102 protein-coding genes, 3 tRNA genes and 2 riboswitches (1 of these 107 running past the window's edge) are annotated in these 112193 nt (G+C 62.5%); of the genes, 26 read left to right on the top strand and 79 right to left on the bottom strand.

What is annotated here, in order from left to right; translation table 11 throughout:
- Positions 1 to 89: 89 nt before the first annotated feature.
- The 6 genes from ACMI1Q_RS09945 to ACMI1Q_RS09970 form a co-directional block, all read right to left on the bottom strand.
- Positions 90 to 302 carry an esterase/lipase family protein gene (locus ACMI1Q_RS09945; protein WP_419503659.1) on the bottom strand — a complete coding sequence of 71 codons (213 nt, stop codon included), beginning with the start codon at positions 300 to 302 and terminating at the stop codon, positions 90 to 92.
- Positions 303 to 360: 58 nt separating this feature from the next.
- The gene (locus ACMI1Q_RS09950) at positions 361 to 1089 is read right to left on the bottom strand and encodes an NAD-dependent protein deacylase (protein WP_419503660.1); all 729 of its coding nucleotides are present in this window, start codon (positions 1087 to 1089) and stop codon (positions 361 to 363) included.
- A 288-nt stretch (positions 1090 to 1377) separates the two neighbouring features.
- Positions 1378 to 3165 carry a GmrSD restriction endonuclease domain-containing protein gene (locus ACMI1Q_RS09955; RefSeq protein WP_419067515.1) on the bottom strand — a complete coding sequence of 596 codons (1788 nt, stop codon included), beginning with the start codon at positions 3163 to 3165 and terminating at the stop codon, positions 1378 to 1380.
- 382 nt (positions 3166 to 3547) lie between these two features.
- Positions 3548 to 3623: transfer RNA gene (locus ACMI1Q_RS09960), tRNA-Ala, on the bottom strand.
- A gap of 152 nt (positions 3624 to 3775) precedes the next feature.
- A complete protein-coding gene (gene adhE / locus ACMI1Q_RS09965; RefSeq protein ID WP_419503661.1) occupies positions 3776 to 6385 on the bottom strand; it encodes a bifunctional acetaldehyde-CoA/alcohol dehydrogenase in 2610 nt (869 codons plus the stop codon).
- Between the two features lie 220 nt (positions 6386 to 6605).
- The gene (locus tag ACMI1Q_RS09970) at positions 6606 to 8372 is read right to left on the bottom strand and encodes a Na+/H+ antiporter NhaC family protein (protein ID WP_419503662.1); all 1767 of its coding nucleotides are present in this window, start codon (positions 8370 to 8372) and stop codon (positions 6606 to 6608) included.
- A 97-nt stretch (positions 8373 to 8469) separates the two neighbouring features.
- Positions 8470 to 8655: riboswitch (Lysine riboswitch) on the bottom strand.
- A gap of 161 nt (positions 8656 to 8816) precedes the next feature.
- Here ACMI1Q_RS09970 and ACMI1Q_RS09975 point away from each other — a divergent pair.
- A complete protein-coding gene (locus tag ACMI1Q_RS09975; protein ID WP_419503663.1) occupies positions 8817 to 9569 on the top strand; it encodes a DUF975 family protein in 753 nt (250 codons plus the stop codon).
- 60 nt (positions 9570 to 9629) lie between these two features.
- Here ACMI1Q_RS09975 and ACMI1Q_RS09980 read toward each other — a convergent pair whose 3' ends face one another.
- The 7 genes from ACMI1Q_RS09980 to ACMI1Q_RS10010 all read right to left on the bottom strand — a co-directional run bounded on the left by ACMI1Q_RS09980 (position 9630) and on the right by ACMI1Q_RS10010 (position 17239).
- The gene (locus tag ACMI1Q_RS09980) at positions 9630 to 9908 is read right to left on the bottom strand and encodes a DUF1294 domain-containing protein (RefSeq protein ID WP_419503664.1); all 279 of its coding nucleotides are present in this window, start codon (positions 9906 to 9908) and stop codon (positions 9630 to 9632) included.
- Between the two features lie 11 nt (positions 9909 to 9919).
- The gene (locus tag ACMI1Q_RS09985) at positions 9920 to 10141 is read right to left on the bottom strand and encodes a DUF3006 domain-containing protein (protein WP_394978989.1); all 222 of its coding nucleotides are present in this window, start codon (positions 10139 to 10141) and stop codon (positions 9920 to 9922) included.
- The gene (locus ACMI1Q_RS09990; RefSeq protein ID WP_419503665.1) at positions 10141 to 11136 is read right to left on the bottom strand and encodes a ComEC/Rec2 family competence protein; all 996 of its coding nucleotides are present in this window, start codon (positions 11134 to 11136) and stop codon (positions 10141 to 10143) included. Before ACMI1Q_RS09990 ends, ACMI1Q_RS09985 begins: the two co-directional genes overlap by 1 nt.
- A gap of 9 nt (positions 11137 to 11145) precedes the next feature.
- Complete coding sequence (locus ACMI1Q_RS09995) at positions 11146 to 13059, bottom strand: YgiQ family radical SAM protein (protein ID WP_419503666.1); 1914 nt, start codon at positions 13057 to 13059, stop codon at positions 11146 to 11148.
- A gap of 21 nt (positions 13060 to 13080) precedes the next feature.
- Positions 13081 to 15627: a DNA translocase FtsK gene (locus ACMI1Q_RS10000; RefSeq protein WP_419503667.1), complete on the bottom strand. Its 2547-nt coding sequence runs from the start codon at positions 15625 to 15627 to the stop codon at positions 13081 to 13083.
- A 185-nt stretch (positions 15628 to 15812) separates the two neighbouring features.
- Positions 15813 to 16262 (bottom strand): GNAT family N-acetyltransferase, encoded by a 450-nt coding sequence (locus ACMI1Q_RS10005; protein ID WP_419503668.1) that lies wholly within the window; start codon positions 16260 to 16262, stop codon positions 15813 to 15815.
- 272 nt (positions 16263 to 16534) lie between these two features.
- Positions 16535 to 17239: a ClpP family protease gene (locus tag ACMI1Q_RS10010; protein WP_177521799.1), complete on the bottom strand. Its 705-nt coding sequence runs from the start codon at positions 17237 to 17239 to the stop codon at positions 16535 to 16537.
- Positions 17240 to 17499: 260 nt separating this feature from the next.
- On the opposite strand from ACMI1Q_RS10010, the gene ACMI1Q_RS10015 reads away from it, so the two are divergent.
- The 6 genes from ACMI1Q_RS10015 (at position 17500) to ACMI1Q_RS10040 (ending at position 21548) form a co-directional block, all read left to right on the top strand.
- Entirely contained in the window at positions 17500 to 18150 is a 651-nt protein-coding gene (locus ACMI1Q_RS10015; RefSeq protein WP_419503669.1) for a redox-sensing transcriptional repressor Rex, read from the top strand.
- Positions 18151 to 18181: 31 nt separating this feature from the next.
- On the top strand, positions 18182 to 18799 hold the full coding sequence (locus ACMI1Q_RS10020; protein WP_330058952.1) for a thymidine kinase: 618 nt from the start codon (positions 18182 to 18184) through the stop codon (positions 18797 to 18799).
- Between the two features lie 135 nt (positions 18800 to 18934).
- Positions 18935 to 19561, top strand: a complete 627-nt coding sequence (locus ACMI1Q_RS10025) for a TetR/AcrR family transcriptional regulator (RefSeq protein ID WP_330058951.1) — start codon at positions 18935 to 18937, stop codon at positions 19559 to 19561.
- A 149-nt stretch (positions 19562 to 19710) separates the two neighbouring features.
- Entirely contained in the window at positions 19711 to 20196 is a 486-nt protein-coding gene (locus ACMI1Q_RS10030) for a hypothetical protein (RefSeq protein WP_394979001.1), read from the top strand.
- 7 nt (positions 20197 to 20203) lie between these two features.
- The gene (locus tag ACMI1Q_RS10035) at positions 20204 to 20389 is read left to right on the top strand and encodes a hypothetical protein (RefSeq protein WP_419503670.1); all 186 of its coding nucleotides are present in this window, start codon (positions 20204 to 20206) and stop codon (positions 20387 to 20389) included.
- Complete coding sequence (locus ACMI1Q_RS10040; protein WP_419503671.1) at positions 20376 to 21548, top strand: DUF1266 domain-containing protein; 1173 nt, start codon at positions 20376 to 20378, stop codon at positions 21546 to 21548. The genes ACMI1Q_RS10035 and ACMI1Q_RS10040 overlap by 14 nt, the downstream gene beginning before the upstream one ends.
- Before the next feature lie 74 nt (positions 21549 to 21622).
- Here ACMI1Q_RS10040 and ACMI1Q_RS10045 read toward each other — a convergent pair whose 3' ends face one another.
- From ACMI1Q_RS10045 to ACMI1Q_RS10090, 10 genes are all read right to left on the bottom strand, one after another.
- A complete protein-coding gene (locus ACMI1Q_RS10045) occupies positions 21623 to 22231 on the bottom strand; it encodes a V-type ATP synthase subunit D (protein WP_177521807.1) in 609 nt (202 codons plus the stop codon).
- Positions 22232 to 22256: 25 nt separating this feature from the next.
- On the bottom strand, positions 22257 to 23672 hold the full coding sequence (locus ACMI1Q_RS10050; protein WP_177521808.1) for a V-type ATP synthase subunit B: 1416 nt from the start codon (positions 23670 to 23672) through the stop codon (positions 22257 to 22259).
- A 27-nt stretch (positions 23673 to 23699) separates the two neighbouring features.
- Complete coding sequence (locus ACMI1Q_RS10055) at positions 23700 to 25457, bottom strand: V-type ATP synthase subunit A (RefSeq protein WP_419503672.1); 1758 nt, start codon at positions 25455 to 25457, stop codon at positions 23700 to 23702.
- 24 nt (positions 25458 to 25481) lie between these two features.
- Positions 25482 to 26066 carry a V-type ATP synthase subunit E gene (locus tag ACMI1Q_RS10060; protein ID WP_417025850.1) on the bottom strand — a complete coding sequence of 195 codons (585 nt, stop codon included), beginning with the start codon at positions 26064 to 26066 and terminating at the stop codon, positions 25482 to 25484.
- 12 nt (positions 26067 to 26078) lie between these two features.
- Positions 26079 to 26387, bottom strand: a complete 309-nt coding sequence (locus tag ACMI1Q_RS10065; RefSeq protein ID WP_419503673.1) for a V-type ATP synthase subunit F — start codon at positions 26385 to 26387, stop codon at positions 26079 to 26081.
- A gap of 13 nt (positions 26388 to 26400) precedes the next feature.
- Positions 26401 to 26856, bottom strand: coding sequence for an ATP synthase subunit C (locus tag ACMI1Q_RS10070; protein WP_417025851.1), 456 nt, complete (start codon positions 26854 to 26856; stop codon positions 26401 to 26403).
- A gap of 95 nt (positions 26857 to 26951) precedes the next feature.
- Complete coding sequence (locus tag ACMI1Q_RS10075) at positions 26952 to 28931, bottom strand: V-type ATP synthase subunit I (RefSeq protein ID WP_419503674.1); 1980 nt, start codon at positions 28929 to 28931, stop codon at positions 26952 to 26954.
- A 55-nt stretch (positions 28932 to 28986) separates the two neighbouring features.
- Positions 28987 to 29952 (bottom strand): hypothetical protein, encoded by a 966-nt coding sequence (locus tag ACMI1Q_RS10080; protein WP_177521813.1) that lies wholly within the window; start codon positions 29950 to 29952, stop codon positions 28987 to 28989.
- 12 nt (positions 29953 to 29964) lie between these two features.
- Positions 29965 to 31023, bottom strand: coding sequence for a V0D/AC39 family V-type ATPase subunit (locus tag ACMI1Q_RS10085; RefSeq protein ID WP_419503675.1), 1059 nt, complete (start codon positions 31021 to 31023; stop codon positions 29965 to 29967).
- A 1-nt stretch (position 31024) separates the two neighbouring features.
- Positions 31025 to 31351, bottom strand: coding sequence for a hypothetical protein (locus tag ACMI1Q_RS10090; RefSeq protein ID WP_177521815.1), 327 nt, complete (start codon positions 31349 to 31351; stop codon positions 31025 to 31027).
- Between the two features lie 261 nt (positions 31352 to 31612).
- On the opposite strand from ACMI1Q_RS10090, the gene ACMI1Q_RS10095 reads away from it, so the two are divergent.
- Positions 31613 to 31688, top strand: a tRNA-Ala gene (locus ACMI1Q_RS10095).
- Between the two features lie 145 nt (positions 31689 to 31833).
- Here ACMI1Q_RS10095 and ACMI1Q_RS10100 read toward each other — a convergent pair.
- The 8 genes from ACMI1Q_RS10100 to ACMI1Q_RS10135 all read right to left on the bottom strand — a co-directional run bounded on the left by ACMI1Q_RS10100 (position 31834) and on the right by ACMI1Q_RS10135 (position 38171).
- Positions 31834 to 32229 (bottom strand): type II toxin-antitoxin system death-on-curing family toxin, encoded by a 396-nt coding sequence (locus ACMI1Q_RS10100; protein WP_417025464.1) that lies wholly within the window; start codon positions 32227 to 32229, stop codon positions 31834 to 31836.
- Positions 32226 to 32468, bottom strand: a complete 243-nt coding sequence (locus tag ACMI1Q_RS10105) for a type II toxin-antitoxin system Phd/YefM family antitoxin (protein ID WP_330057609.1) — start codon at positions 32466 to 32468, stop codon at positions 32226 to 32228. Before ACMI1Q_RS10105 ends, ACMI1Q_RS10100 begins: the two co-directional genes overlap by 4 nt.
- Positions 32469 to 32589: 121 nt before the next feature.
- Positions 32590 to 33897 (bottom strand): alpha-amylase family glycosyl hydrolase, encoded by a 1308-nt coding sequence (locus ACMI1Q_RS10110; protein WP_419503676.1) that lies wholly within the window; start codon positions 33895 to 33897, stop codon positions 32590 to 32592.
- 12 nt (positions 33898 to 33909) lie between these two features.
- Complete coding sequence (locus ACMI1Q_RS10115; protein WP_330057613.1) at positions 33910 to 35103, bottom strand: AI-2E family transporter; 1194 nt, start codon at positions 35101 to 35103, stop codon at positions 33910 to 33912.
- 45 nt (positions 35104 to 35148) lie between these two features.
- Positions 35149 to 35691, bottom strand: coding sequence for a hypothetical protein (locus ACMI1Q_RS10120; protein ID WP_330057615.1), 543 nt, complete (start codon positions 35689 to 35691; stop codon positions 35149 to 35151).
- A 2-nt stretch (positions 35692 to 35693) separates the two neighbouring features.
- The gene (locus ACMI1Q_RS10125; RefSeq protein WP_330057617.1) at positions 35694 to 36311 is read right to left on the bottom strand and encodes a J domain-containing protein; all 618 of its coding nucleotides are present in this window, start codon (positions 36309 to 36311) and stop codon (positions 35694 to 35696) included.
- A 24-nt stretch (positions 36312 to 36335) separates the two neighbouring features.
- Entirely contained in the window at positions 36336 to 37202 is an 867-nt protein-coding gene (locus tag ACMI1Q_RS10130) for a DUF5685 family protein (protein ID WP_419503677.1), read from the bottom strand.
- A 162-nt stretch (positions 37203 to 37364) separates the two neighbouring features.
- Complete coding sequence (locus tag ACMI1Q_RS10135; protein ID WP_419503678.1) at positions 37365 to 38171, bottom strand: polysaccharide deacetylase family protein; 807 nt, start codon at positions 38169 to 38171, stop codon at positions 37365 to 37367.
- A gap of 104 nt (positions 38172 to 38275) precedes the next feature.
- Between ACMI1Q_RS10135 and ACMI1Q_RS10140 the strand changes: the two genes are divergently transcribed.
- The 3 genes from ACMI1Q_RS10140 to ACMI1Q_RS10150 all read left to right on the top strand — a co-directional run bounded on the left by ACMI1Q_RS10140 (position 38276) and on the right by ACMI1Q_RS10150 (position 40036).
- On the top strand, positions 38276 to 39436 hold the full coding sequence (locus tag ACMI1Q_RS10140; protein WP_419503679.1) for a DNA recombination protein RmuC: 1161 nt from the start codon (positions 38276 to 38278) through the stop codon (positions 39434 to 39436).
- 53 nt (positions 39437 to 39489) lie between these two features.
- Positions 39490 to 39574 (top strand) — tRNA-Leu (locus ACMI1Q_RS10145).
- Between the two features lie 156 nt (positions 39575 to 39730).
- Positions 39731 to 40036, top strand: coding sequence for a DUF898 family protein (locus tag ACMI1Q_RS10150; protein ID WP_330057625.1), 306 nt, complete (start codon positions 39731 to 39733; stop codon positions 40034 to 40036).
- 88 nt (positions 40037 to 40124) lie between these two features.
- Here the strand turns inward: ACMI1Q_RS10150 and ACMI1Q_RS10155 are convergent, their stop codons facing one another.
- From ACMI1Q_RS10155 to ACMI1Q_RS10175, 5 genes are all read right to left on the bottom strand, one after another.
- On the bottom strand, positions 40125 to 41162 hold the full coding sequence (locus ACMI1Q_RS10155) for a sugar ABC transporter substrate-binding protein (RefSeq protein ID WP_330057627.1): 1038 nt from the start codon (positions 41160 to 41162) through the stop codon (positions 40125 to 40127).
- Positions 41163 to 41226: 64 nt separating this feature from the next.
- Positions 41227 to 42234, bottom strand: a complete 1008-nt coding sequence (locus tag ACMI1Q_RS10160; protein WP_330057630.1) for an ABC transporter permease — start codon at positions 42232 to 42234, stop codon at positions 41227 to 41229.
- A 12-nt stretch (positions 42235 to 42246) separates the two neighbouring features.
- The gene (locus tag ACMI1Q_RS10165) at positions 42247 to 43746 is read right to left on the bottom strand and encodes a sugar ABC transporter ATP-binding protein (protein ID WP_419503680.1); all 1500 of its coding nucleotides are present in this window, start codon (positions 43744 to 43746) and stop codon (positions 42247 to 42249) included.
- 24 nt (positions 43747 to 43770) lie between these two features.
- The gene (locus ACMI1Q_RS10170) at positions 43771 to 44691 is read right to left on the bottom strand and encodes a pseudouridine-5'-phosphate glycosidase (protein WP_330057634.1); all 921 of its coding nucleotides are present in this window, start codon (positions 44689 to 44691) and stop codon (positions 43771 to 43773) included.
- A gap of 62 nt (positions 44692 to 44753) precedes the next feature.
- Complete coding sequence (locus ACMI1Q_RS10175) at positions 44754 to 45830, bottom strand: PfkB family carbohydrate kinase (RefSeq protein WP_419503681.1); 1077 nt, start codon at positions 45828 to 45830, stop codon at positions 44754 to 44756.
- A gap of 255 nt (positions 45831 to 46085) precedes the next feature.
- Between ACMI1Q_RS10175 and ACMI1Q_RS10180 the strand changes: the two genes are divergently transcribed.
- Positions 46086 to 46955: an alpha/beta hydrolase gene (locus ACMI1Q_RS10180; RefSeq protein WP_419503682.1), complete on the top strand. Its 870-nt coding sequence runs from the start codon at positions 46086 to 46088 to the stop codon at positions 46953 to 46955.
- A 91-nt stretch (positions 46956 to 47046) separates the two neighbouring features.
- Here ACMI1Q_RS10180 and ACMI1Q_RS10185 read toward each other — a convergent pair whose 3' ends face one another.
- Positions 47047 to 48591 carry an MFS transporter gene (locus tag ACMI1Q_RS10185; RefSeq protein WP_419503683.1) on the bottom strand — a complete coding sequence of 515 codons (1545 nt, stop codon included), beginning with the start codon at positions 48589 to 48591 and terminating at the stop codon, positions 47047 to 47049.
- A gap of 16 nt (positions 48592 to 48607) precedes the next feature.
- Positions 48608 to 49384 carry an SDR family NAD(P)-dependent oxidoreductase gene (locus tag ACMI1Q_RS10190; RefSeq protein WP_394979025.1) on the bottom strand — a complete coding sequence of 259 codons (777 nt, stop codon included), beginning with the start codon at positions 49382 to 49384 and terminating at the stop codon, positions 48608 to 48610.
- Positions 49385 to 49584: 200 nt separating this feature from the next.
- Between ACMI1Q_RS10190 and ACMI1Q_RS10195 the strand changes: the two genes are divergently transcribed.
- Positions 49585 to 50472, top strand: coding sequence for a LysR family transcriptional regulator (locus ACMI1Q_RS10195; RefSeq protein WP_419503684.1), 888 nt, complete (start codon positions 49585 to 49587; stop codon positions 50470 to 50472).
- Positions 50473 to 50536: 64 nt separating this feature from the next.
- Here the strand turns inward: ACMI1Q_RS10195 and ACMI1Q_RS10200 are convergent, their stop codons facing one another.
- Both ACMI1Q_RS10200 and ACMI1Q_RS10205 read right to left on the bottom strand, forming a co-directional pair.
- The gene (locus ACMI1Q_RS10200; RefSeq protein WP_419503685.1) at positions 50537 to 51874 is read right to left on the bottom strand and encodes an MATE family efflux transporter; all 1338 of its coding nucleotides are present in this window, start codon (positions 51872 to 51874) and stop codon (positions 50537 to 50539) included.
- 1 nt (position 51875) lies between these two features.
- Positions 51876 to 52325 carry a MarR family winged helix-turn-helix transcriptional regulator gene (locus tag ACMI1Q_RS10205; RefSeq protein ID WP_419503686.1) on the bottom strand — a complete coding sequence of 150 codons (450 nt, stop codon included), beginning with the start codon at positions 52323 to 52325 and terminating at the stop codon, positions 51876 to 51878.
- Positions 52326 to 52480: 155 nt separating this feature from the next.
- Here ACMI1Q_RS10205 and ACMI1Q_RS10210 point away from each other — a divergent pair, with 155 nt between their 5' ends.
- A complete protein-coding gene (locus ACMI1Q_RS10210) occupies positions 52481 to 52750 on the top strand; it encodes a hypothetical protein (RefSeq protein WP_419503687.1) in 270 nt (89 codons plus the stop codon).
- Between the two features lie 170 nt (positions 52751 to 52920).
- Positions 52921 to 53289 carry a RidA family protein gene (locus ACMI1Q_RS10215; RefSeq protein WP_177521153.1) on the top strand — a complete coding sequence of 123 codons (369 nt, stop codon included), beginning with the start codon at positions 52921 to 52923 and terminating at the stop codon, positions 53287 to 53289.
- 71 nt (positions 53290 to 53360) lie between these two features.
- On the opposite strand, the gene ACMI1Q_RS10220 is transcribed toward ACMI1Q_RS10215, so the two are convergent.
- From ACMI1Q_RS10220 to glyA, 4 genes are all read right to left on the bottom strand, one after another.
- A complete protein-coding gene (locus ACMI1Q_RS10220) occupies positions 53361 to 53744 on the bottom strand; it encodes a Fur family transcriptional regulator (protein WP_419503688.1) in 384 nt (127 codons plus the stop codon).
- A gap of 110 nt (positions 53745 to 53854) precedes the next feature.
- On the bottom strand, positions 53855 to 55144 hold the full coding sequence (locus ACMI1Q_RS10225; RefSeq protein WP_417025484.1) for a replication-associated recombination protein A: 1290 nt from the start codon (positions 55142 to 55144) through the stop codon (positions 53855 to 53857).
- On the bottom strand, positions 55137 to 55985 hold the full coding sequence (locus tag ACMI1Q_RS10230; protein ID WP_419503689.1) for an alpha/beta hydrolase: 849 nt from the start codon (positions 55983 to 55985) through the stop codon (positions 55137 to 55139). The genes ACMI1Q_RS10225 and ACMI1Q_RS10230 overlap by 8 nt, the downstream gene beginning before the upstream one ends.
- A 66-nt stretch (positions 55986 to 56051) precedes the next feature.
- The gene (gene glyA / locus ACMI1Q_RS10235) at positions 56052 to 57305 is read right to left on the bottom strand and encodes a serine hydroxymethyltransferase (protein WP_419503690.1); all 1254 of its coding nucleotides are present in this window, start codon (positions 57303 to 57305) and stop codon (positions 56052 to 56054) included.
- Between the two features lie 151 nt (positions 57306 to 57456).
- Here glyA and ACMI1Q_RS10240 point away from each other — a divergent pair, with 151 nt between their 5' ends.
- The 5 genes from ACMI1Q_RS10240 (at position 57457) to gltA (ending at position 62708) form a co-directional block, all read left to right on the top strand.
- Positions 57457 to 58101, top strand: a complete 645-nt coding sequence (locus ACMI1Q_RS10240; protein WP_330057661.1) for an endonuclease III domain-containing protein — start codon at positions 57457 to 57459, stop codon at positions 58099 to 58101.
- Positions 58102 to 58135: 34 nt separating this feature from the next.
- A riboswitch (TPP riboswitch) is annotated at positions 58136 to 58253 on the top strand.
- A gap of 80 nt (positions 58254 to 58333) precedes the next feature.
- On the top strand, positions 58334 to 58957 hold the full coding sequence (locus ACMI1Q_RS10245; RefSeq protein WP_177521147.1) for an energy-coupled thiamine transporter ThiT: 624 nt from the start codon (positions 58334 to 58336) through the stop codon (positions 58955 to 58957).
- A gap of 152 nt (positions 58958 to 59109) precedes the next feature.
- On the top strand, positions 59110 to 60345 hold the full coding sequence (locus ACMI1Q_RS10250; RefSeq protein ID WP_419503691.1) for a helix-turn-helix domain-containing protein: 1236 nt from the start codon (positions 59110 to 59112) through the stop codon (positions 60343 to 60345).
- Positions 60346 to 60474: 129 nt separating this feature from the next.
- Positions 60475 to 61317, top strand: coding sequence for a sulfide/dihydroorotate dehydrogenase-like FAD/NAD-binding protein (locus ACMI1Q_RS10255; protein ID WP_177521146.1), 843 nt, complete (start codon positions 60475 to 60477; stop codon positions 61315 to 61317).
- On the top strand, positions 61317 to 62708 hold the full coding sequence (gltA, locus tag ACMI1Q_RS10260; protein ID WP_419503692.1) for an NADPH-dependent glutamate synthase: 1392 nt from the start codon (positions 61317 to 61319) through the stop codon (positions 62706 to 62708). The genes ACMI1Q_RS10255 and gltA overlap by 1 nt, the downstream gene beginning before the upstream one ends.
- Before the next feature lie 56 nt (positions 62709 to 62764).
- Here gltA and ACMI1Q_RS10265 read toward each other — a convergent pair whose 3' ends face one another.
- Entirely contained in the window at positions 62765 to 63214 is a 450-nt protein-coding gene (locus tag ACMI1Q_RS10265; protein ID WP_419503693.1) for a GNAT family N-acetyltransferase, read from the bottom strand.
- A 169-nt stretch (positions 63215 to 63383) separates the two neighbouring features.
- On the opposite strand from ACMI1Q_RS10265, the gene ACMI1Q_RS10270 reads away from it, so the two are divergent.
- Positions 63384 to 64139 (top strand): GntR family transcriptional regulator, encoded by a 756-nt coding sequence (locus ACMI1Q_RS10270; RefSeq protein ID WP_419503694.1) that lies wholly within the window; start codon positions 63384 to 63386, stop codon positions 64137 to 64139.
- Between the two features lie 82 nt (positions 64140 to 64221).
- On the opposite strand, the gene ACMI1Q_RS10275 is transcribed toward ACMI1Q_RS10270, so the two are convergent.
- The 21 genes from ACMI1Q_RS10275 to ACMI1Q_RS10375 all read right to left on the bottom strand — a co-directional run bounded on the left by ACMI1Q_RS10275 (position 64222) and on the right by ACMI1Q_RS10375 (position 96434).
- On the bottom strand, positions 64222 to 66477 hold the full coding sequence (locus ACMI1Q_RS10275; RefSeq protein WP_419503695.1) for an ATP-dependent Clp protease ATP-binding subunit: 2256 nt from the start codon (positions 66475 to 66477) through the stop codon (positions 64222 to 64224).
- A gap of 200 nt (positions 66478 to 66677) precedes the next feature.
- Entirely contained in the window at positions 66678 to 67880 is a 1203-nt protein-coding gene (tuf, locus tag ACMI1Q_RS10280; RefSeq protein ID WP_177522821.1) for an elongation factor Tu, read from the bottom strand.
- A gap of 90 nt (positions 67881 to 67970) precedes the next feature.
- Entirely contained in the window at positions 67971 to 70091 is a 2121-nt protein-coding gene (gene fusA / locus ACMI1Q_RS10285) for an elongation factor G (protein ID WP_419503696.1), read from the bottom strand.
- A 27-nt stretch (positions 70092 to 70118) separates the two neighbouring features.
- Complete coding sequence (gene rpsG / locus ACMI1Q_RS10290) at positions 70119 to 70589, bottom strand: 30S ribosomal protein S7 (protein WP_177522823.1); 471 nt, start codon at positions 70587 to 70589, stop codon at positions 70119 to 70121.
- A 120-nt stretch (positions 70590 to 70709) separates the two neighbouring features.
- A complete protein-coding gene (gene rpsL / locus ACMI1Q_RS10295; RefSeq protein WP_177522824.1) occupies positions 70710 to 71138 on the bottom strand; it encodes a 30S ribosomal protein S12 in 429 nt (142 codons plus the stop codon).
- Positions 71139 to 71325: 187 nt separating this feature from the next.
- Positions 71326 to 73011: a DUF6311 domain-containing protein gene (locus tag ACMI1Q_RS10300; RefSeq protein WP_419503697.1), complete on the bottom strand. Its 1686-nt coding sequence runs from the start codon at positions 73009 to 73011 to the stop codon at positions 71326 to 71328.
- Positions 73008 to 75044 carry a hypothetical protein gene (locus ACMI1Q_RS10305; protein WP_419503698.1) on the bottom strand — a complete coding sequence of 679 codons (2037 nt, stop codon included), beginning with the start codon at positions 75042 to 75044 and terminating at the stop codon, positions 73008 to 73010. Before ACMI1Q_RS10305 ends, ACMI1Q_RS10300 begins: the two co-directional genes overlap by 4 nt.
- 499 nt (positions 75045 to 75543) lie before the next feature.
- Positions 75544 to 76596: a hypothetical protein gene (locus tag ACMI1Q_RS10310; RefSeq protein WP_177522029.1), complete on the bottom strand. Its 1053-nt coding sequence runs from the start codon at positions 76594 to 76596 to the stop codon at positions 75544 to 75546.
- Entirely contained in the window at positions 76593 to 77645 is a 1053-nt protein-coding gene (locus tag ACMI1Q_RS10315; protein WP_394979061.1) for a phosphodiester glycosidase family protein, read from the bottom strand. Before ACMI1Q_RS10315 ends, ACMI1Q_RS10310 begins: the two co-directional genes overlap by 4 nt.
- Before the next feature lie 21 nt (positions 77646 to 77666).
- Positions 77667 to 78911 carry a PIG-L deacetylase family protein gene (locus ACMI1Q_RS10320; protein ID WP_419503699.1) on the bottom strand — a complete coding sequence of 415 codons (1245 nt, stop codon included), beginning with the start codon at positions 78909 to 78911 and terminating at the stop codon, positions 77667 to 77669.
- Positions 78912 to 79060: 149 nt separating this feature from the next.
- Entirely contained in the window at positions 79061 to 82657 is a 3597-nt protein-coding gene (gene rpoC / locus ACMI1Q_RS10325) for a DNA-directed RNA polymerase subunit beta' (protein ID WP_394979065.1), read from the bottom strand.
- Positions 82658 to 82719: 62 nt separating this feature from the next.
- Positions 82720 to 86535: a DNA-directed RNA polymerase subunit beta gene (locus ACMI1Q_RS10330; protein WP_419503700.1), complete on the bottom strand. Its 3816-nt coding sequence runs from the start codon at positions 86533 to 86535 to the stop codon at positions 82720 to 82722.
- Between the two features lie 293 nt (positions 86536 to 86828).
- Entirely contained in the window at positions 86829 to 87860 is a 1032-nt protein-coding gene (locus tag ACMI1Q_RS10335; protein WP_419503701.1) for a hypothetical protein, read from the bottom strand.
- 116 nt (positions 87861 to 87976) lie between these two features.
- A complete protein-coding gene (locus ACMI1Q_RS10340; protein ID WP_419503702.1) occupies positions 87977 to 88381 on the bottom strand; it encodes a sigma-70 family RNA polymerase sigma factor in 405 nt (134 codons plus the stop codon).
- Between the two features lie 132 nt (positions 88382 to 88513).
- Positions 88514 to 89755, bottom strand: a complete 1242-nt coding sequence (gene rpoD, locus ACMI1Q_RS10345; RefSeq protein WP_177521460.1) for an RNA polymerase sigma factor RpoD — start codon at positions 89753 to 89755, stop codon at positions 88514 to 88516.
- 84 nt (positions 89756 to 89839) lie between these two features.
- Complete coding sequence (gene dnaG, locus ACMI1Q_RS10350) at positions 89840 to 91597, bottom strand: DNA primase (RefSeq protein ID WP_177521459.1); 1758 nt, start codon at positions 91595 to 91597, stop codon at positions 89840 to 89842.
- Between the two features lie 32 nt (positions 91598 to 91629).
- Complete coding sequence (locus ACMI1Q_RS10355; RefSeq protein WP_419503703.1) at positions 91630 to 92637, bottom strand: deoxyguanosinetriphosphate triphosphohydrolase; 1008 nt, start codon at positions 92635 to 92637, stop codon at positions 91630 to 91632.
- Positions 92638 to 92751: 114 nt separating this feature from the next.
- Complete coding sequence (locus ACMI1Q_RS10360) at positions 92752 to 93372, bottom strand: IMPACT family protein (RefSeq protein WP_419503704.1); 621 nt, start codon at positions 93370 to 93372, stop codon at positions 92752 to 92754.
- Positions 93373 to 93443: 71 nt separating this feature from the next.
- The gene (gene rpmE, locus ACMI1Q_RS10365) at positions 93444 to 93647 is read right to left on the bottom strand and encodes a 50S ribosomal protein L31 (RefSeq protein WP_177521456.1); all 204 of its coding nucleotides are present in this window, start codon (positions 93645 to 93647) and stop codon (positions 93444 to 93446) included.
- Positions 93648 to 93828: 181 nt separating this feature from the next.
- The gene (locus ACMI1Q_RS10370; protein WP_419503705.1) at positions 93829 to 94602 is read right to left on the bottom strand and encodes a hypothetical protein; all 774 of its coding nucleotides are present in this window, start codon (positions 94600 to 94602) and stop codon (positions 93829 to 93831) included.
- A gap of 119 nt (positions 94603 to 94721) precedes the next feature.
- A complete protein-coding gene (locus ACMI1Q_RS10375; RefSeq protein ID WP_419503720.1) occupies positions 94722 to 96434 on the bottom strand; it encodes a phospho-sugar mutase in 1713 nt (570 codons plus the stop codon).
- A 190-nt stretch (positions 96435 to 96624) separates the two neighbouring features.
- Here ACMI1Q_RS10375 and ACMI1Q_RS10380 point away from each other — a divergent pair, with 190 nt between their 5' ends.
- Genes ACMI1Q_RS10380 through ACMI1Q_RS10390 form a run of 3 tightly spaced genes read left to right on the top strand, consistent with a single transcriptional unit; the run spans position 96625 to position 99330 of the window.
- A complete protein-coding gene (locus ACMI1Q_RS10380; RefSeq protein ID WP_419503706.1) occupies positions 96625 to 97188 on the top strand; it encodes a chromate transporter in 564 nt (187 codons plus the stop codon).
- Positions 97185 to 97769 carry a chromate transporter gene (locus tag ACMI1Q_RS10385; protein ID WP_419503707.1) on the top strand — a complete coding sequence of 195 codons (585 nt, stop codon included), beginning with the start codon at positions 97185 to 97187 and terminating at the stop codon, positions 97767 to 97769. Before ACMI1Q_RS10380 ends, ACMI1Q_RS10385 begins: the two co-directional genes overlap by 4 nt.
- Positions 97770 to 97800: 31 nt before the next feature.
- Positions 97801 to 99330, top strand: coding sequence for a YifB family Mg chelatase-like AAA ATPase (locus tag ACMI1Q_RS10390; protein ID WP_419503708.1), 1530 nt, complete (start codon positions 97801 to 97803; stop codon positions 99328 to 99330).
- Between the two features lie 46 nt (positions 99331 to 99376).
- Here ACMI1Q_RS10390 and ACMI1Q_RS10395 read toward each other — a convergent pair whose 3' ends face one another.
- The 4 genes from ACMI1Q_RS10395 to ACMI1Q_RS10410 are packed head-to-tail and all read right to left on the bottom strand — an operon-like array spanning position 99377 to position 103438.
- Positions 99377 to 100120 carry a DUF4340 domain-containing protein gene (locus ACMI1Q_RS10395; RefSeq protein ID WP_419503709.1) on the bottom strand — a complete coding sequence of 248 codons (744 nt, stop codon included), beginning with the start codon at positions 100118 to 100120 and terminating at the stop codon, positions 99377 to 99379.
- Positions 100120 to 101556, bottom strand: coding sequence for a GldG family protein (locus ACMI1Q_RS10400; RefSeq protein WP_419503710.1), 1437 nt, complete (start codon positions 101554 to 101556; stop codon positions 100120 to 100122). The genes ACMI1Q_RS10395 and ACMI1Q_RS10400 overlap by 1 nt, the downstream gene beginning before the upstream one ends.
- An 18-nt stretch (positions 101557 to 101574) precedes the next feature.
- Positions 101575 to 102438 (bottom strand): ABC transporter permease, encoded by an 864-nt coding sequence (locus ACMI1Q_RS10405; protein ID WP_394979090.1) that lies wholly within the window; start codon positions 102436 to 102438, stop codon positions 101575 to 101577.
- Positions 102439 to 102442: 4 nt separating this feature from the next.
- Positions 102443 to 103438: an ABC transporter ATP-binding protein gene (locus ACMI1Q_RS10410; protein WP_419503721.1), complete on the bottom strand. Its 996-nt coding sequence runs from the start codon at positions 103436 to 103438 to the stop codon at positions 102443 to 102445.
- Between the two features lie 59 nt (positions 103439 to 103497).
- On the opposite strand from ACMI1Q_RS10410, the gene ACMI1Q_RS10415 reads away from it, so the two are divergent.
- Together ACMI1Q_RS10415 and pnuC are read left to right on the top strand one after the other, a co-directional pair.
- Positions 103498 to 103767: a hypothetical protein gene (locus ACMI1Q_RS10415; RefSeq protein WP_419503711.1), complete on the top strand. Its 270-nt coding sequence runs from the start codon at positions 103498 to 103500 to the stop codon at positions 103765 to 103767.
- Positions 103715 to 104362, top strand: coding sequence for a nicotinamide riboside transporter PnuC (pnuC, locus tag ACMI1Q_RS10420; RefSeq protein WP_394979094.1), 648 nt, complete (start codon positions 103715 to 103717; stop codon positions 104360 to 104362). Before ACMI1Q_RS10415 ends, pnuC begins: the two co-directional genes overlap by 53 nt.
- A 59-nt stretch (positions 104363 to 104421) precedes the next feature.
- On the opposite strand, the gene ACMI1Q_RS10425 is transcribed toward pnuC, so the two are convergent.
- The 9 genes from ACMI1Q_RS10425 to ACMI1Q_RS10465 all read right to left on the bottom strand — a co-directional run.
- Entirely contained in the window at positions 104422 to 105378 is a 957-nt protein-coding gene (locus ACMI1Q_RS10425) for a D-2-hydroxyacid dehydrogenase (protein ID WP_419503712.1), read from the bottom strand.
- 46 nt (positions 105379 to 105424) lie between these two features.
- Positions 105425 to 106084 carry a glycerol-3-phosphate 1-O-acyltransferase PlsY gene (gene plsY, locus ACMI1Q_RS10430; protein WP_419503713.1) on the bottom strand — a complete coding sequence of 220 codons (660 nt, stop codon included), beginning with the start codon at positions 106082 to 106084 and terminating at the stop codon, positions 105425 to 105427.
- Positions 106085 to 106118: 34 nt separating this feature from the next.
- A complete protein-coding gene (der, locus tag ACMI1Q_RS10435) occupies positions 106119 to 107450 on the bottom strand; it encodes a ribosome biogenesis GTPase Der (protein WP_419503714.1) in 1332 nt (443 codons plus the stop codon).
- Positions 107451 to 107489: 39 nt separating this feature from the next.
- The gene (locus ACMI1Q_RS10440; protein ID WP_419503715.1) at positions 107490 to 108806 is read right to left on the bottom strand and encodes a DUF512 domain-containing protein; all 1317 of its coding nucleotides are present in this window, start codon (positions 108804 to 108806) and stop codon (positions 107490 to 107492) included.
- A gap of 81 nt (positions 108807 to 108887) precedes the next feature.
- Positions 108888 to 109070 (bottom strand): 50S ribosomal protein L32, encoded by a 183-nt coding sequence (rpmF, locus tag ACMI1Q_RS10445; RefSeq protein WP_177521942.1) that lies wholly within the window; start codon positions 109068 to 109070, stop codon positions 108888 to 108890.
- Between the two features lie 14 nt (positions 109071 to 109084).
- The gene (locus tag ACMI1Q_RS10450) at positions 109085 to 109603 is read right to left on the bottom strand and encodes a YceD family protein (protein ID WP_177521943.1); all 519 of its coding nucleotides are present in this window, start codon (positions 109601 to 109603) and stop codon (positions 109085 to 109087) included.
- A gap of 120 nt (positions 109604 to 109723) precedes the next feature.
- Positions 109724 to 110131, bottom strand: a complete 408-nt coding sequence (locus tag ACMI1Q_RS10455; RefSeq protein WP_177521944.1) for a hypothetical protein — start codon at positions 110129 to 110131, stop codon at positions 109724 to 109726.
- A 68-nt stretch (positions 110132 to 110199) separates the two neighbouring features.
- Positions 110200 to 111534, bottom strand: a complete 1335-nt coding sequence (locus ACMI1Q_RS10460; protein ID WP_330058681.1) for a glucose-6-phosphate isomerase — start codon at positions 111532 to 111534, stop codon at positions 110200 to 110202.
- Between the two features lie 138 nt (positions 111535 to 111672).
- Positions 111673 to 112193: the 3' end of a D-alanyl-D-alanine carboxypeptidase family protein gene (locus ACMI1Q_RS10465; protein WP_419503716.1), read on the bottom strand. 652 nt of this gene lie beyond the right edge of the window; 521 of the gene's 1173 nt are visible here — the last part of the coding sequence; its start codon lies off the right edge, out of view; it ends in the stop codon at positions 111673 to 111675.

A 112193-nucleotide genomic window follows, 5' to 3' on the forward strand; every position in this document is an offset into this window, starting at 1 on the left:
CCATCTGGCTGGCCGCCGTTTTAATTTTGAGATGCTCAGCGGCTTGATTTTGTATTGCATTTTTTCGCCTCCCTAAAAATCTGAAATTTCTACTTGACTTTTATTAGCAGGTCTTTCACCCGCGCTTTGAGCAGTTCCGCGTTGTGCTCCACGGTGGCCCAGCCGTCCTGCCCGCCGAAGAACACCTTTGCGCCCCGCTGCTCCAGCGCCGGGGGGATGCGGCCCCAATAGCCCCAGTCCCGAAAGCCGGTGCCGTGCACAAGGATGAACGGATAGCGGGTACTGCATTCAAGTGTGTCCATACTTCTCCCCTCCTCACGGTGCATGCCTGCCAAAAGCGCGCAGCCCCTGCCGCGGCGCTCAGGGCACCACCTCGGCGAGCACTTCCCCGATGGGGCGGCGGATGGTCAGTGCCGCCTGGGCGTCGCGGGGGGTGGCGCTGAGATTGATGACTGCCAGGTCTTTGCCGTGAAAATAATCCACCAGCCCCGCCGCGGGATAGACCGAAAGCTGGGTGCCGCCGATGAGCAGCATATCCGCGACGGCGATGGCCTCCACCGCCGCCGTGAGGGTGGCAGGGTCCAGGCCCTCACCGTAAAGGACCACATCCGGTTTGATGATGCCGCCGCAGGTGCAGCGGGGCACGCCGTCCGCCTCCAGCACCGCCTCCACCGGCCAGCTTTTGCCGCACTCCATGCAGTGATTGCGGTACACGCTGCCGTGCAGTTCCAGCACGTTGCGGCTGCCCGCCCGCTGATGGAGTTCATCAATGTTCTGGGTGATGACCGCCGTCAGCTTGCCCTGCTGTTCCAGGCGCGCCAGCGCATAGTGCGCCGGATTGGGCTTTGCCTCCGGGCGGATGAGATATTTGCGGTAGTAATCGAAAAACACGTCCGGGTGACGCACAAAAAAGCCGTGGCTGAGCAGTTCCTCCGGCGGCCTTCCGTACGCCTTCAATGCCGCATAAACGCCGTTGCTGCTGCGGAAGTCGGGAATGCCGCTTTCGGTGGAAAGCCCCGCCCCGCCCAGGAACGCCATGCGCCGGGCTCGTCCAATCATCTGCGAAAGCTGCTGCAGTTGTTCGTCCATCTTCTTCGCCTCCCGGCCTTATCATACCACATCCGCCGCTTTGCCGCCACCGGGAATACCGTGTTGGGGCCATGGCCGCCTCCTGAACGGCAACAAAAAACCGCAAGCATTTTCTGCTTGCGGCGATGATGTGTCAAGACGTCAGCGATGATAAAAAATCACCGTGGTGCATTGCTCTCCACACTATATACACGATTATACGGAGAAATCTGTGGGCTTTGTCTAGTGTGCTCGCCGCGCACACTAGACAAGGAGGAACTCCCTGTAAACAGGGACCATCCCCGCATTTCAACCTGCATTGTTCTTCAAAACCTCAAAGGCCTGCTTGATCTTGGCCGCCATCAGTTTTCTACGCTCAACCAAGAAATCCTCATAGGGCATGTTTTCCCAACCATGTGGAAGAGCATTTTCTTCTTCCATTCTTTGAGTTTCCTCTTGGCCGCGGCCTTCACAAACGACGGGATAATAAACCGACGGAGCCTCGTCGAGTATCTCCATATTATCTTTCCAATCGATAAAGGCGTAATTTGCCATCTGGTTTATCTTGGAATCATTGTACCCCAACGTCTTTAGATAAGCCTTCGGGAACAAGTGGTGCTTCTCCAACGACTTTCTCTTTCCGTCGGAACCGGGATCGAACAACTTGCTGACGAGCAGATTGCTCTTTGAAAACAGGATCCGTGCATTCAGAATGTTAAGGGCAGCTACATAAGCATTCCACGCATTGTTGCCTCGACCAGAAACAGCGAGGCCCTCCGAACCAACGAGGGTGATGTCGAAGTAGTCATTTGTGAGACGTTCCTCAACCCTATACAGAATAAACCGTTTGTACTCGTCAAGAGTGTCCAACTCCTTTATGGAGTTCAAGTGGTTTTCAACCATGGATTCAAACGATCCAGTATATAGCGACACCAAAGACGCGTAGAAGAACCACAGCGAAGTCAGATGCATGTTTTCATTGTATGACGCATTGAACCGGTACTTCGCAATCAGGTAGAAGGCATAGGTGTAGTAAATTGCATTTCCAGAAAGAATCAGGTCTCCAGACAAGTAACCGGCATTCATAATAGATTTTAAGAATTCATGCCAATTATGAACGTCAAGCACGTCCGGAAGTTTTGCCTTAAGCAGCTCAAAACGCTGATTTCGCAGATCCTCGTCGACAGCGCCTTTTTTATCAAAGTCAGCTCCACGAAGCAGCTTGTAGCCATATTTCAAACGAGCTCTGTCAAACGCATATGCCATGACGACTCGGATGACATCTTGCGCTGTTACCTCGGTCAGCTGATTATACGATGTGATCTCATTCTTTGGCGGGTATGTAGACTCCTTACTGAAGCGCTCGATTTCCTTGCGACCCTCGTCCCAATACAGAGAGAGCAGCGTAAGGATAAAATCGTTTTGCTTCAGAGCTACGCCACCGGAATTAACACGGACGAAGATTTCTGAGACGTCCTCTTCTTCGGCATTAGCTTTAATGTCAAATACCGGAAGTGTATGCTGCCTCAAGTTAGAAAGTGCAGTGATGTTTTCGGAGATCATATCTTGTTCCTCGTCATTAAGCGTTGCGCCTTTGAAGGTTCGATACTCAGCCAGCCTCTTTGTAAAGTTGATGATTAGTTTCGTAATGTTCGACGTGATAAAAACCTCGCTAATGTTGTAAATCCACTCCGGATCCTTTTTTGTAGCCTGATAACCAACCTCGAACTTGTTCCTCAACGGGCAATAGGAAATAATAATGGCCTTTTCATCATATTTAGAATTGATGACCTTTTTCCCCTTCATTACGGCATAGAGTGAGGTTAGCCTCTGCTGGCCGTCAATAATAACCTGCTTCGGAGATTCATAATTGTGAGTGCCTGTTCCGATGGTTTTCTTTTTCTCCAGCGAAGGGCATTCCCACAACATCAAATAGCCAATAGGGTACCCGCGCATCATTGAATCAAACAGATCACGAACCTTGGAGTCTTTCCAAATAAATGGTCTCTGGAGTTCCGGAAGGCCGAGTTCTCCGGTGTCGATCTTTTCGATCAACTGATTAACTGTTAATGTTGTGTTACTAAAAATCTGTTGCATCTTCCGGTCCTCCTGCTTAATCCATGAACAAGTCCGGGATATTGTCTTATATATATGATATCACTTATAACAGCTAAATCCAATAGTGTTTCCATCCCTAAGAAGCGAGCATTGCCTGACTTTGGCTTCGTTTTTTGGCAGGGGCAAATCGAGGAAAAATTGTAAGGCATAAACGGGACGGGTGCAAATCGCAAACTTTCACCGGCGCGGGTGCACCGGGTGCAAATCCAGGTATTCCGTGTAGAGACAAGGAGTAAAGCTATATACGGGAAGCGTATCAAATGCGCTTCCGGAGCCGGAAAATGGGCATAAAAAAGGAGAAAACCCCTGTAAACAGGGATTTTCTCCTCGCCACTTTTTTATCAAAAGTGACGTCTTAACATGGTGGACCTGGAGGGATTCGAACCCTTGACCTCTGCGATGCGAACGCAGCGCTCTCCCAACTGAGCTACAGGCCCATGTGTGACTGCTCTATCTAATTTAAAGCATTTCGGCCAAAAAGTCAAGGTTTTTTTCGTCATTGCCGAGGATTTTTTTGTGCGCGCAAAAAAGGCAGGCGGCCGCCTCAAAAGAGACAGCCGTCTGCCCTCAACAGAAAGGAGTGGATCGCTTATTTGCCGTAGTAAGCCTGGAGGTAGATCTCCTTGATCTCGCTCACCAGAGGATACACGGGGTTGGCGGTGGTGCACTGGTCCTCGAACGCCTTGTAGGACAGTTCGTCCACCTTGGCCAGGAATTCTTCTTCGCTCACACCGCAGGCCTTGATGGTCAGGGGGCGCTCGGTATCCATCATCAGCTTCTGGATGGCCGCGATGAGGCAGTCCACCGCTTCGTAGGTGTCGGTGCCCACGTTGCACAGCCCGCAGCGCTGAGCCAGCTTGGCATAGCGCTTGTCGGCCACATACTCCTTGTATTTGGGGAAGGCCGCAAACTTGGTGGGCTTCTTCGCGTTGTAGGCGATGACGTAGGGCAGCAGGATGGCGTTGGCGCGGCCGTGGGGGATGTGGAACTCGCCGCCCAGCTTGTGGGCCATGGAGTGGTTGAGACCCAGGAAGGCGTTGGTGAAGGCCATGCCCGCGATGCAGCTGGCGTTGTGCATCTTCTCGCGGGCCAGCTGGTCGCCGTTGTAGGAAGCTTTCAGATAGGTGAACACCATCTCGGTGGCGTGCAGGGCCAGACCGTCGGTGTAGTCGCTGGCCATCACAGACACATAGGCCTCAATGGCATGGGTCAGCACGTCCAGACCGGTGTCGGCCACGATGCTGCGGGGCATGGTGCGGGTGAACTGGGGGTCGATGATGGCCACGTCCGGGGTCAGGCTGTAATCCGCCAGGGGGTACTTGATGTTGCCGTTGGATTTGTCGGTGATGACCGAGAAGCTGGTCACCTCGCTGCCGGTGCCGGAAGTGGTGGGGATGGCCACCAGCTTGGTCTTGGTGCCAAGCTTCGGGAATTTGAAGGCGCGCTTGCGGATGTCCATGAAGCGCTGGCGCAGGCCGTCAAAGCTGGTCTCGGGATGCTCGTAGAACAGCCACATGCCCTTGGCCGCGTCGATGGCGCTGCCGCCGCCGATGGCGATGATCACGTCCGGCTGGAAGGCGCGCATGGCCTCCACGCCGCGCATGATGCACTCCACGCTGGGATCGCTCTCCACGTCGGAGTAGATCTCGCTGTGGCAGTACTGCTCCCGCTTGCGCAGGTAGTACAGCACCTTGTCCACGTTGCCCAGCTGCACCATCACCGGGTCGGTGACGATGAAGGCGCGGCTGATGCCCTCCATCTTCTCCAGGTACTGGATGGAGTCCTCCTCAAAGTAGATCTTGGGCGGGACCTTGAACCACTGCATGTTCACCCTCCGTTTGGCGATGCGCTTTTTGTTGATGAGGTTGACGGTGGTCACGTTCTGGCTCACCGAGTTCTTGCCGTAGCTGCCGCAGCCAAGGGTCAGGGACGGGGTGTTGGTGTTGTAGATGTCACCGATGGCGCCCTGGGAAGAGGGGCTGTTCACGATGATGCGGCCCACCTTCATGGCCACGCCGTACTCATCGGCAATTTTCTTGTCGCCGGTGTGGATGACGGCGGAGTGGCCAAGGCCGCCCAGCTCCAGCATCTTGTTGGCGTAGGCAAAGCCCTGCTCCTTGTCCTTGCAGACAAAGCAGGCCAGCACCGGGCTGAGCTTCTCCTTGCTCAGAGGGAACTCCTCGCCGGGATGGGGCAGCGGCGCGATGAGGATCTTGGTCTTTTCCGGCACGCTGATGCCCGCCTGCTCGGCGATCCAGTTGGCGCTCTTGCCCACCACGGGGGCGAACACGCCCTTGGCGGGGTCCGGGAACATATACTTGGTCAGGGTCTCGGTCTCCTCCGGGGTGAGGAAGTAGCAGTTGTTGGCCTTCATGTAAGCCTCAAAATCCTTGGCGATGGGCTTTTCCACGATGACCGCCTGCTCGGAGGCGCAGATCATGCCGTTGTCGAAGGTCTTGGACATCATCAGGTCGGTGCAGGCCTGGTGCAGGTCGGCGCTCTTCTCGATAAAGCAGGGCACATTGCCCGCGCCTACGCCCAGCGCCGGCTTGCCGCAGGAGTAAGCCGCCTTGACCATGCCGGGGCCGCCGGTGGCCAGGATGGTGGCAACACCCGGATGGTTCATCAGGGCGCCGGTGGCCTCGATGCTGGGTTTGTCGATCCACTGGATGCAGTTTTTGGGCGCGCCGGCATTCACCGCCGCCTCATAGACGATGCGGGCCGCCTCGGCGCTGCACTTCTGGGCCGAAGGGTGGAACCCGAAAATGATGGGGTTGCGGGTCTTTACCGCGATGAGGCACTTGAACAGCGTGGTGGAGGTGGGGTTGGTGGTGGGGGTCACGCCGCAGATCACGCCCACGGGCTCGGCCACTTCCACATAGCCCTCCATATCGTTCTCTTCCAGAACGCCCACCGTGCGCTCCTTTTTGATATCGTGCCAGATATATTCGGTGGCGAACATATTCTTGATGACCTTGTCTTCATACACGCCGCGGCCGGTCTCCTCCACCGCCATGCGGGCCAGTTCCTGGTGTTTGTCCAGGCCGGCCAGCGCCATCGAGTGCACGATGTTGTCCACAGCTTCCTGATCCAGCGCCATGAACTCCTTCAGCGCCACTTGGGCCTTTTCCACCAGAGCGTCGATCATGGTCTGCACATCGGTCTTCACCGTTTCAACCACAGGTTTCTTTTCTGCCATTGCGATCTTCCGTCCTTTCAGGCGTGTTGCGCATGGTACGAAAGCCCTTTGCTTTCGCCTGCAGCTTGTTGCCTTGGCATTATGATACCACATCGTTAATCAAATAACAATGTCCTGTGTGGCCAAAGATTGTTAATAAAATAACACGCTTTTGTGCAGGATGTACAGCGCAAAAAAAGAGCGCGGAACGAGGTGCGTTCCGCGCTCTTTTCTTCAATTGTCAGGCTTTGGTCATGTTGCGGCGCTTGATGAACAGCAGCGTGCCCAGCATCATCACGATGCCGACCGGCAGCGCCAGGACGCCCGGCGCGCCGAAGTGCACCAGCAGGCCCGCCACAAGGTAGGTGATGCCGGAGATCACCGCGCAGGTGATGGCATAGGGCAGCTGGGTGGACACATGGTTCACATGGTCGCACTGAGCGCCCGCGGAGGCCATGATGGTGGTGTCGGAAATGGGCGAGCAATGGTCGCCGCAGACAGCGCCGGCCATGCAGGCGGAGATGCAGATGATGGCCATGGGGTCGTCCATGGAGAACACGCCCTGCACGATGGGGATGAGGATGCCGAAGGTGCCCCAGCTGGTGCCGGTGGAGAAGGCCAGCAGGCAGCCCACCACGAACACGATCACGGGCAGCACCATCTGCATGCCGGTAGCGCTCTGCTGCACGAGGTCACGCACAAAGTACTTGGCGCCCAGGGAGTCGGTCATGGCCTTCAGGCTCCAGGCGAAGGTGAGGATCATGATGGCGGGCACCATGGCCTTGAAGCCTTCAGGCACGCAGCTCATCATTTCCTTGAAGGACATGGCGCGGCGCACCTGATAGTAAATGAACGCGACGATCAGCGCAAAGGCGGAGCCGAGCATCAGGCCCACCGAAGCGTCGGAAGCGGAAAAAGCCTCCACGAAGCCCACGCCGGAGAAGAAGCCGCCGGAATAGAGCATGCCGATAACGCAGAACACCACCAGCACCAGCACCGGCAGCACCAGGTCCAGAACGGAGCCCTTGCTGTCGTCCACTCTGTCGTCAGCGTCGGCGTAGGGGTTGGAACCGCTGAACAAGTCGCCCTTTTCGATGGCGTTTTTCTCGAACCTGGCCATGGGGCCAAATTCCACCCGCAGCAGCACCATGCTCACCATCATCACGATCGTGAGCAGCGCATAGTAGTTGTAAGGAATGGCGCGCAGGAACAGGCTGAAGCCCTGGCCGTCCTCCGCGAAGGCGGACACCGCCGCCGCCCAGGAGGACACCGGCGCGATGATGCACACGGGCGCGGCGGTGGCGTCGATGATGTAGGCCAGCTTTGCCCGGGAAATGTTCTGCTTGTCGGTGATGGGGCGCATCACGCTGCCCACCGTCAGGCAGTTGAAGTAGTCGTCGATGAAGATGAGCACGCCCAGAAGGATGGAGACAAGCTGCACGCCCGCCCGGGATTTGATATGGGCCTTGGCCCAGCGGCCGAAGGCGGCGGAACCGCCCGCCTTGTTCATCAGGCAGACCATGGCGCCCAGAATGATGAGGAAGATCAGGATGCCCATGTTGTAGCTGTCGGTCACCGAAGCTACGATGCCGCCGTCGAACACGTGGCGCACGGTGGCCTCGAACTGGAAGTTGGAGTAGAGCAGGCCGCCCGCCACGATGCCGATGAACAGGGAGCTGTAGACTTCCTTTGTGATGAGGGCCAGCGCGATGGCGATGACCGGAGGCAGCAGGGACCAGGCGGTGTTGAAGAAGCGGCTGGGAGAGGTCACATATCCCGTGCCGCCGCAGGTGGCGCAAACATTGGTGCCGCCGCACGCCTCACAGGCGGGGTCCAGCCCGTAGCATTCCATACAGGCACCCACAGTGCCGCAGTCAGGGCATTCGATCATCTTGGTGCCGGGTTCTTCGGTAGGGTCGCCGGCAGCAAAGGCTGTGGCGCTGAGCATTACCAGCAGCACCAGCATCATTGCCAGAAGCGGCAGGATGCGGGTCAACGTCTTTCTCATGTCAGTTCCTCCTGCATAAATAAAAAATGAAGCCATGACAGTGTCATGACTTCATACCGATGCACAAGTGCCATAGTGCCCGCAGTGCGGCGGTCGAACTCACGACAGCGCTCCGCCCGGCATCTCTGCACGGGCGACAGTCCGGGGGATGTTCTCCCACGGCCCGGCGCGGCGGCCCCCTCAGGCGGGGCAGACCGAACCTCGGCAAACGCCCCTTCCCCGCCCCGCGTGCCTGTGTTTGAATGGGGGCCGTACTCTTGACGTTCGCACCTCTATCATGCTAAGTACGTCTTAATGATAAGTCCTTTTTCACAAAAGTCAACCGCTAAAGCGAAAGAATTTGCAATTTTTTGTAAATCTATTCCGTTCTATGCTATACTGGAGTTGATCAACACACGAGGGAACGCACGCCGAATGTGCTGTTCCCACAGGAGGGAAAGTTTTATGTATTGGTCGCGTGGTTTACTCAAGCAGAATGCGAAGCAGGTTTTGAGAGAAAGTTACTGGCGGGTGTTTCTGGCGTGGCTGCTGATCACGCTGGGCGTGGGCGCTGCTTCCAGCGTTCTGAGCTATATCATCGTCTTTGTGCCCACCATCATTTTGTCCTTTGTGGCCGCCACATCGCCGGAAGCCTACATCGCCGGTGTGATCATCCTCTATATCCTGATGCTGGTGTTCATCCTGGTGTTCAACGCCCTGGTCACTCAGCCCGTGAACATCGGCGGCATTCGGTACACCATGGAGAACCGGGCCGGCTATCCGCCGCTGGACACGGTGCTCTCCCCGTTCCGGGACAAGGTGCAGTATCTCAACGTGGTAAAAGTAATGTTCTTTTACACGCTGGAGATCATGGCCTTCTCTTTTCTGTTCATCATTCCCGGCGTCGTGCGCGGCTACCAGCTGCGGTATGTCCCCTATCTGATGGCGGAAAACCCCTACATGAGCTATAAACGCGCCAAGGAACTGAGCAAGGCTCTGACCGACGGCGAAAAGATGGAGATCTTCGTTCTGGACCTCTCCTTCATCGGATGGTATCTGCTGGGCTATCTCACCTGCAGCCTGGGCATTTACTTCCTGATCCCTTATCTTCAGGCCACCATGGCGGAGCTCTACTCTGCCGCCCGAGCCAAGGCCTTTGCCATGGGGATCACTGGCGAAGAGGAGCTTTCCGGCTTCACCGTGTATCCCCGGCGCTGAACCGCGTTTCAAAACCTGACAAAAAACTCCCGGCTGCCAAAACAGGCGCCGGGAGTTTTTTTACAGGAATCGAACGGCCAGCACAAGCAGGGCCAGCTGCACAGCCAAAATGAGGGGCACGCCCACATAAAATTTCGGTTTGCGGGTCTTGTGGTGGAACAAGGCCATGCCCAGCAGAAAAGCCGGGCTGCCGCCCAGCGCGCAAAAAAGCAAAAGCCTGCGCTCCGGCACGCGGCGCGCGCCGCGCTTCGCGGCCCATTTGTCCCACCCGCAAACGGCGAAAGCCAGCAGGTTCACCGCCGCAAAATAAATGAGGAGAAATTCCCGAAGCAAGTCCATTCCGCCTTTCGTCAGCCGGGCCGCCCGGCGGAAAAGCGCCGGCGCAGCCGCTCTCTGCGGGCGGCAGTTGCGGCGGCGTCCACCCGCCAGTGCCCGTCCTCACAGAGAAGGATGTCCCCTTCCCGGGTCTCGGGCGGGAGGAGGGCGCGGTCGATTTTTTCGGTGCGGATCGGCCCCTGGGCCGGTTCCAGCACCGCCGTGTCCCCTTCAAAGCGGTCCACAGTGTATTCCATCAGGCGGCCTCCTTTTCCCCGGCGGCGCTGGACGTGTAGCTTTGCAGGCCGTTTTCGGTCGCCGCAATGACCACGCTGCCGTCCTGGTCGGTGCGCAGCACCTGCGCGCCCACCTGTTCAAACCGCTCCAGCGGCTCGGCGTGAGGATGCCCGTAGCTGTTGCCCAACCCGCAGCTGATGGCCACATATCGGGGCCGGATGGCCTGCAGGAATTCCATCGTGTTGGAGGTGTCGGACCCGTGGTGGGCCGCCTTGAACACGTCCGCCTGCGGTACGACCCCCGCCTCCAGCGCCGCCTGCTCCACCGGCTTTTCGCCGTCGCCGCTGAGCAGCACCGAGAGCTCGCCGCTCTCAAACAAAAGCACCTGGGAAAGGTCGTTGTAATTGTCGGTCTCCACGCCCGCGGCCAGCACCTGCAGGCTGCCGCTTCCCACAGAAAAGCTCTGCCCCGGTGCGGCGGTGGTCACCACCGCGCCGCTGGCCTCGATGGCATCCATCACCTTTTCAAACAGACGGGTGGTGGGATAGGGCGCTTTGTCGAAGTCCGGCAGGAGCACCTGCTCCACCTCTATCTTTTCCAGCACGGCGGCCATGCTGCCGATGTGGTCCGCGTGGGGATGGCTCATCACCAACAGCTTGAGGTGGGTGACGCCCCGCTCCTCCAGATACGCCATCAGCTTCTGCTCGCTGTCGGTGTCGCCCGCATCCACAAGGCAGTACTCGCCCCCGCTCTGCAGCAGGGTGGCGTCCGCCTGGCCCACGTCGATGAAGTGCACGGCGTCGGTGTTTTCCGGCAGATCGTCCGCGGGCAGCGGCTCGGCAAGGCCCACGGCGGCGTATATCTCGTCCCATGTGGGCGCGGTGCCCACCCCGCTGCCCACACTGACATACAGCCCCAGCGCAAGGCAGAGGCCCACCAGCGTGAACACGACGGTCTGAAAGGGCGTGAGTTGTATTTTCCGCCTGCGGCGGCGAGATGTTTTTCGCTTTTCCATGAAACAGTTTTACTTTCTGCCCTTGCGGGGCGGCTTGGAGTTGGGTGTAAAGCGTCCCTGCTGTATACTTCTCCCCTGCCGGTCGTTCCGGCCGCGGGGCGCGGGCGCAGAGGTGCTTTTCTCGCGCCGGGGCTTCCAGGTGGGGGCCAGCAGCGGGATAAGGTCCTCCCGCCCGGTCTTGCGCAGGGCTTTGACCACCTTTTCGGCGTTGCGGGGTTCGTAATACTGCAGCAGCGCCCGCTGGAGCGCCTTGCCTTCCGGCGTTTTTTCCACGAACACCGGCTTCATGGTGTAGGGGTCAAGGCCGGTGTAGAACATGCAGGTGGACACGGTGCCCGGTGTGGGATAAAAGTCCTGCACCTGCTCCGGGCGGATTTTGTGCTTGTAGAGATACTCCGCCAGGATCACCGCGTCGTTCAGGGTGCTGCCGGGGTGGCTGCTCATCAGGTAGGGCACCAGATACTGCTTTTTGCCCGCCTTTTTGGTGAGCTCATAGAACTTGGCGGAGAATTTGTTGAACACCTCCACCGGGGGCTTACCCATATACTTCAGGGTGTTGGGGGCGCAGTGCTCGGGAGCCACCTTCAGCTGGCCGGAGACATGGTGCTCCACCAGCTCCTTGAAGAACTCGTCGTTTTTGTCCCAGATGAGATAGTCGTAGCGGATGCCGCTGCGGATGAACACCTTTTTCACTCCGGGCAGGGCACGCAGCTTGCGCAGCATGGAGAGATACTCGGTGTGGTCCACCAGCAGATGGGGGCAGGGGCTGGGGGCAAGGCACTTTTTGCCGCCCTGGCACATGCCTTTGGTCATCTGCTCCTTGCAGCTGGGCAGGCGGAAGTTGGCGGTGGGGCCGCCCACGTCGTGGATGTAGCCCTTGAAACCGGGCTGACGGGTGAGCAGTTCTCCCTCTTCCACCACGCTTTCCACGCTTCGGCTGGTGACCCGCCGCCCCTGGTGCAGGGTGATGGCGCAGAAATTGCAGCCGCCATAGCAGCCCCGGTTGTGAATGATGGAGAACTCCACCTCTTCAATGGCGGGCACGCCGCCCACCGCGTCGTAGCTGGGGTGCCAGCGGCGGGTGAAGGGCAGCGCCGCCACCTTGTCCAGCTCCTTGCGGTTGAGGGGCTTTGCGGGCGGGTTCTGCACCAGATATTTTTCGCTCTGTTTCTGCACGATGATCTGGCCGGTCACCGAGTCCTGGTTGTCCATCTGGATGCGGCAGGCGCGGGCATAGGCGGCCTTGTCGGTGCTCACCTTGGCAAAGCCCGCACATTCCACATAGCGGTCCGGCAGGCCGGCAAAATCGGTCATATAGCAGGTGCCGGGCACATCCCGGATGGTCTGGGCCTTCTCCCCCGCCGCCAGACGCCGGGCGATGGCCACCGTCTGCCGCTCGCCCATGCCGAAACTGATGATGTCCGCCCCGGAGGTCTCGGCGATGCTGGGCAGCACAGTGTCCATCCAGTAATCGTAATGGGCAAAGCGGCGCAGGCTGGCCTCCAGGCCGCCCAGAATCACCGGCAGGTCGGGATAGGCCTGCTTTGCCAGCTGAGTGTATACGGTGGCGCTGCGGTCCGGGCGCTTGCCCGCCACGCCGCCGGGGGTGTATTCGTCCACGTTTCGGCGGATCTTCGCCACGGAATAGTGGGCCACCATGCTGTCCACATTGCCGCCACCGATGAAAAAGCCATAGCGGGGCTTGCCCAGAGCCTTGAAGCTCTCGGGCGTGGTGTAGTCCGGCTGGCTGAGCACGCCCACGCGGTAGCCCTCCGCCTCCAGCACCCGGCCGATGATGGCCGAGCCGAAGCTGGGATGGTCCACATAGGCGTCGCCGGTGACCAGAACGAAGTCCAGTTCGTCCCAGCCACGCGCCGCCATCTCCTGGCGGCTGACCGGCAGAAATTCCGTGCCCTGCTGCATGGGGCAGCCTCCTCTCGCTGCTTAAATCTCGTCGGGCACCGGGCCGGCCTCGGCCCGCATGCTCTTTTCGATCCACTGCTGGCGGGTGATGAGCACCTCCCGGGGCTTTGCGCCCTGGTACGGCCCAATGACCCCCAGCTGCTCCATCTCGTCCATGATGCGGGCGGCCCGGGCATAGCCCAGCTTGCACCGGCGCTGCAAAAGGCTGGTGCTGGCCTGCCCCGCGTCGATGACCACTTCCACCGCCTGATCCAGCATGGGGTCGTGGCCGCCATCGCCCTCTTCGCCGCCGCTGCCGGAGCCTTTCTCCGCCGCGGCCAGCTTGTCCATCTGGGCGATCATCTCTTCGTCGTACTGGCTGGTGTTGTCCTGCTTGATGAAGTCCAGCACCGCGCTGATCTCTTCGTCCTTCACATAGGTGCCCTGGATGCGCACGGGCTTGGCCGCGCCCACCGGCATGAACAGCATATCGCCCATGCCCAGCAGCTTTTCGGCGCCGCCGGCATCCAGAATGGTGCGGCTGTCCACCTGGCTGGACACGGCGAAGGCGATGCGGCTGGGGATGTTGGCCTTGATGAGGCCGGTGATGACGTCCACGCTGGGGCGCTGGGTGGCCACGATCAGGTGCATGCCCGCCGCGCGGGCCTTCTGGGCGATGCGGCAGATGTAGTCCTCCACCTCTTTGCCCGCGACCATCATCAGATCGGCCAGCTCGTCGATGATGATGGCGATGTAGGGCAGCTTTTCCAGGCCGTCGGTCTCGGCGGCAAGACGGTTGAAGCTCTTGATGTCACGCACGTTGTTCTCCGCGAACAGATGGTAGCGGCGCTCCATCTCCGCCACAGCGCTGCCCAGCGCGCCCGCCGCCTTGCGGGGCTCGGTGACCACCGGCATGAGCAGATGGGGGATGCCGTTGTACTCCGCCAGTTCCACCACCTTGGGGTCGATGAGGATGAGGCGCACGTCCTCGGGGCTGGCCTTGTACAAAAAGCTGATGATGATGCTGTTGACGCACACCGACTTACCGCTGCCGGTGGAGCCGGCGATAAGCAGGTGGGGCATCTTGCACAGGTCCGCGATCTGGGCGTTGCCCGCGATGTCCTTGCCGAGGGCCAGGGTCAGGGGCGAGGCGCTCTTGGAATAGACCGGGGACTCAAAGATGCTGCGGATGCCCACCGGGCTCTTTTTGCGGTTGGGCACCTCCACGCCCACGGCGGGCTTGCCGGGGATGGGTGCCTCGATGCGCACGCCGCCGGCGGCCAGATTCAGGGCGATGTCGTCCGCAAGGCCGGTGATGCGGCTGATCTTCACGCCCGCCAGAGGCTGCAGCTCGTAGCGGGTGACCGACGGGCCGCGGCAGATGTCCAGCACGCGGGTGCGCACGCCGAAGCTCTCCAGCGTGCTCACCAGCAGCTCGGCGTTCTTTTTCAGTTCTTCCTCCATGCCCGGGTCCTCTGCGGTGCCGGTGCGCTCGAAGAGGCTCAGGGGCGGATAGTGATAGACCTGCTGTTCCGCGGCGGCGGGCGCGATCATCATCTGGTCGTTTTTGCCCGGCACCACGGCGGCGGGGGTCATCTGAGCGGCGGAGGCCGCCCCCATGGCCCGCTGGACCAGATCGTCCAGGTCGCTGCCGCCCACCGTTTCGGGCAGGGGCTCTTCCCCGCCGGTCACTTCAGGGGCCGGTTCCTCATCGCCTTCCAGCAGGATGGGGGTCTCGAACTCGGACTCCTCCTGCGCCAGGGCGTTCACCGTTTTCGGGGCGTCCTGCGGCGGGTACATGCCAAAGGTGCCGCCCGGCCCCACCAGGGGCTCTTCCGGCTCGGGAGCAAGGTCGGTCTCCTGCACCGGGTCGGGCCCGAGGTCGATGTCCACCTGCGCCGCGCGGCGGCGCACCTTGGGCGCGGGCGCAGGCGCGGGGCGCTCTCTGCGCCGGGGCTGAGGCGGAGCCGGTTCTTCTTCCCGCTCTTCCTCCCGGCGGGCGGCACGCTCGGCGCGGTCCTCCTGCCACAGAGCAAAACGCCCGGCCACGAGGTTCCACAGATCGCCCGGAGTGACGCCGGCGAACCACATGATACCCGCCGCCAGCAGCACCAGCAGCAGGATGTTGGCCGCCGGCCGGCCGCACAGCACCAGCAGGGTGCCGCCGACCACACCGCCCAGCACACCGCCGCCCAGCGCGCCCTGGCCCTGCTCATACAGGGCCTTGACGACCTGGACGAAATCCATGCCGGAGAGATTGACCCGGGAGAACACCACAGCGGTGCCGCACAGGAACATCATCAGGCACAGGGCCTTGGCGCACTTGGACCAGATGGGCAGGCCCAACGCCACCAGCACCGCCACATACAGCACCAGAAGCCCCAGCACATACATGCCCAGGCCGAACACGCCGAACAGCGCGGCGCGCATCCAGGCCCAGGCGGATTCGCCTTCCACGAAGATCATGGCCACCAGAACGGCGCCCAAGCCAAAAAGCAGGATGCTCCAGCTTTGGGCAATGTCCGGCTGGGGCCTGCGCCGCCGGCTGCCGGAGCCGTTTTTTCGGGTCGAAGTTTTCTTTGTCGCCATAGTGTTTTTGTATCCTCTTTCGCCTTGCGTTGGTATCGTTCGCCGCGGGGCGTCTGCCCACGCGGCGCGGAATGCTTAACTTAATTATTTTACCATCAACCGGGCGAATTGTAAAACCCAAATTTGGCGAACGGGGGCCCCCGAAAATGGAAGCGCCGGGGCGTTTTGCCACGGGCAAAGCTCGTTTATCGCCGCAGGTTCAGCACAAGTTCCACTTCATCTTCAAACACCGCCCCGGTCGGCACAAAGCCTTTGTTTCTGTAAAGGCCCAGCGCCCGGGCATTGTCTTTGCTGCAGGTCAAAACCACCCGGTCCGAAGCTCCGAAAGGCTTTGTTTTGATGTATGCAAGCACCTGGTCCAGGGCGGCGCTTCCATACCCCAGCCCTTGGTGCGACGCATCGATCATCATGTGCCATATATCGTATTCCGGGACATCATAGTCGTAGATCACCATCACATAGCCGACCATCGTATCATTTTCATAGATGCCGAAGGGCTGGCATTGCTGCCTGTAAACATACGCCTGGGCAAGGCTGCGGATGGGGTGTGAAACGAAGCGCTCCTGTTCGGGCGCAAGTTTCAAATTGAACGCTTCCACAAAATTTTCTTCGGTGATTTTTTCAAGATGGGTCATAAATACCTCCACAAATCATTCCTGGTTCATCTGCAAACTGATTTTGCGCGAACATCTTGTGAAGGGCAGCAGACCGCATAAAAAAAGCCGCGGCAAACAAGCCGCGGCAAAGCCTATGAAGCACTCACAATGCGACCGGGGCCCTCAAAAGATATTCAGCTCGTGCATTCGTTCCGCTGTTTTTCATAGTTGAGCACCCCGCTTTCTATCTGGATTTATTTCATCATAAACCCCGTCCTCAAAAATGTCAACAATGGAAAGCGCCGGGGCCTTCAGCCCCGGCGTTCGATCTCGCCATACAGGTAATCCAGCGCGTCGTTCAAACTGCCCAGCTGGTCGATCAGGCCCTCGTGCACCGCCTGCTGGCCGGTGAGCACCGTGCCCACATCCATCACCAGCTCGCCGGTGTGCATCATCAGTTCCACAAAGCGTTCCTTGCTGATCTTCGAGTGGCTCTCCACAAAACCGGCGATGCGCTCCTGCATCTGCTCGAAATAGCGCATGGTCTGGGGCACGCCCAGCACCAGCCCGGAATGGCGCACCGGGTGGATGGTCATGGTGGCGGTGGGCACGATGAAACTGCGCCGACCGCTGACCGCCAGCGGGATGCCGATGGAGTGGCCGCCGCCCAGCACCAGCGTGGCGCTGGGCTTGCTGACCCCGCTGATGAGTTCTGAGAGGGCCAGGCCCGCCTCCACGTCGCCGCCCACCGTATTCAGGATGACCAGCAGCGCCTCGATGTCCGGGTCCTCCTCGATGGCCACCAGCTGGGGGATCACGTGCTCGTATTTGGTCACCTTCTGGCTCTGGTCCGCGCTGACGTGGCCCTCGATCAGCCCCACCACCGTCAGGCAGTGGATGGCGTGGCGGCCCTTGGTGCGGATCACCGAGCCGGTGTCCATCATATATTCCTGTTCCAGTTTTTCCTGCTCCACCTGCGCATCGGTGGGCGGCTGCTTGTTCTCGTTCGGTTCCATGGCTTTGTGCGCCTCCTTTTCGGTCTTCCCTGACAGTGTTCCCCCCTTCGGGCCTCAGTTATACAAAAAGACGCAGTGTGTTCAAAAACTTTGTATTCTGTTTGACAAAGCCGCTTCAAAGATTATACTATATAAAAAGGGCGTCTGTTTTCGGCGCTTTGCCCCGGTCTGTGGTCCGCAGCACAGCCGGGCCGGGGAATAAAAAGCGGCCTGCTGCTGCTTTGCCTTTTGCAAGCCACGCTTGAAGAATCTGATAAAAGATGGTGAAACGAATGAACAACTCTCAGGGCAAGGTATCACTGCCGGTCATCAAACGGCTGCCGAAGTACTACCGCTACATCGCGCAGCTGCACAAATCCGGCGTGGCGACAATTTCTTCCAGCGAACTGGCCCGCATGATGGGCACCACCGCCAGCCAGGTCCGGCAGGACTTCAACTGCTTCGGCGGCTTCGGGCAGCAGGGCATCGGCTACAATGTGGAAGTGCTGGAAAAAGAGATCGGCCATCTTCTGTTCGGCCACGGCGAAAAGCTGCCCACCATCCTGCTGGGCGCCGGCCGCCTGGGCACCGCCGTGTCCCGCTTTCTGACCACCGACACCAACGGCTACAACCTGCTGGCGGTGTTCGACATCCGTCAGGAACTGGTGGGGCACGATTTGGACGGTGTGCCCATTCATCACATCGACGAACTGGACGAGTTCTGCAAGGCCAACCACCCCACCGTTGCGGTGCTGTGCCTGCCCCGGGAGAGCGCGAAGGAAGTTTCCGGCCAGCTGGTAGAGCTGGGCATCAAGGGCTTCTGGAATTTCAGCCACTATGACCTCTCCGTCGCCTACCCCAACGTCACTGTGGAGAACGCCCACCTGGGCGACAGCCTGATGAGCCTGGGGTACCGGCTGCGCAACAAATAAACACCACAACGAAAGTGAGCGTCCCTCGTTTATGGCTAAACTTTATTACCGCTACGGCGCGATGAACAGCGGCAAAAGCACCGCTCTGATGCAGGTGGCATTCAACTACGAAGAGCGGGGCATGCGGGTGTTCATCCTCAAGCCCAGCATCGACACAAAGGGCGGAGAATGCCTGCTCAGCCGCCTGGGCGTGAGCCGCCCGGTGGACAAGGCCGTCACCCCCGACATGGACGTGTTCGAGCTGGTAAAACAGGAGGCGGCCCGCGGCGACAAGCCCCTGGCCTGCGTGCTCACCGACGAGAGCCAGTTTTTCACCCCCCAGCAGGCGGAACAGCTGTTCATGGTGACCGTGAAGCTGAACATCCCCGTCATCGCCTACGGTCTGCGCACCGACTTCTCCATGCAGGGGTTCCCCGGCTCCACCCGCCTTCTGGAACTGGCCCACGCCATTGAGGAGATGAAGACCATCTGCACCTGCGGGCGCAAAGCCACCTGCAACGGGCGCAAGGTGAACGGCGAATTCGTGTTCGAGGGCGACCAGGTGGCCATCGACCAGGAGAACAACGTGGAATACCAGAGCCTTTGCGCGCAATGCTATTTTGCCGAGCGGGAAAAGTTCTATCAGCGGCATCCCAAAGTCCGCGTTTGACCTGCCTCCAGTTTTGTTGCAGACACCAGCCGGGAACCGAAGTTCCCGGCTGGTTTTTCTTGTGTTTTTTCCGTCCTCATGCTACAATAAAAACAAATCCGCAATTTGTGTTTTTATCATAAGGGAGGTGCCGGCATGCCGAAGGTGGCCTATTCCGAGGCGCAGCGGGAACAGATCCGCAGGGATCTTGTGGCCGTGGGCCTGGAACTGATGACAAAGCAGGGCATCCAGCACACCACGGTGGAGCAGATCTATCAGAAGGTGGGCATCTCCCGTTCCTTTTTCTACACCTTCTTCCCCACCAAGGAGGACCTGGTGGTGGAGATGCTCTATCTCCAGCAGCCCAGGGTGGTGGCGTATGCCCGGCAGCTGCTGGCCGACCCCAAGCTGGACTGGCGGCAGGCCGTCACCAGATTTCTTCGCATCTGCTGCTACGGTGAGCGCAACGGCATCGCGGTGCTCACGGTGGAAGAGCAGCAGAAGATTTTCCACCGCCTGTCTCCCGAGAGCTATCAGTCTTTCCGGGAAAAACAGCAGCGGCTGTTCGGACAGCTGATGGAAATTTTCGGTGTGCGCCCCACTCCCGAGCGCATCAGCCTGTTCACCAATCTCTGTCTTGCGGTGATGGTCATCCAGCGGGCCATCCCCGGCAGCCTTCCCCTGCTTGTCCCCGAGGCGGCGGAGGCCACCATCGATGTGCAGATAAACTCGATCGTGGACTGGCTGGCTTCCCTGCGCGCCCAGGACGCCCAAAACCAATAACTTTGCGGCCCGTTTGGCCCCTTTTGGCGGTGTTTTTCAAACGGGCCATTCTTCAGCTCGCAATAAAGACAAATTCAAGATTTTATCTTTATACAGAATTTTCTCCGTCTTGCGGCGGAGAGATAATAAACACTCAGGAGGATTTTGAAATGGGAATTTTCAGCAAGCTGTTCAAGGGCCCGGAGATCGACATGGAAAAGAGCGCCGCCAACGCCAAAAAGATGCGGGCGCTGTTTGACCATGTGGTGGAGGGCGGCAGTGAATACCGGCTCATTTTCGGCTACACCGAGGATGTGAGCCGCTTCAACTACGGCTTTGTCCACGGCAGCAAGACCAAGATCGGCAATCTCATCGTTGGCTGGAACGAGGCACAGGAAACCATCGTGGTGGTGCCCACCGTGCCTGACCTTTCCGGCTGCGGCGACCCCACTTTCTACCGCCGCGCCGACATTTTGAAGGCCTATCGGAACAAATATCCCACCGACGCTTTTGTCATTTACCCGGACAAGCGGGGCTACATCGCCATCAACGCCTACGACTGGCTGGAGGACGAGAGCCTGTACGTCTATGTGTCCCAGGACGAGGAACTGGCCGCCTTCACCGAGTTCTTTATGAACCGCTTTGCGAAGAAGTGAGGCTGTGATGCCCTGGGACGAGCTTTTCTGGATGTTTGTCCTGCTCACGGTGCTGGCAATTTTCGGGCAGCTGTGGTTCCATTTTGTGGATTCACTGCTGGAGCGGGCAAAGCGCCTGCTGTTCCGCCGCGGGCAGCCGCCGGTCTGGCACACGCTGCCCGGCGAAAAGGAGGATGACGATGGACATCAATGAAATCATGAACCGCGCGAAGGCCGCGCAGGCGCAGGCTCTGGCAAGTCTGCACGAAACGGAGGAAAAAGCCGATGCTCTGGCCAGCTCTTCTTCCCCTGAACCGGCCGCCCCGCCGGAGGAAGCCGCCGCCCGGGAGGCAGAACAGATGGCCGCGAACGCCCGGCGGCAGGTGGAGATCCTCGGGCAGGTGTTCGACGGCCAGACGATGGCACAGATGGCGGCGAATGAGGAACAGCTGCAACAGATGATGGAGCAGCGGGTGGCCGAAGCCGCTTCTGCCAGCACCGAAGCCGTAATGAACCAGCTGTTCGGCGAGGACATGGGCGTGCTGGCCGCCGCACTGGAGACCCTTGCCATGGACAACAACTGTGAAGGAGAAGGCCTTGACGAAGAAGAAGAGACCGATGACGCTCTCTACGCTCTGCTGGACGAGACCATGGCGCGGCTGGAGGCTCTGCCCGAGCCCGCTCCCGTGGAATACGGCAGAGACCCGGCACTTTGGGGCCGGTTCGGCATCCTGCTCTCGGGCATCGTGTCCACCCTCAACGACCACAGCCTGGACGGGCTGGACGTGGAGGAACACATCCCCGTGCTGGAACAGCAGGTCCTGTCGGTGGTGCGCCGCTCCTGGGGCATCGATGGGCGGGGCGGCCTTTTGGAAACTCTCCGCTACCTGAGCCAGGGCGGATACACCGAGCGCTACCGCTTTTACTGTGAGGCGGAAACGCCGGAGGAGCTGATGACCGGCGACGAGGACGAGGACGACCGGGAGGGCGTTGTCCGCGCCTGGGCCTTTGCCCAACACTACAAGGGACGGTACTCCCCTGCCTTCATGGCCGGCTGGGACGTGGGCCGTGCCGCCATGCTGGCCCGCTGGGGCAGCTACCTGGGCTGGATCACCCCGGAAGAGGCCCAGGGCATCCTGTGGGACCTGGCACAGCGGGCCGCCCAGGACCTGGGCGACTGGCGAGAATTCGCCCAGTCCTATCTCTTCGGCGGCCTGATGTGGAAGCTGCTCTGCAACAGTCCCGCGGCAGGATACCTGGGCTATCTGGCCGACGCGGCCACCACCCTTCTGGTGGGCAAGGCCGACGGTTCCGGCGGCCAGTGGCGCGACTTTGCCTGGCCCGCCCGGCGCAGGCTGGGATTCACCCTGTAACATAAAAGCAAACAAAAAGCCCCTTTGCGAAAGTTCCGCAAAGGGGCTTTGCTTTACAGCTTTGCAGCGGCGGCTCAGCCGTCCCGCTGCTTTTTGATGACCTTCAGGCGGGAGAAATCCTCCCGTTCCTTTTCCTCCAGCACCTCGGTGATGTACTTGATGGTGGCGGTAAACTGGGGGATCATGATGTTGTTCAGGGCGTTAGCCCGCTTCTGGGTCTTCTGGATGGCCACAGCCAGGCGGTAGACACTGCTCTCCACCTCGGCCAGCTCCACGGTGAGGCGCTTGACCTCGCAGAATTTCAGATACACATCATCCAACTGGCTGTTGGTGGAATCCAGCCCGTAATAAAGGCCGGGGGCACTCTCCTCCATTTTGACGATGGGCAGCTCCACGCCCATGACGCTGCGATAGTCCAGCTTGAGGCCGGTCTCCACGGGCACCGTCTTGGCGAACTCGCCCACCACGCCAAGGGTGATGTTGGCGCGCTGCAGGGCCTTGTAGGCCGAGGAGTAGGCGGTGGCGATCTCGTCCTGGATGACCGCCGCCCGGTCGATTAGCTGCATCATTTCCCGCACGAGGATGTTCCGCTTGCGGTCCATCAGGTCATAGCCCTGGCTGGCGAGCGCAAGGCTGCGCTTTTGCGCCATCAGGTTCGATTTTGTGGGGAAAACCTGTGCCATACGGCAGCCTCCTCTCTGTTAGAAATCACTTGCTGCCTTTCAGCACCGCAGAGAGGTCCCGATGGGCGGCGTTCACCTGCGGCTTGTAGTAGTGGTCCAGCATGACCTGGTCCACACGGTCCAGCTCCTCGCGGGGCAGCATGGACAGCAGCTCCCAGCCCAGGTCCAGCGTCTCCTCGATGGTGCGGTTGGTGTTGCCCTGGCCCACGAACTTCTGCTCGAAGGCACGGCCGAACTCCATGACCCGCTTGTCGCTGGCGGACAGCTCTTCCTCGCCGATAACGCTGGCCAGAGCCTTGGCATCCTGCACGCGGGCGTAGGTGGCGAAGAGCTGGTTGGCCAGGGGGTTGTGGTCCTCACGGGTATAGCCCGCGCCGATGCCGTCCTTCATCAGACGGGACAGGCTGGGCAGCACGCTCACCGGCGGATAGACGCCGGTGGCGTCCATGCCGCGGTCCAGCACGATCTGGCCCTCGGTGATGTAACCGGTCAGGTCGGGGATGGGGTGAGTGATGTCGTCGCCGGGCATGGTGAGGATGGGGATCTGGGTCACGGAACCCTTGCGGCCCTCGATGATGCCGGCGCGCTCGTACAGAGACGCCAGATCGGAGTAGAGGTAGCCGGGGTAGCCCTTACGGCCGGGGATCTCGCCCTTGGAGGAGGAGAACTCACGCAGAGCCTCGCAGTAGCTGGTCATATCGGTGAGGATGACCAGGATGTTCTTGCCCAGGTCAAAGGCCAGATACTCGGCGATGGTCAGCGCCGCACGGGGGGTGATGATACGCTCGACGATGGGGTCGTTGGCCAGGTTCAGCAGCATGACCACGCGGTCCATGACGTTGGCGGCCTCAAAGCTCTTTTTGAAGTAGTCGGCAACGTCGTTCTTCACGCCCATGGCGGCGAACACGATGGCGAAGTCCTCGCCGTCGGAAACGTCCGCCTGCTTGACGATCTGCACCGCCAGCTCGTTGTGCTTCATACCGGAGCCGGAGAAGATGGGCAGCTTCTGGCCACGGATAAGGGTGGCCAGCGCGTCGATGGAAGAAATGCCGGTGCGGATGTAGTTACGGGGATAGACGCGGCTCACCGGGTTGATGGGAGAGCCGTTCACGTCACGCCGGAACTCGGGATAAATCTCGCCCAGGCCGTCGATGGGGCGGCCCAGGCCGTCCAGGGTGCGGCCCAGGATCTCGGGGCTCAGATCCACCATCATGGGGTGGCCGGACAGGGTGGTGCGGGTGTTGTCCAGCGAGAAGCCGGTGGTGCCTTCAAACACCTGAATGACGCACTTCTCACCCTCGATCATAACGATACGGCCCACGCGCTGGGTGCCGTCGGTGAGCTTCATCACCACCATCTCGTCGTAGGAAGCGTTCTGCACGCCGTCCAGGACCACCAGCGAGCCGTTGATCTGGCTTAAGCCAACATGTTCAAGGATCATATGTCTCTCTTTCGCTCCTTTCCCTTGTTAAGCGCGCAGCAGCTCGCCGATCTTCTGGTCGATCTCGGCGGTGTACTCGTCGAACATTTCCAGCTTGTCGTTGGGGATGTCATACTTCATCTTGACCAGCTTGTCGAACAGGCCCAGACGCAGCAGCTTGCTGATGGGGATCTGACGGGCCACCAGCGCCTGGCTCTTCTCGTAGAGATGCAGGATGACCTTCATCATCTTCAACTGCTTCTCCAGGCTCACATACGTATCCTGGTCATGGAAGAAGTTCTGCTGCAAAAAGCCCACGCGGATGACACGGGCGATCTCGATGACCAGCTTCTGGTCGTCGGGCAGCACGTCAGAACCGATCAGCTTGACGATCTCCATCAGGCTGGTCTCCTGCAGCAGCAGGCTTGCGATCTGCTCGCGGCAGGACAGGAAATCCGGGCCCACATTGTCGTAGTACCAGGGGGCCAGGTCGGTGAGATACTCGGTGTAGCTGGTGTTCCAGTTGATGGCCGGGTAGTGGCGGGCATAGGCCAGGGCCTTGTCCAGCGCCCAGAAGCAGCGGGTGAAACGCTTGGTGTTCTGGGTGACGGGCTCGGAGAAGTCAGCGCCCGGAGGGCTGACAGCGCCGATAACAGTAACGGAGCCCTCTTCCCCGTTCAGGGCGCGCACGTAGCCGGCGCGCTCGTAGAACTCAGCCAGACGGCTGGGCAGGTAGGCGGGATAGCCTTCGTCGGCGGGCATCTCTTCCAGACGGCCGCTGATCTCGCGCAGGGCCTCGGCCCAGCGGCTGGTGGAGTCAGCCATCATGGCGGTGTGATAGCCCATGTCGCGGTAGTACTCCGCCAGGGTGATGCCGGTGTAGATGGACGCCTCACGGGCGGCCACAGGCATGTTGGAAGTGTTGGCGATGAGCACCGTGCGGTCGGTCAGGGGCCGGCCGGTCTTGGGGTCGATCAGTTCGCCGAACTCGGTCAGCGCCTGGGTCATCTCGTTGCCGCGTTCGCCGCAACCGACGTAGATGATGATGTCGGCGTCGCACCATTTGGCCAGCTGATGCTGGGTCATGGTCTTGCCGGTGCCGAAACCGCCGGGGATGGCGGCGGCGCCGCCCTTTGCGATGGGGAACATGGTGTCCACCACGCGCATGCCGGTGATCAGCGGGCGCTGGGCGGGCATGCGGGCCTGCACGGGACGGGGACGGCGGATGGGCCACTTCTGGCACAGGGTCAGCTCCCGCTCGTTGCCGTTTTTATCGGTGATGCGCACAACGGTGTCGTTCACGGTGTAGCTGCCGTTCTCCGCCACCCAGGTCACGGTGCCCTCCACGCCGGGGGCAGCCATGCACTTGTGCAGGATGACCGGGGTCTCGGGGCAGGTGGCGTACACCTGGCCGGGAACGATCTTGTCCCCCACCTTCACGGCCACGGTCACGTCCCACTTGGCGTCGGGGTCAAGGCTGGGAATGTTGCAGCCGCGGGCGATGAAGGGGCCGCTCTCCTTTTCGAGGGCGGGCAGCGGCCGCTGGATGCCGTCGTAGATGTTGCGCAGGATGCCGGGGCCCAGGGTAACGCACAGGGGGCCGCCGGTGGTGGTCACAGGCTCGCCGGGCGCAAGGCCGCTGGTCTCCTCGTAGACCTGAATGGTGGTGAGCTCCTCATCCATACGGATGACTTCGCCCACCAGATGGTCGTTGCCGACATGGACCATTTCCATCATGGAAAGGCCAGTCTTGCCTTTGATGGTGACCACCGGGCCGTTGATGCTGTAAATGAGATTTTGAGCCAATTCGGTTCACCTCGGTTTTAGAAATTAAAGGGCGATGGACATGCCGGAGTTCTGCAGGAACCAGTCTTTCTGGGCTTCCAGCTTCATGTCCAGCGTGTCGTCCGCCTCCACCGCGCCGCTCTTGGCGCGCAGGCCGCCCAGGCGGATGGTGGCGTCGGCGGTCACCTCGCAGCCGGCGGGAACAGCCGACTTGGCAGCCTCCACATCCTGCGGGCGGGCGTAGAACACGGCCTTGTCCGCGTGGAGCAGCGTCAGAAGCGCCTCGGCGCTCTTTTTCAGATAATCGGCATAGTCCGCCTTGGCGGTGAAGGCGGCAAGCTTCTCTTCGCAGGCGTCGAACACCTGCTGGGCGATCTCGCTGCGGCGGGCGGCCAGCTCGGCGCCGGTCTCCACCACGCTGTGAGACAGCTTGCGGTTGGTCTCTTCCTGCAGGCGGACCTTCTCATAATCGCCCATCTGCCGCGCTTTGGCTTCGGCGGCAGTCTTCACTTTTTCCAGCTCGGCGGCGATCTCCTCGTCGATGGACTGGATGATGGCGGTGCGGCGCTTTTCGCCGTCCCGCTGGATGGCTTGCATGAATTTTGCCGCGCGCTCGTTTTCTTCAATCATTTATGCTGCACCTCAAATCTTAACGCCGATGGCTTCGCGCACATAGCGGGTGATGCGGTCACGGCCAAGGGCCGAACCGTGCCGGTCCGGGATGGCCAGCACCAGCAGGCCCTCCTGGTCCTTCTTCGCGTCGTTGACGATCTCGGTGAAATCGTCGGCGATCTTTTCCGTCACCAGGATCATGCCGATGTCCGGCTGAGAGAGGGCCAGTTCAAAGGCGTTGGTCACTTCCTCGGCGGTGTGGGCCACCACGCCTTCGATGCCCGCCAGCCGCATGCCGGTCTGGGTGTCGGTGTTGTCGCTGATCAGAAAGAAACGCATTGCTGCGCCTCCTTTATACCAGTTTGTTCAGGATCAGGATGGAGATAACGACGCCGTACAGAGCGATGGACTCGCCCAGAGCCACGAAGATCAGGCTCTTACCGAAGCTCTTGGGGTCCTCGGAAGCGGCGGCGATAGCGGCAGGAGCGCCGGCGGCAACAGCCATGCCGCCGCCGATGCCGGCAAGACCGGTGACCAGAGCGGCAGCGATCAGGCCCAGGCCCATGCTCTCGTTGCTGGCAGCGCGCTCGGCAGCGGTCATGACAGCGGTGGTGGTCTCGCCCTCAGCGCTTACGGCGAAGGCAAAGCAGGCGGCCAGCAGCAGAACGACCACGAAGGCGGTGATGTTCAGGCTCAGGGTGCGCTTGACGGGCATGCCCTTGGCAGACTGACGAGCCAGATAGGCGGCGAAGCCCATGAGCAGGCTCAGGGGCAGAACGATCAGGCAGATGGTCAGAAAAGTATTCATGGTTAGGTCCTCCAAATCAATTTAATGTCTTGTTGTATTGAAAACAGGCAGTCACGGCGCAAATCTCCGGCGGCCTGTTCTGGCAAAAGGAAGGCTTACTCGGCCTTGTCGGTGATGCTCACGCCCTTGAAGGGGTGGCCGCCGCCCTCATAGCAGCGGCTGAACATCTCGTAGAACTCAAGACGCAGGCCCTGGATGCCGGAGAGCAGGCCCTCCAGCGCGATGATGAGGGCGTTGCCCAGGATCACGACGACGGGGTTCACCGGGTCGCCAGCCAGGCTGAAGATGGCCATCATCATGGCCGCGTGGACGAACACGAAGGCGCCCACACGCAGGAAAGAGACGGTGTTGCTGAAGTAGCTCAGCACGTACTCCAGCAGCTCGAAGATGTTCTGCATGCAGTAGTCCGCCCAGCTTTCGGGCTTCCAGTTGGGGTGATGGTCCACCAGGCCGATCAGGATCTCCTTGAAGAACAGCAGCACCAGGCCGCTGCCGATCAGGGCAAAGGCGACGCTTGAAGGCAGGAAGTGGGGGCCGCTCATGAAATCGCTGACGAAGGAAACGCCGCCGCAGTAGACCAGGATGCCCACCAGGCCGTTGTTGGAGAAGATCGCTTCGCCCCACTGGCCCTTGCGCAGCGCGGCGATGATGTGCAGCGCCATGGCGGCCAGCACCAGCGCCACGCCGATGAAGATGGCGCAGACCAGGATGGGATTGATGGCGGCGGTGTCCAGCACCGAGTGAGGAGTGCCGGGCCAGCTGCTGATGGGCTTGCCGGACATGCCCAGCATCTCATACACCGGGTCCAGCGCTTCCTCAAAGCCGAACACCGAGCCGAACATGAAGCCGAACACCATGCTGGAGATGCCGCAGGGCACGATGAGCCGGGCAAGGGCCATCTTCTTCCACTTCCACAGGATGAAGCCGCCCACGGCCAGCACCGCGCCCTGGCCCAGGTCGCCGAACATGATGCCGAACAGCACCGTGAAGGTGATGGCCACAAAGGCGGTGATGTCCATCTCGCCGTAGCTGGGCAGGCCGTACATGTCCACAAAGAACTCGAAGGGCTTGACAAACCAGGGGTTCTTCAGCTTGGTGGGCGGGGTTGCGTTCTCCACTTCTTCCGGGTCGGAAATGGTCACCCGCATGTGGCGGACCTGCTTGACCTTTTCGGCAAAGGCGTCTGCCTGGGCGGCGGGCACCCAGCCCACCAGGAAGAAATAGTTGTCGCGGTAGGCGGCGTAATGGCGCAGGTCAAAGGCCTGCTCGTGCCATTTCAGCTGCTGGTAGATCTCGCCGCAGGCCTCTTTCTGCTCGGCCCAGCAGCGTGCGATCTCCGCGTCTTTGTCCTCGATCTTCTTCTGGCACTCGCCGATCTCCCCGCCCAGCTGCTTCACGATGGATTCCGGCGTTCCGGAAGCCTCGGGCAGGTGCAGGCGCTCAAAGAACAGGGTGGCAAAGATGCCGTCGATCTCGTCGGCGTTCTGCCGCGGGGTGAAGTAGATGCCCCAGTAGCCGCCCTTGTCCTCGCTGCAGGTGACAAACAGCACGTGGGGGTTTTCGGCGTAAGCCACCATCATGCGGGCGTAGCTGGCTTTGGGCAGAAAGCCGAAGCGCACCTTGATGTATTCGCCCTTGATGATCTCGTCAAAGGGCATGTCCAGACCGGTGAAGTGGCTGAACTGGGTCTTTTTTTCTTCCAGTTCGCTCTTCTGCTTTTCCAGCTCCGCCTTTTCGTTCTGCATCTGAGCCAGCCGCTCGGCCAGGTCCTGGATCTTTTCCTTGTCCTCCGGCTGGATGTCCCGGGCGGTCTGGGCGCTCAGCGCCGGCGCGCTCTCCCCCACCAGCTGGAACAGCTCCTCCATCTTCTGCACATGGGCGGTGTAGGGGTTGTCCTCGCTGAGGGTGATATAGCCCAGGGAGCCGGACATGTGCTGGATCGCCGGTTCGGGGTGGAAGTTGCCATCCAGGCAGCAGTTGTAGATCACGCTGTCCAGATTTTTGAGCAGGCCGTCCACCCGCACCAGTTTCATTTTTTCAATGGCCAATGTATCCTCATCTTCCTTTCGGGTCATACCGACCTTCGATCACGTTGACCGCCGCCGCGCTGGCGGCTTTGGGCGGTCCTCATCACTGCTCGGGGTTCTCCTGCTTCCAGCGGCGCATTGGCAGCACCATGTCCTGGGCGGTGTTCAGCCCGCCCACGCCGGTGCAGCTTTCGGTGAATGCCGGAATGTCCGGCTGCGCCACCCACACGCAGTAGAAGAAGTGCGCGCCACGCACCGCCGCACAGCGGCGGAGCTCAAACAGCCGGGCGAGGCTGCACACCGAGGCATAGATGCCGGCGACCTTCCATTTTTCCTCGTTCCAAAGCCGGGCCATCTGCCCGTTGACCTCGGCGATCTCGCTGTTCAGAAGCTCGATGTTCTTCTGCAGGTTCGCCACGATCTGCTCGGGAGTGCCCGCCGCGCCCGGCAGGCGGATGCGCTCGAAGAACGCCTCGGAGAAGATGCCGTCCACCCGGGCGGCGTCCTTCTGCGGTGCGAAGTAGACGCCCCAGAGGGCCTTGTCATCCTCGCTGCAGGGCACGAACAGGATGTAGGGGTCGGAGGTGAAATCCTTCTGGAGCATCGCATACCCGCGCTTGGGCAGGCGGCCGAAACGGATCTTCACATACTCGCACTGCTGGGTAAGTTCCACCGGAACGTCCAGTGAGGAGAAATGTGCGAAGGACTCGGCGCCCTTCGTGCAGATCTCCAGCTGCTTTTCCAGCAGCTCCCGGTCCTTGCGGTGGGCTTCCAGCCGCTCCTGCAGGCCGGCCAGGTAGTCCTTTGTGCCCTGGGCACGTCCGTCGGCAAGGGTGGGTTCCACTACCGGGATCTCAAAGCCCTTGGCCAGAGCCTCGATCTGCTCCACCATCGGGCCCCAGGGGTTGTCCTCGTTCAGCGCGGCATAGCCCGCGGATGCGCTCATGTGGTCCAGCGCCCGGGCGGGATGCACCCGCTTGCCGTCCACACAGCAGTTTTCGATGAATGCGTCCAGCTTTTCCAGGGGGCCGTCCACCCAGACAAGCTGCATCTTGGGGTCAAAAAACATTGCAGCACCCCCTTAATCGCCCACGCCTACCAGCAGCGTGGCAATATCGTCCGGGGCAAGGCCGTAGCGCACGCCCTCGATGATATGTACGATGTTGGTAAGCTCGTTTTCGGCCAAAAAGATGTAGCAGAACAGCACCACGCTGGGGTTGGTGGAAAAGCGCAGCTTTTTCAGATGCCAGCGGTAGTCGATCTTGCGCACGCCCTCTTCGATGTAATCGAAGCTCGCGCCGTAGAATTCGGAGGCGTAGGGCGTGTTCACCAGCCGGTGGATCACATCCTGGGCATCCTGCGCGTCCATGAGGCTGTCCAGCTGACGCGGGGTCATGTTGGAAACGCTCAGGCTGACCCGCTTCTTGATGAAGGCCCGGTCGGCGTGAAGCACGCTCTTGAGACGGTAGATGTCTGCGATGGCCCGCAGATCGCTCTGCCGGCGCAGCAGATACAGCATCTCGTCTTTGCTCTTGCCCGAAAGTTTGGTGGAAGCGATCTGCTCCACCTGGCTGTTCACGAAGCTGTCCAGCGCCGCTTCCAGTTCCAGCAGGCCGCTGTTCTCCAGCGCGAAGTCCGGGTCGTCGGCAAAGGGCTGCAGCACCTTGGCGTAGGGCGTGCCCTCCAGCGCCAGCACCAGCATCTTGAAGCTGGTGGCCATGGACATGGCATTCAGATTCAGACAGGAATGCTTTTTGATGAAGTCCGGCATGGTGTAGATGGACACATCCCCATCCGGCGCATGGAGCTCCTGAAGGCGGGTGGTGATGGCCTGCACCTCGCTGCGGATGATGAAGTAACGGTAAAAGTCGTGGCCGATGTTCATTTCGTACCTGCACAGAGAAGCATACTGCTCAAACAGATTGAGCCGCAAAAGCGTCTCCAGCTGGGCACGGTGGGTGGTGGCCGGGTTCGCCGCCTGCAGAGCCTCGGAGTAAGAGGTCCGGGTCTTGAGGTAGCTGATCAGGTCCGGCAGATCGCGGCAGTTCAGCAGCTCCTGATAGTTGCGTGCCGTGAGCCGGCGGCCGTACATCGCCCGCGCCTTTGCCAGAATGGCGTTGGACGCCTGGGTGTTGCCCATGTTACTGCCCCCCGCCCAACACCCGGGTCAGGATGGTGTCGACCCAGGCGTCTTTGTTTTTCTGCAGCTGCTGGTCCAGCTGGTCCAGGATCTGCTGTTTGCGCTTTGCCTGGGCGGCCAGCTCGCCTTCGGCGCGGGTCTTCTCGGCCTGGGCGAACTCGTCCACATCACGGCGCATGTCTTCCATGGCCTGCTCTTCCATCTGCTTTGCCTTAGCGGCCTTATCGGCCTGCGCTTTTTGGCGATACTCCTCGGTGGCCTGGGTGCGTGCCCGCTCCTCCTCGTCGATCTTTAAAATGGCGCGCAGCAGTTCATTGGTGCCATTCATAGTTAAACATCTCCTTCCAAAAAACACAGGAACAACGCCTGCCATTGCGGATTGCTGTTTGGCGCTTCTTATACTTATGTATAATACATAAGTGACCGAAGGCCAAATCAGCTTCATTATAAACCTAATTGAAAGGCGAAACAAGTGCTTTGTATTTTTTCGTCAACTTATACATTTCCATTTTCTTTTCAACAACACTTGACAAGAAAATTGTTGTTTGCTATAATAGCGGAGCGGCCTTGAGACGGCGGCACAAAATCTGGGGGTATAGCTCAGCTGGGAGAGCGCTTGAATGGCATTCAAGAGGTCAGCGGTTCGATCCCGCTTATCTCCACCAGAAAGCATCCATCGATAGATGGATGCTTTTTTCTTGTGTTTATGCGGGTTTGCGGGCGGTTCCTGGATTCGGAGCCGCCCCTTTTGCAACGTTAAAACAAAAAATTTCAGGCCTCAGCTTTTTCACAATGCTGAGGCCTGTTTGGTCAGAGCGGGGAGCCCTCCCCTGCCTTATGTTTTATGATCCAGCCCAGAACCTCTTCGTAATCCAGCGTGCCGTCGGCCATGCCGAGGCCCAGAGCGATCAGGTCATCGTCGGAGTATTCCATCGCCACTCCGTTTACGTCCAGGAAAATAAGCAGCGCAAAGGCGCCGATACGCTTGTTTCCGTCCAGGAAGGCATGGTTCTTGGTGAGGGTGACTCCCAGCTTTGCCGCTTTCTCTTCGATGCCGGGATAAAGCTCCTGGCCTCCAAACGTGGCGAAGGGGCCTTGCACAGCGGAATCAAACAGACCTTCATCCCGAAGACCGTCCAGCCCGCCGGTCTCCTGCATCAGGAACCGGTGAAGCTGAAGCACTTTTTGCGCAGATAGCACGATCATTTTGCAAGCTCCTCAAACGCTGCCCGATGATTTTTGAAAATACGGGTGGCGGAGATCCCGATCAGTTCATCGTCTGACAAAAGCAGTCGGGGGTCTGCTTCGATGTCCAGCAAAACATACTTGGGGCGGTTGCCCTTCAAAATCACCGCCTTGCCGCGCTGGTCGGCAATTCGCGTTGCCCGTGAGAAATTTTGGTTGGCCTCGGTCACGGAAATCATTTCGCGGGTGTCAAGCATCATAGAAACATCACCTCCCCTGTATTATACCATCAAATAGGTGGAATTCAACCTATTCACACTGCATATATAAAAGCCGGGCCCGATGTCAGGCCCGGCTTTTTATGTGTAAAGTTATTCTTCTTTACTCAGTCCGCCAGAAGTAAACGCTGTATGGCGCAAGGCGGCTGCCCCCGCCGAAGTCGTGGGGCTCGCCGGTGATGAGGTCGGTGGCACGACCCGCACCGGCGTCAAAATGGGCGGTGTACTCCTCGCCGTCGGCGTTCACCGCAACGATGATCCGCTCGCCCTCCACCGCGCGCTGGAACACGAACTGGCGGTTGGTCAGCGCCAAAGTGCGGTAGTCCCCTTCGCACAGGGCCCGGCTGGAAGCGCGGGCAGCTGCCAGCGCCGCCACCCATTCGGTCAGCTCGTTTTTCTGCGGTCCGTCCAGCGCGGGGCGCAGGGCGGCGTCGCCGTCCCTTTTTCTGCCCGTCTGACCCCACTCGCTGCTGTAATACACCGCAGGCGTGCCGGGCATGCCGAACAGAAGGCCATAGGCCGGGCGGATGTGGGCGGGGTTGGTCAGGATGCTGGCGATGCGTTCCACATCGTGGTTATCCAGAAAGGCCAGCAGATGCTTTCCTTTGTAGAGCGTCCACTGTTCGGGGCCGAACTGCCGGTTCAGGCTGTGGCCGATCTCGAACATGTTCATGCTGTTGAAGCTGGAATAAAGGCCCTTGTAGCATTCGTAGTTGGTCACCGAATGGCAGGCATGATCGTTCATCCAGCGGTTGTAGTCGCCGTGGAGCGTCTCCCCCATCAGCACAAATTCCGGCTTGAGAGAGTCTGTAAAGCCGCGCAGCTTTGCAAGGAAGTCCGGCGACAGACAGTAAGCCACGTCCAGCCGCAGGCCGTCGATGCCATACTCCTCCACCCAGCTTTTCACCGCCGCGAAGAGATGGTCCACCACCGCCGGATTGTTCAGGTTCAGCTTCACCAGCTCGTTGTGGCCTTCCCAGCCTTCGTACCAGAAGCCGTCGTTGTATTCGGTGTTGCCGTCGAAGCTCAGATGGAACCAGTCCTTATAAGGGCTGTCCCATTTCTTTTGCCGCACGTCCTCAAAGGCCCAGAAGCCCCGGCCCACATGGTTGAACACGCCGTCCAGCATCACGCGGATGCCCGCGGCGTGAAAGACGTCGCACACCTTCTTCAAATCCTCATTGGTGCCAAGACGGCAGTCCACCCGGAAGTAATCGCGGGTGTCATAGCCATGCTTGTCGCTTTCGAACACAGGGTTCAGCAGCACACAGGTCATGTTCAATGCCTTGATGTGCTCCACCCAGTCCAGCAATTTCAGAATGCGGTGCTCGCACACGCCGTCGTTATACTCCGGCGCGCCGCACAAACCCAGAGGATAGATCTGATAAACACTTGCCCGGTCAAACCACATAGTCGGTTCCTTTCAGGGGCGCACAGGCCCGGCGTTATTCTCTGCGGCCGCTTGCTCTTCGGCAGGCACAGGAGCCTGCGGCAGCGGGTCGCCGTTTTTGTCGATGCCTTTTGCCTTGAGGCGGCGGGCCAGCAGGTCACTGGTGAGCGAGTAGAGCACGGCGAAGGTGGGCACGCCGATGACCATGCCCACAAAGCCGAACAGGCCGCCGCCCACGATGATGGCCACCAGCACCCAGATGGCCGACAGGCCGGTGGAGTCGCCCAGGATCTTGGGGCCCAGGATGTTGCCGTCGAACTGCTGCAAGACCAGAATGAGCACGCCGAACTCGATGGCCACGATGGGGTCCACCATCAGCAGGATCATCACGCTGGGGATGGCGCCGATGAAGGGGCCGAAGAAGGGAATGACATTGGTGACGCCCACCACCACGCTGATGAGCAGCGCGAAGGGCATCTTGAACAGGCTCATCAGGATGAAACAGAGCACGCCGATAATGGCGCTGTCGATCAGCTTGCCGTAGATGAAGCCGTTGAACACCCGGTTGGCATTGCTGCACACAGCCAGCATCCGCCGGGCTTTCTGCAGGGGCAGGAAGGCATAAATGACCTTGCGCATCTGGCCCAGCAGCCGCTGCTTGCCCATGAGCATATACACCGAGGCGATGAAGGCCGTGAGCGCGGACACAAGGCCGCTGCCCACCGCCATGCTGTAATCCAGCAGCTGGGGCATGAAGTCACGCAGAAGGGCGGTTGCCTGCTGCATCAGGTCGGTGTAGGAGAGCATCATGCCCTCGATCAGTTCCTCATCCAGGTCGAAGCGGGTGGATATATCCGCCACAAAGGTGTTGAGGCTGCTCAGATAGGAGTTCAGGTTGTTGCCCAGCACCATCACGCTCTGCACCACCTGGGGCAGAACAAAGCTCAGAAGAACGCCGAACAGGGCGATGGCCAGCAGGTAGCTCACCGCGATGCTCAAGCCGCGCTTCATGGAGAACTTCTCTTCAAAAAAGCGCACGGGGCCGTCCAGCAGATAGGCGACCACGAAACCGCCCACGAAAGGCGAGAGCACCCCCAGCACCCCGCTGATGGCCTGGTGCACCAGGTCCAGATTGGACATGGCCAGATAAAAGGAGATGCCGATGATGACCACCGCGAGGTTGGAAAAGAAGTTCGGGTTGGGTCTCCATCTGTTGTTCTGATTCATTCACACCGATCCTTTTCGTTGGAATTTCCGCAAATATGCCGCAATTCACAAAAAGCGCCGCAGCAGCGGGCGCATGCGCAGGGCATAGGCCCGTATCAGATTGTTCAGCGCCGCGTCGTAGACCCAGAAGCAAACGTTGGCCAGCGCCAGCAGCCCTGCCAGCGCCAGGGGCGCGGTGTGGGCAAATTCCTGCACGATGGCCTGGATGGGCAGGATGTACAGCACCACGCCATAGCAGGCGAACACCAGACCGTTGAACACCACCGTTTTCACCACCGCCCGCAGCCAGCGCCAGGGGATGCGCTGCAGGTAGGCTTTCAAAAGCGGATAGTGCCCCAGCAGGAACACAAAGATGAAGGCGCTCTCCTTGTCGGGCACGAAGAGAACGCTCAAAATCGAAAGGGCGGCGTAGCTCACCCATGCAAGGCGCATGCCGCACTCCATGGCAATGGGCACCAGCAGGATGCCGCCCATGGCAGGGGCGCAGAATGTGGCAAAGGGCAGCACGCTGCCGCCCAGCATCAGTGTCATTGCCAGCGCGCACAGCACGCCGCACAGGGCGATCCGCCCGCTTTTTCTCCGGCGCATGATCAGCACTGGCCGCAGTTGCAGCACATATCCATGCACATCATGGCCGTGCAGATGTCACAACAGCTGCATCCGACCGCGTTTGCCTGGGGACCCGTTCCGTAAGCGCCGTAGGGGTTGCCGGGCATCTGGCCGTTCGCCGTGCTCTGCAGGTTGTGCAGCGCCGCCGCATACTCCCGGTTGGTGGGCGCCAGACGGCAGGCTTCCTGGAAGAAGCGCAGCGCCTCGTTCAGCCAGCCCTTGTAATAATAGGCGCTGCCCATCAAAAAGTTCCACTCGGCGTTGGCGGGGCCGTCGGGCATCGCCTGCAGGCGGGCCAGAGCCTCGTCCACCCTGCCCTGCTGGATCAGTGCCCGTATCTCCGGCAGGCTACCGGGATCGGTCTGCTGCCCATCCTGCCGGGGACCGGTCTCGCCGGTGTGGGCCGGGGCGCCCCGCAGTTCGGCCATGACCTGGTCGAAGGCGGCGTTGATCTCTTCCATCTTTTTCAGCGCGTCCTCTTTCAGAGGGCCGGCCTCGTAATTATCGGGGTTATACTTCTGCGCCAGCGCGCGATAGGCGGCTTTCACTTCGTCCTCGCTCGCGCCGCGCCGCAGGCCCAGCACCTGATATGCGTCCATGTTCGTTTCCTTTCCGCGCCGGCATCACACCAGCGCTGCGTGTTTTTCATGTTTTTGCGGCTGCCCGGCGCGGCGGATGCCGGCAGGCAGGCCCAGGAAGATGATGTTGTCCAGAATGGGGCGGTTGAGCTCCAGCCGCAGCAGATTGTAGCAGCGGGCCACTTCCCCTGCCGCCAGCCGGCACTGAAGAGCGGCCTGCTCGATGGCGGCGGCCCGGTCCAGCCCCATGCGCAGGAACACGTTGTAGCGGCCTTTTTCCTTGTCTTTGTCGTAGTCCTCGGCGGCGTCAAGCCAGTAGAGTATCTTGCCCAGGAACAGGCCCATGCGACTCAGGATATGCGCGTCTTCGGGCCGCACCGCGCATTTTTCCAGAATGGCCGCGGTCATGCGTCCCGTCGGCTCCGCTGCCTCGTCGGGGTTAGCACAGCCCGCCTGCTCCAGCGTTTGCTGGCAGACTGTCTGTTCCGCCAGCAATCTGTCCAGTTCCGGCTGGGCGACGGCGGCCTTTTTGTGGGCCCGGCACAACAGGAATCGAAGCGCGCCCGAGGCAAATCTCCGGGCGAAAGGTTCGTCCTCCAAATCGTCCGCCAGCTTGTACCAGCTCAGCAGCACCAGCGACGCGGCCGCGAGCCGCAGCCCTTGGGTGCCCGCGTGCATGCAGCGACGGCGCAAGGGGTTGGCCATGCAGCGTTTCATGCAGGGGCTGCCCTTTTCGCCGCTGATGCCGTCGGCCAGCAGGGCCACGGTGACCAGGTCATAGTTGAGGAGCATCCGGCTCACGAAGCCGTAGTCCGCTTTCAGCTGCATGCACAGCCCGCAGTAAACGGCACGGTAGCACTCGTACTCCCGCACCTTCATTTCACCTTTGTCGGGGGTGACATAGCCGAACACGCCGCGCGCCCCTTTCCACAAGAAAATGGGCTGACAGCAGCCTGCCTCACCATCCGGCGGGCGGCGCTGTCAACCCTATTATCATACACTATTTTGCCCCTGTTTACAATTCGCCAGCCCTGGCGGGGCCGATAATTCCCAAAAAATTTACAATCGCGGCGCTTATATCTGCCGGTCCAGCTCGTCGATGCGGCAGAAGCGGTAGCCCTGCTCCTTGAACCAGTCGATAATGTCCGGCAGAGCCTCGGCGGTGGTCTTGCGGGTGGCTTTTGTGTCGTGCATCAGCACCACACAGACATTTTTGCCCTCGGCTCCCTTGACCACATTGCGGTAGACGTCGTCGGCGCTGGGGTGACCGCCCGCCGCGTCTTCGGCGCAGACGTTCCAGTCAACATAGCGGTAGCCCTTCTCCCCCGCCTGCTCCACCAGATTCTTCATGATGGAACTGCCGCCGTATTTGTGGCTGACAGTATTGGTGCTGCCGCCGGGGAAACGGATCCAATGCACCGTCTCCAGGTCCACATAGGTTCCTATCTGCTGGCGCAGCTCCTTGATGTCCGCCCAGAAGGCGGTGGTGCTGGCATAGATGGTCTTATAGGAATGGGTACAACTGTGGAGCGCAATCTGGTGGCCCTCCTCCACCGCCCGCTTGATGAGAGGCAGGTGGTCCTTGTTGTTATCTGCCGACACCACAAAAAAGGTGGCGGGCACCCCCTTTTCTTTCAATATATCCAGCACCGTCTCGGTGGTGGAGCTGGGGCCGTCGTCGAAGGTGAGGAACACCCGCTTTTCCCCGTCTTCCTCTGCCAGAGCCTGGGCAGACACGAAGGTGGTCGCCTCCAGGTCCGACTGACGGCACACCGGCTGAGCGCGCTGCACCGCCCACAGCATGGCGCTGACCGCCCCCGCGCAGCAGGCGCACCAGACCAGCACCCAGAGCCTGCGTTTTCGTTTCAGAGAGTTTCCCATATCATCTCGCCGCCTTCTGTAATGTTGATTTGCCCCGGCAAACCACGTATACTTATAGCTATGAAGTCAGGGGTCAGGTTATCCCCCTTTGCAAGGAGAAAATGATGGAAATTGTGACTTTGGTTCTGGCGGGGCTGGCCTGCGTGCTGAGCCTCGCCAATCTGCTTCGCCGCCCGCGGGGGCTGTCCGGCGAGGACCTGGAAAAGGTGCGGCAGGACCTGCTGGCCGAGATACGCCAGACGCGGCAGGAACTTTCCGGCAGCGTGGCCTCCGGGCTGCAGGCCAGCAACGTGCAGACCGAGCAGAAGCTGGAGAGTATCCGCACCACCATGGAGGTGCGCCTGAACGCCATGCAGGCAGTGACCGACCGGCGGCTGGGCGAGATGCGCCAGACGGTGGACGAGAAGCTGCAAAAGACGCTGGAGGACCGGCTGCAGAAGAGTTTCGGCCTTGTGAGCCAGCAGCTGGAGCTGGTGTATAAAGGGCTGGGCGAGATGCGCACACTGGCCGCGGGCGTGGGCGATCTGAAAAAGGTGCTGAGCAACGTCAAGACCCGGGGCATTCTGGGCGAGGTGCAGCTGGGGGCCATTCTGGAGCAGCTGCTGGCCCCCGGGCAGTACGCCGAGAACGTGGCCACCGTGCCGGGCAGCGCCGAGCGGGTGGAGTTCGCGGTCAAGCTGCCGGGCGACGGCGACGGCCCGGTGTGGCTGCCCATTGACGCGAAGTTCCCCCAGGATGCCTACGCCGCACTGCTGGCGGCCTACGACACGGCGGACAAGGCCGCGGTGGAATTGGCGGCCAAGGAACTGGACAAGCGGGTGCGCGGCTTCGGCAAGGACATCCACGACAAATACCTCGCCCCCGGCCACACCACCGATTTCGGGGTGATGTTCCTGCCGGTGGAGGGGCTTTACGCTGAGGTGGTGCGCCGGGGCACCGCCGAGCGGCTGCAGCGGGAATACAAGATCGTGGTGGCGGGTCCCACCACCATGGCAGCGTTGCTGAACAGCCTGCAGATGGGCTTCAAGACGCTGGCCATTCAGAAGCGCAGCAGCGAGGTGTGGAAGGTGCTGGGCAGCGTGAAGGCCGAGTTCGACACCTTTGGCCAGGCGCTGGCGCAGGCGCAGAACCGGCTGAATCAGGCCAGCAGCGAACTGGAAAATCTGGTGGGCGTGCGCACCCGGCAGATCCAGCGCAAGCTGCAGCAGGTGACCCTTCTGCCCGGCGAAGAGGAAACCTCCGGCGAACAGAATTCTGGGTATTGACTTCGCCAGCATCCTATGGTAGAATACTTTTTGCGGAATTTCCCGCCTGATACGCGAGGGTGGCGGAACCGGCAGACGCGCACGTTTGAGGTGCGTGTGGTATATACCATGGGGGTTCAAGTCCCCTCCCTCGCACCAAAATCGCCGCAAGCGGTCAAACGCTTGCGGCGCTTTTTTGTTGTTCGCTGCTCGTCCTTTTCCCCTGCTTGATTGACAATCCGTTGCCAGTATACTACATTAAAAGCGGCGGCAGACAAAAGCCGACAGACACCAGACAAACAGGGGGGATCGTTCATGAACGACTCGTATTTTGACGGCGGCCTGCTGCAGCTGATCGGCTGGCGGCTGCTGGGCACGCTCATCACCGTATGCACCTGCGGCATCTGCTATCCCTGGGCCGTGTGCATGGTATATGGCTGGGAGACCAAACACACCGTTGTGAACGGCCACCGCCTCACCTTTGACGGCAGCGCCGTTCAGCTGTTCGGGAACTGGATCAAGTGGTTCTTCCTCACCATCATCACCCTTGGCATCTATGGGTTCTGGCTGGGCATCGCCCTGCGCAAATGGAAAGCCAAACACACCCATTTTGCCAATTGAGTATTTACTGCACAAAAGGGCCCCCTTCTTCCCGAAGGGGGCCCTTTCAGTTATGCCTTTTCAGATATGCCGGAAGAAAAACGCAGGATCAGAGATACTCGTTGATGTTTTCAGGAGTGATGCGAACGATGGGATACACGTACTGCTTCTGGTCGTTGAGTTCGTCGTCGTACTCACCAGCGCAGACATAGAACTGCAGTTCCATGGCGTTGGTGGAGTAGGTGCCGGTGGCGCGGATCAGGCTCTCGTTGTTCACAGAGGCCTGGATGCGGTTGGCCAGCTCGCTGTCCCAGTCGCCGGAGAAGATGCCGAAGTGCTCGCGGTCGATCTGGGAGTAGCCCATGGCGGTCACGTCAGCGGCCAGGGCCAGGGAGGCGAAGTGGCACAGGACCACCTTGGTATCGGGGTATTCCAGCATCATCATATCGATGGCGTTCTGGGCCTCGACGGGGTCTTCCGCGCTGAGCTCATAGCTGCGGACCACGTTGATCTTGGGGTTGTTGGCGATGGTATCCATGCCTTCGTCGCGCTTGATGTTCTCCGCGTCGGTGGGCAGCTTGATGATAACAGCGTCGATGGAGCCGTCCTCTGCGTCAGGGAAGGTCGCGTCCACCCAGTCGGAAGCGTTCTGGGCGATGGCTTCGCCGATCTGGTACTGGTCGGCCACAGTCACAGAGTCATAAGCGTCCAGGTTGTCGGGCGCCATGGCGAACATGTTGATGTTGATGCCTTTCTCGCGCAGGCGGACGCAGACGTCCTCAATGGCATCGGGGTCCAGCGCGCAGGTGATGATGTCGGTGGCACCCATGGTCTCGCAGTTTTCCAGCTGGGTGACCTGGGTGGCGGAGTTGAAGTCATAGGACACAACATCCACCTGCCAGCCTTCGGCCTCGGCCTGGGCCTTCATCACGTCGGCCATGGTGGTGTAGAAGTCGATGCTCAGGGTGGGCCAGACGATGCTCAGCACGTGCTGTTCCGGCTCCGAGGTCTCAGAGGCGCCCGAGGCGGGGGTGGACCCGGAGGTGGCGGAGGTGACAGTGGACGAGGGCGCACCGCCGCAAGCCACCAGCGAGAAGGCCAGCGTGCAGGCGATGAGCAGCGAAATTGCCTTGCGCAGTTTTTTCATTTCGAACTCTCCTTTTCTGATCGTGTTTTTTGGCATATAAACAGAACCTTTTTCCAAGGTTTGCTTACTGGGTGACCGGGCTTTCTTCCTCAGCGCCGGGCAGCTTGTCCACAATGATCTTGCGGTGATTGTACTGATACACGTCAACGCCGATGGCCACCAGCATGATGATGCCCTTGGCCACATACTGGAGGTAGACGCCCCAGCCGCCAAGCTGCATGCCGTTGCCCAGGATGGCCATGATGAGGATGCCGGCCACCACGCCGGAAAGCCGGCCTTCACCGCCGCGGGCACTGACGCCGCCCAGCAGGATGCCGGTGATGACGGTGAACTCGGTGCCGGGGCCCACGCCGGACTGCGCGGTGCCCACACGGGCGACCAGCATGATGGAGGACAGGCCCACAAAGATGCCGGCGATGGCGCCGATCATCATTTTGGCGGCGGTGACGCTGATGCCGGCCAGGCGCGCGGCGTCCTCGTTGCCGCCCAGGGCGTAGATGTAGGTGCCCCAATAGGTCTTGGTGAGGAAGATGCTCATGATGACCACCAGCACCAGCGTGAGGATGACCGCAAAGGGGATGCTGCCGATGTAGCCCTGGCTGATGAACTTGAACGAATCGCTGAACCCGCTGAGGGTCTTGGAGCCGGAGACCGTGTAGGAGATGCCCTGATAGAGCATGGAGGTGCTGACGGTCACCATCAGAAGGGTGATGCGCAGCTTCACCGCGAGGATCATGTTGAGCTCGCAGAGCACAACGCCCATCAGGATGCCGGCCAGCAGCAGCACCCAGACCGGCGGGTCAAAATACTTGACCAGGATGCCCAGCGAAACGCCGATGAGAGACATCTGATAGCCCACCGACAGATCGATCTGCCCGGCCATCATGATGAAGGTGATGCCGATGGAGCAGACGATGACGTAGGCGTTCTGGTTGAGGATGTTGATGATGTTCTGCAGGCTGAAAAAGTTGCTGGAGCTGAACGAAAAGATCACGGCCACCACAAGGAGGATGAACCATGGCATGTTGTTGCGTACCAACCGGACCAGGCGGTCTTTCATATTCACATTCATTTCTCTTCCTCCTCAGTGCTGTATGCCGGACGCATATTCCAGTATCTTCTGCTGATCGAAGTCCTTCTTTTCCAGTTCACCGGTTATCCGTCCTTCATGAAGCACCACGATGCGGTCTGACATGCCGATCAGTTCCTCCATCTCGGAAGAGATCATGATGATGGAAATGCCGCGCTCCACCATCTCGTTGATGATCTGGTATATCTCCTGTTTCACACCCACGTCGATGCCGCGGGTGGGCTCGTCAAAGATGACGACGTCGGTGTCCAGCGCCAGGACCTTGGCCAGCGCCACCTTCTGCTGGTTGCCGCCCGACAGGTTGCGCACCAGCTGTTCCATGGTGGGCGCCTTGATGCGGAACCGGTCCGACATGCTTTTCATCACGTTCTCCAGCGCAGCTTTGTTGGTAAACGAGAGTTTTGAATAGCGGCGCAGCGCGGAAATGGTGATGTTCCAGGAAATGGGGAAATCCAGGAAAACGCCCTCGGTCTTGCGGTTCTCCGAGATATAGCCCACGCCCGCGTTCAGCGCGTCCCGGGGCGCACGGAAGTCCACCGGCTCGCCCTTGAGCTTGATGGTGCCCGACTCCTTGTGGGTCACGCCGTAGATGACTTTTGCCAGTTCGGTGCGCCCCGCGCCCACCAGCCCGGCAAGGCCCAGCACCTCGCCTTTGTGAAGCGTCAGGCTGATGTCGGTGTCGCCGTTGCCGGTGAGGTGCTCCACCTCCAGGACCGGCGGACCGATCTGCGTGCTGCGCGACGGGTAATCCTCCACCAGCTCCCGGCCGACCATGGCGCGGATGATCTCCTTGCGGGTCATGCCCTCCATGGGGCAGGTCTTGACATGGCAGCCATCCCGCAGGATGGTGATGCTGTCGGCCAGTTCAAAGACCTCCTCCATGCGGTGGGAGATGTAGATGATGGTGACCCCCTGTTTTTTCAGCTTGAGGATGATGTCGAACAGGCGGCGCACCTCGGCGATGGCCAGCGTGGCGCTGGGCTCGTCCATGATGAGGACCTTGATGTTCTGGGAAAGGGCGCGGGCGATCTCCACGATCTGCTGCTGCGCCACGGAAAGATTGCCTACCATGGCGTCCACGGGGATGGACACTCCCAGAGACTCGAAGATCTCCTTGGTGCGCCGGCGCATCTCCTTGAGGTCGAACATGAACCTGCCGCCTACCCTCTTGCCCAGGAACACGTTCTGGGTCACCGAGAGGGACGGCACATTGTTGAACTCCTGATAAATAACGCCGATGCCCAGTTCCATGGCGCGGGCCGGCGTCAGGTGCTCATAGCTTTTGCCATCGATCCAGATGCTGCCCTTTTCAGGGTGGATGGCGCCGCTGATGACCTTGATGAGGGTGGACTTTCCCGCGCCGTTTTCGCCCATCAGGGCATGGACCTGCCCCTTCTTCACCTCGAAGGAAACATCGTTCAGGGCACAGACGCCGGGATAGACCTTGGTAACGCCTTCTATTTTCAGTATCGTGTCGTTATGCTGGTTGTCCATGGTTCACCTTCTTTTCTGCGCGTCTCAGTTCCCGGCGAGGCATTTGGCCGTTTGGGCCGCCAGGCGGGCGTTGTTGAACACCAGCTGGATGTTGGCGTCCAGGCTGTCGCCTCCGGTGATGTCCTTGATGCGGCCCAGCAGGAACGGGGTGATCTCTTTGCCGTGGATGCCCTTGGCGTTGGCCTCGTCAACAGCTTCGGAGATGGCCTTGTTGATGACGTCGGGGTCCATGGAATACTCTTCGGGGATGGGGTTGGTCACCAGGATGCCGGACTCTACGCCCAGCTCGGCGCTGGTGCGGAACAGTTCGGCCAGCTCCTCGGGAGAGTCCACCCGGTAGTCCACCTTGAAGCCGGACTTTCTGGTGTAGAAGGCGGGCAGTTCCTCCGTGCCGTAGCCGATGACGGGCACGCCGTGGGTCTCCAGGTATTCCAGAGTGAGCCCCAGGTCGAGGATGGACTTGGCGCCGGCGCAGACCACCATGACGGGGGTGCGGGCCAGCTCTTCCAGGTCGGCGGAGATGTCCATGGTGGTCTCGGCGCCCCGGTGCACGCCGCCAATGCCGCCGGTGGCGAACACCTTGATGCCGGCCATGTGGGCGATCATCATGGTGGTGGTCACGGTGGTGGCGCCGTCCGCCTTGCGGGCCACGAGCATGGCCAGGTCGCGGCGGCTGGCTTTGGCAACACGAGGCCCGGACTTGCCCAGATACTCGATCTCCTCCGGGGTACAGCCCGCTTTCAGCCGGCCGTTGATGATGCAGATGGTCGCCGGAACAGCGCCGTTGTCACGGATGACCTTTTCCACGGCAAGGGCGGTCTGCACATTCTGAGGATACGGCATCCCGTGGGAAATGATCGTGGACTCCAGCGCCACCACAGGCTTGCCCGCGGCAAGTGCTTCGGCGACCTCCGGGGATACATCAAGATGTTTGTTCAGTTCCATACTCATGACCTCCTCCAAAGAATTTTATATGCGGCACGATGATTTTTATCGGGTCGGTTTTTTCAGGCCAGACGGCTCCTTATGGCGTCCACGCTCATCTCAGGGTTGATGGTCTCACTGCCCTCCAGGGCAATGGAGGACGCCGCCAGGCCGGCATAAGCGCTCTGCTCCAGGTCCATCCCTTCCATATACGCCCAGGCGAGGGCCGCCATGAAGGCGTCGCCGCAGCCGGTGGCGTTGACCATGGAGCCGGGGATGCTGGGCAGATGCAGGCCCCGGTCCTGATTGGCGGCGAACACGCCGCCGGCCCCCAGGGAGATAAAGACCTGCCGCAGCCCGGTTTTCAGCAGCACGTTGGCCGCCCGGCGCAGGCTGCGCTCGTCGGTGATGGGCACGCCGCTGAGCAGTTCCGCTTCGATGCGGTTGGGCTTGATGGTGTGAAGCTTGCCCAGCACGGGGCGCAGCTTTTCCGCTTTTGCGGTGGAGACCGGGTCGGCAAAGACAGGCACTTCCACATGCTCCACCAGCCAGGCGATGGACTCGGCGGGGATGTTGGTATCCACCACCAGCAGCTTTGCGTTGTTGAAAAGGGACAGCTTTGAAGCAAGAAAGGCCGGGGTGAGATGGGAATAGATGTCCATGTCGGAGATGGCCAGTTTCATGTCACCGTCGGGCCCGGAGATGAAGAGGTAGGTGGAAGTGATCGCATCGGCCACCCGGAGGGACCGGCTGATGTCGATGCCCATTTCGCCGCAGGTTGAGACGATTTTTTGGGCATAAAAATCTCCGCCCAGCACGGTGACCATGCGGACGTCCAACCCCATCAGGGCCATGTTATGGGCGATGTTGCGGCCGACGCCGCCCAGGCTTATGCGCACCCGGCCGGGGTTGGAATCGGCAGACACCAGCTGCGCGTGGGAGATGCCGCCGATGTCCATGTTCACGCCGCCCACCACAACGACATAGGAGGCCGGAGAAACGATGTAGCCTTTGCCTGTGATGTAGCCCTTTTTCATCAGATTTGAAATATGCACCGCCGCCGAAGAGCGGGTGATCCCGGCTTTTTCGGCCAGCTCCTGCTGGGAGATAAACGGATTCTCTTCGATCCATCGGAGGATCTGACGCTCTCGCTGGGTCATCCTGTCACCTCCACAATAAATGTTTAGCTAACGTAGCACTTGTTTAGAAAATTATACAACGAAATGCACAATCGGTCAAGAAATTTGCATAAAAGTCCATGCAATTTATATAACTTTTTATCACTTTTCCCCGAAAAACGGCGGAATGAAGCGTTGCAAAGGGATTTTTCGTGTGATATGATGGATGCAACATCCGGACTGTTTTCGGCCTCAAACACACAACGCCGGGACGGCATAGACAAGGAGGAATTTTTCATGCCGCGCATCCAAGTGGACTACTACTCCTTTTCCCTGAACATGAACACCCACGGCACCGTCATCCTGCCCCAGACGGGCAAGGATTTTTTGTCCGGCGGGGTGCGGAGGAACAAGGACGGCAAGATCCCCGTTCTCTGGCTTCTTCACGGTTTCGGCGACGATTCCACCAGCTGGGAGCGCTACACCCACGTGGAGCGCTACGCTCTGGCCCGCGGCATCGCTGTTGTGATGCCCGGCGTGCTCAGCCAGTGTTTTTACAGCAACATGGTCAAGGGTCTGCCCTACTTTGACCACATTGCCAACGAGGTGCCCGCGCTGTTCCGGGAGATGTTCCCCCAGCTCTCGGACGCGCCGGAGGACAACTTCATCGCCGGTCTTTCCATGGGCGGATACGGCGCACTGAAGATCGGCCTGACCTACCCTGAGCGGTACACCGCCATCGGCTGCTTCTCCGCCGGGAACCTGCTGGAGATCGGCTCCATCCTCCCCCCCACGGTGGAGGAGGCTCCCCTTTTCATGCGCCCCATGTACGGCGTGGCGCGCAACGCCTTCGGCACCGAAAAAATGGCCGACGCCCTGGGCACCGAGCACGATGTGAAGCACCTGCTCGACGCGGCCCTCGACGCCGGCAAGGCTCTGCCGCAGATCAAGATGTACTGCGGCACGGAGGATTTTGTGCTGCCGCTTTCCGATTCCATGGCACAGCACATCGCCGCCCGCGGGCTTACTGCCCCGGCCTTCACCTACGAAAAAGGGCCCGGGACCCATCACTGGGACTTCTGGGACCATTATCTGCCGGTGTTCATGGACGCGTGCGGCCTCACCTCCATGCTGGAAGCCTCGCAGGTCACCGACGTCACCGGCTGAACTGCCATTTCAGCTTTGCACGCAAAACGCCCCGCCTCCCTCCGGAAATTCCGGCGGGAGGCGGGGCTTCGTTCGTTTATGAGAGGAAAGCTCAGTTTTTGGCTGCCTGCCGGCTGCTGCGCGCCATCAGAGAGAAGATCAGGGTGATGGCCGCCAGCACGCCCAGCACGCAGAAGGTGTTGAACATGGCGCCGGCGTAGGCCGAGCGCAGGTTCTCCACAAACTGTGTGAACAGCGTCTGGCCCTGCTCGCTCAGGCCGGCCATGGCCTTTTCCACGGCAGTGGGGTCGGTGAGCAAAGTCGTGCCCATGTAGCCATTCAGCTCCTCCGCGGAGAGGAAGGCGTCCAGTCCTTCGGGCACCACATCGGTCAGTCCGCGGGCAAAGGAGGTGTTCAGCACCATGCCAGCGATGGACAGGCCGATGGTGCCGCTCATGGACTGCAGGAACTGGATGGCGCTGGTGCCCTCGCCCACCAGGGACTCCGGCAGCTCGTTCTGCGCATGCAGCGTGTAGACCATGGAATAGGTGGTGGTGCCCAGGCCGGAGAGCAGCACGCCCAGGATGAGCCAGACCATGTCGGCGGGCGAGCGGGTGAGGCCCATCAGGAAGTTGGATGCGGCATAGACCACCGAGGTGGTCACCAGCACCAGCTTGATGCGCCCGGTCTTGCCGATGAACGCGCCCACCGCGTAGCCCAGGGCCAGCTGCACCACAGATTTCAGCGCGGTAATGGCGCCGGACATGGTGGCGTTCATCCCTGCCAGCGCCTGGCACAGCATGGGCAGGTAGGAGCCCACCGCATAGAGGGTGGGCCCGATGAGCACCACGCCCAGGATCACCAGCACGAATTCACGGTTGCGGAACAGCGCGGGAGAGAGCACCGGATGCTCGCAGCGGTTGATGTGCCGCACGAACAGCACCAGCGACACGAGGAACACCGCCAGCGACCCCAGCACCTGCACCGAGACCCAGCTGTAGGTCTGCCCGCCCCAGGAGAAGAACATCACGATGGCGATGGTCAGCACCGAGAGCAGCAGGGTGCCGGCCCAGTCCAGACCGCCCGCCGGGTCCTTGGGGCGAAGGTTGGGCATTTTGAGCAGCAGCACTGCCAGCACCACCGCCGTCAGCGGCACGGACAGATAGAAGGTCAGCCGCCAGCCCAGCAGGTCGCCGATGGCGCCGCCGGCCAGAGGAGCCACCACGAACACCACGCCGGTGAGGGTCCCGTAAAAGCCCATGGCCTTGGCGCGGCCCTGTTCGTCCAGCGATTCGCCGAAAAAGGCCAGCACATTGCCCAGGATGCAGCCCTTGCCGACGCCCTGCACGCCGCGCATCACCACATGGAACATCATGCTGCCCGCAAGGCCCGCCAGCAGGGAGGACACTCCGTAGACCAGCACGCCGGCCACGATGATGTATTTCCGTCCGCTTTTGTTGCCCAGCATGGAGGTGATGGGCAGGGCCAGGGTGTTGCACAGGAAGGTCAGCGTGTACATGAAGGCATACAGATCGGTGCTGCCCAGCTCGGCCACGATGCCCGGCCCCACGATGGAACTCATGGCGTCGATGAACAGGATCTCAAGCAGGCCCAGGAAGAGGGCCAGCATGGTCCAGCGCTTGTTTTTTTCGTTCATTCCCGTTCCCCCTTTTTCACAGTTCCAGCTCCAGCGCGTCTTTGAACCGCTCGCCGCCGTCGATGGTCAGATCGGAGCCGGTGACATACTTGGCCTCGTCGCTGGCCAGATACAAAACGCCGTAGGCGATGTCGTTGGGCTCGCCAATGTGGCCCAGGCAGGTCTTTTCCTCACAGGACTTGAGCACCTTGGGGTAATCACAGATGATCTTGGTCATGGGGGTCACGATGGTGCCCGGGATGATGGTGTTGACGCGGATGTTGTCCTTGCCCAGGTCCACGGCGGCGGCGCGGGTCATGGAGACCACAGCGCCCTTGGTCAGCGTGTAGGCGTTGAATTCCACGCCCACCACCGCGGCCAGCGAGGACACGTTCACGATGGAACCGCCGCCGGCCTTCTTCATCACCGGCACCACCGTTTTGATGCCCGCAAAGGAGCCCCAGGCGTTGATGCCCATGATGCGGTCAAAGGCTTCCCGGTCGGTCTTGTCATAGTTGACGCCCCGGGAACCCACGCCCGCGTTGTTCACAAGGATGTCCACCGTGCCGAACGTTTCCACGGCCTGCTTCACCACCTGCTGCCAGTTCTCTTCGCTGGCCACATCCAGGTGCACGCCCAGCGCCATGCCGGGGAAATCCGCGTTGATGGCGTCCACGGTCTCTTTCAGTGCGTCCTCCGCCATGTCCGCTGCCACCACTTTTGCGCCCTCTTTGGCGAACAGATACGCTTCGGCCGCGCCCTGCCCCATGGCCGCGCCCGTGATGATAGCCACCTTGTTTTCCAGCCGTTTCATACTTCCTCATCCTTCCGTTTTTTGTTTTTGCGCTTTGGCTTTCAGCGCTGTTTTCATTGTACACATCCCCACCGCCAAAATGGAAATACGGGTTTGCGATGCAAACGGCAAAGGCATAAAAGAAAACTATGTTTGCTTTTTCACAAACAGCTTACAAGACAAGCCGGTTTTTGCTATACTGAGTGTCAGGGGGTGTGGGCATGACCATTTTGCAGCTTCAATACTTTCAGGCGGTGTATGAATACCGCAACATGACGAGAGCGGCCAACGCACTGTATGTTTCGCAGCCGTCGGTCTCCACTGCCATTCAGGAGCTGGAGGACGAGTTCAGCGTCAAGCTGTTCCTGCGCACCAAGCCGCTGCAGCCCACTCAGGCCGGGCAGCATCTTGCCCAGCTGGCGGGCCCGCTGCTGAACGGGTTTGAAGACATCTCCCGCCAGATGCGCAGTATCGGCAGCCAGCGCTCGCCCCTGCGGGTGGGCATTTCCATCATCGTGCAGCAGCTGGTGCAGCGGATGTTCGCCGGCGGCTTTGACATGTCCCGCGAGTCTCTCGCATTTTTGGGGTTTTACGGCTGCGATTATCTGATGCAGTCGGTGCGGGACGGACTTCTGGACCTTGCCATCATCTCCTCGGTGGACAGCCGGGACCTGGAGGAATTCTGCGTTTACGACCTGGCCAGTTTCGATGTGGTACTGTACACCCGCCGGGACGACCCCTTGTGCAGTTTCAGCACCCTGGACCCCCGTCAACTGCAGCAGGTGCCGCTGGCCGCCTTCACCGAATATCCCATGAGCCGCTCAGAGTTCGGCGAGATGATGAGCATCCTGCTCAACAACGTCTGGCCGGAGAACATCCTGTTTTTCTCCACAGATCTGAACGGCATCGGTCAGGCCATCCGGGAGGGACGGGCTTCCTGCGTGCTGTTGCAGGGACTGTTCGACAATGACCCGGAGATCCGCGCCATCCCCCTTGAGACCAACCGGCGCACCCACTTTTCGGTGATATGGCGCAAGGACCATCTTCTGCGCCCGGAGGAGGAGGCTTTTCTGCGCGAGACCGAGGCTCACCTGCGCAAATTGGAGTAAAATCGCATCAAAAAAGCCGCGCCCGCAAGCAGCAGCTTGCAGGCGCGGCTCTTTTTTTATTTTCTCACGCGGCCATGAGATTTGCCTCGTCCCGGCAGCGCCAGAGGAACGCCCCGGCCACCAGGGCGGCCATGCATTCCGCCGCGACGCTGGCGGCCCAGATGCCGTCCACCTGCCAGAACAGCGGCAGGATCAGCACCGCCGCCACCTGGAACAGCAGGGTGCGCAGAAAGGAGATGATTGCCGACACAAGGCCGTTGTTCAGCGCGGTGAAGAAGGCCGAGCCGAAGATGGCAAAGCCGGTGAACAGGAAGGAGAAGGCAAAAATGCCGAAGGCGCGCACCGTGAGCTCATAGAGCGCCTGGTCGTAGCCCACGAACAGGCGGGACAGCGGCTGCGCCAGCCCCAGGGCCGCCGCGAACATCGCCAGGGCGAACACGCTTATCAGCCCCAGGCTGCGGCGCAAAATGCCCTTGACCTCTGCGGCGTTCCGCGCACCGTAGTGATAGCTGATGACCGGCGCAGTGCCCACGGAATAGCCCAGGAACACCGCCTGGAAGATAAGGCTGACATACATCAGCACACCGTAGGCGGCCACACCGTCCTCCCCTGCCATGGCCAGCAGCTGCAGATTGTAGAGCATGCTCACCAGCGGGATGGAAATGTTGCTCATCAGCTCGGAGGAGCCGTTGGCGCACACCTTGACCAGCGCCCGGGGTTCCATGCGCGTGCGGCCCAGGCGGAGCAGGCTGCGGTTTGGCAGCGCAAAATAGACCAGCGGGATGAGCCCGCCCACGCACTGGCTGATGGCCGTGGCCGCCGCCGCGCCCTGGATGCCCCAGGGCAGCACCGCCACGAACAGCGCGTCCAGCACCATGTTGGTGAGCCCCGCCGCCACCGTGACATACAGCCCGAGGGCGGGCTTGCCTGCCGTGGGGAACAGGCACTGGAATTCATATTGCAGGATGTACATGGGGTTTGCCAGCAGGATGATGCGGCCGTAGAGCACGCAGTTTTCCAGCAGCTGGCCCTCGGCCCCCAGCAGCACCAGCAGCGGGCGAAGCAGCAGAAGGCCCGCTGCCGCCAGCACCACGCCCAGCCCCGCCGAGGCATACACCACCAGCGAGAACAGCCGCCCGGCCTTCTCTTTGTCCCCTTCGCCCAGGGTCTTGGCGATCAACGCGCCGCCGCCCGTGCCGAACATGAAGCCCACCGCGCCCAGTATCATCAGAAAAGGCATGATGAAATTCACCGCGGTGAAGGCGTTTTTGCCCACAAAGTTGGAGACGAAGAACCCGTCCACCACGCCGTAGATGGAGGTGAACACCAGCATGATCATGGAGGGGAAGGTCAGGCGCAGAAGTTTTTTGCATGTGAAATGGTCAGAGAATCGTATCCGCATGTTATACCTTTCTTTCCAGCTGTGCCGTCCTTTCCTTGAGATCGGCGAGATACCGCTCCGTCAGGCGCAGATAGGTCTCCACTTCCTCTTCGGACCAGCACGCGAATATGTCTTTTTCGATCCGGAGGATGCGCATGGCCGTCGCTTCCGCCACCGTCTGGCCGTGGGCAGTCAGATGTGCGTTTTTGGCCCGGCCGCCGTCCTTTTCCAGATAGAGCACATCCGCCTCTTCCAGCTTGCGGATCGCGGAGTTCATGGTCTGCTTGCTCAGGCCAGAGCGCCGGCGGATGGTGCGCAGCGGGCAGCTGCCCCCATTGTCACAGATCGCGTACAGCACCTTCATGGCGCTGTCTGGATAGCCCATCTTTAAGCTGAGCTCATGGTAGGCAGCTTCGGTCTCGCCGAGGAGGTAATTGAACCGGTTCAGCTTTTCCTGGGTGGTCCTGATCATTCTCCGCCCCCCTTTGGTCCGAAATCGTACTTGCCATTTTAGTACGATTTCGGACGTTTGTCAAGCCGGTTCTTTTGTGAAATATCCCGCGGGCATGGGGCATACTAAAAGCGGGGCGATGGGCCCCGCTTGAAAAAGAAAGGAAGGAACGATCTATGGACCACGAATACCATGAAACTCATCACGAGGACCAGAACGCCGTGACCGAAGTGGGCGTGCCCGACCCTCACCAGCCCGGCTGCCGCCCACCCCGGGCGGAGGGCCTTGTGACCGAGGCCGACGCCTTTTACGAGGGGCTGGGCATGGGCGCCTATTTCCCCTCGGTGTTCGGGGGCGCTGCCCCCGAGCAGCGCAAGCCTGTCGGACCCGATGAGTGCGGCCCGGACCAGCGCGGCTGCGGCTGCCAGAGCGAGCCTGCGGAGTGACGCGCGCAGGGCTGCCCCGCTCAAAAACGGGGCGGCCCTGCAATTTTTTTCGCATCGTGCAAAAAAGGTTGATTTCACAGACGGGTCTGTTATAATAAAGATAAAGACGGCCTTTTCACAAAAAAGGCCTCTCCTTTGAACGACGGAATACTGCAAGGAGGTCATACAAGATGAAAGTTATCGAGACCAGCAAGGCGCCCGGCGCCATCGGCCCCTATTCTCAGGGTTTTGAGGTGAACGGCTTCGTATTCACCAGCGGCCAGATCCCCGTGGACCCCTCCACCGGCAACGTGCCCGAGGGCATCGCTGCGCAGGCTGAGTGGAGCTGCAAGAACGTGGGCGCCATTCTGGAGGCTGCCGGCGTGGGCTTTGAGAACGTGGTCAAGACCACCTGCTTCCTGGCTGACATGGGCGACTTTGCCGCTTTCAACGAAGTGTACGCCAAGTACTTCGTTTCCAAGCCCGCCCGCAGCTGCGTGGCTGTGAAGGCCCTGCCGAAGGGCGTTCTGTGCGAGATCGAGGCCATCGCCGAGAAGTAAGCCGGACTGTTTCGGACATAGAAAATCCCCGCCTGTTTGCCAAAACAAACAGGCGGGGATTTCTTTATGCGTCAGGAACCGCTCGCCTCGCGGCAGGCGCTGCACACCCCATACAGAGTGAGCGCATAGCCCTCGATGGCAAGTTCCGGCCGGCTGGCGATCATCTCGTTCAGCGGCGTTTTGTCCAGCTGAACGTCCTCCACCCGGCCGCACCGGGTGCAGAACATATGGTCGTGATCGGCCAGGGTGCGGTCAAACCGGTCAGCCTGACCGGGAACGCTCACCCGGCGCACACGCCCGGCCTCCACAAGGCCGTTCAGGTTGCGGTACACCGTGCCCAGGCTCAGGCCGGGGCAGTCGTCCCGCACGGCGGTATAGATCTCGTCGGCGGTGGGGTGATCGCAGCGGCTCTGCACCTGCCGCATCACCAGCTCCCGCTGCCGTGAATAGCGCATGGTCTTTTCCCTCCTGTTCTCGCCCGCCGCGGCTCCCCCGCCGCGCGGTGCATTGTCGTGTTTTTTATAATAGTAATTGTTTTCACATATTTTGTCAAGGGCGCTTGGTTTCAGCTTTCTTCGCCGCTTCCCTGCTGGCCCTTGACCCGCTGCCAATAGGCTTTGGCCGCCTGCTCGGTCTTGTTTTCGCCCCAGTGGTAGTATTGGGTGCCCACCAGCGCGTCGGGCAGATACTGCTGGGCCACCCAGCTGCCGGGATAGGCGTGGGGGTATTTGTAGTGCTGGCCCTTCACCGCCGCGTCCTCACCGTCGAAGTGCTTGTTCTGCAGCTGGCGCGGGATGGGGCCGCTGCGGCCCTTCTGCAGGTCGGCCATGGCGGCGTTGATGCCCGCCTCACCGCTGTTGGACTTGGGCGCGGTGGCCACCAGGATGACCGCGTCCGCCAGAGGGATGCGTCCTTCCGGCAGGCCAAGCATGGTGGCGGCGTCCACCGCCGCCTTGACGATGGGGATGATCTGGGGCCAGGCAAGGCCCACGTCCTCGCAGGCGCAGACCATCAGCCGCCGGCAGGCGCTCACCAGGTCCCCCGCTTCCAGCAGGCGGGCCAGATAGTGCAGCGCCGCGTCCGGGTCGGATCCGCGCATGGATTTCTGATAGGCAGAGAGGATGTCGTAGTGGTCGTCGCCGTTTTTGTCGTAGCGCATGGCGGTGCGCCCGGTGACCTGACGGGCCATCTCCCCGTCCACCCGGCGCACACCATCCGAATCAGCGGGCGCCGCGGCGGCCGCCAGTTCCAGGCAGCCCAGCGCCTTGCGCATGTCGCCGCCGCAGCCGTGGGCCAGGATATCCAGGGCTTCCTCATCCACCGCCAGGGGCGCGCCGTCCATCTCGGAGAGGCGCTGGGCCGCGCTGCGCAGGCCGTCGGCCACGTCGGCGGGAGTGAGGGATTTGAATTCAAACACGGCGCACCGGCTGAGCAGTGCGTTGTAGATGTAGAAATAGGGGTTCTCGGTGGTGGAGGCGATGAGGGTGACGGTGCCGTCCTCAATGCACTCCAGCAGGCTCTGCTGCTGTTTTTTGTTCAGGTACTGTATCTCGTCCAGATAGAGCAGCAGGCCGCCCTGGCTCTGCAGGGTGCCGATCTCCGCCAGCACGGCCTTGATGTCCCCGGTGGAGGCGGAGGTGCCGTTGAGTTTGTGCAGCCGCATGCCGCTCTGTTCCGCGATGATGCGGGCCACGGTGGTCTTGCCCACTCCCGGCGGGCCGTAGAAGATCATGTTGGGCACCGTCCCGCTCTCGATGGCGCGGCGGAACACGCACCCCTCCCCCAGCAGATGCTTCTGCCCCCACACCTGGCCGAGGGTGCGGGGACGCAGGCGCTGGGCCAGCGGTTCAGCCACGGGGGGCACCTCCCGTCTCGGTGACCGGCGCGGCCCAGTCGTTCAGCTTTTTGGCCGCATAGCCGGGGTTCACAAAGTCGTCGATGGCATAGACGAGGCTGCGGTCCCAGAAGTTCCACTCGTGCACGCCGTCCCACTGCAGGCGGCGGTAGTGGGCCAGAGGCAGCGCCCGCAGGCACTCGTCCACCGAGTCGTTCTGGTAGCGGATGTAGTAGGGCTCCTGGTCCTGGAAGCCGTTGGTGAGCAGGATCTTCGGCTGCTGGTCGGCGGGCAGGGCGGCCACCTTGGCCGCCAGCTGCCGGACTTCGCTGGCCTCCGGCAGGCGCAGGTCCGGCCCGAAGATGGGCTCGAACACCTCCTTGACGCCGGGGATGTGGGAGTGCTCCAGCATCATGGCCACATCCACCGCGCCGGAGAAGGAAGCGCAGCCGGCATAGAGGTCGGGACGGCTGAGGCCCAGATACAATGCGCCGTAGCCGCCCATGGAAAGGCCGCCGATGAAGTTTTTCTCCCGCTCGGCGGGCAGGTGGAACATCTCCCGCAGCAGCACCGGCAGCTCCTCGGTGACGAAGCCCGCCCAGGCCCCGCCGTAGGTCATGTCCTGGTAGAAGGAGTTGCCGCAGTCCGGCGCCACCAGCGCCAGACCGTTGTCGGCGGCGTAGCGGGGGGCGGCGGTCATCTGCATCCAGTCGTCGCCGCTGTTGGTGAAGCCATGAAGCAGGGTGAACACGCCCTTTACCTTGTTGCCCACCTCCACCGGCAGGTCGCACGGCAGATAGATCTTGACGCCCACGGTGGTGAGCAGCCGCTGGGATTTCAGTTTGCACTCAATATAAGCCATAGCCTTTTCTCCTCAAAACAGCCCCGGCGGCCGAACGAAGGCCCGGCCGCCGGGAACGCAGCGTTTTTATTCGTACAGCGGGAAGCGGCGCACCAGCTCCTCCACACGGGCGGCCACGTCCGTTTTCTTGCCCTCAAAGTCAAAGATGCAGTCGGCGATGCAGCCGGCGATGACGTCCATCTCCGCCACGCCGAAGCCGCGGGTGGTCACCGCCGGGGTGCCCACGCGCAGGCCGCTGGTGATGAAGGGGCTGCGCTTTTCGCCGGGCACCGAGTTCTTGTTGGCGGTGATGTGCACCTCGTCCAGGTTGTGCTCCAACTCCTTGCCGGTGCACTCCAAATCGGAGAGGTCGATGAGCATCATATGGTTGTCGGTGCCGCCGCTCACCAGCTTCACGCCCCGGCTTTGCAGGCCGTCGGCCAGCGCTTTTGCGTTGGTCACGATGTTCCGGGCGTAGGTCTTGAACTCCGGCTTCAGCGCCTCGCCGAAGCAGACCGCCTTGGAGGCGATGATGTGCTCCAGCGGGCCGCCCTGGGTGCCGGGGAAGATTGCCTTGTTCACCTTCTTGGCGATCTCCTCGTTGTTGGTGAGGATCATGCCGCCCCGGGGCCCGCGCAGGGTCTTGTGGGTGGTGGTGGTGACCACGTCGGCGTAAGGGATGGGGCTCATGTGAGCGCCGCCCGCCACGAGGCCCGCGATGTGGGCCATGTCCACCATCAAGAGCGCGCCCGCCTCGTGGGCGATGTCCGCCAGAACGTCAAACTTGATGGCGCGGGGATAGGCGGAAGCGCCCGCCACGATCATCTTGGGCCGCACTTCCAGGGCCTGACGGCGCAGGGCTTCATAGTCGAGGAAGCCGTTCTCGTCCACGCCGTAGGCCACGAAGTTGTAGTTTTTGCCGCTCATGTTCACCGGGCTGCCGTGGGTCAGATGGCCGCCGGCGGCAAGATCCATGCCCAGGATGGTGTCGCCCAGGTCCAGCAGGGCGAAATAGACGCCCAGGTTGGCCTGCGCGCCGGAGTGGGGCTGCACGTTGGCGAACTTCGCGCCGAACAGCTGGCAAGCGCGCTGGATGGCCAGGTTCTCCACCTCGTCCACGCAGGCACAGCCGCCGTAATAGCGGTGGGCAGGATAGCCCTCGGCGTACTTGTTGGTGAGCACGCTGCCCATGGCGGCCATCACCGCCGGGCTGACGATGTTCTCGCTGGCGATGAGCTCGATGTTCTGCCGCTGGCGGACCAGTTCCCGTTCCATGGCCGCGGCCAGTTCCGGGTCCTGCCCGGCCACAAAGCCGATGGTGTCGATCATTTCCTTGTACATGAAGTTCCCCTCTTTTCTCAGTGTGCTTTTGCCCCGACGGACAGTATATGTATCATTATACCCCCGCCGGGCCGCCGGCACAAGGGCCGGTTTGCGCTTTGTGAGAATTCATGCTATAATGGCGGAAAACATCGGAAACGAGGGAGAAATTATGACCACAAAGGCCCTTGCACTGGAAGTGATCGAACGGCTGAAACAGGCCTATCCGCTGGCGGAGTGCACGCTGGACTATGACCATGCATGGCAGCTGCTGGTGGAGGTGCGTCTTGCCGCCCAGTGCACCGACGCGCGGGTGAACGTGGTGGTGAAGGACTTGTTTGCCAAATATCCCGGCGTGAAGGAACTGGCCGACGCCGAGCCGGAGGACATCGAGGCCATCGTGAAGCCCTGCGGGCTGGGCCGCTCCAAGGCGCGGGACATCAGCCTGTGCATGCGCAAGCTGCGGGACGAATACGACTGCAAAGTGCCGGACGACTTCGACGCCCTGCTGAGCCTGCCCGGCGTGGGCCGCAAGAGCGCCAACCTCATCATGGGCGATGTGTTCGGCAAGCCCGCCATCGTCACCGACACCCACTGCATCCGGCTGTGCAACCGCATCGGTCTGGTGAAGGATGAGAAGGACCCCAAGAAGGTGGAGATGGCCCTGTGGAAGATCGTGCCCCCCGAGGAGGGCAACGATTTGTGCCACCGGTTCGTGCTGCACGGGCGGGCGGTGTGCGACGCCCGCAAGCCCGACTGCGCCGCCTGCTGCCTTCGGGACATCTGCAAGACGGGCAAAGCCGCCGCCAAAGCTTGACAATCTTTTCGCACGGCGCTATACTTTACCCCGGACATAAAAACAGGGGCGCTGGGTGCCATACCCGGCTGAGATCGAGGCGAAACGCAGCCTCGGGTCACCTTGAACCTGATCCGGGTAATGCCGGCGTAGGAAGTTTGAGGATCGGACGCTTGACGAGCGCCCCTGTGCAGTTTTGCGCGGGGGCGTTTTTGTTTTTATGTACTATCCATTGAAAGGTCGCTGAACCTGTATGAACAAAACCTTCTCCAAGACCCGCATCCTGGTGGAATGCGCGCTGATGGTGGCCCTGGCCACCGTTCTGGGCTTCATTCCTGTCTACGAGCTGCCCCGGGGCGGCTCGGTGACGCTGGTGAGCATGGCGCCCATCCTGCTGGTGAGCCACCGTCACGGCGTGAAGTGGGGCGTGCTGACCGCCTTCGTCCACAGCCTCATCCAGCTGATGCTGGGCATCAAGAATCTGGCCTGGTGCCAGACCTTCGGGGCCGTGGTGGGCTGCATCCTGCTGGACTATGTGCTGGCCTTCACCCTGCTGGGTCTGGCCTGCCTGGTGGCCAAGCCCAAAAAGCCCCTGGCGCTGGGCATTGGCGTGAGCACCGTCATCATGTGCTTTGGCCGCTATCTGTGCAGCTTCCTTTCCGGCTACATCGTCTGGAAGGACTATGAGACCGCTTTTGAGTGGATGGAAGGCTTCGGCTGGGGCGCGGCCATCGCCAACATGGGCGAGAACGCCCTGTGCTGGCTGTACAGCGCCGTCTACAACGCCACTTACATGATCCCCGAGACCATCCTCACCGTGATCGCCATGGTGGTGCTGGCCAGCGTTGCTCCCAAGCTGTTCAACCGCCAGGGCTGAGCGCTCATCCCGTTTTTGCAAAGGCCGCCCCGCCGGGGCGGCCTTTTTTGCCCCTGCAACCGCTGGTTGCAGGGAATGGAAAACCATGTTGGTGGCGAAAACGAGTCGTTTCTGATAGAATAAGTTCAGAAACCACAAGGAGGAACACCGCTATGACCTTGGGCAACCGCATCGCGTCGCTGCGAAAAGCTGCCGGGCTCTCTCAGGAGGCGCTGGCCGCAAAGCTGGGCGTCAGCCGGCAGGCCATCGGCAAATGGGAGGCGGACGCCACCCTGCCCAGCCTGGACAATCTGCACCAACTGGCAAAGGAGCTGGGGGTGAGCATCGACGCGCTGCTCACCGGCGAAGAGACGGACGCGCAAAGCACCCCTGAGGCCGGGCCGCCGCAGATGCCCCTCTCGCTGGAGGGGGTGCAGGCCCTGCTGGAAGGGCAGGCCCGGAGCGACCGCCGGCGGCAAAAGCGCACCCTGCTCCGGCTGGGCGTTCCGGCCGCACTGGCGGTGCTGGCGCTGGCGGCGGGCCTTGCATGGCAGAACGGACAGCTGGCCTCGCTGCGAAATCAGCTGGGCACGGTGCAGGGCAGCGTTGCCACACTGGACGGCTCCGTTGCCGCGCTGCAAAGCCAGCTGAGCGCGGGCATCCTCGGCCAGGGGCAGACCACCTTCTCCGAGAGCCTGCTGGCCAGCTGGGACGTGCAGGTCAAAGAGTACTCCCCCGCCGAGAGCCAGGTGCTGATGAGCCTTTCCGCCACGCCCCGCACAATCACCGAGGACTGCGCCCTCCGCTTCACCTTTGTGCTGAGCGACGGACAGAGCCTCTCGCTGGACGCGGTGCAGGGCGAGGGAGATGTGTTCTTTGCCGAGGGCTGGGTGCCTCTGGCGGAGAGCTACACCCTGAACGTCAGCCTCATGCGCGACGGTGAGACAAAGGTGGAACAGCTTTACACCGAGCCCGCCTTTTCCAGCCAGTACGAGATGCAGATTCAGGAGCTGCCCCCCGTGGTGCAAAGCGCCAGCCACACGTCTTTTTCCAAGACCTATACCGTGCGGCAGGAAGCGGGCGATTACGAGATCCCCGTGGACGTGTCCTATGCAAGGGACGGACGGCCCTATCAGTGGCCTGTGAAAGCGTGGGTGACGGGCACGCTGGCCGGCGAAGAAGTCCTGAACCTTGCGCTGGACACCGATTTCATCCAGCCGGGCAGCGAGAACGGCCCCAGCGAACCCTCGGGGACCGTGACCTTCTACCTCCGCTTTTCGCTGGAGGCAAAGACCTTTGAACAGCCCTGGAAAGACGAGTACGAGGGCGGCAGCCGGCCCGAGATCGACTATCAGCTGCACATTCTGGACAACGGCGGCAGCGAGAGCACCTATTCCCTCAATCTTTAAAAAAGCGGCGGGCGCACGGCCCGCCGTTTTCTTTTTAACGACGCCGCCGGGCCCTTGCGCGGGCGGCGCTTTTCCGCTATACTATAAAGAAGTACCCATAGAGGGCAAACAAGGGAAAGAGGGAAAGCCATGTTTACCATTGTGGAGCGCAGCGAACTGAACCCCACCGTGACCAAACTGGTGGTAAAAGCGCCGCTGATCGCAAAGAAAGCCCAGCCGGGGCAGTTCGTCATTCTGCGGGCCTGCGCCGACTCCGAGCGCATCCCGCTGACCATCGCCGACCAGGACCCCGCCGCCGGCACCGTGACCGTCATCTTCCAGGTGGTGGGTGCGGGCACCATGCAGCTGAACGGTCTGGCCGTGGGCGATGCACTGCACGATTTCGTGGGCCCGCTGGGCCGCCCCACCGAACTGGAAGGCCTGAAAAAGGTGGCCGTGGTGGGCGGCGGCGTGGGCTGCGCCATCGCCTATCCCGTGGCGAAGAAGCTGCACGAGATGGGCTGCGTGGTGCACACCATCGCCGGTTTCCGCAGCCAGGACCTGGTCATTCTGGAGGACGAGTTCAAAGCGGTGAGCGACCGCTTCATCCTGATGACCGACGACGGCAGCCGGGGCGAGAAGGGCGTTGTGACCAAGCCCCTGGAAGAGCTCATCGCCGCCGGCGAGGGCTACGACGAGGTCATCGCCATCGGCCCGCTGGTGATGATGAAATTCGTCAGCCTGACCACCAAGAAATATAACGTCAAGACCATCGTTTCCATGAACCCCATCATGATCGACGGCACCGGCATGTGCGGCGGCTGCCGCCTGACGGTGGGCGGCCAGACGAAGTTCGCCTGTGTGGACGGGCCGGACTTCGACGGCCATCTGGTGGACTTTGACGAGGCTTTGCAGCGGGGCGGCATGTACCGGGAGTTCGAGGCCCACGCCCGCGAGGAAAGCTGCAATCTGCTGAACAAGGAGGTGCGCTGATGGAACGGAATATGGACCCGAAGCGCTGCCCCATGCCCAGCCAGGCGGCGCACGTGCGCAACAAGAATTTTGACGAGGTGGCCCTGGGCTACACCCCCGAGATGGCGGTGAACGAGGCCAAGCGCTGCCTGCACTGCAAGAACATGCCCTGTGTTTCCGGCTGCCCGGTGGGCATCCACATCCCCGAATTCATCGAAAAAATCGCGGAAGAGGATTTTGAGGGCGCCTATCAGGTGCTCAGCGCCAGCAGCGCCCTGCCCGCGGTGTGCGGCCGGGTTTGCCCTCAGGAGAACCAGTGCGAGGGCAAATGCGTGCGGGGCATCAAGGGCGAGAGCGTGGGCATCGGCCGTTTGGAGCGCTTTGCCGCCGACTGGCACCGCACCCACTCCACCGCCGCCCCCGAAAAGCCTGCCCCCAACGGCCACAAAGTGGCCATCATCGGCTCCGGCCCCTCGGGCCTCACCGCCGCGGGCGAGCTGGCCAAAAAAGGCTACACCGTGACGGTGTTCGAAGCCCTGCATCTGGCGGGCGGCGTGCTGGTCTACGGCATCCCGGAGTTCCGCCTGCCCAAGGACATCGTGCAGCAGGAGATCGACGGGCTCAAGGCCTTGGGTGTTTCCATCGAGACCAACATGGTCATCGGCAAGGTGCTCACCGTGGACGAGCTGATGGAAGAAGAGGGCTTTGAGGCGGTGTATGTGGCCTCCGGCGCGGGGCTGCCCCGTTTCATGAACATCCCCGGCGAGAGCCTGAACGGCGTTTACTCCGCCAACGAGTATCTGACCCGGGTGAACCTGATGAAGGCCTATCAGCCGGGCAGCCGCACCCCCATCCAGCACAGCCGCAAGGTGGCGGTGGTGGGCGGCGGCAACGTGGCCATGGACGCGGCCCGCTGCGCCAAGCGCCTTGGCGCGGAGGAAGTGTACATCGTCTACCGCCGCAGCATGGAAGAGCTGCCCGCCCGCCGCGAAGAGGTGGAACACGCTCAGGAGGAAGGCATCGTCTTCAAGCTGCTCACCAACCCCGTGGAAGTGCTGGGCGATGAGAACAAGCGGGTGCGTGGCATCGCCTGCGTGGAGATGGAACTGGGTGAGCCGGACGCCTCCGGCCGCCGCCGCCCGGTGGAAAAGCCGGACAGCCGCTTTGAGCTGCCGCTGGACACGGTCATCATGGCCATCGGCACCAGCCCCAATCCCCTCATCCGCTCCACCACCCCCGGCCTCGACACCGACCGGCGCGGCTGCATCGTGACGGACGAGACCGGCGCCACCAGCCGGCCGGGCGTGTTTGCCGGCGGCGACGCGGTGACCGGCGCGGCCACCGTCATTCTGGCCATGGGCGCGGGCAAGGAAGCCGCCAAGGCCATCGACGAGTACATCCAGAACCGCTGAAACAAACATATAAGACCGGGCAGAGAAGGTTTCCCTTCCCTGCCCGGTCTTTGATTTCAGCGCGGTTTTTTCATCACGAAATTGGTCAGCAGGATGCCGTGGCGCTCCACCTGCTGCTCCTTCACCACCCGATAGCCCCGCTTTTCAAAGAACGGGCGCGCGGTGATGGAGGCGTGGGTGGTGACAGGGCCCTCCACCGTTTTTTCCAGCCGGTCGCAAAGGGCAGCGGCAACGCCTTGCCGCTGGTGCAGATGGTGGAAATAGAGCCGGTCCAGATAGCCGTCGGCGGTGATGTCTCCGAAGCCGATGAGCACGCCGCTTTCTTCGGCCACAAGGGTGCAGTGCGCCCGGAAGGAGCGGTCCCAGGCCATCAGGTCCACCTGACCGTCGGCCCAGGCGTCCAGCTGCCGGGGCGTGTAATCGGCGGCGTTCACCGTGTGGACCGTATTGAAAAACAGTTCCGCCATTGCGCCGCAGTCGGACGGGCAGTAAGGGCGTATCCGCATCGTGTTCCCTCCCCTTTTCAGGAATGCACCGCCATGATACCACGGTTTTGCCCCCGCCGCAAGGGCAGCGCGGCAGGAATCGTGCATTTTTTCGCTGAATGTGGTATACTGGGGTGAAAAGTATGATTTTTGGCCGTGCCCGGCCGGGCACGGTGCGGAGGTGCGCTTGATGGCAAGAACACACAGAGCGGAGGACGGCCCGCTGGGCGGTGCGGTGATCAGCCAGCAGATCGCCGCGCGTCTGCTGGAGGAGCTCCGGAGCGGGTGTTATGCCGGGGCCGACCGGCTGCCCGCGGAAGTGGAGCTGGCCGCGAATCTGGGCGTGAGCCGCACCGTCATCCGGGACGCGCTGGCGGAACTGGAACGGGAAGGCTATGTGGAGCGGGTGCGGGGCATCGGCACCGTCATCAACCGGCAGGTGGTGGCCGTGCGGGGCCGCCTGGACCAGAAATTCGAATACAACGCCATGATCCGTTCCATGGGCCGCACGCCCCACGCCGACCACGTTCTGGTGCAGCGCCTGGACGCGGACGAAGCCATGGCCGCCCGGCTGGGCATCGAGCCGGGGCAGCCGGTGCTGATGGTGAAAAAACGGGTGCTGGCGGACCGCCAGCCGGTGATCTGGTCGGTGGACTATCTGCCTGTCGTCCTCTTCCCTCCCGCACTGGTGGACCGGCTGGACTTCGGCCGCCCGGTGTTTGACATTCTGGAAGAGGTGGCCGGCGTTTCGGTGGTGAGCACCGTGGCCCATGTGAGCGCCGTGATGGGCGACCCCGCCTCCCGGCGCATCCTGGCAGTCCAGCCTCACGAAGCCCTTCTTCTGATGGAGGAAGTGAGCTACACCAAGCTGGCGAAGCCGGTGATGTATTCTCTTTCTTACTACACTGCCTTCTTCGATTTTGCGCTGCTGCGCAAAAAATTCTGAACCGGGCGGCATTTTCTGCCGCCTCTGAACCGAACAGCCGCCCGCGCCTCCCCTTTTGTGGAACGACGCGGGCGGCTGTTTTTTACACGGTTGCCTCGGCGCGCTGGCCCGCGGCGTCATTTTCGCTGCGCAGCACCACCTGCCCGTCCTGCACACAGGCGGTGAAGCTCTCGCCCGGATGCACCTGCCCGGCGGCGATGCTGTCCGCCAGGGCCTGCTCCACCGCCCGGCTCACCGTGCGGCGCAGGTCCCGCGCGCCGTACACCGGGCGGTCCCCTCCCGCCAGCATGGCGGGCAGGTCGGGGCTGTGGTGCAAACGATAGCCCCTGGCCTGGGCCCGCTGCTCCAGCTCCGTCAGCATCTGCTCCGCGATGCGGGCCAAGTCCTCGTGCAGCAACGGGCCGAACACCACCAGCTCGTCCATGCGGCCCAGCAGTTCGGGGCGGAAGTACTTCTTCGCCTCCCCGATCACCTGCTGGCGTTGGCGCTGAGGGATGGTCTCCGGCGTTGCGCCAAAGCCCACCAGGCCCCCCTGGCCCGCCAGATGCTCCGCCCCCAGGTTGGAGGTGAGCAGGATGATGGTGTTGCAAAAGCTGGCGCTGCGGCCCATGGAATCGGTCAGGCGGCCGTCCTCCAGAATTTGCAGCAGCAGGTTCTGCACGTCCGGGTGGGCTTTTTCTATCTCGTCGAACAGTACCACGGCATAGGGCCGGCGGCGCACCGCCTCGGTGAGCAGGCCGCCCTCGTCGTGGCCCACATAGCCCGGAGGCGCGCCGATGAGTTTGGCGGCGGCATGGGCCTCCATATACTCGCTCATGTCAAAGCGCAGCAGCGCCTTTTCAGTGCCGAACCACTGGCGGGCCAGAGTGCGGGCCAGATGGGTCTTGCCCACCCCGGTGGGGCCGAGGAACAGCATCGCGCCCAGGGGCCTGCCTGCCTCCCGCAGGCCGGTGCGGGCCCGGCGCACCGCCCCCGCCACCGTGTGCACCGCCCCCTGCTGGCCCACCACGCTCTCGGAGAGCCGCTGTTCCAGCCGGGCCAGTTTTTCCCGTTCCGCCTCGGTGATGCGCTGCACCGGCACACCGCTGGCCCGGGCCACCACCCGGGCCACGTCCTCGGCGGTCAGCTCACGGCTGCGGTCATTCTCCCGCTCGCAGTGGATGCGCAGAGCGGCGGCGGCCTCGTCCAGCAGGTCCACGGCCTTGTCCGGCAAAAAACGCCCCGGCAGATACCGCACCGACAGTTCCACCGCCGCCGCCACCGCCTGGGCCGGAATGGTCACCTGATGGTAGCGCTCATAGCGGGGCACAAGGCCCGCAAGGATGCGTTTGGCGGTGTCCGGGTCCGGCTCCTCCACCACCACCCGCCCGAAGCGCCGCTCCAGCGCCGCGTCCTTCTGGATGCACCGGCGGTACTCCTCCTGGGTGGTGGTGCCGATGACCTGTATCTCGCCCCGGGCCAGCAGGGGTTTGAGGATGCTGGCGGCGTCGATCGCCCCCTCCGCCGCGCCCGCACCCACGATGACATGGATCTCGTCGATGAACAGGATGGTGCTGCGGTCCTTGTATATCTCGTCCAGCAGGTTTTTGAACCGTTCCTCAAAGTCGCCCCGGTACTTGGTGCCCGCCACCAGACTGGCCATATCCAGGCTCAGGATGCGCTTGTGCAGCAGCTGGGCCGGGGCGCGGCCCGCCGCGATGGCCTGAGCCAGCGCTTCCGCCAGAGCGGTCTTGCCCACGCCCGGCTCCCCCACAAGGCAGGGGTTATTTTTCTGGCGGCGGCAGAGTATCTCGATGACCCGCTCCAATTCCTGTTCCCGGCAGAGCACCGGGTCCAGCCGGCTTTCCGCCGCCATCTGGGTCAGGTCGCGGCCGTACTTCTCGGTGGCTTTGCCGCCGCGGGTGGGAGCGGAAAGCCGCGGCTGCAGCGGAAGCACCAGCTGGCCGGAGAGCTGCCGGCACTCCCGGGCGGCTTCGCTCAGCTCCACGCCCCACTCCGTCAGCCACCGGCTGGCGGTACAGTTGGGGTCTTCCAGGATGGCGCAGAGCACATGCTCGGGCTGAGCCTCCTTCATGCGGGCGGCGTGGGCTCCCAGCACCGCGAAGTCCAGCGCTTTGCAGGCCTCGGGCTGAAAGTCCCGGGGCGAGAGGCGGCGGCTCTCGTTCATGCCGCCCAGCGCGGCCACCCGCTGCATGACCTGGGTTTCGGCGATCTGGCGCGACTGCAAAAAGCGGGCCGCGGGGGTGGCCTCGCCCCTGAGAATGGCCAGCAGGATGTGGCCTGTGCCTGCCTGGGTCTGCCCCATCTCCCCCGCGATGATGAGCGCCTGGTTGAGCATTTTCGCCCCCTGGCGTGAAAAACCTTTGAAACGATACTGCATGGTGTGCTTCACTGCCCCTTTGATTTTTTCTAAGGGCAGTATGGGCGGGCACGCCGCCGTTAAACGGCGATGGCAAAAGTTTGCAGCCGCAGAAGAAGCAGAAAAAGGCCCCCTGCCTTGCGGCAGGGGGCCTTTGAAAGCCTCACAAGCTCTTTCGATTACTCGTAGATCTTGGAAACAACGCCGGAACCAACGGTGCGGCCACCCTCACGGATAGCGAAACGCAGACCCTCGTCCATAGCGATGGAGGTGATCAGCTCAACGTCCATGGTGACGTTATCGCCAGGCATGCACATCTCGGTGCCCTCGGGCAGGGTGATGACGCCGGTCACGTCGGTGGTGCGGAAGTAGAACTGAGGACGGTAGTTGTTGAAGAAGGGGGTATGACGGCCGCCCTCGTCCTTCTTCAGGACGTAGACCTGGCCCTGGAACTTGGTGTGGGGATGGATGGAACCGGGCTTAGCCAGAACCTGGCCGCGCTCGATGTCGGTGCGCTGCACACCACGGAGCAGAGCGCCGATGTTGTCGCCGGCCTCGGCGTCGTCCAGCAGCTTGCGGAACATCTCCAGACCGGTAACGGTGGTCTTCATCTTCTCTTCCTTCAGACCGACGATCTCAACTTCCTCGCCGACCTTGATCATGCCGCGCTCCACACGGCCGGTAGCCACGGTGCCGCGGCCGGTGATGGTGAACACGTCCTCAACGGGCATCAGGAAGGGCAGGTCGGCCTTACGGTCGGGGGTGGGGATGTAGTCATCCACAGCGTCCATCAGGTCGAGGATGCACTTGTACTCGGGGGCGTTGATATCGGTAGAGGTGCTCTCCAGCACGGCCAGGGCGGAACCCTTGATGATGGGGGTGTCGTCGCCGGGGAAGTCGTACTCGGTCAGCAGGTCGCGGATCTCCATCTCGACCAGATCCAGCAGCTCGGGATCGTCGACCTGGTCGACCTTGTTCATGAACACAACGATGTAGGGCACGCCGACCTGACGGCTCAGCAGGATGTGCTCACGGGTCTGGGGCATGGGGCCGTCGGCGGAGGACACGACCAGGATAGCGCCGTCCATCTGGGCAGCACCGGTGATCATGTTCTTGACGTAGTCAGCGTGGCCCGGGCAGTCCACATGGGCGTAGTGACGCTTGTCGGTCTCGTACTCCACGTGAGCGGTGTTGATGGTGATGCCGCGCTCGCGCTCCTCAGGAGCCTTATCGATGTTGGCGTAATCGGTGAACTCAGCGTCGCCCTTCAGGGCCAGCACCTTGGTGATGGCGGCGGTCAGGGTGGTCTTGCCGTGGTCAACGTGGCCGATGGTGCCAATGTTGACATGAGGCTTAGTACGCTCAAACTTAGCTTTTGCCATTTTAATAGTCCTCCTTTTTTTGAACCATTGAACCTATGGTTATAATACTAAAACATTTGCCAAAAATCAAGTTCTTTTTGGGGTGATGGCTCAGTCCTTCTTGCGGCCGGCCATGATGCTCTCGGCAATGTTCTTGGGGACCTCAGCGTAGTGGCTGGGCTCCATGGAATACTGACCGCGGCCCTGGGTCTTGCTGCGCAGGTCGGTGGAATAACCGAACATGTTGCTCAGCGGGACGAAGGCGTTGATCTGCTGCGAGCCGGTCAGGGCTTCCATGCCCTGGATCTGGCCGCGGCGGCTGTTCAGGTCGCCGATGACGTCGCCCATGTACTCATCGGGAACGATGACGGCGACCTTCATGATGGGCTCCATGATGGCGGGATCGGCCTTGGCCATAGCCTCCTTGAAGGCCATGGAGCCGGCGATCTTGAACGCCATTTCAGAGGAGTCGACCTCGTGGTAGGAACCACCCTTCAGGGTGACCTTCACGTCTTCCACCGGGTAGCCGGCCAGGATGCCGGCCTTCATGGCGCCCTGAATGCCCTGGTCAATGGCGGGGATGAACTCCTTGGGCACATCACCGCCAACAACGGCGTTGATGAACTCGTAGCCCTTGCCAGGCTCGTTGGGCTCGATGTCGATGATACAATGACCGTACTGGCCCTTACCACCGGACTGACGGGCGTACTTGGTGTTGGCGCTGGCCGGACGGCGGATGCACTCGCGGTAAGCGACCTGAGGCGCGCCCACGTTGGCCTCCACCTTGAACTCGCGGAGCAGACGGTCCACGATGATCTCCAGGTGCAGCTCGCCCATGCCGGCGATGATGGTCTGGCCGGTCTCCTCGTCGGTCCAGGTGCGGAAGGTGGGGTCCTCTTCAGCCAGCTTGTTCAGCGCAATGCCCATCTTCTCCTGGCCAGCCTTGGTCTTGGGCTCGATGGCAACGCGGATAACGGGCTCGGGGAACTCCATGCTCTCCAGGATGACGGGGTTCTTGGGATCGCACAGGGTGTCGCCGGTGGTGGTGTTCTTCAGGCCCACGGCGGCGGCGATGTCGCCGGCGTAGCAGATGTCGATGTCCTGCCGGTGATTGGCGTGCATCTGCAGGATGCGGCCCATGCGCTCGTTGCTGTCTTTCACCGAGTTGTACACGGTGCTGCCGGCTTCGACCTTACCGGAGTAAACGCGGAAGAAGCACAGCTTGCCGACAAAGGGGTCAGTGGCGATCTTGAACGCCAGGGCGGCGAAGGGAGCGTTGTCGTCGGAAGGACGGCTGGTCTCCTCGCCGGTGCGGGGATCGATGCCCTTGATGTCCTCGATGTCGGTGGGGGCGGGCATGTAATCCACAATGGCGTCCAGCAGCTTCTGCACGCCCTTGTTGCGGTAGGAAGTGCCGCAGGTCACAGGCACCACGGTGTTGGCGATGGTCTCGCGGCGCAGGGCCTTCTTGATCTCGTCCTTGGTGAGCTCCTCGCCCTCCAGGTACTTCATCATCAGCTCCTCGTCGCTCTCGGCCACGGCCTCGATGAGCTCGGCATGGTACTGCTCAGCCAGCTCGCGCATATCCTCGGGGATCTCCTCCACGCGGATGTCCTTGCCCATATCGTCGTAGTAGACGTCGGCCTTCATGTCGATCAGATCGATGATGCCCTTGAAATCGTCTTCCTTGCCGATCGGCAGCTGGATGGGCACCGCGTTGCACTTCAGACGCTCGCGCATCATCTTCACAACACGGTAGAAATCGGCGCCCATGATGTCCATCTTGTTCACGTAAGCCATGCGGGGAACGTGATACTTGTCGGCCTGACGCCAAACGGTCTCGGACTGGGGCTCCACGCCGCCCTTGGCGCACAGAACGGTAACGGAACCGTCCAGCACGCGCAGGCTGCGCTCCACCTCGACGGTGAAGTCCACGTGGCCCGGGGTGTCGATGATGTTGATCCGGTGCCGGTTCTTTTTAGCGGCGGCGGGATCGTTCAGCAATTCCGTGTGGCTCCAGTAGCAGGTGGTGGCAGCAGAAGTGATGGTGATACCACGCTCCTGCTCCTGCGCCATCCAGTCCATGGTAGCCGCGCCATCGTGCGTCTCACCGATCTTGTGGTTCACGCCGGTGTAGTAAAGGATACGCTCGGTGGTGGTGGTCTTGCCGGCGTCGATGTGCGCCATAATGCCGATGTTTCTGGTCATTTCCAGAGAAACGTCTCTTGGCATATTAACCTCCTAAAACTCCAGACAGGATCAATAGCGGTAATGGGCGAAAGCCTTGTTGGCCTCGGCCATCTTGTGGGTATCCTCACGCTTCTTGACGGCGTTACCGGTACCGTTCACGGCGTCCATGATCTCGTTGGCCAGACGCTCGCGCATGGTGCGCTCGCTGCGGCTGCGAGAGTAGCTGGTCAGCCACCGCAGGCCCAGGGTCTCGCGGCGCTCGGGGCGCACTTCCATGGGCACCTGGTAGGTGGAACCACCCACGCGGCGGGCCTTGACCTCCAGGCTGGGCATGATGTTCTCGAGAGCTTTCTCGAACATCTCCAGGGGATCGTTGCCGCTCTTCTCCTTCACGATGTCGAACGCATCGTAAACGATCTTCTGGGCAACGCCCTTCTTGCCGTCCAGCATAACGCTGTTGATCAGACGGGTGACCATCTTGGAATTGTAAACAGGATCAGCCAAAACGTCACGCTTTGCAGTAATACCTCTTCTAGGCATCTTTCTTCCCTCCTTCACAGAATGATATCATCGGTACTCGAAAGCAATAAACTCCCGTTGTGCCATTCAAGGTCTTACTATTTATATAAATAAGCCTTTGATGGCGGGGTATACGTTTGATTACTTCTTCGCGGCACCGGCCTTGGGGCGTTTCGCGCCGTACTTGGAGCGGGCCTGGTTGCGGTTGGCCACACCCTGGGTGTCCAGAGTACCACGGATGATGTGGTAACGCACACCGGGAAGGTCCTTAACACGGCCGCCACGGATCAGTACTACGCTATGCTCCTGCAGGTTGTGGCCGATACCCGGAATGTAAGAGGTTACCTCGATACCATTCGTGAGCTTAACACGGGCTACCTTACGCAGAGCAGAGTTCGGCTTTTTGGGGGTCATGGTACGAACAGCGGTGCAAACACCACGCTTCTGGGGGCTGTTGGCATTGCTGTAGGACTTGTCCAGAGAGTTGTAAGCCTTCTGCAGAGCAGGGGCGGTAGACTTGCGGACAGACACCTCACGGCCTTTGCGTACAAGCTGGTTGAAAGTAGGCATTGTGATCTCCTTTCTTCAATGATTTATGTTCAGGCGGCAGAGCCGCCAAAACACCAAAAGGGCATAATTGCGCCAGGGGGCGCAACAGTTTTATTTTACACACTGGGGCTGTGCATGTCAACAGTATTTGCCGAAAAAGATTGTCCAAAACACTGAATTTTAAAAAACTTTTTGGAGAAGGGCATATTTACGGCGAAAGCAGCACCCAGCCCTGGTAAAAAGGCGCTTTTCGCAGCCCCGAAGCGGCGGATGCGGCGTTGGCAAAGGCTTCGTCCGTGGTGTAAAAAGCCACCCCGTCGCCCAAAGGCGCGCTCTCCCCTGCTTCGAGGGCGGCGCGCACCGTTTCGATGCCGGCGGCCAGGGCGGAGTCGTCCCCCCGGGCCAGCAGGCTGATGTTGGTGGCAAGACCCGCCCGGCCCAGCGCCACCGCCAGCCCCCGGTCGGTGCACACTTCCAGCGTGTAGAAAGCGTCGCAGTCTTCCAATCGGGTCAGCTCTTCTTCCGTGGGGGCCGGCGCGGCGGTGCGCAGGGCAGGCTCGGCGAACCAGTCGTGCTTTTGTGCCAGCGCCCCCGAAAGGTCGAACACCTGCAGCGCCAGCACCGCCGCCAGGGCGGCGGCGGCCAGCCTGCGGCGGGGCAGTTTTGCCAGCACCGCCAACGCCAGCGCCGCGACCAGATACCACACCGGCCAGAACATCCGGCCGCTTGCCCGGAACACCCCGCACAGGGCGGTGAGCCACTGGGGCAGGGGCAGGGTGAAGAGGGTACGGCTGTTGGCGGTGACCACATTGCTCACCGCGAAGGCGGTCAGCGCACAGCACACCAGCGCCAGCGGCCAATGGCTCAGCGCCTGTTTTGCCAGCGCCTTTGCCTGGGCACGGCGGCGCGTCAGTAGCCACGCCGCCGCCAGCGCGCACCCCGCCAGGGCTGCCAGCAGGCCCAGGCCCAGATAGTTGAAGGAGTCCAGGCTGTTGGCCACCAGCGGCCGGATGGGCAGCACCCGGGACCAGTGCAGCTGGCCGCAGCCCGGCACCCACCAGTTCCAGTCCAGGCTGACCGGGTTCCACAGCGCGTTCAGGTTCATGCCGAAGGTGCCGTAGCCGCCGTCGGCGCTGCCGCTGACGGTGAAGAAGCCCAGCGCCCAGGCCACCGCCAGGGCGGCAAGGCTGCCGCCGCCCGCGGCGAGGGCAAAGGGCTGCCAGCGGCGGGTGCGCACCAGCGTCCGCAGGCCCGCGGCAAAGGCGATGGCCAGCACCATGGGCACGAAATACAGATGGACGGAAGCCGCCAGGGCCGCCAGTGCAGCAAATCCCGCCGCCCGCCGCAGGGAGAGGCCCTCTTCGGCGCTTTTGAAGTAGAGCCAGAGGGCGTAGAGGATGAGCCAGTGGGCGCAGAGGGCGGTGTGGCGGAAGGCACGTTCCAGCAGGATGGGCGAAAGGCAGAAGATCACCGCGCCGCCCAGCACCCATTCCATCCGCTTTGTGAACAAACGCAGAAGGCGCACCGCCGCCTCGCCCTGGAGCATCAGGCTGCCGCAGACGAAGAGGCCGAAGTACTGGAAGGTGCCGGGCAGCAGGCCACGGAGCAGGCCGAAAGGCACCGCCAGCAGCGGGATGCAGTCCGCCAGGGCCGCCGCCGCGCCTGCCGGCCAGTTGAGGCCGGTGGTGAAGGTGAGCGGCCAGCCCAGGCCCTGGTTCTTGATGGCCAGCCAGGCGGCGTAGTGCTGCAAAAGGTCGGTCTCGATGTAGCCGCCCAGCAGCCAGTCGTCCCGGGTGGGGTCAAGGGGCACCGGGCCGTACACCAGAAGGAACACCGCAAGGCCGATGGTCAGTCCTGCCAGAGAGGGGGCGGCGCGTCGAAAGGTCTGTTTCATTGGGCCGCCTCCTGTTCGTAGAGGTCGAGGGCGGGCAGCGCCCGCTCAAGGCGCGCCTCGGTGACGGTCAGTTCGGTGAAATTCTCATCGGCGCTCCAGAGGGTGGCTGTCCCCTGCCCGCTCTCCACCCGCACGGGGATATAGCCTTCCCCCGACGCGGGGAAATAGCCCGCCACTCCCGGCATGTCGCCGAAGAGGGGCACCGCGCAGCCCACCATGCTGCGCCCCAGGGAGAGAAACGCGCCCCCGGCACTGGTGAAGCCGCTCTCCCAGCGGATGTAAAGGTCGGCGGTGAAGGTCTCCCCTTCCGGTGCGCTCACCGTGACGGTCCAGCCGGAACCGCTCTGCCGCTGGACGCTCACCTCAGCCTCCACCGGCAGGCTGCGGTCGCCGCAGGCCCGCCACAGCCAGCTGTATTCAGTGGCATAGCAGCGCTTGTATCCCGCCCAGAGATGGCGGTATACGTCCCAGTTCTGCACTGTGAGCCAGTTTTCCAGGTCCATGCGGGGGGTCTGGGCCCAGGCCCAGCCGCCCTCCGCGAAGGCGGAGACATACTCCGCACGCTTTTCGTCGCCCAGGGCGTGGATGATGTAGTCACAGCCGGTGGGCTGGAACGTGCCTTCCACCGCTTCCAGGCCGGTGGCGTACATGGAGAACACCGGCTCGCCGCCGGTGACTTCGGGCAGTTCCACCAGGGCCTTTTGATAGGTGGTATAGCCGCCCAGGGCTTCCAGATACTGCCCGTTGTGGGCGGCGGAGGGCCAGCGGACCGCATCCAGCCCCGCCAGGGCGATGAGGGCCAGCGCCAGCGTGCCGGCAGCGGCCCGCATCAGCAGGTCCCGGCGGCGGGCAAAGCGGCGGGTGAGCCACAGAAGGCCGCGCCCTGCCAAGGCGAAAGCCGCCAGCCAGAAATAGCCCTCCAGCGCTTCTTTGAAGTTATAGCCGCTGCCGCTGAGCACATAGGTGCCGGTGGCGGCGAGGATGGTGAACGCCGCAAACCCCAGCAGCAGCTGCCGGTCGGTGAGTTTTTTCTGCCACAGCCGCACAAGGCACCAGATTAGAAAGGCCGCGCAGGGCACCGCGAACAGCAGGAGCCGGGGGGTGGTGAACACATAGAGCAGCAGGGCTTTGCCCCCGGTGCCGTTGAAGTAGAAATACTGCCAGCCGCCGGTGGCCGCAAGGCTTTGCAGCCACGCGCCGGGATGGAAGCCGGTGACAAGGCTGGCACAGGCAAGCAGGCCCAAAACAAAGCCCGCGGCATAAACCCCCAGCCGGGCGAAAAAGGCCCAGGGCCCGGCCCACAGGCGCAGCGCCTGTTCCAGCAAAAACAGCACCGTGACGCAGAAGGCGGCGGCAAGGCCAAAATCGCTGCTCCACAAAAGGCCCGCCCCGGCCAGCGCCCCCAGCATGCCGCAGGCGGGCAGGCGGGTGAAAGCCGTTTGCAGGGCCGTGCCCTCCGCCGGCTCGCCCTTCACGCGCAGCCAGACAAGGCCCAGCCCCACCAGCAGGAACGTCAAAAACAGCCGGGCGATGCGCATGGAATTGCCCGGGGCATAAAGGCTTTGGAACAGGTTCGTCCAGTAGCCGCCGAGAGACGGGCCGAAGAGGGTGGCCAGCAGCCCGGAGGAGACGAACTTGGTGAGGAACACCGAGGCCAGCATGGCCGCCGGGCGGCTTTTGGTGATGAGCCAGACCCACAGCAGCACCGTGACGCTGAACAGAATGTTGGAGGTGAAGTTTGTGGCGAACAGGCTGCCGGCGAAGGTGTTGTTCAGCGCCACCAGCGGCAGGTTCACCCACACCGGGGCCATGCCGATGTAGTTGACAAAATCCACATAGGGGGTCTGGCCCGCCAGCATCCGGCGGAACACATTGTAGCTCTGAAAATCGCCGTTGACCGAGACGTAGTCGCAGGTCTCGATGCGCGCCAGGGCAAGGCTCAGGCTCACCGCGGCCACCGCCAGCGCCCACAGGCACCATTCCAGCGTCCGCAGCGCCCGGCCGCGCTCCTGCGTTTTCCGTATCCCTCTCACTCGGCTCTTCTCCCCTTTTGGTCGTTTTTCCCCGTTCATTATACAACACACACCGCCGCCGCGCCAGCCCGCTTTTTGCGTGGCAGAAAGAGAGCCGCCCTGCAAAGCCGGGGTGCCGTAAGAAAACGGCGCCGGGAAGCAGGCGCTTTTGCGGTATCGCGGCGTCAAAGCGCCTTGACAACCACCAAGGGTGCCTGCGGCGCTTTTCCTTGCGTTCCCATCAAAATCGCCAGCTTCCTGGTGCTGCGCAGTCCGGGTCCGCGAAGCGGCCAAGGCCACGCCGGGGCCTTGGACCGGCTGGGCGGTCTGCAAAGCAGAGCGGGCGCATCTTTATTGCGCCCGCAGCCCACGCCCCAGGATTTTGGATGAAGAAAGCACAAAGAGTGGCCCCGCAAGCCTTGGTGGCTTGTGGGGCCGCTCTGCGTGTTTTATGCTCCAAAATCCTACGGCAGAACCGTCGTTTTCTTATGCCCCCCGGCTAACGGGCGGCTCTTTATGTTTATTGCACCTGCAGGTCCAGCAGCTTCCAGCTCTCCCCCTCCCGCACCGCGTACATGCGGTATACCGAGGGATAGCTGCGGGGGCGCAGGCCCTCCTTGTAGACCATGTAGGTGAAGCGCACCGTGCCGGCCGCCGCGTCAGGGCCGAGGCTTTCCAGCTCCGAGACCGAGAACTCCTCGAAGGCGGTGGAGTCGTGGCTCACGTACCAGCTGGAGTCGAAGGTGCGCAGGCTGTTGTAAAACTCCGTGTCCGGCACGAGGGCTCCCTTCAGTTCCGCGAAGGAGGCGTCGGCGGAGACGTAGCGGGCGTAGACACGGGCGGTGCGGTCGAGGAAGTCCTCCAAAGAAGCGGCATCCTCCCCGTTCGGCTCCACCGTGACCACGGCATTCAGCGGGGTCTCCCACTCCACCCGGCAGCTGCCCGCCTCGCTTTGGGCGGTCACCTCCGGCTGTTCCAGAAGGCCCTCCACCTGCCAGACGCACTCCTGCGGCGCGGCATCGCCCAGCGCCTCAAAGCCGGGCGCGGCGGAAGTCTCGCTTCGTTCGCTCTCTTCCAGCGGGCGGCCGTCCACCGTGAGGGCCACCCCCAAAGGCGCGCGGATGGTCACCGTGGAAAGTGCCTGCACCTTGGGCCAGGCCTGCCAGCCCTTCTCCTGAGGGAAGAGCAGGAACTCCACCCGGCCCCCTTCTTCGTCCACCACCACGTATTCCTCGGCACCGTCGGCCTCGCCCTTGCGCACGAAGCGCAGGCTGTCCCGGTCAGTGGGCAGGTCGTTCAGCAGGGTCCGGGCCTCTTCCAGATACTGGGCCGCGGTGGCAAAGCGCCCCGGCAGCACCGCCGCGGGCACATCCTCTTCTTTCAGCTGCTCGGACTGCACCGCCTGCACGCTGCGCAGGATGGCCGCCTCGGGGGTAGACTCCTCGTAGCGTTCCAGCGCGCCCCAAAGCACCGCCAGCGCCGCGCCGCCCAGGGCAAAGAGCACAAGGGCAAAGCCCACCGGCCAGGGCCAGAAGGGACGGGGGCGGCCATAGCGCCATTTCTGTTCGCTCATGCTTCACCCTCCCCTGCCGCGTCCACCACAAAGGCGGTGGGGATGTTGCGCGGACCGTAGAGCGAAGCGCTGACGTTCACCGTTTCGCCCTGGTAGATCATCTGGGTGCTGGAACCGCCGTCCAGATTGGCGGCGTTCACCGCGCCCCACTCCTGCATGACCTGGATGCAGTCCTGATAGGTCGCGCCCAGGCTCTGGGGCTGCCGCCCGTCGATGACCAGCAGCAGCACCGCGCCGTCCGCCCGCTGGCCGATCACCGTACGGGGGTTCAGCCCGCCGCCGGTGCCGGAGATCTCGGCAGCCTCGCCGTTGATGATGAAGGCCGGGCCGAAGCTGAGGGCGTCCCGCAGGCCGCGCTCCACCGCCTGGCGGCCGGTCATGCGGCCCACCACCAGATGGTCGCTTTCGTCAAAGCCGATGACGGAATACTCCTGGTCCATGCCGCCGGCCCGCAGCTGACCCTGCTGGATGACGAGACCCAGCGGCACGCTGCCGCTGCCCACGCCGTTCTCGTCGGCAAAGCCGCCGCCGTTGATGCCGGCCACAGCGCCCGCGTCCGCCACCAGCTGTTCCAGCTTCTGGCCTTTTCCCTCGGGGTCGAAGGAGGCGATGGCCGCCACCCGCACCCGGCTGGGGTCGTGGACCACCAGCATCTTGCCCTTGAAGCTGCCGCCGGTGACGTCGTGAAGTTCGATGGTGTCCTTGGGCACCTGGGCGTCGCCGGTCTCGAATTCGCCCCCGGCCTGGGTGACCTCGCCGGTCTCCAGCACGCCGTTTTTGTCCAGGATGGCCTGGACCTCCTCTTCACTGAGGAAAATGCGGGCGGTGAATTTGGCGGCGCTGGTCTCCATCACCGTGTGCACGAACAGGTCCCGCGCGGCGGGGCTGGGGCCTTTGCAGATGATGTAGATCGCGCCCAGCAAAAAAGCGGTCAGCGCGCACAGAAACACGCCCGCCATCGCCAGCACGCGAAGCACCGGATGCCGTGGCCGCCCGGGCCAGCGGGCCTGGGCGGCGGTCCTGTCCGCAGGGTCTTGCAGAGTAGTCAAAATATCTCGCGCTCCTTCCCGTCAGTCCGCCGGCAGGGCGGAGGGGATGTGCTCAAAAAAGTCGTTCTTCGCTTCGTCCGGCCCCACGTTGGTGTAGGCCAAACCGAACTTGCGGCAGTCGTTGCTGCCGCCCGCCTTCACCTCGAACCACTGGGTCTGGCTGACGTGGCAGGCAAAGCCCTCGGCGGCCAGTTCCAGCGCGGTGCGTCCGTCAAAGGCGGCCATGGGCATCTCGCCCCACTCCATCTGTATGGTGTTTTCCGGCCAGAGATGCAGGTAGCACTTGGGCACCTGCCATACGCCATAGGTCTCGGCGCTCTCTGGATACCGGGCCGCGTCGCCGCTGCATTCCAGGGCAGCCAGCAGGGTGGCCGCGTTGAGCATGTGGGCCCCGTGACCGTACTCGCCGTCGACGTCATGGCCCAGCACCACGCTGGGTTTGAAGCGGCGCAGCTGCTCCACCTGCCAGGCGGTGACCGCTTCTTCGTCATAGACCTGCCGGGCGCTTTCGAGGCTCTCCTTGGAAGCGTACAGGTCCGGGAAGTCGGAAATGATGGGATAATTGCGGACCCCCACCGTCCACAGGCCGTTCAGCAGTTCGTGGGGGCGGTAGGGCTCGCCCCAGTGGTTGGTCATGTAGGCTACCTGCATCGCGTAGCCCTTTTCCCCGGCGTACCAGGGCAGAGCCCCGCCGAACCAGAGGTGCTCGTCGTCGGCGTGGGTGGGCAGCACAAGCATGTCCGCCTTCTCGCAGGGCGTCTGCCACTGCTGCACCCAGTCGGGCACCTGCCCCGGCGTGAAAGCGTACACCTGGCAGAGCACCGTGCCCTCGGGCAGGTGGAGCGTCACCGAGGAGGCGGGCTGCTCCAGCTCCACATACTCATGGATGAACCCGTTCTGCCCGCAGGCCTGCGCCGTGCCGTCGGAAGTCTCCAGCCGCCACTCCACCGGGCGGTCAAAGATGAGGTAAAGTTCGCCGATGTCCGTCTCTGCCTGCAGGGTAACGGCAGTGTCGGCGGTGAGGCGCACCTTGCTGAAATTGTCATGGTCGTTGATGCCGCCAAGGGCCAGCCCTTCGCCGCTGGCGGTGAGCTCCAGCTGCTGCGCGGCGGGCCGGGGCGTGGGCTCCGGGGTGGGCGCAGGCGTGGGGCTGGGGGTGGGGGCCGCCGTGGCGGCGGGCGGAACACTGGACGCGGGCGCGGCGCAGCCGGAAAGGAGCAGCAGCGCTGCCAGGGCGGCCAGCGCCCCGCGGCGGAAATGTTTCATATGTTCCTCCCCCTTTTGCAGTGTTCTGGTCCATATCAAAAAACGATATAAACCGCCGGTTTATTGCACAATCTTGCGCAAAGGAAAAGCGCGGCGCTCTCCCTCAACGGGGAAAGCGCCGCGCTTTGGTTTGCTTTAAGCCAGGTGGCTCATTCCTCCACAGAGGCGGCGGGGGCCGCTTCGGGCTCCTCGGTCTTCTCGGGGATGGGCAGGCCCAGCTGCTCGGCTTCGCGGCGGATGAGTTCCTCCTCCACCTCCGGCAGGCCGGTGCCCGCGGGGATCAGCTTGCCGATGATAACGTTCTCCTTCAGGCCCATGAGCGGGTCCACCTTGCCCTTGATGGCGGCTTCGGTGAGCACGCGGGTGGTCTCCTGGAAGGAGGCGGCGGACATGAAGCTGTCGGTGGCCAGAGAAGCCTTGGTGATACCCAGCAGGACCTGGGTCCACTTGGCCTCCTTCAGACCCTCCTCGCCGTCGGCGATGCGCTGACGGATGATCTCGTTCTGCTCCTCCACCTTCATCTTGTCGGCCAGAGCGCCGCCGATGAGGTTGGTGGAACCGGCGTCGTCCACCCGGACCTTGCGCAGCATCTGCCGCACGATGACCTCGATGTGCTTGTCGTTGATCTCAACGCCCTGCAGGCGGTAGACCTTCTGCACTTCCTGGATGAGGTAGTTCTCCACGGCGGTGCGGCCCTTGATGGCCAGGATGTCGTGGGGGTAGGCATGACCTTCGGTGATCATGTCGCCCTTCTCCAGCTGCTCGCCCTCGGTGACGCGCACGCGCTGGCCGAAGGGGATCAGGTAGCTCTTCTCGCAGGGGGCGCCGTTCTCGTCCACACCGCTGACCACCACATGGCGGTTCTTCTTGGTGTCGTCGATGTGGGCGGTGCCCGCGATCTCGGTCATGATGGCCAGCGCCTTGGGGCGGCGGCTCTCGAACAGCTCCTCAACGCGGGGCAGACCCTGGGTGATGTCTTCCGCAGAGGCGATACCGCCGGTGTGGAAGGTACGCATGGTCAGCTGGGTGCCGGGCTCGCCGATGGACTGAGCCGCGATGACGCCCACGCTCTCGCCCACATGGACGGGGTTGCCGTTGGCCAGGTTGGCGCCGTAGCAGTGAGCGCACACGCCCAGCTTGCTGCGGCAGCTCAGAACGCTGCGGATCTCCAGGCTGGTGATGCCGGCGGCCATGATCTTGTCGGCGTCGAACAGGTCCATCATCTTGCCCTCGGGCACGATGACCTCACCAGTGGTGGGATTGACCACATCGCCCACGGCGAAGCGGCCGATCAGACGCTCGCGGAAGGTCTCGATCTCCTCTTTGCCCTCGCGGATGTCGCTGACGACGATGCCCTCGGTGGCGCCGCAGTCCTCCTCGCGGATGATCACGTCCTGAGAGACGTCCACCAGACGGCGGGTCAGGTAACCGGAGTCGGCGGTACGCAGAGCGGTGTCGGCCAGACCTTTACGGGCGCCACGGCTGGAAACGAAGTATTCCAGAATGTTCAGGCCTTCGCGGTAGTTGGCGCGAATGGGCATCTCGATGGTCTTACCGGCGGTGTTGGCCAGCAGGCCGCGCATGCCGGCCAGCTGTTTGATCTGGTTCATGGAGCCTCGGGCACCGGAGTCCGCCATCATGAAGATGGGGTTGCGGTCCTCCAGGTTGTCGGCCAGAGCCTTGGACACCTTGTCGGTGGTCTCCTGCCAGATCTGGATAACGCTGTTGTAGCGCTCCTCGTTGGAGATAAGGCCGCGGTTGAACTGCTTGATGACCTTGCTCACCCGCTCGTCGGCCTCGGCCAGCAGCTCGGGCTTCTGGGGCGGGATGACCGCGTCGCACACAGCGACGGTGATGCCGCTGATGGTGGAGTACTTGTAGCCCTGGGCCTTGATGCGGTCCAGCATCTCGCTGGTGGGCTTGGTGCCGTGGATGGCAAGGCAGCGGCTGATGATGTCCGGCAGGTTCTTCTTGGTGACCTGGAAGTCCACCTCGAAGTTGAACATGGTCTCGGGATCGTTGCGGTCCACATAGCCCAGGTCCTGGGGGATGGGCTGGTTGAAGATGATGCGGCCCACGGTGGTGTCCACCAGCTTGGAGCGCATTTCGCCGTTCACCTCGCGGGTGCGGCGCACCTTGATGGGAGCCTGCAGGGTGATGACCTTGCTGGCGTAGGCCATGATGGCCTCGTCCTCATCGCGGAAGATCTTGCCTTCGCCCATGTCGCCCTTGTTCACCATGGTCAGGTAGTAGCTGCCCAGGATCATATCCTGGGTGGGCACGGTGACGGGGGCGCCGTCGCTGGGCTTGAGCAGGTTGCCGGAAGCCAGCATCAGCTGCTTGGCCTCGCGCTGGGCCTCCACGGACAGGGGCAGGTGCACGGCCATCTGGTCGCCGTCGAAGTCGGCGTTGAAGGCGGTGCAGGCCAGGGGGTGCAGCTTGATGGCGCGGCCCTCCACCAGCACCGGCTCAAAGGCCTGGATGCCCAGACGGTGCAGGGTAGGCGCGCGGTTCAGCATGACGGGGTGGCCCTTGATGACGGTCTCGAGGCTGTCCCACACTTCGGGGCGGGTGCGCTCCACCATCTTGCGGGCGGACTTGATGTTGTTGGCAAGGCCCTTCTGCACCAGGTCCTTCATGACGAAGGGCTTGAACAGCTCCAGAGCCATCTCCTTGGGCAGGCCGCACTGATACATCTTCAGCTCGGGGCCGACGACGATAACGGAACGGCCGGAGTAGTCGACGCGCTTGCCCAGCAGGTTCTGGCGGAAGCGGCCCTGCTTGCCCTTGAGCATGTCGGACAGGCTCTTCAGGGGGCGGTTGTTGGGGCCGGTGACCGGGCGGCCGCGGCGGCCGTTGTCGATCAGGGCGTCCACAGCCTCCTGCAGCATGCGCTTCTCGTTGCGCACGATGATGTCGGGCGCGCCCAGCTCCAGCAGGCGCTTCAGGCGGTTGTTGCGGTTGATGACCCGGCGGTACAGGTCGTTCAGGTCGCTGGTGGCGAAGCGGCCGCCGTCCAGCTGGACCATGGGACGGATGTCCGGCGGAATGACCGGCACCACGTCCAGGATCATCCACTCGGGGCGGTTGCCGGAGTGGCGGAACGCCTCCACCACTTCCAGCCGCTTGAGGATGCGCACGCGCTTCTGGCCGCCAGCCTCTTCCAGCTCGGAATGGAGCTGCTCGCTCAGGGCGTCCAGATCGATCTCGGCCAGCAGTTCCTTGATGGCCTCGGCGCCCATGGCGGCGCGGAACTCGTCCTCATAGCGCTCGCGCATCTCCCGGTATTCCTTCTCGCTGAGGAGCTGCTTTTTCTCCAGCGGGGTGTAGCCGGGATCGATGACGATGTAGCTGGCAAAGTACAGCACCTTTTCCAGCTGGCGGGGGCTGATGTCCAGCATCAGGCCGATGCGGCTGGGGATGCCCTTGAAGTACCAGATGTGGCTCACAGGGGCGGCCAGCTCGATGTGGCCCATGCGCTCGCGGCGCACCTTGGCCTTGGTGACCTCAACGCCGCAGCGGTCGCAGATCTTGCCCTTGTAGCGGATGCGCTTGTACTTGCCGCAGTGGCACTCCCAGTCCTTGGTGGGTCCGAAAATGCGCTCGCAGAACAGGCCGTCCCGCTCGGGCTTCAGGGTGCGGTAGTTGATGGTCTCGGGCTTTTTGACCTCGCCGTAGCTCCAGGCGCGGATCTGATCGGGAGAAGCCAGGCCGATTTTAATCGAATCGAAATCGTTGTATTCCATTCAATGAACCCTTCCTTATTTCTGTTGTCTCGATGTTGACGGGTATCTCAGAAAAGCCGCGATCAGAACTCGTCGCCCAGACCCGCGTCGTCGAAGGAATCGTCGTCCGCAAAGATGTCTTCGGGCTCGGCGTCAAAGTCATCGGGCTCGGCGGCCTCGCTCTCCGCTTCCTCGATGCTGTAATCGTCGTTCAGTTCGCTTTCCATCAGCACGTCCTCGCCCATGGGCAGGTCGCGCACATCGAAACCGGCTTCTTCGTCGTCAAAGTTCTGCTTCAGGTCCACCGGGTCGCCGTTGGAGTCCTGCACGACCACATCCAGGCCCAGGCTCTGCAGCTCTTTGATGAGCACGCGGAAGCTCTCGGGGATGCCGGGCTTGGGCACGTCCTGACCCTTCACGATGGCCTCGTAGGTCTTGACACGGCCCACCACGTCGTCGGACTTGACGGTGAGGATCTCCTGCAGGGTGTAGGCGGCGCCGTAAGCTTCCAGCGCCCACACCTCCATCTCGCCGAAACGCTGGCCGCCGAACTGGGCCTTGCCGCCCAGAGGCTGCTGGGTGACCAGGCTGTAGGGGCCGGTGGAACGGGCGTGGATCTTATCGTCGACCAGATGATGGAGCTTGAGGTAGTACATGTAGCCCACGGTGACGCGGTTGTCGAACTTCTCGCCGGTGCGGCCGTCGTAGACGGTGCTCTTGCCGTCCTCGTCCAGCTCGATCTTGGAGAAGTCGATCACATGGCCGCCCGTGGGGCTCATGATCTTATCCAGCTTGGTGGGGTACTCTTTGACGTTGTCGCCGCTGTTGTTCTCCTTGGCAAGGCGGAAGCACTCGCGGATGTCCTCCTCGTGAGCGCCGTCAAAGACGGGGGTCATGACCTTCCAGCCCAGCGCCTTGGCGGCGTAGCCCAGATGGACCTCCAGCACCTGACCGATGTTCATACGGCTGGGAACGCCCAGGGGGTTCAGCACGATGTCCAGCGGGGTGCCGTCGGCCAGGAAGGGCATATCCTCCTGAGGCAGGATGCGGGACACAACGCCCTTGTTGCCGTGACGGCCGGCCATCTTGTCGCCCACGCTGATCTTGCGCTTCTGGGCGATGTAGCAGCGCACCACCTGGCGCACGCCGGGCTGCAGCTCGTCGCAGTTCTCGGGGGTGAACACCTTCACGTCCACGATGATGCCGTACTCGCCGTGAGGCACGCGCAGGGAGGTGTCGCGCACCTCGCGGGCCTTCTCACCGAAGATGGCGCGCAGCAGGCGCTCCTCGGCGGTGAGCTCGGTCTCGCCCTTGGGGGTGACCTTGCCCACCAGGATGTCGCCAGCGGTGACCTCGGCGCCGATGCGGATGATGCCGCGCTCGTCCAGGTCCTTCAGGGCGTCCTCGCCCACGTTGGGGATGTCGCGGGTGATCTCCTCGGGCCCGAGCTTGGTCTCACGGGCTTCCAGCTCGTACTCCTCGATGTGGATGGAGGTGTAGACGTCCTCGCGGACGATCTTCTCGTTGATGAGGACGGCGTCCTCGTAGTTGTAGCCCTCCCAGGTCATGAAGCCGATGAGGGCGTTCTTGCCCAGGGAGATCTCACCGTTCTTGGTGGAGGGGCCGTCGGCAATGACCTGACCGGCCTTGACCTCTTCGCCCTTGGAGACGATGGGCCGCTGGTTGATGCAGGTGCCCTGGTTGGAGCGCATGAACTTGATGAGCTCGTACTCGTCGGTGGTGGTCTTGGAGGTGCGGATCACGATCTTGTCGGCGTCCACATGCTCCACCACGCCGTCGTTCTTGGCCAGGATGCACACGCCGGAGTCGCAGGCGGCCTTGTACTCCATGCCGGTGGCGACGATGGGCTGCTGGGTGACCATCAGAGGCACGGCCTGCCGCTGCATGTTGGAACCCATCAGGGCGCGGTTGGCGTCGTCGTTCTCCAGGAAGGGGATCATGGCGGTAGCCACGGAAACCACCATCTTGGGGCTGACGTCCATGTAGTCCACCTTTTCGCGCTCGATCTCCATGATCTCCTCGCGGCGGCGGACGTTGACGCGGGCATTGGCGAAGCGGTGGTTCTCGTCCAGAGGCTCGTTGGCCTGGGCGACCACGTACTCGTCCTCCACGTCGGCGGTCATGTAGACCACTTCATCGGTGACAACGCCGGTGGCCTTGTCCACCTTGCGGTAGGGGGCCTCCACGAAGCCGTACTCGTTGATCTTGGCGAAGGTGGCCAGGTAGCTGATCAGACCGATGTTGGGACCTTCGGGGGTCTCGATGGGGCACATGCGGCCGTAGTGGCTGTAGTGCACGTCGCGGACCTCGAAACCGGCGCGGTCACGGGACAGACCGCCGGGGCCCAGGGCGGACAGACGGCGCTTGTGGGTGAGCTCGGCCAGGGGGTTGTTCTGGTCCATGAACTGGCTCAGGGGGCTGGAACCGAAGAACTCCTTGATGGCGGCCACCACAGGGCGGATGTTGATGAGGCTCTGGGGGGTGGCTTCGCCGGCGTCCTGGGCCTGGAGGGTCATGCGCTCGCGGATGACGCGCTCCATGCGGGAGAAGCCGATGCGGAACTGGTTCTGCAGCAGTTCGCCCACGCTGCGGATGCGGCGGTTGCCCAGATGGTCGATGTCGTCGGTGACGCCCACGCCATGGTCCAGGCCGCCCAGGTAGTTGATGGAGGAGAAGATGTCGTCCACGGTGACGGTGCGGCTGATGAGGCGGTCGTGGTTCTTCTCCAGAGCCTCCTTCTGGCCGGCCTCGTCCAGGCCCTCGTCCAGAATGGCGCGCAGCTCGGCAAAGCTGACCTTCTCGTTGATGCCGCACTCGGAAACGTCAAAGCTGAAGAAGCCCTGAGCGTCCACGGTGCCGTTGGTGATGACCTTGACTTCCTTCTCGTCGATGGTCAGGTAAGCCACGCTCACGCCGGCGGCCTCGGCGGCCTCGGCCATCTCGCGGGTGATCTTCTCGCCGGCGGAAATGAGCAGCTCGCCGGTGAGGGGAGCCACCACGTCGCGGGCGGCGGTGAAGCCGGCGATGCGGCGGGCCAGAGCCAGCTTCTTGTTCATCTTGTACCGGCCGAAACGGGACAGGTCGTAGCGGCGGGGGTCGAAGAACAGGTTGTTCAGATGGGTCTGGGCGCTGTCCACCGTGGGGGGCTCGCCGGGACGCAGCTTGCGGTAGGTCTCCAGCAGGCCTTCCTCGGTGTTGGTGGTGGTGTCCTTCTCCAGAGTGGCCAGGATGCGCTCGTCCTCGCCGAAGTACTCGCGGATCTGAGCGTCGGAAGACAGGCCCAGGGCGCGGATCAGCACGGTGACAGGCAGCTTGCGGTTCTTGTCGATGCGGACGTAGAACACGTCGTTGGAGTCGGTCTCATACTCCAGCCAGGCGCCCCGGTTGGGGTTCATGGTGGCGGTGTAGAGGTGCTTGCCGGTCTTGTCGTAGCTGGCACCGAAGTAGACGCCGGGGCTGCGGACCAGCTGGCTGACGATGACACGCTCGGCGCCGTTGTTGACGAAGGTGCCCGCGTCGGTCATCAGCGGGAAATCGCCCATGAAGATCTCCTGCTCTTTGACCTCGCCGGTCTCCTTGTTCAGCAGACGCGCGGTGACACGCAGGGGCGCGGCATAGGTGGCGTCGCGCTCCTTGCACTCCTTGATGGTGTATTTGGGCTCGCCCAGGCGGTAGTCGATGAACTCCAGCGCCAGATTGCCGGTGAAGTCCTCGATGGTGGCCACGTCGTGAAAGACCTCTTTCAGGCCCTGGTCCAGGAACCATTTGTACGAGTTCTTCTGCACCTCGATGAGGTTGGGCATGTCGATGACCTCATCGATGCGGGAAAAGCTCATACGCTGGGTCTTGCCGAGGGTTACGGGCTTGACCTTCATCATAAAAAGCGTCCACTCCTATCCTGTATCTTATACTTATGGACCGATGACGCCCCCGCCCCGCTTTTCGAGGCAAAGTATTTTGTGCAGTTTTCACAAACTTTCAAAAATATTTTGTGAGGAAAAGCAGTTTAAGGGCGTTCTAATCCATTATGCTATACTACAACAGTATATCCGCCGCAAACCGCGCTGTCAAGCCATTTTTGCCAATTTCTCAAAAAAATTTCCCGGGCGTTGAACGCCCGGGAACGTGTGCATTTATTTGGTCGTTTTGGCCCATAGGGGCGCAAATGGGGTCAGCCGGCGGCATTTTCCAGCGGGAACGAGACACCGTTCACCTCCACCGCGGCGTACTGCGCGGGGTCGATGGCCTGGAGGAGCATGCGCACAGCCTTTTCATCCTGGGAAAAACTCAGGCTGGGGATGCCTTCTCCCGTCTGCTCATGGTCCCAGTCGCTCACGATTTCCTGGCGGCTGCCGTCGGCGCCGACGAGGACGATGGATGCGTCAAAGGCGGGGTTCATCTCGTTCTCCGGCAGGCCGTCCAGCTCCAGATAGACCGACACCGGCGAGAGTTCCAGCCGGGCCAGGGGCCAGCCAAGGCCCACATCGGTGTTCTGGTCGCAGACCACAACGGAGCGGTCCTCGTAGTCCAGGCGGAAGGAGAACTCGAACCGGCCGGGCACCACCGCGTCCTCGTCGTGGAGGCGGCTGGTGTCGGTGGGATAGCTGAACAGGTTCCACACGGTGGCCTCCGCCATTTTGCCCCGCAGAGGCTTGGAGCTGGATGCCATCATCACAAAGCGGAGCTTGTTGTCGGCGGGGTCGTCGTCCGGCAGCATCTCCATGTGCTGGACCATTCCGTCGGAGGCGTCGGAATACAGGGTGCAGTTGTCGAAGCCGTAGTCCAGCGTGCCGTCCAGCACCTGGCCCTCGGGGGCTTCCACGGTGAAGGGCACATAGATGCAGTAGTCGTCGCCCAGAACGCCCTCCAGGGTGACGGTGCCTCCCGGCAGGGTCTGGCTGAGGCCCAGGCCCAGGCTCATGTCGCCCAGGCTGTCCCCTTCTCCCAGCCCCAGAAAAGCGGCAAAGTCGCCGCTCCAGGAATGGGCCGCGCCCGCGCCCACCGCGAGGCAGGCGGTCAGGGCTGCCGCCGCGGCCAGCACGGCCCAGCGCCGGCGGTGGACGCGCAGGGCGGGGCGCTCCTTCTTTTCGGCAGCCAGCAGGCGGCTCACCTGCCGTTCGCTCTCCCCCGCTTCCAGCGGCACGGGGGCGTATTCGTTCAGGTCCATGGAAACGTGGTTCAGCGCGTCGTAAATATCCTTCATGGCGTTTCTCTCCTCTCTTGCAGCTGCCGCGCCAGACGCTGGCGGGCCCGGGTGAGGCGGGTGTTCAGCGCACCCACCGTGATGCTGTGCCGGGCGGCAAGGCCTTCGGCGGTCTCTCAGTAGTAGTAGCGGGCCAGAAGCAGGTCCCGGTCGGCGGGGCTCAGGCCCCGGAACAGGTCCTCCAGTTCCAGCGTGAGGTATTCGTCCAGGGTGGCGCCGCCCAGCGCTTCCAGCTGGGCTCCGTCGCCGGCGGGCATGCTGCGGGCCGCTTTGCGCACCGCGTCGATGGCACGGTAGCGGGCCACCGCAGCGGCCCAGTTCTTGAAGCTGCCCCGCCGGTCAAAGCTTTGGATGTTCTGCCAGACCGCCAGCAGCGCGTCCGCCAGCAGGTCCTCTTCGTCCAGGCCGGGAGCGTGGCGGCGGATGACCGCCCGCAGCAGCCCGCCGTACTGTTCCACCAGCGCGCGGGCCGCCTCCTCGTCTTTGCGGGCGATGCCCTCCACCAGCTCCCGTTCATTCATGCAATCCGTTTCGGCCGCCTCCTCTCTGTTTTGAAAGCGCTTTCGCCCCTTACTACGGATGAGAGAGGCTGTTTCTTACAAGTGGACAGAAAAAAGCCGCGGGCAGTTTTCTGCCCGCGGCCTGATATGTTCTCAATCGAGGAAATCCTTCAGTTTCTTGGAGCGGCTGGGATGGCGCAGCTTGCGCAGGGCCTTGGCCTCGATCTGGCGGATGCGCTCACGGGTGACCTCGAACTCGTGGCCCACCTCTTCCAGAGTGCGGGGGCGGCCGTCCTCCAGGCCGAAGCGCAGGCGCAGAACCTTCTCCTCGCGGGGGGTCAGGGTGGAGAGCACGCTGGACAGCTGCTCTTTCAGCAGGGTGTGGCTGGCGGCCTCGGCGGGAACGGGGGCGTCCTCGTCGGGGATGAAGTCGCCGAGATGGCTGTCTTCCTCCTCACCGATGGGGGTCTCCAGGCTCACCGGCTCCTGAGCGACGCGCATGATCTCGCGCACCTTCTCCACCGGCATATCCAGGGCCTGACTGATCTCGTCGGCCGTGGGGTCGTGGCCGTTCTGGTGCAGCAGCTGGCTGGACACCTTCTTGACCTTGTTGATGGTCTCCACCATGTGCACCGGGATGCGGATGGTGCGGGCCTGATCGGCAATGGCGCGGGTGATGGCCTGCCGGATCCACCAGGTGGCGTAGGTGGAGAACTTGAAGCCCTTGGTGTGGTCGAACTTCTCCACCGCCTTGATGAGGCCTAAGTTGCCCTCCTGGATGAGGTCCAGGAACTGCATGCCGCGGCCCACATACCGCTTGGCGATGGACACCACCAGACGCAGGTTCGCCTCGGACAGGCGCTGCTTGGCCTTTTCGCCCTTGCGCAGCACGGCGTCCAGCTCGGACAGCTCCGCCAGCTGCTCCTCGTTGAGGTTCAGCTTTTCCTCGGTCACCTGGGTGCGGCGCTGAGACTCGGTGAGCTTGATGTTCTTCTCAATTTTCCAAATGGCGGGGAAGGCCTCTTTTTTCCGCTCCTCCGCCTGGGAACCGGCCAGGATGTCCAGCGCCAGCTGGATCTCCTCGTCGCTGCTGAGCAGGGGCACACGGCCGATCTCCTTTAAGTACACCTTCACAGGGTCGTCGATGGCGACGCCCTCGGCGGAGAGAGAGCTCTCGAACTCGTCCACGCTGTCCTCGGTGAGGGTGAAGGCCTCGTTGTCCGGCTCGTCCACGATCTCAACGCCGTGGCTCTCCATGGTCTCATAGAGCTTGTCGATCTGCTCCATGTCGAAGCCGCTTTCCTCGATGGCGTCGTTGATCTCCTTGGTGGTCAGCTTTCCGTTGCGCTTGCCGGTCTCGATCAGCTCGCGGATCAGGTTTTTCTTTTCTGCCATAATGGAACGTCCTCCTGGTTTTTGGGTCCTTTTTCAAGTGGTATCGCAAGGGCCTTGCCGGCCCGTGGGATCATTTTTTGCGGCTCAGCTCTTTTTCCGGCGCAGCCGCTCCATATATTCTTCCAGCTCCTCGCCGGTCATTCCGCCCGCCTTGGAACTCTGCGGCACGCTTTGTTCCAGCCGGTCCAGATACATCTCCACGTCTCTCCTGCCCAGGCCCACGTCGTAGTTTCGGGCCAGCAGCAGCGACAGGCGGCTCACCGTCTCTTCGGGCAGCGCGGAGGCAAGGGTGGCAAGGTCGGGCAGGTGGCCCTGGCGCTTTGCCTCCAGCACGGCGGCATAGGCGGCGGCCATGTCCTCCATCAGGAACTGCTCCGGCTTCACCCGGCTCTCAGCCATGGGGATGAGGGAGGGGTCGCGGATGAGGGCGGCCACCAGCTGCTGCTCGGCGCTGGCCACGCCCAGGGCTTTTTCGCCCCCCGGCACATTGTAGGGCAGCTTGATGTCCGCCCCGGCGCCGGTGTTCAAAAGCTCCTTCTCCCGCTGGCGCTGGGCGCGGCGCTGGTTCGCCCGCACCGCCGCCTCCAGCTGGGCCATCACATTGGCTTTGGCCACGTCGGTCTCCTCCGCCAGCCGCCCGGCATAGACCTCCCGCTCGGTGGGGGTCAGCCGCCCGGCCAGCAGGCGGATGGCGTCCTTGATGTACTCCACCCGGTCCGCCGGGCGGGCCAGGTCGTACTTTTCCCGCACCTTGGCCAGTTTGTACTCGATGGCGTTGGAGGTGCCGTTGAGCAGCGCTTCAAACCGCTCACGGCCGTATTTTTTGATGAACTCGTCCGGGTCCTTCGCGCCGGGGATGTTCAGCACCGACACCTTCACCGGGCTCTCGGCAAAGAGGCCCAGGCTGCGGGCGGTGGCCTTCTGGCCCGCCTCATCGGAGTCGTAGCAGAGCACCACCTCATCGGCGTACTCCCCCAGCAGCCGCACCTGGTCCGGCGTGAGAGCCGTGCCGCAGGCGGCCACGGCGGTGTCGAAACCCGCCTGATGCAGGCTGATGACGTCCATGTAGCCCTCGCAGAGGATGTAGCGCCGGGAGGCGCTCTTCTTTGCGATGTTCAAAGCGAACATCGCCTTGCTCTTTTTATAGACCAGCGTTTCGGGGCTGTTGATGTACTTGGGCTTTTCATCTCCCAGCACACGCCCGCCGAAGGCGATGACGTTGCCCCGCAAGTCGAAGATGGGAGTCATCACCCGGCCGCGGAACACATCGTAGACGTTGCCCTTTTCGCTGCGCTTTTGAAGGCCGGAGGCCAGCATCTCTTCCTCGGTGTAGCCCCGGGTGCGCAGGTGGCGGCGCAGCGCGCCGAAGTCGTTGGGGGAAAAGCCAAGGCCGAAGCGGCGGATGGTGGAATCGGACAGGCCGCGCCCCCGCCAATAGGCCCGGGCGGCGCGCGCGTCGTCGTTTTCGGCGTTCAGCTGCTCATAGAAGAAGCGGGCGGCCTCCTTGTTGATGGCCAGCACCCGGCTGCGCAGCCGGCCTGCCTTGTCGTCCTCCTCTGGCATGGGCATGCCCGCCCGGCCCGCCAGCATCTTGACCGCTTCCACATAATCAAGATTGTTGATCTTGCGCACGAAGGTGATCACGTCGCCCCCGGCCCCGCAGCCGAAGCAGTAGAAGCTCTGGGTCTCGGGATAGACCACGAAGGAGGGGGTCTTTTCGCTGTGGAAGGGGCACAGCCCGGTGTGGGTGCGGCCCCGGTGGCGCAGCTGCACATAGCTGCTCACCACCTCGGTGATGTCGCTGCGGCGCACCACCTCGTCGATGTATTCCCGCGGGATCATGTCCCCTCACCCCCTTTTGCGCGGTGCTTTGGTCAAAGAACGTGCCACTTTTTGGGCACGAACAGGTCCTCAAACATGCGGATGGCGAACTCGTCGCTCATGCCGCTGATATAATCGGTGACCGCCCGGTCCGCCCCTTCCTGATAGGCGATCTGCAAAAAGCCGTCGGGCAGAAGGCCCGGGTCCTCCAACATGCGCTCGTAGAGCTCGGCGATGACCTTTTCCACCTTCTGTTCCTCCCGCTTGGCTTCCTTGTCCACATAGACGGTGGAATACATGAAGTCGTGGAGCGCTTCGTAGGCCTCCCCCACCAGCGGGCTGAAGGAAAGGCCCTTGGCCCCGCTGTTGGCCACCAAGTCCTGGATGAGAGTGGAGATGCGGCGGCTCTTGGTGTCCCCCAGCACCTGCACGATCTCGGTGGGCAGCGCCTGGGGCGAGAGCACCCCGGCAGTGATGGCGTCCTCGATGTCGTGGTTCATGTAGGCGATGCGGTCGGCATAGCGCACCGCCTGGCCCTCCAGCGTGGCGGCCCACTTGCCCCTGGTGTGGCAGATGATGCCGTTGCGCACCTCCCAGGTGAGGTTGAGGCCCTGGAAGTTCTTTTCCAGCTTGTCCACCACCCGCACGCTCTGCTGGTAGTGCTTGAAGCCCCCCGGGCACAGCTTGTCGAGCGCCCGTTCGCCCGCGTGGCCGAAGGGGGTGTGCCCCAGGTCATGGCCCAGGGCGATGGCCTCAGTGAGGTCCTCGTTGAGGCGCAGGGCCCGGGCGATGGTGCGGGCGATCTGGTTGACCTCCAGCGTGTGGGTCAGGCGGGTGCGGTAGTGGTCGCCTTCGGGCGACAGGAACACCTGGGTCTTTTGTTTGAGACGCCGGAAGGATTTGCAGTGGATGATGCGGTCCCGGTCCCGCTGATAGCAGGTGCGCAGGGGGCATTCCTCTTCCGGCACAAGGCGGCCGCGGCTTTGGCGGCTTTTGGCCGCCCAGGGCGCAAGGATCTGGTCTTCCACCTGTTCGGTGTATTCCCGGGCAGTGCTGGGCATGGGTGAGCCCTCCTTCCTTCCGGCGGCAAAACTCGTGGTATATTTAATATACGATGGAATGGGGCAAAACCCTTTAAAAAAATCAAAAAATTTTTTAAGAGAGGGCGCTTTGTGTCACGGCGGGGCGTAAAAAGGGTCCGAGACCTGCGGGACCGCTGCGCCCCGGCTGAGCTCGGCAAAGGCGGGCAGCAGCGGCAGCTCCGCTCCCGCGGGCAGCAGCGCCGAGAGGGCCACCCGGTCGGTGAACACAGGTTCGTCCAGCCTGGCGCCCGCGCCCTGCAAAAGCTGCACCGCCCGCTCGTAGAGGGCATAGTCCACCTCGACCGAAAGGCGCACGCAGGCCCGCACGGTGACCACCTGGGCGGCGGCCAGGGCGGCCGAGGCGCTCTCGGTGTAGGCGCGCACCAGCCCGCCGGTGCCCAGCAGGATGCCGCCGAAGTAGCGGGTGACCACCACGATGCAGTCGGTGAGGCCCGCGTGGCGGATGGCGTCCAGCACCGGCAGGCCGGCGGTCTTGGCGGGCTCGCCGTCGTCGGAATAGCGGGTGCGGGAGCCCTCCCGCAGCACATAGGCATAGACGTTGTGGCGGGCGGTGCGGTGTGCGGCGCGCACCTCATCCAGCACGGCCAGCGCCTTTTCCTCGCTGTCGGCAAAGGCGGCCAGGGCGATAAAGCGGCTGTGCTTTTCCTCCACCTCGGCGGTGGAGCGCCCGGCGATGGTGCGGTAGTCCTCCATAGGCCTTGTTCCTCCGTGAGAATACGACAAAAAAGGCGGTTTGTGACCAAACCGCCTTTTCGATAGATCAATTACTTCTTCAGGCCGAAACGCTTGTTGAAGCGGTCCACACGTCCGCCGGTGTCAACCAGCTTCTGCTTGCCGGTGTAGAAGGGATGGCACTTGGAGCAGACTTCCACGTGGATCTCCGGCTTGGTGGAGCGGGTATGGATGACCTCACCGCAGGCGCAGGTGATGGTGCAGTCCATGTACTTGGGATGGATGCCCTGTTTCATTACGGTTCACCTCTTTCTGGTTCATGACTCAAGGGGCCATGCTCTTTACATGCGCCCATCACAACCTTCAATGGGAGGCCACCAGCATACGCCATCCTGTGCGTATGGAGCAGCCATCGGAACGATTGCCAAAAAATTATATCACACGGCGGCGGGCGTGTCAAGCAGTTTTATCTGTACATCAGGCGATGGCAAAGGTGCCCCGCTCATAGGTCCAGCCGCCGCTTTTATCCTGCTTTGCGGTGCAGCCTTCGTAAAAAATCGCCGCAAGGCCGCCCCTCCATTTCTGCGCGTCGAAGCGGAGGGTCTTGCCCGTTCCTGCGTCCTCCGCGGCCTTCAGCTCGAAATAGCAACCCTTTTCCCAGGAAAGTTCTTCCTCGTTCACATAGCCCTCGTCGCACAGTTCTTTCCAATCATAGGTCAAGGGCGGGGGCAGCTGATGCTGTTCGGCAAAGCTCCAGGCCGCCGCGGCCCGCTCGGCGGCGTTCGGCACCAGCGCCTCGTCGATATAGACCGACAGCTGCTCGACGTTCTCGTTGAGGGCCGTGTCCTCGCTCCACAGGTCCTCCAGCGCCTGGAGGGCAAGGCCCGCCCGGTCGTCGGCCCCCTCGCTCACCGCCGCCAGAAGGGTGGGCTGAGAAAAGCCAGCCGGGTAGGTCTCCAGCACGCCGCCGGTATAATACACGGTGACCAGCATGCCGTCCCGAAGGTCCGCGGCGCTCGCCTCCTTCCCGTCCAGCGTGACGGGCACATCCGCGGTGCTCACGCGGTAAAGGCTCCCATTTTCCTGCTGTTCGGCCAGCAGCAGGCTGCCGCTTTCCGCCCCGTCGGCGATGCGGCAGGTCCTTGCCTCTTCCACCGGTACGGTGGCCGATGCCTCCGGGCCGTAGACGGATCCCGGAGCGGAACAGCCCGCCAGACACAGGGCAAACAGAACGGCAAAAAAGCGTTTCATGGTCAAAGCCTCCTTTTCCCTGTTTCTATAAGGAAAACGCTTCGGCGCCGCAGGTTATTGCACCGGACAGAAAAACCGCCCCGGCTCATGCCGGGGCGGTTCGTTTTTGCTTTGCGCGCTCAGGCCAGCAGAGGCTTGAGGGCGGCGGCCAGGGCCTCCTTCTGGGCTTCGGCCTCGGCCAGATCCTTGCCCAGGGTGGTGAAGTAGGTCTTGATCTTGGGCTCGGTGCCGCTGGGACGCACCACCACGGTGGCGCCGCCTTCCAGGGCGTAGATCAGCACGTTGGCGGCGGGCAGGTCGATGGGCGTGACCTTGCCGGTGGCCAGCTCGGTCATGGTGCGGGCTTTGTAGTCCGCCACGGTGACCACCTTGTGGCCGGCAAACTCCGTCGGGGGCTCATCCCGCAGCTTCTGCATGATGCCGGCCATCTTGTCCATGCCGGACAGGCCGGGGAATTCGAAGGAGTCCACCTTGTTCAGGTAGCGGCCGTACTGGGCATAGATGCGCTCCAGTTCCTCCTTGATGGAAGAACCGATGCTGCGGTAGTAGGCGGCCATCTCGCAGATGAGCATGCTGCCGATGACGGCGTCCTTGTCCCGCACATAGCTGCCGGCAAGGTAGCCGTAGCTTTCTTCAAAGCCGAAGATGAACCGCTCCACTTCGCCAGCGGCCTCCAGCCGGGCGATCTGGTCGCCGATCCATTTGAAGCCGGTGAGCACGTTGCGGCACTCCACGCCATAGTGGGCAGCCACCACGTCCGCCAGCGGGGTGGACACGATGCTCTTGACCATGACGGGCTTTTCGGGCATGGTGCCCTTCTCGATGCGGCCCGCGCAGATGTAATCCAGCAGCAGCACGCCCACCTCGTTGCCGGTGAGCAGCTGGTAGCTGCCGTCCTTGCAGCGCACGGCGATGCCCACGCGGTCGGCGTCGGGGTCGGTGGCCAGCATCAGGTCCGCGCCGGATTTCTCGGCCAGCTCCAGGCCAAGGCGCAGCGCCTCGAAGATCTCGGGGTTGGGATAGGGGCAGGTGGGGAAGTTGCCGTCCGGGTCCTTCTGCTCGGGCACGATGGTGATGTCGGTGATGCCGATGTCGGCCAGCACGCGGGTGACCGGCACAAGGCCGCTGCCGTTCAGCGGGCTGTAGACCAGCTTGAGGCCCGCCTCGGCGCACAGGCCGGGCCGCACCTGACGGCTCTCGATGGCGGCATACAGCGCCTCATAGCAGTCCTCGCCCACATACTCGATGAGCCCGGCGGCCATCGCCTCCTCAAAGGGCATGGTCTTGGCGCCGCTGAGCACGTCGGTCTTCTGAATTTCAGCGTAGACGATGTCGGCGGCCTCGTCGGTCATCTGGCAGCCGTCCGGCCCGTACGCCTTATAGCCGTTGTACTTGGCGGGGTTGTGGCTGGCGGTGACCATGATGCCGGCGTTGCAGTTATAATAGCGGGTGGCAAAGCTGAGCGCGGGCACAGGCATCAGCGCCTTGTAGATGCGCACCTTCACGCCGTTGGCCGCCAGCACCTCGGCGGCGGCTTTGGCGAACACGTCGCTCTTGATGCGGCTGTCGTAGCTGATGGCCACGGTCTGGGTGCCGCCCTGGGTCTTGACCCAGTTGGCCAGGCCCTGGGTGGCCTGCCGCACCACATACACGTTCATGCGGTTGGTGCCCGCGCCGATGACGCCCCGCAGGCCGGCGGTGCCGAACTTCAGGGTCACGGCGAACCGGTCCTTGACGGCCTCGTCGTCGCCGGCGACGCTTTCCAACTCCGGCTTGAGGTCGGGGTCGTCCAGCGGGTAGGCGAGCCAGCGCTCAAATTCATCTTTATACATAATTTCCACCTGCTTTTTCATGGTATCGACACTTTTTGTGGAAAGTATCCAGTTGTATTTATTGTAGCGGTGGCGACGGGGATTGTCAACAAAAAACAGGCGTATCCCGCCGGGCGGGCTCGTTGGCATTTCTCAGGGCAATGTGCTATACTGATACGGGAATTTTTATTGTAGAGGAGGCATTTCTCTCTTGAGGGAATATTTCGAGCTTTTCTGGACCTTCGCCAAGATCGGCGGGGTCACCTTTGGGGGCGGCTATGCGATGCTGCCCATCCTGCAACGGGAATGTGTGGACAAGCGCGACTGGGCCACGGAGGAGGAACTGACCGACTATTTTGCCATCGGCCAGTGCACCCCGGGGATCATCGCGGTGAACGTCTCCACCTTCATCGGCAACAAGCGCAAGGGCATCCTGGGCGGCATCATCGCCACCGTGGGCTTCACCTTCTTCCCCATCGTCCTGCTTTCGCTGGTGGCGGCGGGCCTGGGCTATCTGCTCACCTACCCCATCGTGCAGAGCGCCTTCGGCGGCGTGCGGGTGTGCGTGTGTGTGCTGATCTTGAACGCGGTGTTGCGGCTTTGGAAAAAGTCGGTGCTGGATAAGCGCACCCTGGCCATTTTCCTGGTCATCTTCCTGCTCTCGGTGTTCGGCGGCCTTTTGCCGGTGAGCATCTCCCCCGCCGTTTACGTTGTGGCGGCGGCGCTGGCCGGTCTGGCGCTGGCCCCGGGCGCGAAAAAGGAGGATAAACGATGACTGTCTATTTTCTGACGCTGCTGCGTCTTTTTTACGAATTTGCCAAGGTGGGCCTGTTTGCCATCGGCGGCGGCCTCGCCACCCTGCCCTTTCTCTATGACATGGCCGACACCATCGGCTGGTTCACCGCCGCCGATGTTTCCAACATGATCGCCGTGAGCGAGAGCACCCCCGGCGCCCTGGGCATCAACATGGCCACCTACGCCGGCTACATCACCGCCGGGGTGCCCGGCGGCATCGTGGCCACGCTTGGCCTCATCAGCCCCTCCATCCTCGTCATCCTCATCATCGCCCGCATGCTGGGCAAGTTCAAGGACAGCCCCCTTGTGCAGAAGGGGCTTTACGGCCTGCGCCCCGCTTCGGTTGCGCTGGTGGCCGCCGCGGGCGTGAGCGTGGCCGAGGTGACGCTGGTGAACCTGCCCTCCATCGAGGCGGGCGCTTGGAGCAGCGCCGTTATCTGGCCGGCGGTGATTTTGGGCGTGGTCATCTTCATCGCCCAGCGCAAGTTCCCCAAGATCCATCCGGTGGCGTTTATCGTGTTTGCAGGCGTGGTGGGAGCCGTGTTCCGCTTCCCCGCCTGAGCGTTTCAAAAACTTTTAAGGAGGCGGCGGGATGTTTGCACGGGTGAACAGCTTCGGTGTGCAGGGCCTTTCGGGCTTCGCGGTGACCGCCGAAGCAGACATCAGCGGCGGGCTGCCCCAGTTCAGCATCGTGGGCCTGCCGGACAGCGCGGTGAAGGAAGCCGCCGACCGGGTGCGCAGCGCGGCGAAGAATCTGGGCTTTGCATGGCCCGCCAGCCGCATCACCGTGAACCTTGCCCCGGCGCGGCTGCGCAAAACGGGGCCGGTGTATGACCTGCCGGTGCTGCTGGCTCTTTTGTGCGCCAGCGGCCAGCTGCCCAGCCTGAACGAGCGGTTCGCCTTTGTGGGCGAGCTCTCGCTGAACGGCGCGCTGCGCCCGGTGACCGGCATGCTGCCCATGGCGCTGGCCGCCGCCGAGACCGGCGTGACCCACCTGTTCGTGCCTGCCGAGAACGCCGCCGAAGCGGCGGCGGTGGAAGGCCTCACCGTGCTGGGCGCGTCGGACGCCGCCCAGGTGGTGGCGCATCTGCGGGGCGAAGCGCAGCTTACCCCCGCGCCCCGGCAGCCCTTTGTCCCCGCGGATGGGCCCGATGTGCCCGACTTCGCGGACGTGCGGGGCCAGCTTGCGGCCCGCCGGGGGCTGGAAATTGCCGCCGCGGGCGGCCACAATCTTCTGATGATCGGCCCGCCGGGCACCGGCAAGAGCATGCTGGCAAAGCGCATGCCCGGCATCCTGCCGCCGCTGACCCAGGAGGAGGCGGTGGAGTGCACCACCATCTGCTCGGTGGCGGGCCTTCTGCCCTCGGGCAGCGGCCTTGTGGGCCAGCGGCCCTTCCGCAGCCCCCACCACAGCGTCAGCGCCGCGGCGCTGGCGGGCGGCGGAGCGAGCGCCCGCCCGGGCGAGGTGAGCCTTGCCCACAACGGCGTTCTTTTCCTGGACGAGCTGCCGGAATTCCACCGGGACGCGCTGGAAGTGCTGCGCCAGCCGGTGGAGGACGGCAAGGTGACGGTGAGCCGCGCCGCGGCCACCGTCACCTACCCCAGCCGGTTCATCCTGCTGGCGGCCATGAACCCCTGCCGGTGCGGCTATTTCGGGCATCCCACCCGGGCCTGCACCTGCACCCCCAGCGCCATCGAGACCTACCGCCGCCGGGTGAGCGGGCCGCTTTTGGACCGCATCGACCTGCACGTGGAGGTGGGGCCGGTGCAGTACAGCGAGCTGGCGGGCAGCGAAAAGGCCGAGTGCAGCGCCGACATCCGCAAGCGGGTCATCGCCGCCCGGGCCGTGCAGACCGCCCGCTATGCCCGCGACGGCATTCGCTGCAACGGCGAACTTTCGGGGCAGCTGCTGCGCAGATACTGCCAGCCGGACGCCGCCGCGGCGGCGCTGCTTCAAACGGCCTTTGACCGGCTGGGGCTCTCCGCCCGGGCCTACGACCGCATCCTGAAGGTGAGCCGCACCATCGCGGACCTGGCGGGCTGCGAGCAGATCGGCGCGGCCCACCTGGCCGAGGCGCTGCAATACCGCAGCCTGGACCGCAAATACTGGTACGACAAGTGAACAGACCAAAGGGCCGGTGCAAAGCGCACCGGCCCTTTTTTGTGTTTTATTCCGCGGCGGAGGAACTGCTCTCCTCCCCTGCCGTTTCCGAAGCCGCGCTCTCCGATGCAGAAGAGGATATATCGGCTTCCGGCGCGGCGTCGGAGGCCGGCGAGGAGGTCGTCTCCGCGTCCTCTTCCGGGGCGGTGGCCTCCGGCTCGGAGGCGGGCTCCTCGGTGGGTTCAGGGGTGGGCGCGGGAGCCGCCAGTTCGATTTTTGTGCTTTCAAGGGCGCTGAGGGCCGACACCGACACCAGATACACTGTGTCCTCCTGGCCCTGCACCTGCAGGTACATGCTGCCGGTGACGGAGTTCTCCGCGCCGAGGGTCCAGGCATAGGTCTCGCCGCCGGCGGTGACCCAGGCGGTGAGGATGGGCTCGTCGAAGCCGTAGTCCTCGCCGGTGTTCTCAAACTGCCGCTGGGCGGTCAGGTTGCCCAGCGCCACCAGCATGGTGGAGATGGCAGACTGGTCCAGCTCATAGTCCGGGTCACCGGTGAGATACCAGGTGGTCTCGGTCTCACTGGAACTCTCATCCTCCGCCGGGGTCTCTTTGGAGGCGAATTCCAGCGTCTCGCCGCCGAAGGTGTAGCCAAAGGCCTCGATGTCCGCCGGGGCGAAGGGCGCAAGGTCTATCTCGTCGGAGGCAGAGTCCGCCTCCTCTGTGTCAAGGCTGCGCACCGCCACAAGGCCCGCCGCCAGCAGGGCCACAACGGCCAGCAGCGCGATCAGAAGCAGTTGTTTCGTTTTCATCACTGACGCCTCCGTTTGATGGTGATGGCAGCGCCCGTCACAAGGCAGAACACCGGCAGGCCCACGGTGGCCACGCCGCCCCACAGATCGGCCTGGAAGGCGGTGGTCACCAGCATGTCGCTCTCAAAGCTCTTGGCGGCGATGAGGATGGTGCTGTCCTCCCCGGCAAGCCAGGTGGTGCAGCCCAGCAGGAACTGGCTGTTGCCGCCGCCCACCATGGTGTCGGCGTTTTCGTCCAGCAGGTAGGTGCTGCCCGCCCAGATGACCCGGCTCTCGGCGTCGTCTTCCAGCGTGCGGGTGGCGGCCACCGCCAGGTCGAAGGGGCCGGTCTCGTCGCCCTCCTCCTGCTCGGTGGTCTCCATGTCATAGCCCGCGGCCTTGTTGTAGGCGGAGGCGGACGTGGTGAGCAGCGCCTGGGTGGTCACGCCCTCCACCACCTCGGTCTTGAGCGCCTCGGCCATGGGCAGCATCACATAGAGGTTCTGCACCGCGGCGGTGGCCTCGTGGGAGTTCACCTCCGGCAGCAGATAGTAGTTGTAGCCCCGGTAATGGTAGTTGGAGTCCCCTTCCACCACCATGCCCGGCAGCCGGCTCAGGCCGTAGTCGGCCATGAGGCCGTTCAGATTGGGGGTGTCGTAGTCGCAGTCGGTGAGCAGCAGCAGGCTGCCGCCCTGGTCCAGCCAGTCACGAAGCAGCGTCACGTCGGCCTCGGTGTAGTCGGTGGTGGGCCCGGCGATGATGAGCGCCGCCGCGTCCTCCGGGATGGTCTCGGTGCTGGCCAGCGACAGCTCCTCCAGCTGCAGGTTCTGCTCGTCGATGGCGTTTTGCAGGGTGGCGGGCAGGCTCTGCTCGCCGTGGCCGGTGAGCTGGTAGACCACCGGCACCTCCTCCCGGGTGACCGCGTAGATGGCGCTGGTGATCTGCTGCTCGCCGTCGAACAGGGTGTTGACCGCGCCGGTGGTGTAGTAGTCGGAATAATCGTACTCATACATGTCGGCGGCGTTCACCAGCTTGGTGCGCCCGCCGCACTCCACCAGGATGCTGCCCTCGGTGGCGCCGTCCGCCCCGTGCTGGGAGGCAAAGGTGGGCTGGAGCGCCGGGTCGATCTGCTGCCAGTGCACATAGGAGCTGGCGTCGGTGTAGCGGTCCAGCAGGGCGGTGATGTTGGTGTTTTCCGACCCGGTCTGGGCCAGATAATAGAGGTTGACTGTTTCGCCCACATCGGCCAGCACCTGCTCGGTGGTCTCACCGATGGTGTAGATGCCGGTCTGGCTCAGGTCCAGCTTGGTGCAGCGGGTGGGCAGGCTGTTCACCAGCAGATTCAGCAGGATCACCACCGCCAGCACCGCCGCGGTGAGCACACTGGCCATGGCCCCGTTGCGGAACACCGTGCCGGTGGGGCGGCGGGGCGCTTTGGGAAGGGAGAATTTTTTCATCACGCGCATCCCCCTTTCTCAGTTCCAGCGGCGCTTTTCCAGCGCCTGGCCGGTAAGGAACAAAAGCAGCCCGGCCACCCCGGCGTAGTAGACCAGGGCGGTGACGTCGAACAGGCCGTTGACGAAATTCAAAAAGGGCTCGAAGAGGGCCAGCGCACCCAGCACCGCGCTGAAGGCGGTGGTGAGCGCGGCGCTGCGCACGCTGAACAGCACCGCCAGCGCGATGCAGCCCACGGCGAACACGCCGCCGCCCAGCACCAGGCTGCGGCTGCGCAGGCCGATGATCAGGCTCGCCGCGCCCAGGATGATGGCGAACACCACCAGCGCAAGGCTGCTGCCGGCGGTGAAGAGGGTCTGGATGGCGGGCATCAGATAGCACACCAGCAGCACCCCGAAGCCGGACAGCGCCGCCACGATCTGGTTCTCGGTGAGGGTGGACAGATACATGCACACGGCGATGAGCGCCGCGCCCAAAAAGAAGTAGGCCAGCAGGCCGCTGTAACTGGCGGCGAAGTTTGCCGCGCCCAGCGCCTTCATCAGCAGCGGATAAAGGGCATACACCCCCAGGGGCACCGCAAACATGGCCAGCAGCGAAAGGTACTTGCCCATCACGATGCCGGGGATGCTCACGGGGCTGGTGAGCAGCAGCTGGTCGGTGCGGCTGCGCTTTTCCTCCGCGAAGCTGCGCATGCACAAGAGGGGCACGAAGATCAGCAGCACGATGATGAAGCTGTACAGGGTATAGCTCAAATCGGTGTAGCCGCCCTGCAGATTGACGGCGGTGAAATAGAGCCCGCCGAACAGCAGCATCACACCGGTGAGCACCCAGCCCAGCATGCTGTTGAAATAGCCCTTGAATTCCCGAAGAAAGATGGCTGTCATGGTTTTATTCCTCCTCCCCTGCCGCGTCTTCCGGTCCCGTTTCCGGCGCGCCGCCGGGCACGGCCTCCGGGTCGCCCGCGCCGGTGAGCTGCAGGAACACGTCCTCCAGGCTGAGGGTCTCGGCGCCGAGCGCCAGCAGCGGGCAGCCGCCCTGCACCAGCGCCACGCTCACTTCGGCGCGCACATCCCGGTCGCCGCCGCTGGTCACCTCGGCGTCCACCCGGCCGTTTTCCGCCCGGGTGCGCACCTCGTCCACGCCGGGCACACTGCGCAGGATGGCGGCCACGGTGCTCTCTTCGCCCAGGGCGGTGAGGTGCACCAGCCTGCCGCCTTCCAGCCGGCAGGCCAGCTCTTCCGGGGTGCCCTGGGCCACCAGATGGCCCTTGTCGATGATGAGCACCTGGTCGCACAGGGCGCTCACCTCGCTGAGGATGTGGCTGGAAAGGATGACCGTGTGGTCTTTTCCCAGCTCGGTGATGAGGGCGCGTATCTCGATGACCTGGGCGGGGTCCAGGCCCACGGTGGGTTCGTCCAGAATGACCACTTTGGGGTCGCCCAGCAGCGCCGCCGCAAGACCCACCCGCTGGCGGTAGCCCTTGGAGAGGTTGCGGATGAGCCGCCCGCTCACCGGGCTCACGCCGGTGCGCTCCATGGCGCTTTCCACCTGGGCGGCGCGCTGGTCGCGGGGCACCTTTTTGAGCCGCGCGGCAAACTCCAGATATTCTTTGGCCGTCATGTCCAGATACAGCGGCGGCTGCTCCGGCAGATAGCCCACGCAGGCCTTTGCCGCCTCGGCTTCTTCCAGGATGTCGTGTCCGTCGATGGACACGGCGCCCTCGCTGGCGGAGATGTAGCCGGTGAGGATGTTCATGGTGGTGGATTTTCCCGCGCCGTTGGGCCCCAGCAGGCCGTAAACGGTGCCCTGCTCCACGGTGAAGGAAAGGTCCTCCACCGCCAGATGGGCCCCGTATCGCTTTGTGAGATGGTGCACTTCGATCAAGTATGCCACGCTCCTTTTTCTGGTGCGGCGGACCGCCGCTTTACCAAGAGAAATTATAGATGCGGGCTGTGAAATCTTTGCAAAAAGCCTTTGACGCTTGGGTGAAAAGACCCGACGCTCTTCGACCGGGCCCGCCGCCCTTGCTTTTTGCGGTGGAGTGTGGTATCATCCCTGATGTTCAGGTCCTGCGCGGCTGCGCGCCGGGCCAAAGTGCTGTTTTAAGGGGGTTTGCGGATGCCCGCGGCTTTGAACAGATATTTCTCACGGGCGGAAAAGATGCTGTGGACGGCCTCGGTGGCGCTCATCGTCAGTTCCTTTCTCGCTTTTGACGGCGAGAACTTTCTGGCGCTGACCGCCTCGCTCATCGGCGTGACTTCCCTTTTGTTCAACGCCAAGGGAAACCCCGTGGGGCAGGTCATCGGCATCGTTTTCTGCCTCATCTACGGCTTCATTTCCTGGCAGTACGCCTATTACGGCGAGATGATCACCTATCTGGGCATGACGCTGCCCATGTCGGTGGTGACGCTGGTCATCTGGCTGCGCAATCCCTTCAAAGGCAACCGGATGTGCGTGCAGGTAGGCCGTCTGCGGCGGAGCGACCTGTTCTGGCTGGTGTTTTTGACCATCGTCATCACCGCCATGTTCGGCTATGTGCTGGCGGTGCTGCACACCGCCAACCTGGTGCCCAGCATCGTCTCCATTTCCACCAGCACCATCGCCGTGTATCTTTCCTGGCGGCGCAGCCCCTGGTTCGCCGCGGGCTACGCCGCAAACGACCTGGTGCTCATCGTGCTGTGGTCGCTGGCCACCGTTCAGGACCCCGGCGCGGTTTCGGTGCTGATGTGTTTCGTGGCCTTTTTTGCCAACGACCTTTACGGGTTCCGCAACTGGCGGCGGATGCTGTGCCAGCAGCAGACCGCCTGAAAAACAAAAAGCCGCCGGGGCTGTTTCCCTTTTTGGGAAGCAGCCCCGGCGTTTTCTTTTCAGTCAGCATAGCCGGTGGACCTGTCCACCTGATTCACCAGCGGCTGCCCCGCGAGGAAGCGGCGCAGGTTTTCCACGCAGATGCCCGCCGCCTTTTCAAAGTTTTCCGGCTGGCTCAGCAGGCCGGAAACGTGGGGCGTGAGGATGGTGTTCGGCGCGTGCCAGAGGGGGTGCTCCGGAGGCAGGGGCTCCGGGTCGGTGACGTCCAGCGCCGCGCCGCCGATGCGCCCGTCGTACAAAGCGCGGCAGAGGGCTTCGGTGTCCACCGCGCTGCCCCGGCCGGCGTTCAGCACCACCGCATCCTTTTTGAGCAGGGCGATGCGCCCGGCGCTCAGCATGTGGCGGGTGGAGGCATTTGCGGGCAGGCACAGGACCACCGCGTCCGCCAGGGGCAGCCATTCCTCCAGCATTTCCGCCCCGCCCAGGGCCTCCAGCCAATCGGGCTTTTCGCCGGGGCGGCGGCGCACCGCCAGCACCCGGGCCCCCAGCAGATGGGCGCGCCGGGCGAAATTGCGGCCCAGGTCACCAAAGCCCAGCACCAGAACGGTGCTGCCCGCCAGGGTGCGCACCGGGCCCAGCCGCTGCCAGCGGCAGTTTTTCTGGTTCTCGGCGTATTCCGGCAGCCGCCGCCACAGCGCCAGCAGAGCGGCCAGAAGCCACTCGGCGATGCAGGCGCCGAAGGCCCCGGTGGCGTTGGTGAGCACCGCCCCCTCGGGCAGAAGGTCCGGCGCGCAGTAGCCGTCGGTGCCGGCGCTGTCCAGCTGGAGCCAGCGCAGTTCTTTGCAATGGCGCAGCTGGGCGGGGTCGGCCAGATTGCCCAGAATGGCCTGCGCGCTCTCCAGCAGGGCGGGCGTCACGGCATCCTTTTCAACAAAGTGCAGCCGATGCCCCGGCGCGGCGGCGGCAAAGCGCGCTTTGCCCGCCTCGTCCAGCGGCAGGGTGACCAGTATCTCCATGGTTTTCTCCCCTTTGCAAAAAAGCCCGGCACATGCCGGGCTTTTCTCATTTCTTTTTCTCGCCGAAGCGGTATTCGGTGCCGTTCAGAAGGCGCTGGATGTTGGCCCGGTGCATCCAGATCACCAGCACGCCCATGACCAGGGCGCAGAGGGTGGTGAACAGGATATTGCGCCCGGTGTACCAGCTGTATAGCCCGGTGAAGATGGGATAGAGCACCGCCACCGTGACCGAGGCAAGGCTGACGATGCGGCTGGCAAAGGCGATGGAGAAGAACACCACGGCCAGTGCCAGAAGCACCACCGGCTCGCTGGCCAGGATGGCTCCGGCGGCCACGGCCACACCCTTGCCGCCTTTGAAGCCGAACCACACCGGCCACAGATGGCCGCACACCGCGCCGATGGCCGCCAGATACCCGGCGTAGATGCCGTTGACCTCCACGCCGCCGGTGAGCAGGGCCCCGGCCCAGCGGCACAGCACCACCGCCGCCACCCCTTTCAGCATATCGCCCGCCAGGGTGAGGGCCGCGGCCTTTTTGCCGTAGGTGCGCAGGATGTTGGTGGTGCCGGCGTTGCCGCTGCCCTTGGTGCGGATGTCCTCGTGATAGAGCAGGCGGCTGACCACCACGCCGAAGTTGACGCTGCCGAAGAGATAGCCCACCAGCAGCGGGATGGCGCCAAGGATGAGGATGATTTGAGTCCAGGTCATGGCGTTTAGCCTCCTTTGCGTCGATGGCCGATGATCACTTGGTGCTGCCGTCGCCCCGCTCGCGGACGATCAGGCGCACGGGGGTGCCCTCCAGGCCGAAGGTCTCCCGGATCTGGTTCTCGATGTAGCGCTGATAGGAGAAGTGGAACAGGTCCTTGCGGTTCACAAAGCAGACGAACGTGGGCGGGCGGGTGGAGATCTGGGTCATGTAGTAGATCTTCAGCCGGCGGCCCTTGTCGCTGGGGGGCTGCACGCGGGCGGTGGCCCGGGCCAGCAGCTCGTTCAGCATGCCGGTGGTCACCCGCAGGGCGTTCTGCTCGTCCACATACTTGATGAGCTGGAACAGCCGGTCAACCCGCTGGCCGGTCTTGGCGCTGATGAAGATGATGGGCGCGTAGCTCATGAAGCTGAAGTCGTTCATCAGCTTTTTGCGCATGGCATCCATGGTCTTGTCGTCCTTTTCGATGGCGTCCCACTTGTTCACCGCGATGATGCAGGCCTTGCCCTGCTCGTGGGCGTAGCCGGCCACCTTGCTGTCCTGCTCGGTGAAGCCCTCGGTGGCGTCGATCATGATGACGCACACCCGGCTGCGCTCCACCGCCGCCAGGCTGCGCAGCACGCTGTAACGCTCCACGCCCTCTTCCACCTTGCCCCGCTTGCGCAGGCCGGCGGTGTCGGTGAAGACGAAGCTGCCGTACTGGTTGTCCACATGGCTGTCGATGGCGTCGCGGGTGGTGCCGGCCTGGTTGGCCACGATCATCCGCTCTTCGCCCAGGATGAAGTTCACAAGGCTGGATTTGCCCACGTTGGGCCGGCCGATCACCGCCACGGTGATGCGCTCGTCCTCTTCGGCGCCTTCGTCAGCGTCGGGCAGGTGGGCGCACACCGCGTCCAGCAGGTCGCCGGTGCCGTGGCCGTGCACACTGGACACCGGGAACACCTCGCCCAGCCCCAGGCTGTAAAAGTCATAGAGCTCCATGGGCGGCTCGCCCACCTTGTCGCACTTGTTCACCGCAAGCACCACCGGCTTGCCGCTGCGCATGAGCAGGGCGGCCACGTCCCGGTCCTGGGCGGTGACGCCGGCGTTGATGTCGGTGACCATGACGATGCAGTCCGCCGCGTCGATGGCCACCTGGGCCTGCTGGCGGATGTGGGCCAGGATGCCGTCGGCCTCGTTGGGGTCGATGCCGCCGGTGTCCACCAGAAGGAACTCGTGGTTCTGCCACTCGCACTCGCCGAAGATGCGGTCCCGGGTGACGCCGGGGGTGTCCTCCACGATGGCCAGACGCTGGCCGATCAGTTTATTGAACAGGGTCGATTTGCCCACATTGGGGCGGCCGACCACTGCCACGATGGGTTTTCCCATGTTTGTTCGCCTCCGTTCGTCGGTTGGGGATGGGGCGCGTCAGGGCAGTCGGAAGCCCAGCAGCGCGCGGACCAGCGCCCCGCCGCCGCAGGGCAGCAGGTGCACCTTGACCCCCAGGGCTTTTTCCAGCCGGGGGATGGTCCAGTCGTCCAGAAAGCGGTCCTTTTCGTCCCGCAGCATCACTTCGGGGATGCCCAGATGGCGGCTTTTCAGTTTGCCCTTGCACTGGGCCACGATGTCGGTTGCGGTGACAAGGCCCGTGACGCTCACGTTGCCGCCGAAGAAATCGTTGCGCACCGGGTGCACCGCCAGCCGCACCTGGGGGTAGCGGCGGCTCAGCGCCTCGACCGACTGGCTGATGAGGGGCGCCGCCAGCGTGCCGGTGACCAGGTCCATTTTGCGGGGCAGCACCGGCCAGCGGGGCCGGTGGGAATGCAGTTCCTCAAAGAATTCCTCCTGGAACAGCCGCCACATGCCCACGCCGTTTTCCAGCTGGGGATAGTCCTCGTAAAAAGCGTGGGGCGGGATGGGCCGCCCGGCGCAGAGGTACCACTCGTCGCCGGGATACACCAGCCGGCAGCCGTACTGCTCCTTGCAGCGGTTGCCCCAGCGCTCCAGGATGTCCAGCACTTCCCGGCTGGACTGGGCGTCATAAGCGGTCAGCGGATAGAGGCCCTTGCGGTAGCGGGTCAGGCCGCTGGGCACCGCCGCGATGCTGGCCGCCGCCGGGTACAGGGCACACAGGTCCTCCAGCGTTTTTTCCAGCGCCGCGCCGTCGTTCACGCCCCGGCAGAGCACCAGCTGAAAGTTCATCTGGATGCCCGCCTCGGCAAAGCGGTCGAGATACGCCAGCACCTTGCCCGCATTCTTGTTGGCCATCATCCGCACCCGCAGGTCCGGGTCGGTGGTGTGCACCGAGATGTTGATGGGCGAGATGTGCATCTTGATGATGCGCTCGGCCTCCCGCTCGGAGAGGTTCGTCAGGGTGATGTAGTTGCCGAACAGAAAGGACAGGCGCTCGTCGTCGTCCTTGAAGTAGAGCGTTTCCCGCAGGCCCTTGGGCATCTGGTCGATGAAGCAGAACATGCAGTGGTTGGCGCAGGAGTGCTTTTTGTCGATCAGATAGGTCTCAAATTCGCAGCCGAAGGGCTCGTAATCGCCCTTTTCCGCCTGCAGGTACTCCAGCTTCCCGCCCCGCTGCACCGCAAGGTGGAGCAAAGGGCCGGAGGTATAGAACTGGTAGTCCAGCATGTCGTTGATCTCGTTGCCGTCGGCGCTGAGCAGGGTGTCGCCCGCACGCAGGCCCAGCTTTTCGGCCGCCGAGCCCTTGTTCACGCTTTTGATGCGAACCGCCATTTCGTTCTTGCCGCCTTTCTGCCGGTTGTCAAAAGAAAAAGGGGAAGGCGCTGCCCTCCCCTTACTTCTGCGGGAAGCGGATCACGCTTCCTTCTTGACGATTTCCTTGCCCTTGTAGTAGCCGCAGTTGCCGCATACCTGATGGGGGAGCTTGTACTCGCCGCACTGGCTGCATTTGACCAGAGCGGGGGCCTCCAGCTTCCACACAGAGGAGCGACGCTTGTCGCGCCGTGCCTTGGAAACCTTTCTCTTGGGTACTGCCATTTTAAGCACCTCCTCTAATGTGAATCTTCGCTTAGCAGTTCTTTTAATATAGCAAGCCCTTGGTTTGCGGCAGGCTCTTGAGGCCCTGCCGGACAGCAGGAACAGCCTGCCGCTTTGGGTTGTCCGCAAACGGGGCAAAGCCCTTGACAATCCGCACTGCACAGCAGCACGGTGGGGAGCTCCAGCACCAGTTCCTCAAAGATGAGCTCGTCGATGTCGAGCACGCCTTTTTCGCTGACGGGCAGCTCCAGCTCGTCGCTTTCGAGGTCGCCCGGCCCAACGGACCAGTCTCGCTCGATGCTTTGCGAGCAGAACGCGGGTTCGAGGCACCGCGCACAGGGTGCGGTCACCTCTGCATTGAGGTTGAGATGGATCTGCGCTTTGCCGTTTTCGTCCAGCGCGGCGGAAAACTCGCCGGTGATCGGTCCGACCGGTTCATAGCCCGGCCAGTCCCACCCGGAAAGGTCGCATTCCAGCGCCGCCGTATAAGGCACGCGCCCGGTGCGCAGGAACTGTTTCAGGTCAAATTGCATACTTCACCTCAAAAAAGGCCGCCTGATTATTATATCCAATGCGCCCTGCTTTGTCAATAGATAATTTGAAAGCGGGGGTCATTTTTTTGACCCCCGCCCCCGAAGCCTTTTTTGCAGGTCTTACAGGTACTTCTTCACGTCTTCGGGCAGGTCTTCGGCCGCCGCGGAGATGGTGATGGTCACGTTGGTGCCGGCGGTGGCGGCCAGGCCCTCCACCTTGGTCAGGAACGCGCCCAGACCGGCCAGGTCGTGGTTGCAGGTCTTCAGGATGCCGTCGATGAACAGCTCGGTGATGTCGTAGTTGCCGGCCAGAACGCCCGCCACGAAGCCGTAGAGCATTTCATAGCCGCTGATGCCATATCCGTCAAGGTCCACCAGGCGGGCGGCATGGTCGATGTCGAAGGTCAGCTGCATGGACTTCTCCAGGACCACCACGTTGCCGGTGGTGCTCTTGGTCACAGTGTTGATGTGATCGATCATCGTTTTGGTCTTGCCGGTGCCTTTGGTGCCAACGATCAGTTTAATCATAGAGAGGGTACCTCCTTTATTTTCGAGGGCGCAAGCGGTGGGGCCCGCGCCCATACGACTCATGTTTATTATTGCAGCTTTGCTTCCAGCTCAGCCTTGCGGTCCTCGTAGCCGGGCTTGCCCAACAGCGCGAACATGTTCTTCTTGTAGCTTTCCACGCCGGGCTGGTCGAAGGGGTTGACGCCCAGCATGTAGCCGCTGATGGCGCAGGCACGCTCGAAGAAGTAGATCAGCCAGCCCAGGTCGTACTCGGAAAGGCTGGGCACCTCCAGCAGGATGTTGGGCACATTGCCGTCGGTGTGGGCCAGCACGGTGCCCTGCATCGCCTTCTGGTTGACCACGCTCATGTTCTGGCCCGCCAGGAAGTTCAGGCCGTCCAGATTCTCGGCGTCGGCCTCGATGAACAGGTCCTTTGTGGGAGCGGCGATGTTCACCACCGTCTCGAACATGATGCGCGCGCCCTCCTGGACGAACTGGCCCATGCTGTGCAGGTCGGTGGAGAAGATGACGCTGGTGGGCATGAGGCCCTTGTTGTCCTTGCCTTCGCTCTCGCCGTAGAGCTGCTTGTACCACTCGTTCATCATGGTGAAGTTGGGCTCGTAGGCGGCCATCAGCTCAACGCTCTTGCCCTTGCGGTACAGGATGTTGCGGGCGGCGGCGTATTTGTAGCAGTCGTTGTCCGGTGTGCAGACGGAGTAGGCGGCGCGGGCGTCCGCAGCGCCCTGCATCAGCTTGTCGATGTCGCAGCCGGCGCAGGCGATGGGCAGCAGGCCCACAGCGGTGAGCACCGAGTAGCGGCCGCCCACGTCATCGGGCACCACAAAGGTGGGCCAGCCCTCGTCGTCGGCCTGCTTTTTCAGGGTGCCGCGGGCCTTGTCGGTGGTGGCGTAGATGCGGTTTTTGGCCTCTTCCTTGCCGTAGCGGTCTTCCAGATACTTCTTGAACACCCGGAAGGCCAGCGCGGGCTCGGTGGTGGTGCCGGATTTGGAGATGACGTTCACGCTCACCCGCTTGCCTTCGCAGCAGGCCAGGATGTCGTTCAGGTAGGCCGGCGAGATGGAGTTGCCGGCGAAGAAGATCTGCGGGGTGTCTTTGCAGGTGCAGTTGTACATCTGGCCCTTGATGGCCTCGATGGCGGCACGGGCGCCCAGATAGGAGCCGCCGATGCCGATGACCACCAGCACGTCGGAATCCGAACGGATCTTTTCGGCAGCAGCCTTGATGCGGGCGAATTCCTCTTTGTCATAGTTGACGGGGAGGTCCACCCAGCCCAGGAAATCGTTGCCGGGGCCGGTGCGCTCTTCCAGCAGTTTGTGGGCCGTTTCCACCTGGGGCCAGATGGCGCTCCACTCGCCCTCGTTCACAAAACCGTTCAGGTGTTTTCCGTTGAATTTTACGCTCATGTTATGCTCTCCCGTCCTCTGCCCCGGCCCGCTGCCGACGGGGTGCCGCCGGGCGGTGAAGGCTGGGTGTTTGTTTGTAATAACTATACCGTTTTGACAGTACAAAGTCAAGGTGGCCCGCCGGGATTTGGCAAAAAATCAGTGGGCGGTGAGGGCGGCCAGCAGGCGCTCAAATCCCAGCCGCACCGTCATGGGCTGCACCTCCCCGGCCGCCGTCACCGGCCAGGAACCCAGCACCGTCTCGCCGCTGCGCACCGTCACCGTGCCCACCTGCTGGCCCGCCGCCAGCGGGGCCGCAAGGGTCTGGGGCAGCTCCAGCTCGGCGGTGAGGGCGCCGCCCTCTCCTTTCTGCACCAGCAGCTTTTGGGGCGCGGCGTATTCCAGCTTGACAGTCTCCTCGGCGCCGCCGGTCACCTGCAGGCTGGCGGGGGCGTTCTCCGGCGCGGGGGCCGTCACGTTTTCAAAGTTGGCAAAGCCGTAGTCCAACAGGGCGGTGGCGGCGTCGAACCGCTCGGCGCTGGAGGCCGCGCCCAGCACCACCGCCAGCAGGTCCAGCCCGTCCCGGCTGGCGCTGGCGGAGATGCACACCCCCGCGCCGCTGGTGGTGCCGGTCTTGAGGCCGGTGATGCCCTGGTAGCGCTTGAGCAGCTTGTTGGTGT

The organism is Candidatus Allofournierella excrementavium, assembly GCF_048526665.1.
Lineage (GTDB): Bacteria > Bacillota > Clostridia > Oscillospirales > Ruminococcaceae > Allofournierella_A > Allofournierella_A excrementavium.

What these genes read in the sequence shown, in the direction of transcription:
- ACMI1Q_RS09945 (WP_419503659.1), bottom strand. Translation starts at nt 302, where the DNA reads ATGGACACACTTGAATGCAGTACCCGCTATCCGTTCATCCTTGTGCAC.
- ACMI1Q_RS09950 (WP_419503660.1), bottom strand. Translation starts at nt 1,089, where the DNA reads ATGGACGAACAACTGCAGCAGCTTTCGCAGATGATTGGACGAGCCCGG.
- ACMI1Q_RS09955 (WP_419067515.1), bottom strand. Translation starts at nt 3,165, where the DNA reads ATGCAACAGATTTTTAGTAACACAACATTAACAGTTAATCAGTTGATC.
- adhE (WP_419503661.1), bottom strand. Translation starts at nt 6,385, where the DNA reads ATGGCAGAAAAGAAACCTGTGGTTGAAACGGTGAAGACCGATGTGCAG.
- ACMI1Q_RS09970 (WP_419503662.1), bottom strand. Translation starts at nt 8,372, where the DNA reads ATGAGAAAGACGTTGACCCGCATCCTGCCGCTTCTGGCAATGATGCTG.
- ACMI1Q_RS09975 (WP_419503663.1), top strand. Translation starts at nt 8,817, where the DNA reads ATGTATTGGTCGCGTGGTTTACTCAAGCAGAATGCGAAGCAGGTTTTG.
- ACMI1Q_RS09980 (WP_419503664.1), bottom strand. Translation starts at nt 9,908, where the DNA reads ATGGACTTGCTTCGGGAATTTCTCCTCATTTATTTTGCGGCGGTGAAC.
- ACMI1Q_RS09985 (WP_394978989.1), bottom strand. Translation starts at nt 10,141, where the DNA reads ATGGAATACACTGTGGACCGCTTTGAAGGGGACACGGCGGTGCTGGAA.
- ACMI1Q_RS09990 (WP_419503665.1), bottom strand. Translation starts at nt 11,136, where the DNA reads ATGGAAAAGCGAAAAACATCTCGCCGCCGCAGGCGGAAAATACAACTC.
- ACMI1Q_RS09995 (WP_419503666.1), bottom strand. Translation starts at nt 13,059, where the DNA reads ATGCAGCAGGGCACGGAATTTCTGCCGGTCAGCCGCCAGGAGATGGCG.
- ACMI1Q_RS10000 (WP_419503667.1), bottom strand. Translation starts at nt 15,627, where the DNA reads ATGGCGACAAAGAAAACTTCGACCCGAAAAAACGGCTCCGGCAGCCGG.
- ACMI1Q_RS10005 (WP_419503668.1), bottom strand. Translation starts at nt 16,262, where the DNA reads ATGACCCATCTTGAAAAAATCACCGAAGAAAATTTTGTGGAAGCGTTC.
- ACMI1Q_RS10010 (WP_177521799.1), bottom strand. Translation starts at nt 17,239, where the DNA reads ATGGAACCGAACGAGAACAAGCAGCCGCCCACCGATGCGCAGGTGGAG.
- ACMI1Q_RS10015 (WP_419503669.1), top strand. Translation starts at nt 17,500, where the DNA reads ATGGTGAAACGAATGAACAACTCTCAGGGCAAGGTATCACTGCCGGTC.
- ACMI1Q_RS10020 (WP_330058952.1), top strand. Translation starts at nt 18,182, where the DNA reads ATGGCTAAACTTTATTACCGCTACGGCGCGATGAACAGCGGCAAAAGC.
- ACMI1Q_RS10025 (WP_330058951.1), top strand. Translation starts at nt 18,935, where the DNA reads ATGCCGAAGGTGGCCTATTCCGAGGCGCAGCGGGAACAGATCCGCAGG.
- ACMI1Q_RS10030 (WP_394979001.1), top strand. Translation starts at nt 19,711, where the DNA reads ATGGGAATTTTCAGCAAGCTGTTCAAGGGCCCGGAGATCGACATGGAA.
- ACMI1Q_RS10035 (WP_419503670.1), top strand. Translation starts at nt 20,204, where the DNA reads ATGCCCTGGGACGAGCTTTTCTGGATGTTTGTCCTGCTCACGGTGCTG.
- ACMI1Q_RS10040 (WP_419503671.1), top strand. Translation starts at nt 20,376, where the DNA reads ATGGACATCAATGAAATCATGAACCGCGCGAAGGCCGCGCAGGCGCAG.
- ACMI1Q_RS10045 (WP_177521807.1), bottom strand. Translation starts at nt 22,231, where the DNA reads ATGGCACAGGTTTTCCCCACAAAATCGAACCTGATGGCGCAAAAGCGC.
- ACMI1Q_RS10050 (WP_177521808.1), bottom strand. Translation starts at nt 23,672, where the DNA reads ATGATCCTTGAACATGTTGGCTTAAGCCAGATCAACGGCTCGCTGGTG.
- ACMI1Q_RS10060 (WP_417025850.1), bottom strand. Translation starts at nt 26,066, where the DNA reads ATGATTGAAGAAAACGAGCGCGCGGCAAAATTCATGCAAGCCATCCAG.
- ACMI1Q_RS10065 (WP_419503673.1), bottom strand. Translation starts at nt 26,387, where the DNA reads ATGCGTTTCTTTCTGATCAGCGACAACACCGACACCCAGACCGGCATG.
- ACMI1Q_RS10070 (WP_417025851.1), bottom strand. Translation starts at nt 26,856, where the DNA reads ATGAATACTTTTCTGACCATCTGCCTGATCGTTCTGCCCCTGAGCCTG.
- ACMI1Q_RS10075 (WP_419503674.1), bottom strand. Translation starts at nt 28,931, where the DNA reads ATGACCCGAAAGGAAGATGAGGATACATTGGCCATTGAAAAAATGAAA.
- ACMI1Q_RS10080 (WP_177521813.1), bottom strand. Translation starts at nt 29,952, where the DNA reads ATGTTTTTTGACCCCAAGATGCAGCTTGTCTGGGTGGACGGCCCCCTG.
- ACMI1Q_RS10085 (WP_419503675.1), bottom strand. Translation starts at nt 31,023, where the DNA reads ATGGGCAACACCCAGGCGTCCAACGCCATTCTGGCAAAGGCGCGGGCG.
- ACMI1Q_RS10090 (WP_177521815.1), bottom strand. Translation starts at nt 31,351, where the DNA reads ATGAATGGCACCAATGAACTGCTGCGCGCCATTTTAAAGATCGACGAG.
- ACMI1Q_RS10100 (WP_417025464.1), bottom strand. Translation starts at nt 32,229, where the DNA reads ATGATCGTGCTATCTGCGCAAAAAGTGCTTCAGCTTCACCGGTTCCTG.
- ACMI1Q_RS10105 (WP_330057609.1), bottom strand. Translation starts at nt 32,468, where the DNA reads ATGATGCTTGACACCCGCGAAATGATTTCCGTGACCGAGGCCAACCAA.
- ACMI1Q_RS10110 (WP_419503676.1), bottom strand. Translation starts at nt 33,897, where the DNA reads ATGTGGTTTGACCGGGCAAGTGTTTATCAGATCTATCCTCTGGGTTTG.
- ACMI1Q_RS10115 (WP_330057613.1), bottom strand. Translation starts at nt 35,103, where the DNA reads ATGAATCAGAACAACAGATGGAGACCCAACCCGAACTTCTTTTCCAAC.
- ACMI1Q_RS10120 (WP_330057615.1), bottom strand. Translation starts at nt 35,691, where the DNA reads ATGCGCCGGAGAAAAAGCGGGCGGATCGCCCTGTGCGGCGTGCTGTGC.
- ACMI1Q_RS10125 (WP_330057617.1), bottom strand. Translation starts at nt 36,311, where the DNA reads ATGGACGCATATCAGGTGCTGGGCCTGCGGCGCGGCGCGAGCGAGGAC.
- ACMI1Q_RS10135 (WP_419503678.1), bottom strand. Translation starts at nt 38,171, where the DNA reads ATGGGAAACTCTCTGAAACGAAAACGCAGGCTCTGGGTGCTGGTCTGG.
- ACMI1Q_RS10140 (WP_419503679.1), top strand. Translation starts at nt 38,276, where the DNA reads ATGGAAATTGTGACTTTGGTTCTGGCGGGGCTGGCCTGCGTGCTGAGC.
- ACMI1Q_RS10150 (WP_330057625.1), top strand. Translation starts at nt 39,731, where the DNA reads ATGAACGACTCGTATTTTGACGGCGGCCTGCTGCAGCTGATCGGCTGG.
- ACMI1Q_RS10155 (WP_330057627.1), bottom strand. Translation starts at nt 41,162, where the DNA reads ATGAAAAAACTGCGCAAGGCAATTTCGCTGCTCATCGCCTGCACGCTG.
- ACMI1Q_RS10160 (WP_330057630.1), bottom strand. Translation starts at nt 42,234, where the DNA reads ATGAATGTGAATATGAAAGACCGCCTGGTCCGGTTGGTACGCAACAAC.
- ACMI1Q_RS10165 (WP_419503680.1), bottom strand. Translation starts at nt 43,746, where the DNA reads ATGGACAACCAGCATAACGACACGATACTGAAAATAGAAGGCGTTACC.
- ACMI1Q_RS10170 (WP_330057634.1), bottom strand. Translation starts at nt 44,691, where the DNA reads ATGGAACTGAACAAACATCTTGATGTATCCCCGGAGGTCGCCGAAGCA.
- ACMI1Q_RS10175 (WP_419503681.1), bottom strand. Translation starts at nt 45,830, where the DNA reads ATGACCCAGCGAGAGCGTCAGATCCTCCGATGGATCGAAGAGAATCCG.
- ACMI1Q_RS10180 (WP_419503682.1), top strand. Translation starts at nt 46,086, where the DNA reads ATGCCGCGCATCCAAGTGGACTACTACTCCTTTTCCCTGAACATGAAC.
- ACMI1Q_RS10185 (WP_419503683.1), bottom strand. Translation starts at nt 48,591, where the DNA reads ATGAACGAAAAAAACAAGCGCTGGACCATGCTGGCCCTCTTCCTGGGC.
- ACMI1Q_RS10190 (WP_394979025.1), bottom strand. Translation starts at nt 49,384, where the DNA reads ATGAAACGGCTGGAAAACAAGGTGGCTATCATCACGGGCGCGGCCATG.
- ACMI1Q_RS10195 (WP_419503684.1), top strand. Translation starts at nt 49,585, where the DNA reads ATGACCATTTTGCAGCTTCAATACTTTCAGGCGGTGTATGAATACCGC.
- ACMI1Q_RS10200 (WP_419503685.1), bottom strand. Translation starts at nt 51,874, where the DNA reads ATGCGGATACGATTCTCTGACCATTTCACATGCAAAAAACTTCTGCGC.
- ACMI1Q_RS10205 (WP_419503686.1), bottom strand. Translation starts at nt 52,325, where the DNA reads ATGATCAGGACCACCCAGGAAAAGCTGAACCGGTTCAATTACCTCCTC.
- ACMI1Q_RS10210 (WP_419503687.1), top strand. Translation starts at nt 52,481, where the DNA reads ATGGACCACGAATACCATGAAACTCATCACGAGGACCAGAACGCCGTG.
- ACMI1Q_RS10215 (WP_177521153.1), top strand. Translation starts at nt 52,921, where the DNA reads ATGAAAGTTATCGAGACCAGCAAGGCGCCCGGCGCCATCGGCCCCTAT.
- ACMI1Q_RS10220 (WP_419503688.1), bottom strand. Translation starts at nt 53,744, where the DNA reads ATGCGCTATTCACGGCAGCGGGAGCTGGTGATGCGGCAGGTGCAGAGC.
- ACMI1Q_RS10230 (WP_419503689.1), bottom strand. Translation starts at nt 55,985, where the DNA reads ATGGCTTATATTGAGTGCAAACTGAAATCCCAGCGGCTGCTCACCACC.
- glyA (WP_419503690.1), bottom strand. Translation starts at nt 57,305, where the DNA reads ATGTACAAGGAAATGATCGACACCATCGGCTTTGTGGCCGGGCAGGAC.
- ACMI1Q_RS10240 (WP_330057661.1), top strand. Translation starts at nt 57,457, where the DNA reads ATGACCACAAAGGCCCTTGCACTGGAAGTGATCGAACGGCTGAAACAG.
- ACMI1Q_RS10245 (WP_177521147.1), top strand. Translation starts at nt 58,334, where the DNA reads ATGAACAAAACCTTCTCCAAGACCCGCATCCTGGTGGAATGCGCGCTG.
- ACMI1Q_RS10250 (WP_419503691.1), top strand. Translation starts at nt 59,110, where the DNA reads ATGACCTTGGGCAACCGCATCGCGTCGCTGCGAAAAGCTGCCGGGCTC.
- ACMI1Q_RS10255 (WP_177521146.1), top strand. Translation starts at nt 60,475, where the DNA reads ATGTTTACCATTGTGGAGCGCAGCGAACTGAACCCCACCGTGACCAAA.
- gltA (WP_419503692.1), top strand. Translation starts at nt 61,317, where the DNA reads ATGGAACGGAATATGGACCCGAAGCGCTGCCCCATGCCCAGCCAGGCG.
- ACMI1Q_RS10265 (WP_419503693.1), bottom strand. Translation starts at nt 63,214, where the DNA reads ATGCGGATACGCCCTTACTGCCCGTCCGACTGCGGCGCAATGGCGGAA.
- ACMI1Q_RS10270 (WP_419503694.1), top strand. Translation starts at nt 63,384, where the DNA reads ATGGCAAGAACACACAGAGCGGAGGACGGCCCGCTGGGCGGTGCGGTG.
- ACMI1Q_RS10275 (WP_419503695.1), bottom strand. Translation starts at nt 66,477, where the DNA reads ATGCTCAACCAGGCGCTCATCATCGCGGGGGAGATGGGGCAGACCCAG.
- tuf (WP_177522821.1), bottom strand. Translation starts at nt 67,880, where the DNA reads ATGGCAAAAGCTAAGTTTGAGCGTACTAAGCCTCATGTCAACATTGGC.
- fusA (WP_419503696.1), bottom strand. Translation starts at nt 70,091, where the DNA reads ATGCCAAGAGACGTTTCTCTGGAAATGACCAGAAACATCGGCATTATG.
- rpsG (WP_177522823.1), bottom strand. Translation starts at nt 70,589, where the DNA reads ATGCCTAGAAGAGGTATTACTGCAAAGCGTGACGTTTTGGCTGATCCT.
- rpsL (WP_177522824.1), bottom strand. Translation starts at nt 71,138, where the DNA reads ATGCCTACTTTCAACCAGCTTGTACGCAAAGGCCGTGAGGTGTCTGTC.
- ACMI1Q_RS10300 (WP_419503697.1), bottom strand. Translation starts at nt 73,011, where the DNA reads ATGAAACAGACCTTTCGACGCGCCGCCCCCTCTCTGGCAGGACTGACC.
- ACMI1Q_RS10310 (WP_177522029.1), bottom strand. Translation starts at nt 76,596, where the DNA reads ATGAGCGAACAGAAATGGCGCTATGGCCGCCCCCGTCCCTTCTGGCCC.
- ACMI1Q_RS10320 (WP_419503699.1), bottom strand. Translation starts at nt 78,911, where the DNA reads ATGAAACATTTCCGCCGCGGGGCGCTGGCCGCCCTGGCAGCGCTGCTG.
- rpoC (WP_394979065.1), bottom strand. Translation starts at nt 82,657, where the DNA reads ATGGAATACAACGATTTCGATTCGATTAAAATCGGCCTGGCTTCTCCC.
- ACMI1Q_RS10330 (WP_419503700.1), bottom strand. Translation starts at nt 86,535, where the DNA reads ATGATGAAGGTCAAGCCCGTAACCCTCGGCAAGACCCAGCGTATGAGC.
- ACMI1Q_RS10335 (WP_419503701.1), bottom strand. Translation starts at nt 87,860, where the DNA reads ATGAAGGATATTTACGACGCGCTGAACCACGTTTCCATGGACCTGAAC.
- ACMI1Q_RS10340 (WP_419503702.1), bottom strand. Translation starts at nt 88,381, where the DNA reads ATGAATGAACGGGAGCTGGTGGAGGGCATCGCCCGCAAAGACGAGGAG.
- rpoD (WP_177521460.1), bottom strand. Translation starts at nt 89,755, where the DNA reads ATGGCAGAAAAGAAAAACCTGATCCGCGAGCTGATCGAGACCGGCAAG.
- dnaG (WP_177521459.1), bottom strand. Translation starts at nt 91,597, where the DNA reads ATGATCCCGCGGGAATACATCGACGAGGTGGTGCGCCGCAGCGACATC.
- ACMI1Q_RS10355 (WP_419503703.1), bottom strand. Translation starts at nt 92,637, where the DNA reads ATGCCCAGCACTGCCCGGGAATACACCGAACAGGTGGAAGACCAGATC.
- ACMI1Q_RS10360 (WP_419503704.1), bottom strand. Translation starts at nt 93,372, where the DNA reads ATGGAGGACTACCGCACCATCGCCGGGCGCTCCACCGCCGAGGTGGAG.
- rpmE (WP_177521456.1), bottom strand. Translation starts at nt 93,647, where the DNA reads ATGAAACAGGGCATCCATCCCAAGTACATGGACTGCACCATCACCTGC.
- ACMI1Q_RS10370 (WP_419503705.1), bottom strand. Translation starts at nt 94,602, where the DNA reads ATGAAACGCTTTTTTGCCGTTCTGTTTGCCCTGTGTCTGGCGGGCTGT.
- ACMI1Q_RS10375 (WP_419503720.1), bottom strand. Translation starts at nt 96,434, where the DNA reads ATGTATAAAGATGAATTTGAGCGCTGGCTCGCCTACCCGCTGGACGAC.
- ACMI1Q_RS10385 (WP_419503707.1), top strand. Translation starts at nt 97,185, where the DNA reads ATGACTGTCTATTTTCTGACGCTGCTGCGTCTTTTTTACGAATTTGCC.
- ACMI1Q_RS10390 (WP_419503708.1), top strand. Translation starts at nt 97,801, where the DNA reads ATGTTTGCACGGGTGAACAGCTTCGGTGTGCAGGGCCTTTCGGGCTTC.
- ACMI1Q_RS10395 (WP_419503709.1), bottom strand. Translation starts at nt 100,120, where the DNA reads ATGAAAACGAAACAACTGCTTCTGATCGCGCTGCTGGCCGTTGTGGCC.
- ACMI1Q_RS10400 (WP_419503710.1), bottom strand. Translation starts at nt 101,556, where the DNA reads ATGAAAAAATTCTCCCTTCCCAAAGCGCCCCGCCGCCCCACCGGCACG.
- ACMI1Q_RS10405 (WP_394979090.1), bottom strand. Translation starts at nt 102,438, where the DNA reads ATGACAGCCATCTTTCTTCGGGAATTCAAGGGCTATTTCAACAGCATG.
- ACMI1Q_RS10415 (WP_419503711.1), top strand. Translation starts at nt 103,498, where the DNA reads ATGCGGGCTGTGAAATCTTTGCAAAAAGCCTTTGACGCTTGGGTGAAA.
- pnuC (WP_394979094.1), top strand. Translation starts at nt 103,715, where the DNA reads ATGCTGTGGACGGCCTCGGTGGCGCTCATCGTCAGTTCCTTTCTCGCT.
- ACMI1Q_RS10425 (WP_419503712.1), bottom strand. Translation starts at nt 105,378, where the DNA reads ATGGAGATACTGGTCACCCTGCCGCTGGACGAGGCGGGCAAAGCGCGC.
- plsY (WP_419503713.1), bottom strand. Translation starts at nt 106,084, where the DNA reads ATGACCTGGACTCAAATCATCCTCATCCTTGGCGCCATCCCGCTGCTG.
- der (WP_419503714.1), bottom strand. Translation starts at nt 107,450, where the DNA reads ATGGGAAAACCCATCGTGGCAGTGGTCGGCCGCCCCAATGTGGGCAAA.
- ACMI1Q_RS10440 (WP_419503715.1), bottom strand. Translation starts at nt 108,806, where the DNA reads ATGGCGGTTCGCATCAAAAGCGTGAACAAGGGCTCGGCGGCCGAAAAG.
- rpmF (WP_177521942.1), bottom strand. Translation starts at nt 109,070, where the DNA reads ATGGCAGTACCCAAGAGAAAGGTTTCCAAGGCACGGCGCGACAAGCGT.
- ACMI1Q_RS10450 (WP_177521943.1), bottom strand. Translation starts at nt 109,603, where the DNA reads ATGCAATTTGACCTGAAACAGTTCCTGCGCACCGGGCGCGTGCCTTAT.
- ACMI1Q_RS10455 (WP_177521944.1), bottom strand. Translation starts at nt 110,131, where the DNA reads ATGATTAAACTGATCGTTGGCACCAAAGGCACCGGCAAGACCAAAACG.
- ACMI1Q_RS10460 (WP_330058681.1), bottom strand. Translation starts at nt 111,534, where the DNA reads ATGAGCGTAAAATTCAACGGAAAACACCTGAACGGTTTTGTGAACGAG.